Annotated in this window: 98 protein-coding genes, 8 pseudogenes and 2 other annotated features (1 of these 108 running past the window's edge); of the genes and pseudogenes, 86 read left to right on the forward strand and 20 right to left on the reverse strand. The window is 36.5% G+C overall.

What is annotated here, in order from left to right; genetic code table 11:
- Positions 1 to 49: 49 nt before the first annotated feature.
- The 17 genes from rpsU (at position 50) to V192_RS0102570 (ending at position 15432) form a co-directional block, all read left to right on the forward strand.
- Positions 50 to 226: a 30S ribosomal protein S21 gene (gene rpsU / locus V192_RS0102495; RefSeq protein ID WP_002356740.1), complete on the forward strand. Its 177-nt coding sequence runs from the start codon at positions 50 to 52 to the stop codon at positions 224 to 226.
- Between the two features lie 25 nt (positions 227 to 251).
- A complete protein-coding gene (locus V192_RS0102500) occupies positions 252 to 701 on the forward strand; it encodes a GatB/YqeY domain-containing protein (protein ID WP_025868801.1) in 450 nt (149 codons plus the stop codon).
- Positions 702 to 883: 182 nt separating this feature from the next.
- Entirely contained in the window at positions 884 to 1852 is a 969-nt protein-coding gene (locus tag V192_RS0102505; RefSeq protein ID WP_025868802.1) for a PhoH family protein, read from the forward strand.
- Between the two features lie 32 nt (positions 1853 to 1884).
- Positions 1885 to 4083: an HD family phosphohydrolase gene (locus tag V192_RS0102510; protein WP_025868803.1), complete on the forward strand. Its 2199-nt coding sequence runs from the start codon at positions 1885 to 1887 to the stop codon at positions 4081 to 4083.
- A complete protein-coding gene (gene ybeY / locus V192_RS0102515) occupies positions 4083 to 4559 on the forward strand; it encodes an rRNA maturation RNase YbeY (protein ID WP_025868804.1) in 477 nt (158 codons plus the stop codon). Before V192_RS0102510 ends, ybeY begins: the two co-directional genes overlap by 1 nt.
- Positions 4543 to 4944 (forward strand): diacylglycerol kinase family protein, encoded by a 402-nt coding sequence (locus tag V192_RS0102520; protein WP_025868805.1) that lies wholly within the window; start codon positions 4543 to 4545, stop codon positions 4942 to 4944. The genes ybeY and V192_RS0102520 overlap by 17 nt, the downstream gene beginning before the upstream one ends.
- Positions 4945 to 4956: 12 nt before the next feature.
- A complete protein-coding gene (gene era, locus V192_RS0102525) occupies positions 4957 to 5859 on the forward strand; it encodes a GTPase Era (RefSeq protein WP_025868806.1) in 903 nt (300 codons plus the stop codon).
- A gap of 91 nt (positions 5860 to 5950) precedes the next feature.
- Positions 5951 to 6760 carry a DNA repair protein RecO gene (recO, locus tag V192_RS0102530; protein ID WP_025868807.1) on the forward strand — a complete coding sequence of 270 codons (810 nt, stop codon included), beginning with the start codon at positions 5951 to 5953 and terminating at the stop codon, positions 6758 to 6760.
- Positions 6744 to 7460, forward strand: coding sequence for an AAA family ATPase (locus V192_RS0102535; RefSeq protein WP_025868808.1), 717 nt, complete (start codon positions 6744 to 6746; stop codon positions 7458 to 7460). Before recO ends, V192_RS0102535 begins: the two co-directional genes overlap by 17 nt.
- Positions 7461 to 7511: 51 nt before the next feature.
- Positions 7512 to 7679, forward strand: a binding site (T-box leader).
- A 67-nt stretch (positions 7680 to 7746) separates the two neighbouring features.
- On the forward strand, positions 7747 to 8655 hold the full coding sequence (gene glyQ, locus V192_RS0102540; protein WP_025868809.1) for a glycine--tRNA ligase subunit alpha: 909 nt from the start codon (positions 7747 to 7749) through the stop codon (positions 8653 to 8655).
- Position 8656: 1 nt separating this feature from the next.
- Positions 8657 to 10738, forward strand: a complete 2082-nt coding sequence (gene glyS / locus V192_RS0102545; RefSeq protein WP_025868810.1) for a glycine--tRNA ligase subunit beta — start codon at positions 8657 to 8659, stop codon at positions 10736 to 10738.
- Positions 10739 to 10985: 247 nt separating this feature from the next.
- A complete protein-coding gene (locus tag V192_RS0102550; RefSeq protein WP_025868811.1) occupies positions 10986 to 11390 on the forward strand; it encodes a DUF2177 family protein in 405 nt (134 codons plus the stop codon).
- 7 nt (positions 11391 to 11397) lie between these two features.
- Positions 11398 to 12360, forward strand: coding sequence for a DAK2 domain-containing protein (locus tag V192_RS22540; RefSeq protein WP_275574520.1), 963 nt, complete (start codon positions 11398 to 11400; stop codon positions 12358 to 12360).
- Positions 12357 to 13205 (forward strand): DegV family protein, encoded by an 849-nt coding sequence (locus V192_RS22545; RefSeq protein WP_275574521.1) that lies wholly within the window; start codon positions 12357 to 12359, stop codon positions 13203 to 13205. Before V192_RS22540 ends, V192_RS22545 begins: the two co-directional genes overlap by 4 nt.
- Position 13206: 1 nt before the next feature.
- Positions 13207 to 13980, forward strand: coding sequence for a DUF1295 domain-containing protein (locus tag V192_RS0102560; RefSeq protein ID WP_025868812.1), 774 nt, complete (start codon positions 13207 to 13209; stop codon positions 13978 to 13980).
- Between the two features lie 13 nt (positions 13981 to 13993).
- Positions 13994 to 14800: a hypothetical protein gene (locus V192_RS0102565; RefSeq protein WP_025868813.1), complete on the forward strand. Its 807-nt coding sequence runs from the start codon at positions 13994 to 13996 to the stop codon at positions 14798 to 14800.
- A gap of 62 nt (positions 14801 to 14862) precedes the next feature.
- Complete coding sequence (locus V192_RS0102570; protein WP_025868814.1) at positions 14863 to 15432, forward strand: TetR/AcrR family transcriptional regulator; 570 nt, start codon at positions 14863 to 14865, stop codon at positions 15430 to 15432.
- 46 nt (positions 15433 to 15478) lie between these two features.
- Here V192_RS0102570 and yidC read toward each other — a convergent pair whose 3' ends face one another.
- Positions 15479 to 16408, reverse strand: a complete 930-nt coding sequence (yidC, locus tag V192_RS0102575; protein ID WP_025868815.1) for a membrane protein insertase YidC — start codon at positions 16406 to 16408, stop codon at positions 15479 to 15481.
- 119 nt (positions 16409 to 16527) lie between these two features.
- Positions 16528 to 16803 (reverse strand): acylphosphatase, encoded by a 276-nt coding sequence (locus V192_RS0102580; RefSeq protein WP_025868816.1) that lies wholly within the window; start codon positions 16801 to 16803, stop codon positions 16528 to 16530.
- Positions 16804 to 16922: 119 nt separating this feature from the next.
- Between V192_RS0102580 and V192_RS0102585 the strand changes: the two genes are divergently transcribed.
- The 24 genes and pseudogenes from V192_RS0102585 to V192_RS0102700 all read left to right on the forward strand — a co-directional run bounded on the left by V192_RS0102585 (position 16923) and on the right by V192_RS0102700 (position 47538).
- Positions 16923 to 17696 (forward strand): TrmH family RNA methyltransferase, encoded by a 774-nt coding sequence (locus V192_RS0102585; protein WP_025868817.1) that lies wholly within the window; start codon positions 16923 to 16925, stop codon positions 17694 to 17696.
- Between the two features lie 282 nt (positions 17697 to 17978).
- Positions 17979 to 18767, forward strand: coding sequence for a 30S ribosomal protein S2 (gene rpsB, locus V192_RS0102590; RefSeq protein ID WP_025868818.1), 789 nt, complete (start codon positions 17979 to 17981; stop codon positions 18765 to 18767).
- A 347-nt stretch (positions 18768 to 19114) separates the two neighbouring features.
- Positions 19115 to 19996, forward strand: coding sequence for a translation elongation factor Ts (tsf, locus tag V192_RS0102595; RefSeq protein WP_025868819.1), 882 nt, complete (start codon positions 19115 to 19117; stop codon positions 19994 to 19996).
- A gap of 134 nt (positions 19997 to 20130) precedes the next feature.
- Positions 20131 to 20853 carry a UMP kinase gene (gene pyrH, locus V192_RS0102600; protein WP_010761216.1) on the forward strand — a complete coding sequence of 241 codons (723 nt, stop codon included), beginning with the start codon at positions 20131 to 20133 and terminating at the stop codon, positions 20851 to 20853.
- Positions 20854 to 20857: 4 nt separating this feature from the next.
- On the forward strand, positions 20858 to 21415 hold the full coding sequence (gene frr, locus V192_RS0102605) for a ribosome recycling factor (RefSeq protein ID WP_025868820.1): 558 nt from the start codon (positions 20858 to 20860) through the stop codon (positions 21413 to 21415).
- A gap of 229 nt (positions 21416 to 21644) precedes the next feature.
- A pseudogene (locus tag V192_RS19080) lies at positions 21645 to 23113 on the forward strand (ABC transporter permease).
- Positions 23114 to 23125: 12 nt separating this feature from the next.
- On the forward strand, positions 23126 to 23800 hold the full coding sequence (locus V192_RS0102615) for an ABC transporter ATP-binding protein (RefSeq protein WP_025868821.1): 675 nt from the start codon (positions 23126 to 23128) through the stop codon (positions 23798 to 23800).
- Positions 23793 to 25376, forward strand: coding sequence for a PASTA domain-containing protein (locus V192_RS0102620; protein WP_025868822.1), 1584 nt, complete (start codon positions 23793 to 23795; stop codon positions 25374 to 25376). The genes V192_RS0102615 and V192_RS0102620 overlap by 8 nt, the downstream gene beginning before the upstream one ends.
- Before the next feature lie 262 nt (positions 25377 to 25638).
- A complete protein-coding gene (locus V192_RS0102625) occupies positions 25639 to 26442 on the forward strand; it encodes an isoprenyl transferase (protein WP_025868823.1) in 804 nt (267 codons plus the stop codon).
- Positions 26439 to 27239 (forward strand): phosphatidate cytidylyltransferase, encoded by an 801-nt coding sequence (locus tag V192_RS0102630; RefSeq protein WP_025868824.1) that lies wholly within the window; start codon positions 26439 to 26441, stop codon positions 27237 to 27239. The genes V192_RS0102625 and V192_RS0102630 overlap by 4 nt, the downstream gene beginning before the upstream one ends.
- Before the next feature lie 58 nt (positions 27240 to 27297).
- Positions 27298 to 28458: a 1-deoxy-D-xylulose-5-phosphate reductoisomerase gene (locus V192_RS0102635; RefSeq protein ID WP_025868825.1), complete on the forward strand. Its 1161-nt coding sequence runs from the start codon at positions 27298 to 27300 to the stop codon at positions 28456 to 28458.
- Complete coding sequence (rseP, locus tag V192_RS0102640) at positions 28455 to 29723, forward strand: RIP metalloprotease RseP (RefSeq protein WP_025868826.1); 1269 nt, start codon at positions 28455 to 28457, stop codon at positions 29721 to 29723. Before V192_RS0102635 ends, rseP begins: the two co-directional genes overlap by 4 nt.
- 72 nt (positions 29724 to 29795) lie before the next feature.
- On the forward strand, positions 29796 to 31508 hold the full coding sequence (locus V192_RS0102645; protein ID WP_025868827.1) for a proline--tRNA ligase: 1713 nt from the start codon (positions 29796 to 29798) through the stop codon (positions 31506 to 31508).
- Positions 31509 to 32089: 581 nt separating this feature from the next.
- Positions 32090 to 36441, forward strand: a pseudogene (locus V192_RS19085) (PolC-type DNA polymerase III).
- 241 nt (positions 36442 to 36682) lie between these two features.
- On the forward strand, positions 36683 to 37510 hold the full coding sequence (locus V192_RS0102655) for a PrsW family glutamic-type intramembrane protease (RefSeq protein ID WP_051581917.1): 828 nt from the start codon (positions 36683 to 36685) through the stop codon (positions 37508 to 37510).
- A 468-nt stretch (positions 37511 to 37978) separates the two neighbouring features.
- Positions 37979 to 38422 (forward strand): cell division protein ZapA, encoded by a 444-nt coding sequence (gene zapA / locus V192_RS0102660; protein ID WP_025868829.1) that lies wholly within the window; start codon positions 37979 to 37981, stop codon positions 38420 to 38422.
- 17 nt (positions 38423 to 38439) lie between these two features.
- Complete coding sequence (locus V192_RS0102665; RefSeq protein ID WP_025868830.1) at positions 38440 to 38988, forward strand: CvpA family protein; 549 nt, start codon at positions 38440 to 38442, stop codon at positions 38986 to 38988.
- A gap of 106 nt (positions 38989 to 39094) precedes the next feature.
- Positions 39095 to 41461, forward strand: coding sequence for an endonuclease MutS2 (locus V192_RS0102670; RefSeq protein WP_025868831.1), 2367 nt, complete (start codon positions 39095 to 39097; stop codon positions 41459 to 41461).
- A gap of 208 nt (positions 41462 to 41669) precedes the next feature.
- A complete protein-coding gene (gene trxA, locus V192_RS0102675; RefSeq protein WP_025868832.1) occupies positions 41670 to 41984 on the forward strand; it encodes a thioredoxin in 315 nt (104 codons plus the stop codon).
- A gap of 160 nt (positions 41985 to 42144) precedes the next feature.
- On the forward strand, positions 42145 to 43947 hold the full coding sequence (uvrC, locus tag V192_RS0102680; RefSeq protein WP_025868833.1) for an excinuclease ABC subunit UvrC: 1803 nt from the start codon (positions 42145 to 42147) through the stop codon (positions 43945 to 43947).
- A gap of 322 nt (positions 43948 to 44269) precedes the next feature.
- On the forward strand, positions 44270 to 44584 hold the full coding sequence (locus V192_RS0102685; RefSeq protein ID WP_025868834.1) for a PadR family transcriptional regulator: 315 nt from the start codon (positions 44270 to 44272) through the stop codon (positions 44582 to 44584).
- On the forward strand, positions 44581 to 45270 hold the full coding sequence (locus V192_RS0102690) for a DUF2812 domain-containing protein (protein WP_051581918.1): 690 nt from the start codon (positions 44581 to 44583) through the stop codon (positions 45268 to 45270). Before V192_RS0102685 ends, V192_RS0102690 begins: the two co-directional genes overlap by 4 nt.
- A 116-nt stretch (positions 45271 to 45386) precedes the next feature.
- A complete protein-coding gene (locus V192_RS0102695; protein WP_025868836.1) occupies positions 45387 to 46286 on the forward strand; it encodes an ABC transporter ATP-binding protein in 900 nt (299 codons plus the stop codon).
- Positions 46279 to 47538 (forward strand): ABC transporter permease, encoded by a 1260-nt coding sequence (locus V192_RS0102700; protein WP_025868837.1) that lies wholly within the window; start codon positions 46279 to 46281, stop codon positions 47536 to 47538. Before V192_RS0102695 ends, V192_RS0102700 begins: the two co-directional genes overlap by 8 nt.
- A gap of 112 nt (positions 47539 to 47650) precedes the next feature.
- Here V192_RS0102700 and V192_RS0102705 read toward each other — a convergent pair whose 3' ends face one another.
- Positions 47651 to 48640 (reverse strand): LacI family DNA-binding transcriptional regulator, encoded by a 990-nt coding sequence (locus tag V192_RS0102705; RefSeq protein WP_025868838.1) that lies wholly within the window; start codon positions 48638 to 48640, stop codon positions 47651 to 47653.
- 163 nt (positions 48641 to 48803) lie between these two features.
- Here V192_RS0102705 and V192_RS0102710 point away from each other — a divergent pair, with 163 nt between their 5' ends.
- Positions 48804 to 50198, forward strand: a complete 1395-nt coding sequence (locus V192_RS0102710; RefSeq protein WP_025868839.1) for a 6-phospho-beta-glucosidase — start codon at positions 48804 to 48806, stop codon at positions 50196 to 50198.
- A 242-nt stretch (positions 50199 to 50440) separates the two neighbouring features.
- Here V192_RS0102710 and V192_RS21870 read toward each other — a convergent pair whose 3' ends face one another.
- Together V192_RS21870 and V192_RS21875 are read right to left on the reverse strand one after the other, a co-directional pair.
- On the reverse strand, positions 50441 to 51289 hold the full coding sequence (locus tag V192_RS21870) for a hypothetical protein (RefSeq protein WP_239644551.1): 849 nt from the start codon (positions 51287 to 51289) through the stop codon (positions 50441 to 50443).
- A gap of 202 nt (positions 51290 to 51491) precedes the next feature.
- Positions 51492 to 51923 carry a helix-turn-helix domain-containing protein gene (locus V192_RS21875; RefSeq protein ID WP_239644552.1) on the reverse strand — a complete coding sequence of 144 codons (432 nt, stop codon included), beginning with the start codon at positions 51921 to 51923 and terminating at the stop codon, positions 51492 to 51494.
- Positions 51924 to 52265: 342 nt separating this feature from the next.
- Here V192_RS21875 and V192_RS0102720 point away from each other — a divergent pair, with 342 nt between their 5' ends.
- From V192_RS0102720 to V192_RS0102745, 6 genes are all read left to right on the forward strand, one after another.
- Complete coding sequence (locus V192_RS0102720) at positions 52266 to 52616, forward strand: LPXTG cell wall anchor domain-containing protein (RefSeq protein ID WP_025868840.1); 351 nt, start codon at positions 52266 to 52268, stop codon at positions 52614 to 52616.
- A 24-nt stretch (positions 52617 to 52640) separates the two neighbouring features.
- A complete protein-coding gene (locus tag V192_RS0102725) occupies positions 52641 to 53372 on the forward strand; it encodes a WxL domain-containing protein (RefSeq protein ID WP_025868841.1) in 732 nt (243 codons plus the stop codon).
- Positions 53373 to 53391: 19 nt separating this feature from the next.
- Positions 53392 to 54207: a WxL domain-containing protein gene (locus V192_RS0102730; protein ID WP_025868842.1), complete on the forward strand. Its 816-nt coding sequence runs from the start codon at positions 53392 to 53394 to the stop codon at positions 54205 to 54207.
- A 49-nt stretch (positions 54208 to 54256) separates the two neighbouring features.
- Positions 54257 to 55060: a WxL domain-containing protein gene (locus V192_RS0102735; RefSeq protein WP_025868843.1), complete on the forward strand. Its 804-nt coding sequence runs from the start codon at positions 54257 to 54259 to the stop codon at positions 55058 to 55060.
- A 110-nt stretch (positions 55061 to 55170) separates the two neighbouring features.
- Positions 55171 to 56286 carry a WxLIP family cell surface protein gene (locus tag V192_RS0102740; RefSeq protein WP_025868844.1) on the forward strand — a complete coding sequence of 372 codons (1116 nt, stop codon included), beginning with the start codon at positions 55171 to 55173 and terminating at the stop codon, positions 56284 to 56286.
- A gap of 47 nt (positions 56287 to 56333) precedes the next feature.
- Positions 56334 to 57029, forward strand: a complete 696-nt coding sequence (locus V192_RS0102745) for a winged helix-turn-helix domain-containing protein (RefSeq protein ID WP_025868845.1) — start codon at positions 56334 to 56336, stop codon at positions 57027 to 57029.
- Between the two features lie 227 nt (positions 57030 to 57256).
- Here the strand turns inward: V192_RS0102745 and V192_RS0102750 are convergent, their stop codons facing one another.
- Positions 57257 to 57712 carry a hypothetical protein gene (locus V192_RS0102750; RefSeq protein ID WP_025868846.1) on the reverse strand — a complete coding sequence of 152 codons (456 nt, stop codon included), beginning with the start codon at positions 57710 to 57712 and terminating at the stop codon, positions 57257 to 57259.
- 172 nt (positions 57713 to 57884) lie between these two features.
- Positions 57885 to 59168, reverse strand: coding sequence for a BaiN/RdsA family NAD(P)/FAD-dependent oxidoreductase (locus V192_RS0102755; protein WP_025868847.1), 1284 nt, complete (start codon positions 59166 to 59168; stop codon positions 57885 to 57887).
- A gap of 138 nt (positions 59169 to 59306) precedes the next feature.
- Between V192_RS0102755 and gdhA the strand changes: the two are divergent.
- From gdhA to V192_RS0102770, 3 genes and pseudogenes are all read left to right on the forward strand, one after another.
- Positions 59307 to 60652, forward strand: a pseudogene (gene gdhA / locus V192_RS19095) (NADP-specific glutamate dehydrogenase).
- A 224-nt stretch (positions 60653 to 60876) separates the two neighbouring features.
- Entirely contained in the window at positions 60877 to 63147 is a 2271-nt protein-coding gene (locus V192_RS0102765; RefSeq protein WP_025868848.1) for an Ig-like domain-containing protein, read from the forward strand.
- A gap of 230 nt (positions 63148 to 63377) precedes the next feature.
- A complete protein-coding gene (locus tag V192_RS0102770) occupies positions 63378 to 64727 on the forward strand; it encodes a glucose-6-phosphate isomerase (protein WP_025868849.1) in 1350 nt (449 codons plus the stop codon).
- 157 nt (positions 64728 to 64884) lie between these two features.
- Here V192_RS0102770 and V192_RS0102775 read toward each other — a convergent pair whose 3' ends face one another.
- On the reverse strand, positions 64885 to 65226 hold the full coding sequence (locus V192_RS0102775; protein ID WP_025868850.1) for a hypothetical protein: 342 nt from the start codon (positions 65224 to 65226) through the stop codon (positions 64885 to 64887).
- 145 nt (positions 65227 to 65371) lie between these two features.
- Between V192_RS0102775 and V192_RS0102780 the strand changes: the two genes are divergently transcribed.
- The 10 genes and pseudogenes from V192_RS0102780 to pheT all read left to right on the forward strand — a co-directional run bounded on the left by V192_RS0102780 (position 65372) and on the right by pheT (position 81765).
- Positions 65372 to 66109 carry a cyclase family protein gene (locus tag V192_RS0102780; RefSeq protein WP_025868851.1) on the forward strand — a complete coding sequence of 246 codons (738 nt, stop codon included), beginning with the start codon at positions 65372 to 65374 and terminating at the stop codon, positions 66107 to 66109.
- 234 nt (positions 66110 to 66343) lie between these two features.
- Positions 66344 to 67105, forward strand: a complete 762-nt coding sequence (locus tag V192_RS0102785) for a (Fe-S)-binding protein (RefSeq protein WP_025868852.1) — start codon at positions 66344 to 66346, stop codon at positions 67103 to 67105.
- Positions 67106 to 67116: 11 nt separating this feature from the next.
- Positions 67117 to 68589 (forward strand): LutB/LldF family L-lactate oxidation iron-sulfur protein, encoded by a 1473-nt coding sequence (locus V192_RS0102790; protein WP_025868853.1) that lies wholly within the window; start codon positions 67117 to 67119, stop codon positions 68587 to 68589.
- On the forward strand, positions 68582 to 69313 hold the full coding sequence (locus tag V192_RS0102795) for a LutC/YkgG family protein (RefSeq protein ID WP_035010713.1): 732 nt from the start codon (positions 68582 to 68584) through the stop codon (positions 69311 to 69313). The genes V192_RS0102790 and V192_RS0102795 overlap by 8 nt, the downstream gene beginning before the upstream one ends.
- 186 nt (positions 69314 to 69499) lie before the next feature.
- On the forward strand, positions 69500 to 70039 hold the full coding sequence (gene lepB / locus V192_RS0102800; protein ID WP_025868855.1) for a signal peptidase I: 540 nt from the start codon (positions 69500 to 69502) through the stop codon (positions 70037 to 70039).
- A gap of 137 nt (positions 70040 to 70176) precedes the next feature.
- Positions 70177 to 73754 (forward strand): annotated as a pseudogene (locus tag V192_RS19100) (PD-(D/E)XK nuclease family protein).
- Positions 73747 to 77547 (forward strand): helicase-exonuclease AddAB subunit AddA, encoded by a 3801-nt coding sequence (addA, locus tag V192_RS0102810; RefSeq protein WP_025868856.1) that lies wholly within the window; start codon positions 73747 to 73749, stop codon positions 77545 to 77547. Before V192_RS19100 ends, addA begins: the two are co-directional and overlap by 8 nt.
- Before the next feature lie 60 nt (positions 77548 to 77607).
- Positions 77608 to 77952 (forward strand): winged helix-turn-helix transcriptional regulator, encoded by a 345-nt coding sequence (locus tag V192_RS0102815; protein WP_025868857.1) that lies wholly within the window; start codon positions 77608 to 77610, stop codon positions 77950 to 77952.
- 41 nt (positions 77953 to 77993) lie between these two features.
- Positions 77994 to 78203 (forward strand) — a binding site (T-box leader).
- Between the two features lie 85 nt (positions 78204 to 78288).
- Positions 78289 to 79335, forward strand: a complete 1047-nt coding sequence (gene pheS, locus V192_RS0102820) for a phenylalanine--tRNA ligase subunit alpha (protein ID WP_025868858.1) — start codon at positions 78289 to 78291, stop codon at positions 79333 to 79335.
- 6 nt (positions 79336 to 79341) lie between these two features.
- Positions 79342 to 81765 carry a phenylalanine--tRNA ligase subunit beta gene (gene pheT, locus V192_RS0102825; protein WP_025868859.1) on the forward strand — a complete coding sequence of 808 codons (2424 nt, stop codon included), beginning with the start codon at positions 79342 to 79344 and terminating at the stop codon, positions 81763 to 81765.
- A gap of 54 nt (positions 81766 to 81819) precedes the next feature.
- Here pheT and V192_RS0102830 read toward each other — a convergent pair whose 3' ends face one another.
- From V192_RS0102830 to V192_RS0102845, 4 genes are read right to left on the reverse strand one after another with little or no spacing between them, the layout of a single operon-like run.
- Positions 81820 to 82458, reverse strand: a complete 639-nt coding sequence (locus V192_RS0102830; protein ID WP_025868860.1) for an amino acid ABC transporter permease — start codon at positions 82456 to 82458, stop codon at positions 81820 to 81822.
- 30 nt (positions 82459 to 82488) lie between these two features.
- Positions 82489 to 83187: an amino acid ABC transporter permease gene (locus V192_RS0102835; protein WP_025868861.1), complete on the reverse strand. Its 699-nt coding sequence runs from the start codon at positions 83185 to 83187 to the stop codon at positions 82489 to 82491.
- Between the two features lie 46 nt (positions 83188 to 83233).
- On the reverse strand, positions 83234 to 84055 hold the full coding sequence (locus V192_RS0102840; RefSeq protein WP_025868862.1) for a transporter substrate-binding domain-containing protein: 822 nt from the start codon (positions 84053 to 84055) through the stop codon (positions 83234 to 83236).
- A gap of 44 nt (positions 84056 to 84099) precedes the next feature.
- Positions 84100 to 84828: an amino acid ABC transporter ATP-binding protein gene (locus V192_RS0102845; protein WP_025868863.1), complete on the reverse strand. Its 729-nt coding sequence runs from the start codon at positions 84826 to 84828 to the stop codon at positions 84100 to 84102.
- 452 nt (positions 84829 to 85280) lie between these two features.
- On the opposite strand from V192_RS0102845, the gene racE reads away from it, so the two are divergent.
- The 8 genes and pseudogenes from racE to V192_RS0102885 all read left to right on the forward strand — a co-directional run bounded on the left by racE (position 85281) and on the right by V192_RS0102885 (position 92776).
- Positions 85281 to 86099 carry a glutamate racemase gene (gene racE / locus V192_RS0102850; RefSeq protein ID WP_035010801.1) on the forward strand — a complete coding sequence of 273 codons (819 nt, stop codon included), beginning with the start codon at positions 85281 to 85283 and terminating at the stop codon, positions 86097 to 86099.
- A 44-nt stretch (positions 86100 to 86143) separates the two neighbouring features.
- A pseudogene (rph, locus tag V192_RS22550) lies at positions 86144 to 87487 on the forward strand (ribonuclease PH).
- A 10-nt stretch (positions 87488 to 87497) separates the two neighbouring features.
- Positions 87498 to 88010 carry a metallophosphoesterase gene (locus V192_RS0102860; RefSeq protein WP_025868865.1) on the forward strand — a complete coding sequence of 171 codons (513 nt, stop codon included), beginning with the start codon at positions 87498 to 87500 and terminating at the stop codon, positions 88008 to 88010.
- A gap of 244 nt (positions 88011 to 88254) precedes the next feature.
- On the forward strand, positions 88255 to 88752 hold the full coding sequence (gene cbpB / locus V192_RS0102865) for a cyclic-di-AMP-binding protein CbpB (RefSeq protein WP_025868866.1): 498 nt from the start codon (positions 88255 to 88257) through the stop codon (positions 88750 to 88752).
- Positions 88753 to 88847: 95 nt separating this feature from the next.
- Positions 88848 to 89548: pseudogene (gene dapD, locus V192_RS19110) on the forward strand (2,3,4,5-tetrahydropyridine-2,6-dicarboxylate N-acetyltransferase).
- Positions 89549 to 89749: 201 nt separating this feature from the next.
- Complete coding sequence (locus V192_RS0102875; RefSeq protein ID WP_025868867.1) at positions 89750 to 90901, forward strand: efflux RND transporter periplasmic adaptor subunit; 1152 nt, start codon at positions 89750 to 89752, stop codon at positions 90899 to 90901.
- Complete coding sequence (locus tag V192_RS0102880) at positions 90894 to 91574, forward strand: ABC transporter ATP-binding protein (protein WP_025868868.1); 681 nt, start codon at positions 90894 to 90896, stop codon at positions 91572 to 91574. Before V192_RS0102875 ends, V192_RS0102880 begins: the two co-directional genes overlap by 8 nt.
- Positions 91571 to 92776 carry an ABC transporter permease gene (locus V192_RS0102885; protein ID WP_025868869.1) on the forward strand — a complete coding sequence of 402 codons (1206 nt, stop codon included), beginning with the start codon at positions 91571 to 91573 and terminating at the stop codon, positions 92774 to 92776. Before V192_RS0102880 ends, V192_RS0102885 begins: the two co-directional genes overlap by 4 nt.
- A gap of 119 nt (positions 92777 to 92895) precedes the next feature.
- Here V192_RS0102885 and V192_RS0102890 read toward each other — a convergent pair whose 3' ends face one another.
- Positions 92896 to 93360: a MarR family winged helix-turn-helix transcriptional regulator gene (locus V192_RS0102890; RefSeq protein WP_025868870.1), complete on the reverse strand. Its 465-nt coding sequence runs from the start codon at positions 93358 to 93360 to the stop codon at positions 92896 to 92898.
- Positions 93361 to 93494: 134 nt separating this feature from the next.
- On the opposite strand from V192_RS0102890, the gene V192_RS0102895 reads away from it, so the two are divergent.
- On the forward strand, positions 93495 to 93923 hold the full coding sequence (locus V192_RS0102895) for a flavodoxin domain-containing protein (protein ID WP_029948094.1): 429 nt from the start codon (positions 93495 to 93497) through the stop codon (positions 93921 to 93923).
- Positions 93924 to 94052: 129 nt separating this feature from the next.
- The gene (locus tag V192_RS0102900) at positions 94053 to 95180 is read left to right on the forward strand and encodes an N-acetyldiaminopimelate deacetylase (RefSeq protein ID WP_025868871.1); all 1128 of its coding nucleotides are present in this window, start codon (positions 94053 to 94055) and stop codon (positions 95178 to 95180) included.
- Between the two features lie 178 nt (positions 95181 to 95358).
- Here V192_RS0102900 and V192_RS0102905 read toward each other — a convergent pair whose 3' ends face one another.
- Positions 95359 to 96243, reverse strand: a complete 885-nt coding sequence (locus tag V192_RS0102905) for a mechanosensitive ion channel family protein (RefSeq protein ID WP_051581920.1) — start codon at positions 96241 to 96243, stop codon at positions 95359 to 95361.
- Between the two features lie 185 nt (positions 96244 to 96428).
- Here V192_RS0102905 and V192_RS0102910 point away from each other — a divergent pair, with 185 nt between their 5' ends.
- From V192_RS0102910 to V192_RS0102925, 4 genes are all read left to right on the forward strand, one after another.
- On the forward strand, positions 96429 to 97442 hold the full coding sequence (locus V192_RS0102910; protein WP_025868873.1) for a branched-chain amino acid aminotransferase: 1014 nt from the start codon (positions 96429 to 96431) through the stop codon (positions 97440 to 97442).
- A gap of 152 nt (positions 97443 to 97594) precedes the next feature.
- Positions 97595 to 98287, forward strand: a complete 693-nt coding sequence (locus V192_RS0102915) for a DUF6612 family protein (RefSeq protein ID WP_025868874.1) — start codon at positions 97595 to 97597, stop codon at positions 98285 to 98287.
- Positions 98288 to 98446: 159 nt separating this feature from the next.
- Entirely contained in the window at positions 98447 to 99391 is a 945-nt protein-coding gene (locus V192_RS20805) for a glucosaminidase domain-containing protein (RefSeq protein WP_025868875.1), read from the forward strand.
- Between the two features lie 121 nt (positions 99392 to 99512).
- Entirely contained in the window at positions 99513 to 100337 is an 825-nt protein-coding gene (locus tag V192_RS0102925) for an aldo/keto reductase (RefSeq protein ID WP_025868876.1), read from the forward strand.
- Positions 100338 to 100413: 76 nt separating this feature from the next.
- On the opposite strand, the gene V192_RS0102930 is transcribed toward V192_RS0102925, so the two are convergent.
- Both V192_RS0102930 and gloA read right to left on the reverse strand, forming a co-directional pair.
- Positions 100414 to 101133 carry a gamma-glutamyl-gamma-aminobutyrate hydrolase family protein gene (locus V192_RS0102930; protein ID WP_025868877.1) on the reverse strand — a complete coding sequence of 240 codons (720 nt, stop codon included), beginning with the start codon at positions 101131 to 101133 and terminating at the stop codon, positions 100414 to 100416.
- 164 nt (positions 101134 to 101297) lie between these two features.
- Positions 101298 to 101672 carry a lactoylglutathione lyase gene (gene gloA, locus V192_RS0102935; RefSeq protein WP_025868878.1) on the reverse strand — a complete coding sequence of 125 codons (375 nt, stop codon included), beginning with the start codon at positions 101670 to 101672 and terminating at the stop codon, positions 101298 to 101300.
- A 173-nt stretch (positions 101673 to 101845) separates the two neighbouring features.
- On the opposite strand from gloA, the gene V192_RS0102940 reads away from it, so the two are divergent.
- From V192_RS0102940 to V192_RS0102975, 8 genes and pseudogenes are all read left to right on the forward strand, one after another.
- Positions 101846 to 102292 carry an NUDIX hydrolase gene (locus tag V192_RS0102940; RefSeq protein WP_025868879.1) on the forward strand — a complete coding sequence of 149 codons (447 nt, stop codon included), beginning with the start codon at positions 101846 to 101848 and terminating at the stop codon, positions 102290 to 102292.
- Positions 102293 to 102724: 432 nt separating this feature from the next.
- The gene (locus tag V192_RS0102945; protein WP_025868880.1) at positions 102725 to 103171 is read left to right on the forward strand and encodes a PTS sugar transporter subunit IIA; all 447 of its coding nucleotides are present in this window, start codon (positions 102725 to 102727) and stop codon (positions 103169 to 103171) included.
- A 12-nt stretch (positions 103172 to 103183) separates the two neighbouring features.
- Positions 103184 to 103462: a PTS sugar transporter subunit IIB gene (locus V192_RS0102950; protein ID WP_025868881.1), complete on the forward strand. Its 279-nt coding sequence runs from the start codon at positions 103184 to 103186 to the stop codon at positions 103460 to 103462.
- Between the two features lie 36 nt (positions 103463 to 103498).
- Positions 103499 to 104757: pseudogene (locus tag V192_RS19115) on the forward strand (PTS ascorbate transporter subunit IIC).
- Positions 104758 to 104828: 71 nt separating this feature from the next.
- Positions 104829 to 105439 (forward strand): annotated as a pseudogene (locus V192_RS19120) (SIS domain-containing protein).
- Positions 105440 to 105455: 16 nt separating this feature from the next.
- Entirely contained in the window at positions 105456 to 106349 is an 894-nt protein-coding gene (gene dapA / locus V192_RS0102965; RefSeq protein ID WP_025868882.1) for a 4-hydroxy-tetrahydrodipicolinate synthase, read from the forward strand.
- A gap of 13 nt (positions 106350 to 106362) precedes the next feature.
- Positions 106363 to 106998 (forward strand): beta/alpha barrel domain-containing protein, encoded by a 636-nt coding sequence (locus V192_RS0102970; protein ID WP_025868883.1) that lies wholly within the window; start codon positions 106363 to 106365, stop codon positions 106996 to 106998.
- Between the two features lie 57 nt (positions 106999 to 107055).
- Entirely contained in the window at positions 107056 to 109134 is a 2079-nt protein-coding gene (locus tag V192_RS0102975) for a BglG family transcription antiterminator (protein WP_025868884.1), read from the forward strand.
- 353 nt (positions 109135 to 109487) lie between these two features.
- Here V192_RS0102975 and yidA read toward each other — a convergent pair whose 3' ends face one another.
- The 4 genes from yidA to V192_RS0102995 form a co-directional block, all read right to left on the reverse strand.
- Complete coding sequence (yidA, locus tag V192_RS0102980; protein ID WP_025868885.1) at positions 109488 to 110294, reverse strand: sugar-phosphatase; 807 nt, start codon at positions 110292 to 110294, stop codon at positions 109488 to 109490.
- Between the two features lie 25 nt (positions 110295 to 110319).
- The gene (locus V192_RS0102985; protein ID WP_025868886.1) at positions 110320 to 111690 is read right to left on the reverse strand and encodes an HD domain-containing protein; all 1371 of its coding nucleotides are present in this window, start codon (positions 111688 to 111690) and stop codon (positions 110320 to 110322) included.
- 116 nt (positions 111691 to 111806) lie between these two features.
- Complete coding sequence (locus tag V192_RS0102990; protein ID WP_025868887.1) at positions 111807 to 112655, reverse strand: lipoate--protein ligase family protein; 849 nt, start codon at positions 112653 to 112655, stop codon at positions 111807 to 111809.
- Positions 112648 to 113007, reverse strand: a complete 360-nt coding sequence (locus V192_RS0102995) for a hypothetical protein (protein ID WP_025868888.1) — start codon at positions 113005 to 113007, stop codon at positions 112648 to 112650. Before V192_RS0102995 ends, V192_RS0102990 begins: the two co-directional genes overlap by 8 nt.
- 193 nt (positions 113008 to 113200) lie before the next feature.
- On the opposite strand from V192_RS0102995, the gene V192_RS0103000 reads away from it, so the two are divergent.
- The 3 genes in view from V192_RS0103000 to V192_RS0103010 are tightly spaced (each overlapping or abutting the next) and all read left to right on the forward strand, a layout consistent with a single transcriptional unit that may run on beyond the window.
- Positions 113201 to 114199 carry a thiamine pyrophosphate-dependent dehydrogenase E1 component subunit alpha gene (locus V192_RS0103000; protein ID WP_025868889.1) on the forward strand — a complete coding sequence of 333 codons (999 nt, stop codon included), beginning with the start codon at positions 113201 to 113203 and terminating at the stop codon, positions 114197 to 114199.
- The gene (locus V192_RS0103005; RefSeq protein WP_025868890.1) at positions 114196 to 115200 is read left to right on the forward strand and encodes an alpha-ketoacid dehydrogenase subunit beta; all 1005 of its coding nucleotides are present in this window, start codon (positions 114196 to 114198) and stop codon (positions 115198 to 115200) included. Before V192_RS0103000 ends, V192_RS0103005 begins: the two co-directional genes overlap by 4 nt.
- Positions 115187 to 115343, forward strand: the start of a protein-coding gene (locus V192_RS0103010; protein ID WP_025868891.1) for a sugar-binding transcriptional regulator. It continues 785 nt past the right edge of the window; the window shows 157 of its 942 coding nt (coding positions 1-157); its start codon is at positions 115187 to 115189; the stop codon falls past the right edge of the window. Before V192_RS0103005 ends, V192_RS0103010 begins: the two co-directional genes overlap by 14 nt.

Raw genomic sequence — 115343 nt, forward strand, 5'->3', positions numbered from 1 at the left:
ATAAATATAAAAAACGGTTACTTTTTAAGCTCGGAGGGAGGGAATTAACATGTCAAAAACTGTCGTTCGTAAAAACGAATCTCTTGACGATGCTCTTCGTCGCTTCAAACGTTCCGTTTCAAAAGCGGGTACTTTACAAGAATCTCGTAAACGTGAATTCTACGAAAAACCAAGTGTAAAGCGTAAGAAAAAATCTGAAGCAGCTAGAAAACGTAAAAAATTCTAGTTTTCGATGAATTGGAGTTGGTTGTATGTCATTACTAACAACATTGAATGACGACATCAAAACAGCAATGAAGTCAAAAGATAAAGATACTTTGTCTGTACTTCGCATGCTTAAAGCAGCCATTCAAAATGAGCAGATTAAAGCTAGCCGTGATTTGGACGGAGAAGAAGAGTTAACAGTTTTATCTCGTGAGATGAAACAACGCAGAGACTCTTTATCAGAGTTTGAAAAAGCGGGACGTGACGATCTTGCTGACAAAGTAAAAATCGAAATCGCAATTGTTGAAAAATATATGCCAAAACAACTTTCAGAAGAAGAGATTCATCAGATCGTTCAGACGGCAATTGATCAGACCGGAGCGTCTTCACCAAAGGAATTTGGTAAAGTCATGGGTGCTGTGATGCCTAAAGTAAAAGGCAAAGCAGACGGCAATCAGGTCAATGCAATTGTAAAAGAATTACTACAAGAGAATTAGTCAAAAAAACCAGCGGATTTCCGTTGGTTTTTTGTTCGAATAATTGATAAAGAAACTAGAAGAGGGACCGTCTTTTGATTAATAGCTTAAACGAATCGATAGATTTAATCCGCTCTCTTTTTAATAAATAAATAATATGGTATGATTGTAGAGAATGAAAAAATAAAGGAGATGGGCGTTTTTTGACAGAAAATCAGTCAATTTCATTGGAATTGAAATTAAATGATTCTGATGACGTGAGTATGCTTTTAGGAACCCATGATAAACATATAAAATATTTAGAAGAAAATGCCGCAGTAACAATCAATACCCGCGGTGAAACAATTCAATTACTTGGAGAAGAGGCAGAGGTACAGTTGATTGCTGCTGTCCTTAAAACTTTGCAAGTACTGATCCAACGCGGTATCAAGATAAGTACACCAGATGTGGTTTCAGCTTTAAAAATGGCAAGAAGTGGTGATCTGGATGCCTTTGTTGTCATGTATGAACAAGAAATTTTAAAAGATCATCACGGCAGAGCAATCCGTATCAAAAATGTCGGTCAAAAAAAATATATTGATGCAGTCCGAAATCGTGATATTATTTTTGGAATCGGTCCAGCAGGAACAGGTAAAACCTTCTTAGCTGTGGTAATGGCTGTTTCTGCATTAAAAAAAGGAGAAGTCCAAAAGATCATTTTAACTCGTCCAGCTGTTGAAGCAGGTGAAAGTCTAGGCTTTTTACCTGGCGACTTGAAAGAAAAAGTTGATCCTTATCTGCGACCAGTGTATGATGCATTGTACCAAGTCTTTGGTATGGATCATACGAATCGCTTAATGGAACGCGGTGTGATTGAAATCGCACCCCTAGCATACATGAGGGGACGGACATTGGACGATGCGTTTGTTATTTTAGATGAAGCGCAAAATACAACTGTCGCTCAAATGAAGATGTTTTTGACCAGATTGGGATTTAATTCGAGAATGATCGTAAATGGTGATACAAGTCAGGTAGATTTGCCTAAAGGTGTTGCCAGCGGTTTGATTCATGCAGAAAAAACCTTGCAGTCGATCGATAAAATTGCGTTTGTTCATTTTGATGCAGGAGACGTTGTGCGGCATCCAGTTGTCGCGCAAATCATTCGAGCTTATGAAAAAGAAAATCAGAAATAGGTTTAAATTTGCGGAAAGGAGTGAGAATTCCGTTGAAATACTCGTTACTAAAATTACGTGATAAATTGGGAAAAGCCTATATTCCCTTATTGTTAATTGTTTTTTCATGTTTTCTATTTATCATTATGTTTGGAAGTGTCCATCAAAATAAAGTAGAAATAAAAGAAGGACAGTTGGCTGAAAATACGATTCGAGCAAATAAAAATGTTGAAAATACGTATGAAACTGCTCAGAAGAAAAACTTAGCTGCTGAAGCAGTCACACCTGAATATATTTATCAGGAAGAAACAGCAGATGTTCAACATAAACGAATCGAAAAATTATTTAAACTGATTGTGACAGCCAATGAAAAAACGGATAAAGAATATGAAGAGAAAAAGGCAAAGGCTAAGAAAGATGAAACAATTCCTAAACCAACAGTAGAAGAGAGAGTTGCTAATTTAAAAGCTCAATTTGAATCGCTGGATCAAGATGAAGTTTCTTTTTATCAAAAGTTCCCCAACGTCTTTTATCAAAATATCTTTTCACTAGACGCCAATCAGATTCAGCAAGTTAAGACTGAAAGCTTAAAAATTGTCGATGAAAAGATGAAAGATCACGTTCGTGAAGCTGATTTGGATAATATTCGTCAAAGTGCAATCGAAAAAATTCAATTTCTTGATGTCACAGGTGCCATGCAGCAAGAAATTCGTTATGTTGTCAATGAAGGGATCGTAGCCAACGATTTTGCCAATGATAAAAAGACGAAAGAATTGCGCCAAAATGCAATGGATGCAGTTCCGCCATCTATGATCTATCAAGGGGAAATTATTGTTCGGGAAGGAACTCAAATAGACAGTAAAGCAATGGAAAAACTTGAATTACTTGGTTTGACAAATCAAAGCACTTCATTATTTCCAATGGTTGCATTGGCATTGGCGATCGTTTTACAAGTGTTCGTTTTGTTGTTTTTCACAAAACAAGTAACAGAAGATGGCAAGCGCAGACACTTCGTTTTGTTTTATGTAGGTGCAATGTCGTTAAGCGTATTGTTAATGAAGTTTTTCCAAATTTTCCAAACTGAGCAAATGATGTATATATCATTATTCTTTCCAGCGGCATTTACGCCTCTTGTCCTTAATTATTTTGTAAGCAGAAGAGCTGGGGTTTTGGCCGCTGTTTTCCAAGTGATTTTTTCGCTGTTTGTTTTTTATAATTCGATAGGAACGAACTCGTTGACAATTATTTTAGTCAGTTACATGTTTTCTGGTCTGTTGGCAACAGTTGTCAAACGTACGCGAATAAGTGAACAAGGATTAGTCGCTGTTTTCTGGGTAATTATCTTTCCGGTTTGCTTAGATTTTGTTTTAATGATTTATCAGGGAATGAATTTTTGGGACGGTAAATCATGGACGATGATGATTTGTGCTTTAGCTGGGACTGTGTTATCTTTCCTTGCTACCATGGGACTACATCCGTATATTGAATTATTGGTAACCGATGACAGTGTGATTATTTTAAATGAATTAAGTAATCCCAATCATCCGTTATTGAAACAATTACTTGAAGAAGCTCCTGGTACCTATCACCATAGTATGATGGTTGCGAGTTTAAGTGCGAATGCGGTAGCTGAAATTGGTGGACGTTCATTATTGACGCGTGTTGCTTGTTATTACCATGATATCGGTAAGATCAAACATGCTAATTTCTTTGTAGAAAACTTACCGGCTGGTGCTGAAAATCCGCACAATTTCTTGTTGCCGGAAGATAGTAAACAGATTATTTTTGGACATGTGATTGATGGGGCTAAAATATTGGAAGAGTATCATATGCCTGAGATGGTGATCGATATTTGCCGCCAACATCACGGTACAACGTTAATGAAGTTTTTCTACGTGAAAGCCAAAGAACGAAATGCTGATATTTCTGAAGCTGATTTTCGTTATCCCGGTCCTAAACCGCAAACGAGAGAAGCTGGGATCGTTAGTATTGCCGACACATGCGAAGCTGCTGTTCGTGCGATGGATCATCCAACCAATGAAAAAATTCAAGCCTTTGTTCACAATATCATTCAAGATCGGATTTCTGATGGACAATTAGACGATTGCGGTTTAACAATGAAAGAAATAAGAATTGTTGAAAAATCTTTAATCAGTGGTTTGTGTAGTACTTTCCATTCAAGAATCAAGTATCCAAAAATGAAATCTGAAGCTGAACGAATGAAAGATGAACAAGAAAAGAGAGATGACTAATGGATATTTCATTTATTGATGAAACGAATAACTTATCAAAAACAAACTTGGAAGAAATAGAAAATCTGCTACAATTTGCGGCAGATTTTCTGAAAATTTCTAAAGATGCGGAAATGTCCGTTACATTTATGGACAACGCTGGGATTCAAGTGATTAATCGAGACTATCGTGGCAAAGATGTGCCAACAGATGTGATTAGTTTTGCATTAGAGGAAGAAGGCGAAGACGAACTGCCGATCATTTTTGAAGATGAAGCAGCAGCGTTTCCAAGAAACCTTGGTGACATTATGATATCGACTGAACGAGCTGTAGAACAAGCAGCAGAATATGGTCATTCTGTGGAACGTGAATTAGGATTTTTAGCTGTCCATGGTTTTTTACATTTAAATGGTTATGACCATATGGAACCTGATGATGAGAAAGAAATGTTTGGTTTACAGAAAGAGATCTTAGATGCCTATGGACTCAAAAGATAAGCAAACAACGAAAAATAAGCATTTTGTCGCATCCTTAGAGTTTGCTCTTCAAGGGATAAAAACAGTTTTCAAAGAAGAACGCAATATGCGGACGCATGTTTTTATGGGGATAGTAGCTATTGTTGCAGGTTTTATTTTCCAGTTGGTCATATCAGAATGGTTATGGTTGCTTTTAGCAATTTTTTTGGTGTTAGCAATGGAAATAATTAATACAGTATTCGAAAATGTGGTCGATATGGTCACTGATTTTCATTTTCATCCAATTGGCAAAAAAATCAAGGATATGGCTGCAGGAGCAGTTCTTCTAACAACTGGCTTTGCAGTAGTTGTTGGAGCACTGTTGTTTGTTCCGAAAATTTGGCAAATAATGCAAGATTTATTATAGAGGAGAGAAACAATGACAGAAACACATAAATCCGGATTTGTAGCAATTGTAGGCCGACCTAATGTTGGGAAATCTACTTTACTGAATCGAATCGTCGGACAAAAAATCGCGATTATGAGTGATAAAGCTCAAACGACTAGAAATAAGATTCAAGGAATTTATACAGTTCCAAAAGCGCAAATCGTTTTCATTGATACTCCTGGTATTCATAAACCAAAGCATCGCTTAGGTGATTTTATGGTTGAAACAGCTTATAGTGCTCTGCGTGAAGTAGATGCAACGTTGTTTATGATCAGCGCTGACCAAAAAAGAGGACGTGGAGATGACTTTATCATCGAGCGCCTTAAAACAATGAGTAGTCCTGTTTATCTTGTGATCAATAAAATCGATACGGTTCATCCCGATCAATTGTTAGGGATTATTGAGGATTACTCAAATCAGATGGAATTTGCAGAAGTTGTACCGATTTCAGCAACTGAAGGAAATAATGTAGATCGTTTGATGGATGTTTTAGTTGACCAGATGCCAGAAGGACCGCAGTATTTTCCAGATGATCAAGTAACAGATCACCCTGAATATTTTATTGTTTCAGAGTTAGTTCGTGAAAAAGTATTATTGCTTACAAGAGATGAAATTCCTCATTCTGTAGCAGTTGTAGTTGATTCGATGAAACGTGATGAGAATGACAAAATACGTATTCAAGCAACGATCATCGTCGAACGTGATAGTCAAAAAGGAATCATAATTGGTAAAGGTGGCAAGATGCTGAAGCAAATCGGAACAAAGGCTAGACAAGATATCGAGCATTTGTTAGACGATAAAGTTTACTTGGAGCTTTGGGTAAAAGTGCAAAAAGACTGGCGTGATAAAAAAGTCCACTTACAAGATTTTGGTTACCGCAAAGACGATTATTAATGATGGATGGAACAATTCTGTAACTCATACAGGATTGTTCTTTTGTTTCTATCTCTGCTAAAATAGACTTGAACATATGGGAGGCGAAAAGATGACTTTAGGAGAAACAAAAGGAATTATTTTATTTACTAAAGATTACAAAGAAAAAGACAAGCTAGTCAAAATTTTTACGGAATCTTTTGGTAAACTGATGTTTTTTGTTAAGGGAGCTCATCGTAAAAATAATCCAATCGGTTCTGCTATTTTGCCTTTTACTGAAGCGGTATATATTGGTGATTTTAGAGAAGAAGGCTTATCATTCCTGAATGGAAGCAAGGAAGTCTATCCGCTTCGAGTGATACAAGAGGATATCTTTGTCAATGCGTATGCAACTTATATTTTGAATTTGGTTGACGCAGCGATTGAAGATCGGACTTATGATCCAAACTTATTTTATTTTGTTCAGCAGGCATTGCGTTTGCTCAATGAAAATAAAGATGCCGAAATCATTACGAATATTTTTGAAATTCAATTGTTAAGTCGTTTTGGGATTACGCCTGAGTGGCGACATTGTAGTGTTTGCCAAGAGACTCAAGGGAAATTTGATTACTCTTCAAAGTATAGCGGCGTTCTATGTGAACGACATTGGCATTTGGATAATCATCGATATCATGCTGATCCTCGAGCGGTCCATTTTATTCGCCTTTTTTCGACAATTTCTTATGACAAGGTACAAGATATAAATGTTAAGTCAGAGACGAAAGCAGCAATCAGACAAACGATCGACGAATTGTATGATGAGTATGTCGGGATTCATCTAAAAAGCAAAAAATTTATTGATCAAATGAAGAGTTGGGAAGACACATTGAAAATACCTAAGCGAGAAAAAAAAGGTGAGCACAACGATGAAACTATATCTTAAGGGAATAAAATATGATAAATTGATGACCTCAGAGGAATTTCCTTTCAATTTGCCTATTTTAAATGATTTGGATCAACTTCTATTTGATGCACCTGTTACTTTTTTGATTGGTGAGAATGGCTCAGGAAAATCAACGATCATAGAAACTATTGCAGGTTTAATGGCTTTGAATCTTGAAGGTGGTTCAAAAAATAATCTTTTTGTTTCTTATGAAGAAGAACACTCCTTGATTGAAGCAAGCCGGCCAGTAAAATATCCCAATTTTCCCAAAGACAGCTACTTTTATCGAGCAGAATCTTATTATAATTTGATGACAGATATTGAACAAATTGGAATTGGACAAGAGGGTCTTTTTGATAGAGAACTACATACTTATTCAAGAGGAGAATCATTTTATGAGTTAGTAGCAGCTCGCTTTTTTGGTCAAGGTTTTTATTTATTGGATGAACCGGAGACGGGTTTGTCACTTAGTACACAACTCAACTTGATGGTATTGATGCAAGAGTTAGTTCAGGATGATTCACAATTTGTGATTGCGACACACTCGCCTGTATTACTGTTTTTTCCGAATGCTAGAATTTATGAGTTTCGTGATGGAAAAATCATCAAGTGTAAGCTGGAAGAAACTAAGATTTATCAAGAATGGGCTATGATTTTTGAAAGAAAAGAACATTTTTTTCAAAAGCTCTTTGAATCATGAAAATATAATTTGACATCTCTGCAATCAACGATTATCATAAAGAGTAATTAAATAAATACGTTGAAAAAGAAGAGTAAAAAGAACGACTGTTATAGCGAATTTGGGGTAGTGTGAGCCAGATACAGGCAACTTTTGAAGGGCGCTTTTGAGTATGATCAAATGAAGCTGCCGATAGTTATTATCGGAAGTAGGGTGGAACCGCGATTATTCGTCCCTATGTCTCTTAGAGGCATAGGGACTTTTTGTTTGCCGATTTTTCTAGTTTTTAAATTTAAGGAGGAACATAATGGAAAAGAAACTTACTGTACAAGAAATGATTTTAACATTGCAAAAATTCTGGTCTTCAAACGGTTGTATGCTGATGCAGGCTTATGACACTGAAAAAGGGGCCGGAACGATGAGCCCGTACACTTTTTTAAGAGCAATTGGACCTGAACCTTGGAATGCGGCCTACGTAGAACCATCAAGAAGACCTGCAGATGGTCGTTATGGAGAAAATCCGAATCGCTTGTACCAACATCACCAATTCCAAGTTGTCATGAAACCTTCTCCTGAAAATATTCAGGAATTATACTTAGAAAGTTTAGAGTTATTAGGCATCGATCCTTTAGCACACGATATCCGTTTTGTTGAAGATAACTGGGAAAATCCTTCTATGGGCTGTGCTGGTCTTGGTTGGGAAGTTTGGCTTGATGGAATGGAAATTACTCAATTTACGTATTTTCAACAAGTTGGCGGACTAGCTTGTCATCCGGTTACCTCTGAAATCACGTATGGTATCGAGCGACTTGCTTCATACATTCAAGAAGTAGAAAGTGTTTACGATCTAGAATGGACACAAGGCGTTAAATATGGAGAAATCTTCAATCAGCCTGAATATGAACATTCAAAGTATTCATTTGAGGTTAGTGACCAAGACATGTTATTAGAAAACTTTGATAAATTTGAAAAAGAAGCAAAACGCTGTATTGATGAAAGTTTAGTTCATCCGGCTTATGATTATATCTTAAAATGTAGTCATACATTCAATTTATTGGATGCTCGTGGTGCAGTGTCAGTAACAGAACGTGCTGGATATTTAGCTCGTATTCGGAATATGGCGAAAGCTGTAGCTAAAATTTTTGTTGCAGAACGTGAAAAATTAGGTTTTCCACTTTTAAATAAATCAAATCAAACTACTGAGGAGGCGAAATAACATGGCAAAAGACCTATTACTTGAAATCGGCTTGGAAGAAATGCCCGCTCATATCGTTAGCCCAAGTCGTTTACAGTTAGAAAATAAAATAGTAAAATTCCTAGATGAAAACAGCTTAACGTACGAAACCGTTCAAAGTTTTTCGACACCTCGACGTTTAGCCGTACGTGTGACGCAATTGCCAGAGCAACAAGAAGATACACAAGAAGAAGTAAAAGGACCTGCTAAAAAAATTGCGCAAGATGCTGAGGGAAATTGGAGTAAGGCAGCCGAGGGCTTCGTTAGAGGCCAAGGTTTAACTACAGAGGCGATCACTTTTAAAGAATTAAATGGTGTAGAATATGTCTATGTGACAAAACATAATCATGGTAAAAAAACAATCGATGTTTTAGCTGGCTTGAAAAATGTGATTACAAGTTTGACATTTCCAGTAACAATGCACTGGGCAGACTATGATTTTGAGTATATTCGTCCGATTCATTGGATCGTGGCACTGTTGGATGACGAAGTGATTCCCTTTTCTGTACTAGATGTAACTACGGGTAAAAGTTCTCGTGGGCATCGTTTCTTAGGGGATGACGTAACAGTTAGTCATTCAAATGAGTATGAAGAAAAAATGAAAGAACAATTTGTAATCGTTGATTCCAACGAAAGAAAGGCAATGATTGTTGATCAAGCAAACCAATTAGCTGATAAACACAATTGGAAGTTGAATTTGGACGAAAAATTATTAGAAGAAGTCAATAATTTAGTTGAATACCCAACTGCGTTCGTTGGTGCTTTTGATGAAAAATATCTTTCTGTTCCAGACGAAGTATTAGTCACTTCTATGAAAGAACATCAGCGTTATTTTGATGTACGCAATGACCAAGGATTGTTACTTCCGCATTTTATTTCAGTTAGAAACGGTGACAGTGTCCACATTGAAAATGTGATCAAAGGGAATGAAAAAGTTTTGATTGCTCGTTTAGAAGATGCTGAATTTTTCTACAATGAAGATAAAAAACTATCGATTGAAGATTGTGTTAATAAATTAAAAAATGTAACTTTCCATGAAAAAATTGGTACAATCTATGAAAAGATGCAACGCGTAGGTATCATTGGACAAATCATCGGCAAAGAAGTAGGGTTATCAAACGAAGAATTGACAGATTTAAAACGTGCTTCTGAAATCTATAAATTTGATTTGGTCACGAATATGGTTGGTGAATTTCCTGAGTTACAAGGAATCATGGGAGAAAAATATGCGTTGCTTCAAGGCGAAAATCCTGCAGTAGCTCAAGCAATTCGTGAACATTATTTGCCAACATCAAGTGATGGTGAATTACCTGTTTCTTCGATTGGCGCTGTGTTGGCAATTGCTGATAAGCTAGATAGTTTATTTTCATTCTTTACTGTAGGAATGATTCCTAGTGGTTCCAACGATCCATATGCATTGCGTCGTCAAACATATGGTGTAATCAGAATTGTTGAAAATAAAAACTGGCAGTTCCCATTAGTTCAATTGCAAATGGATATTGATGCTGCGGTGAATTCAGATAAACAAAAATACGGTATTCAGTTAACTAACGGACAAGAGGAAGTAATTAATTTTGTAAAAGCTCGTCTACGTCAGTTGTTAGCAACAAAAAATGTGCGTCACGATGTGATTGATGCAGTCATTTCTTCTGAACAAAAAGACTTGGCGAAACTATTTTCATCAGCGAACATCCTCAAAAAACATTTGCTGGATAAAGATTTTAAACCGTCAATGGAAGCTTTGACACGAGTAATCAACTTGGCTAAAAAAGGGCATGAGTTATTAAATCAAGAAAGTGAAATTGATGTAGCGCTATTTGAAAATGATGCTGAGAAAGCCTTACACCAAGCTGTAAATAAAATTGAAGAGAACTTCAATGAAAATACGATGTCGGAGAACTATCAAGCATTGGTAGAGCTACGTCCATTGATTGAACAGTATTTTGAAGAAACGATGGTCATGGTGGAAGATGAGCAAGTGAAGATAAATCGCTTGAAGGAACTTAATCGAATCGCAACGATGTCATTATCATTGGCTAGTCTTGATTTATTGATCGTAAAATAAAATGAATTAAAAGGGACTTGTTTCTGTTCCCTTCGTTTATCCCGATTCCGTGTGACTAGGATGTGACTCATAGAGTTATGTCCTAGTCACATTTCTTTTTATTAAACTAAATCCATTTAGATTAAAGCAAAGACAAATGATGAATCATTTTTGTAAGCAAAATTTTTTCATAAAATATTTCAACGTGGTACGATAAACTTATCAATCGATAAGGTGGTCGTATCATTTTTTATTAGGAGGAAAGAAGATGAATCATTTTTTGAAATTATTTAGTATTGCAGCAGTACTATTTTTAGTGTTTGACTTTGTCTGGTTGCTTTTTATTGCTCGAAAGATATATCAAGAACAATTAGGTAGCTTGTTAGGTCCAACCAAAATCATGCCAGCAGCTATATTTTATGTATTATATCTAGTCGGTATGCTCTTCTTTGTTGTTTATCCAGCGCTTGAAAAAGACAGCCTGATGTACGCTCTTATAGCAGGTGCTTTTCTGGGACTGCTATGTTATGCAACCTATGATTTGACAAACCTTGCTACAATAAAGGGCTGGCCTAGTTTAGTGACAATCATAGATCTAATATGGGGAACAGTCGTTACTGCAGCTACTAGTGGGATTACTGTTTTTGTAGCCCAACATTTTAATTGGAGGTAAGTGGTGTATGAGCAGTCAGTCTATCGACTATCAAAAATTGTTATTTGCTTTCCAACAAGGAGCAGTTCAATTAATAAATGAGAAACAAGAATTGAATCAAATCAATGTTTTTCCAGTATCAGATGGGGATACTGGCAGCAATTTAGCTTCATTGATGCAAACGATTCTTGAAAAAACAAAAGATGAGTCAAGTTCTGTCGTTGAGGTTCTTGAAAAAGTTGCTGATGCATCATTAATCGGGGCTAGGGGGAATTCAGGCATTATTTTTGCTCAATATTTTAACGGTATTTATAACAATCTATTGATTCAAGAAGAAAAAGATTCTGTTACAAGCTTTGTTAAAAGTCTGAAATTGGCAACTAGAGAAGCCTATCAGGCTATTAGTAATCCAGTTGAAGGAACGATCATCACTGTTATTCGAACGTGGGCAGAGGCACTTAATGAAGGAAAGCAAGTGCATGGTTTAGAACGACTATTACCAAAAGCACTAACTGAAGCAGAGCAAGCGCTAAAACAGACAACAAAGCAATTGAAGATTTTACAAAGACATCAAGTAGTCGATGCAGGGGCAAAAGGGTTTTATATCTTCATAAAAGGATTTACACAAGCATTTGTCAATAAACAAACAGCTGCTAAAACAATGATCGACTATGATGACTCAATCAAAATAGACGTTTCTAAATCCTTGCACTCGAATACTTTAGAACCTAAATACAGGTATTGTACCGAAGTTTTATTAGAAGAAGTGACACAGACCAAAGAAGAAATTCAAGAAAAATTAAGCCCATATGGCGATTCATTGATCGTTGCTATGAATCGTAAGAAAGCTAGAATTCATATCCATTCCAATCAGCCAGAACAAGTGTTGCGTTACTTAAGTCAGATCGGCCAACCTATTCAGCAAAAAGCAGATGATATGTTATTACAATATCGAGTGAATACAGATAAAAAAACACCGATTGCTTGGTGACAGATTCAATCGCTGATTTACCAGCTGAATATGTGTTGAATAACCAAATCCATGTATTGCCAATGAACATCTTGATTGGCAATACTAGCTATATCGATAAAATAACCATTCAGAGTCAACAGTTTTTCGAACTGAATAAAAACCAAAATGAAAGAGCAACTAGCGCTCAACCAACATTAAAAACCATAGAGAATCTTTTTTCATTTTTAGAAACAAAGTATGAAGCAATACTAGTTATCACAGTTGCTGGAAAATTGAGCGGAACATTTCATACAGTTAGGGAAGTAGCCAAACGAATGGCATCATCCAGCACAAAAATCAAAGTGATTGACTCCAAACAAAATTCTGCTGCTCAAGGTTTGCTCGTAATGAGAGCGAATGAATGGATTCAATCTGGTTTACCATTTGATCAATTAGTGCAACGAGTGGAAAAAGAACGGACTCAGTTTAAAATCCTCGTTAGCGTAGATTGCTTAGATCCAATGATCGATTCTGGTAGAATACCTCAATCTTTAGGCAAAATAGCTAAAATGGTTCATTTGAAACCGATTGTTAGCTTAAATGAAGAAGGAGAAGGAAAGCTAAGTGATTTTGCATTTAGTTTGGAAAAAAATGAAAGAAAGGTATTTCGGCAATTGAAAAAACTAAAAGAAAAAAATAAAATAAAACGCTATGCAATCATTCATGCGAATGCTGAAGAAAGAGCATGGCACTGGCAAAGTAAGTTGATAGAACAGTTTGGCTTTCAGCCAAGCTATCTGATGGATATTTCGACAGTAATCGCGATGAGCGCTGGGCAAGGCAGCGTGGCTGTAGCAGTTGAAATAGAAGAAAGTGGGGATTAGTATGAGCATTTGGATCATTAGTGGGGTCATTTTTGTTTATTTTACGTTGTTATTCTTCCTAGCTCAATATCTGCATAACAATTCTATTGTGGATTTAGCTTGGGGAATCGGCTTTGTTCTTGTAGCCGTTACTGGTTATTTGATCATGCCGGAGAAGACGACAGTCAGCACAATTATTCTTGTGCTAGTGACCATATGGGGAGTGCGCCTATTTCTCCATTTGGCTAAACGAAATATCGGAAAGCCGGAAGATTATCGGTATGTGAACATGAGAAAACGTTGGGGGAATCACTTGGCAAGGCTAAAGGCATATCTAAATGTATTTGTTTTACAAGGTGTCCTTTTATTAATTGTATCAATGCCGATTCTGCTGGTTATGACACGTCCAGTAAATGACTTTTATTGGTGGAATGGATTAGGCGTTGTGGTTTGGATTGTAGGATTTGGTTATGAAACAGTTGGTGATTACGAGTTAACGAAATTTAAACAAATAAGTAGCAATCAAGGAAAACTTTTGACAACCGGTTTGTGGTCTACGACAAGACACCCGAATTATTTTGGCGAAGCACTCAGTTGGTGGGGGATTTTTCTCATAAGTTTGAATGACACACGAAATATTTGGGGAATTATCGGGCCAGTAGTAATTACCTTATTACTGTTATTTGTATCAGGTGTCCCTCTATTAGAAAAGAAATACAAGGACCGCCCAGATTTTGTTGCTTATGCAAATAAAACGCCAAAATTTGTTCCATTTATTGGAAAAAAAGGACTGTAAAGGAGGAATTATAATGAATAAAAAAGAATTTCTAGCCTCAAAATGGCTCGTGACCATCACTTATTTTATAATGATTGCTACGAATGCAGCAGCAATTTTATTGCCTTTAAACGGGATGACAACACAAGAAGTCTCTGATACGTATCCCAATTTATTCGCTCCAGCAGGATTGACCTTTGCGATTTGGTCAGTAATTTATTTGTTATTGGCTGGATTTGTGGTGTATCAATGGTTTCGACCAACGATTCAATCTATTTTAGCAAAGCCTAAAGTTAGTGTTAAATTGAGGAACATGTTTATTCTTTCCTCTATATTAAATAGTGTCTGGCTCTTAGCATGGCAATATCTTCAAATTGATCTGTCTGTAGTAATCATGTTGGCGTTGCTGCTTGTGTTGATCTATGTAAATCGTATTTTGGCAAATGCAGTACTGACTAAAAAAGACTACCTTTTTGTGAGATTACCTTTTAGTATTTACTTTGGTTGGATCACAATTGCTACGATTGCCAACATCACTGCCTTTTTTGTTGATAAGAATCTAGCTTTTCTTCAAAATAATCAAGTCGTTTGGACAGTGATTATTTTGATTATTGGAGTAATAATCATTAGTGCAACGATCCTTCGTAATCGAGATATCGCTTATGGTCTAGCAACATTGTGGGCTTATTATGGGATTTTGAATAAGCATCAAGCAACGGATGGCTGGGATAAAGCCTATCCAATCATCATCACTACGGTCATGATTAGCTTAACTATTTTAGGGGTTGTCTGCATTTATGAACTCGTTTTATTATTTAAAAAGAAAAAGAGTGTTATCTAGTATATGTTTCTTTGCCGGCTTCTGTTAAAATGGGAATGAAATCAACTATAGGTGGCTAAGGTATGGATAAAGAAACGAACAATACAAGAGCGAAAATCATTCAAGTTGCAACACGATTATTTATGGATAATGGTTATCAAAGCACGTCCACTAGGCAAATCGCTCAGTTAGCAGAAGTGACTCAACCTAATCTGTATCACCATTTTAGAAATAAAGAGGAAGTTTATGTTGGTGTTATTGAAAATCTACTCGGAGATGTAAATGAAGAGTTAGTGGAAATTGTCGAAAATCAAACGCTTGATACGATCAATAAATTACAGAAATTTGCTGAATGTCTAAAAACAAAACATCCGTTTGATTTTGATTTAATGATGCATGATTTTAGAACTAAGTTGACAAAAGAGACGCAGCTTAAACTATTTTCATTATGGAATCAATCCTATAAAAAACCTTTATTAGATCTTTTTGAAAACAGTGACTTTGCTATTCGTACAGGTTTGTCAGCAGAAATTGCAACAACGCATTTTCTAAATACGTTATCTCCTTATATCAAAACTGCGCAAAGCAGCTCAGCGCTAAGCATTGCTCAAGTTGTGGATCTCTTTGTTTTTGGGGTTTCAGAAAATAAATAAAACCAGAACCAATGCAGTTAATCCTTTGCACTGGTTCTGGTTTTATTTATTTTCTGTTTTGTTTTCCAGCATTTCTACCTGTTTTAGAAATATTTTGTTGAGATGCTGTCTTTTGAACTGTTTTTTCTTGTGTTGGTGTTACATCTTTACGAGGTGTAACCACTTGTTTTGGTGGATTTTGTTTTAATTCTTCTGCTACTTGAGCTTTGATTCTTGGTTTTAAGAATTGATTTGTGATCAATGTTTGGATACTACTAAAGATTCCGCCGACTACCCAGTATAACGTGACACCAGCTGGAGAGCTGATTGACATGAATACGATCATTAATGGTGACACGATCAACATTGATTTCATTGTTTTCTTTTGTTCTTCTGGAATACCGATAGTTGAAAGGTATCCTTGAAGTAAGTAGGCAACACCTGCTAAGACAACGAATACGATACTTGGTTGACCTAGATTAACACCAAAGAATGATGCATCGCCGATTCCTTTTGTATAACGAGCGGCAAAGAATAAGGCAGAGAAGATTGGCATTTGGATTAATAAAGGTAAACAACCGATACCGCCCATCATGCTCATGTTGTTTTCTTTGTAAACTTGCTGCATTTCTGCTTGGGCTTGCATTTGTTCTTCACGAGTCGTTGCTTCTTTAACTTTCGCTTGAGCAGCATCGATTTGCGGTTTGATTGCTTGCATTTTTTCTGTTTGGATCATGCTTTTTTTCGATTGATTTAAGCCTAATGGCATGATGATCAGTCGAACGATGATTGTGATAAAAATGATTGCCCAGCCATAGTTCCAATCAAAATTATCAACAAGGTATGTAATGGCACTACTCATTGGTTTTACTAAAAAATTATAGATGATTCCTTCACCAGTTGGTTGACCATCAGATCCTGTTTTCACACATCCAGATAAAAATAGGACTAGAGCGAATAGACCGGAACTCAGTAGCCACTTATTTAATTTTCTCATTTTATTCTTTCCTTTTCTAAAAAATTTGCACAAGACTAACTATACTTGAAAACGCGTTTTTTTTCAATAAAAATAAGAAGAATCCGCCTCAAGACGGAGGGAGATTCTTCTTATTTGAATTAATTTGTAACTTTGAAGCTAGTATATTCTTCCATAAGTGGATCTTCTTGTATATCAACATATGTGACGCGACCTGCTGGACTGGGAGAATCTTTGATTTTTTGAATAAATTGCTTCATTGCCTCATCATCGCCTAAAGACTCGATTGAGACTGATCCATCATCTTCATTTCGCACAGTACCGTAAATGTTCAATTCATCAGCTACCATTTTAGTCATGTAGCGGAAGCCAACGCCTTGAACTCTTCCTTGTACATTCATCCGTACTTTTCTCATAGCTGTACACCTCGCTCTTTGTTAAATCAATGATAGCGATTTTTTAAGCGTATGGCAAGTGAAATAGTGACTGTTTGATTGAAAAAAATCATGGTATAATAGTCAAGTGAGGTGTAATAATGAAAGAAATTTTATCGACAAAGAATGCAACAATCAAAGAATTTAAAAAATTACATAAAAAAAAATATCGAGAAGAAAAGCAACAATATATAATCGAAGGGTTTCATTTGATTGAAGAAGCTGCTAAAGCGGGCACCGATATTGATTGGATTCTTTTTAATCAGCGTGGGAAGGCAGAGTGGTCTGATTGGTTAGGACAACAGCCTGGTGAGTGTTTGATTTATGTTTCTGATGAAGTGCTTGTGTCCTTATCAGAGCTACCAACACCGCAAGGGATGCTAGCGATTGTAAAGATGCCTGATGATGAGAAAAAAATCAGTTTTTCAGGCGGCTGGCTACTTTTAGATAATGTACAAGACCCTGGAAATGTCGGAACGATGATTCGAACGGCAGATGCTGCTGGACTTTCTGGTGTGATACTTGGTGAAGGCAGTTCAGATATTTATAGTACTAAAGTCTTGCGAGCGATGCAAGGAAGTAATTATCATCTACCAGTCGTACGAAAACCATTAGAAGAAGTTATTGACGGATTCAAGGAAGCCAAGGTTCCCGTTTATGGCACAGAATTAAATCCAGATGCTATTTCTTATCGAGAAATAACCAATAGTCAAAATTATGCTTTGATAATGGGAAATGAAGGCCAAGGTGTTGCGCCTGAATTTTTAGAAAAAACGGATAAAAACCTATATATTCCAATTAAAGGTGCGGCTGAATCTTTAAATGTCGCAATTGCGGCGGGCATTTTAATGTACCATTTAGAAAATAATAATTAATTAAAAAAATTTCAAGAGATTCATGACCAAAACAATAGAAATGCTCAATCACTAAATTATCAAGTTATTTCGGAACACGATGAATAAGCAAACAAAAGATAACAAAAAAAGTAGTTAATTGTGTTGAAATCTTTTAAATAATATTGTATACTAGACAACGGTGTGAAAACACTAAATCCACATCCGGCTTCGATTTGTAAGGCGGTGCTACTTTTAGTAGTTCCTTACAAAAATGAGAACTGGAGAGGGAACAAATAAAAACCAAATTGGAGGAAACAACCCATGGCAGTAATTTCTATGAAACAATTACTAGAAGCCGGCGTACACTTTGGACACCAAACTCGTCGCTGGAACCCAAAAATGAAGAAATACATCTTCACAGAAAGAAACGGAATCTACATCATTGACTTACAAAAAACAGTTAAATTAGTAGATGCTGCTTACGATTACATGAAAAATGTTGCTGAAGATGGCGGCGTTGCATTATTCGTAGGAACTAAAAAACAAGCACAAGAAGCGATTAAAGACGAAGCGATTCGTTCAGGTCAATACTTTGTTAATCACCGTTGGTTAGGTGGAACTTTAACTAACTGGGATACTATCCAAAAACGTATCAAACGTTTGAAAGATATCAATAAAATGGAAGAAGACGGAACATTCGAAGTTCTTCCTAAAAAAGAAGTTGTTGGTTTAAACAAACAACGTGAACGTCTTGAAAAATTCTTAGGTGGTATCCAAGATATGCCTAGAATTCCAGATGTAATGTACATCGTTGATCCTCGTAAAGAACGTATCGCTGTTCAAGAAGCTCAAAAATTGAACATCCCAATCGTTGCGATGGTTGATACTAACTGTGATCCAGATGAAATCGATGTAGTAATCCCATCAAATGATGATGCGATTCGTGCGGTTAAATTGATCACTGCTAAAATGGCTGACGCTTTCATCGAAGGAAACCAAGGTGAAGATCAAGCTGTAGAAGAAATCTTTGTTGAAGAAGCACCAGAAGCTGCAACTTCAATCGAAGAAATCGTTGATGTTGTTGAAGGCACAAACGATTCAGCAGAATAATTTAAAATAACGGAGCTGTCTCGAAGGCTAGGCGAAAAAAGCCTGATTCTCCTTTGAGATAGCTTTTTTAAAACGAATTTTAAAATTATCTAGCTTCGTGGGCTAGCTTCTCGGAAAAAAGATAAAATATACCTGTGACAAAAAGCGTCACAAATATATTTTCCTGTTTTTCAGTCGAAGCTGGACGAGCCCATTACGCTTTTAAAATTATCTAGCTTCGTAGGCTAGCCTTTCGGAAAAAAGATAAAACGTGATTGTGGCAAAAAAGCACCACACTCAAGTTTTCCTATTTTTCAATCAAGGCAGAATGAGCCTACTACGCTTTTAAAACTTAGGAGGAACAAAAAATGGCAGATATTTCAGCAAAATTAGTTAAAGAACTACGCGACATGACTGGTGTCGGTATGATGGACGCAAAAAGAGCGTTAGTAGAAGTAGAAGGTAATATGGATGCAGCTGTTGATTACCTACGTGAAAAAGGAATGGCTAAAGCCGCTAAGAAAAATGACCGTGTTGCAGCTGAAGGTTTAGCGAACGTTGCTTCAAATGGTAACTTTGCAGCAATCGTTGAAGTAAACTCAGAAACTGACTTCGTTTCTAAAAACGAAATGTTCCAAGATTTAGTTAAAAAAATCGCAACTGAAATTGCTACTAATAAACCAGCAAACATGGAAGAAGCTTTAGCTCTTAAAACAGATAAAGGTACTTTAGAAACTGAACTGATTGAAGCGACAACTGTTATCGGTGAAAAAATCAGCTTCCGTCGTTTTGAATTAGTAGAAAAAGATGACAATGCTGCATTTGGTGCTTATTTACACATGGGCGGACGCATTGCAGTATTAACTGTATTAGAAGGAACAACTGACGAAGAAGTTGCCAAAGACGTAGCAATGCACGTTGCTGCTATCAACCCTCGTTATGTGAACGAATCACAAATTCCTCAAGAAGAATTAGAGCACGAAAAAGCAATTCTTTCTGAACAAGCATTAAACGAAGGAAAACCAGCAAATATCGTTGATAAAATGGTTGTTGGTCGTCTAAACAAATTTAAAGCTGAAATTTCATTAGTAGATCAACCATTCGTTAAAGATCCTGATATGACAGTTGAAAAATATGTTGCATCTAAAGGCGCAACAGTTAAATCATTCATCCGCTTTGAAGTTGGCGAAGGAATCGAAAAACGTGAAGATAACTTTGCAGACGAAGTAATGAGCCAAATCAAAAAATAAATCTGTTACGTTTGTAGCAGTTGGGAACGCATTGAGATGCGCTCCCTTTTTTAGGCAAATCAAAAGAAATAGACTGGCAGAATGCCTAGAGTATGTTAAAATGTTCTTAGACAAATGGTGGAGGGAAAACAAAAATGGTAAAACCTAAATATCAACGTGTTGTATTAAAGTTAAGTGGCGAAGCTTTGGCCGGAGAAGAAGGGTTTGGAATTAAACCTCCAACAATCAAAGAGATCGTAGAAGAGATCAAAGAGGTTCATGAATTAGGAATCGAAATGGCAATTGTTGTTGGCGGCGGAAATATCTGGCGTGGACAAATCGGTGCTCAAATGGGTATGGAACGCGCGCAAGCAGACTACATGGGAATGTTAGCCACTGTAATGAACGCTTTAGCCTTACAAGATACATTGGAAAATCTAGGGGTTCCAACACGTGTTCAAACATCTATCGAAATGCGTCAAATCGCAGAACCATATATTCGTCGTCGTGCAGAACGTCATTTAGAAAAAGGACGTATCGTTATCTTTGCTGGTGGTACAGGAAATCCATATTTCTCAACAGATACAACTGCTGCTTTACGTGCGGCAGAAATCGATGCAGATGTGATTTTAATGGCTAAGAACAATGTTGATGGCGTCTACTCTGCAGATCCTAAATTGGATGCAAATGCAGTTAAATTTGAAGAATTAACACATTTAGATGTCATTTCAAAAGGATTACAAGTAATGGATTCAACAGCAAGCTCACTAAGTATGGATAATGATATTCCATTAGTGGTTTTCAATTTAAACGAAACAGGTAATATCCGCCGTGCATGTCTAGGTGAAAATATTGGAACAACCGTAAGGGGGAAATAAAAAAATGAGTGGAACTGTATTAGCAACCGCAAAAGAAAAAATGAGCAAAGCAGAACAAAGTTTACAACGTGAGCTTGGTCAAATTCGTGCAGGACGCGCTAACGCAAGTCTTTTAGACCGAATCCAAGTAGATTATTACGGTGCAATGACACCTGTGAACCAACTTGCTGGAATCAACATTCCAGAAGCACGCGTATTAATGATTACGCCATTTGACAAAAATTCACTTGAAGATATCGAAAAAGCAATTCAAGCGAGCGATATTGGAATCAGCCCAACAAATGATGGAACTGTGATTCGCTTAGTGATTCCACAATTAACGGAAGAACGTCGTAAAGAATTAGCAAAAGATGTAAAAAAAGCAGCTGAAAATGCAAAAATCGCTGTTCGTAACATTCGTCGTGATGCAATCGATGAATTGAAAAAACAACAAAAAAGCAATGACATCACTGAAGATGAGTTACGTAGCTTGGAAAAAGAAGCTCAAAAGTTAACAGATGATAGTGTGAAAAATATCGATACTATTACTTCAGAAAAAGAAAAAGAATTGTTAGAAGTTTAATTCATTCAATTAAAAAGACAAGAAATCTCACTGGATGTTGGTGTGATTTCCTGTCTTTTTTGTTTTTTTAAAGATAATTGTTATTTTAATGGTATATAAAAAGTGATTATAAAATTATAATCTATAGAAATTGTAAGTTTAAACGAGAGTACTAAAAAACAACTTGTTAAACTGCAATTGTTATGGAATAATGGAATCAGCTATATTTTTTTTAAAGGGAGATGAGAAAATGAATTTTATGAAGCGTGCGTTGTGCAGTGTGACTAGAAAAAAAGGGAAATCACTCATTTTATTTGCAGTGATATTTGTATTGGGAAATGTTATTGCTGGGTCAATTGCAATCCAACAGTCTACCCAAAATGTTGAAAAAAGTGTCAAAAAACAACTGGGTGGTTTGGCTACGATTCAATTGGATTATGAAAATAACCAAGAAGAATTTGCTAAAGAAGATTTAAAAATCGAACCACTTAAGGTTGATTTGATGAAAAAATAGGGCAGTCTTCCTATGTAAAATATTATGATTATAATGCTGGAACGATGGTGCAAACAAAAGATCTAAAAAGCGCTACATTAGATTCAGATCAATCTGGTGCAATGATGGAAGGACTTAGCTTGAAAGGGTCAAACTATCATAAAATTTTAGATGTTGAAGAAAACAGAATAAAAATTGTTGAAGGAAAAGTTTTCACTCAAGAAGACATCGATAATGGAAAAAATGTTGGGCTGATTTCTTCAAAAGTTGCAGAAGAAAATGGATTATCTGTTGGCGACCAAATGGTTATGGATAGTCGTGGCTATGACTACAGTGATGAAGGTGGTCAAAAAGAAATATTTAAAATAGATATACCAATCCAAATCATCGGGATTTTTGAACCAACGACTGTCGAGATGAAAGATAAAGAAGAGAAAAAAGAGAAAAAAGAGCAAGATATGAATCAGCAATACATGTCATTGCAGCAGATTAATACAGTTTATGTACCGAACAAAACAGTCTTGGAGATCAATAAAGACTATTTAGAGAAATTAAAAAAGGTTGACCCAGAAAGTCCGTTTATATCAGATGATGATGAGGGAGAATATTACACACCTGTTTACGTACTAAATAATCCAGATGATGTAGAGGCCTTTAAGCAAGAGACACAACCACTTTTACCAAAATTATATACAGTAAATGCCTCAACGGATCAATACGAGCAAATTGGCGGCAGTATGAAAAAAATGTCTCAAATTTCAGGCTATGTTGTTTTGATTGCAGTCATTGCAACGTTGCTGATTATTTCATTAGTCGTATTATTATTTATGCGTGATCGTAAACACGAGCTAGGCATCTATCTATCTTTAGGTGATAAGCGTAGCCACGTTATGGGACAAATTATTATAGAAATGCTGATCATCAGTGGAATTGCTTTGATTCTTTCATTGATCACAGGGAATTTCTTAGGGAAAATGGTCTCAGAATCTTTATTGAATAGTGATATTTTAAGTAGTACGAATGATCAAATGAATATGTTTATAGGCCTTGATGGGTTAGGTTCGACTGAACTTACAACTGACGATATTATGAATGCTTACGAAGTGAAATTTTCATTAGGATATATCATCACGTATTTAGTTGTTGGATTAGGTACGGTATTATTGGCAGCAATTTTACCATTGTTGTATATTGTTCGCTTAAATCCAAAGAAAATCATGATGTAGGGGGGATGGAAAATGGCGATTCTAGAAACAAAAAATCTTAGTTATTTTTATCAAGATGGCGATCAGCGTCGGTTCATTTTAAAAGATACCAATGTTTCATTTGAGCAAGGGAAATTTTATAGTATTTTAGGACAATCAGGTTCTGGAAAAACAACATTTCTTTCATTGATCAGTGCATTAGACACGCCTAAGGAAGGGCAAGTGTTATTAAATGGAAAAGATATTAAATCAATCGGCTATGAAAAATATCGTCGTGATGCTATTAGTATTATTTTTCAGAGTTATAATTTAGTCCCTTACCTAACAGCTGTGGAAAATGTCTTGGTGGCCATGTCGATTACGGACAATGAATTGCCGCCGAATCAGAAAGAAGTCGCGTATAATCTTTTGGATTATATTGGTATCACAAGTGAAAAAGCAGATCGATTAGTGAATCAGCTTTCTGGTGGTGAGCAGCAGCGTGTTGCGATTGCTAGAGCCTTAGCTACGAATGTAGATATCATTTTAGCAGATGAACCAACGGGGAATTTAGATGAAGGAATGGAACAGGAGATTGTAGATATTTTTCAAAATCTTGCTAAAGTTCATAATAAGTGTGTGATTGTCGTGACGCACTCGAATGACATTGCAGATCAATCTGACGAGACCTATTACCTGAAAAAAGGTGTGTTAAACAAATATGAGTGATTTTTTATCAAATTTCAGCGGAGAAAATTATAATAAAACCCGCCAGAAAAAAAACGAATTAAAAGATAAAGCGATAGAGCAGGAACAAAAAAAGAAAACAAGGTCAGAAAAAGCACCAATAGATAAGAATGAAGTGATTGAAGAACCAAAGGAAATCAGTTCAGAGGTTTTAGTTGGACCGCAAAATAATCCAGAAAATGCCCAAAAAAACACGACTCAAAATGAAGCGAATCTTGAGACTGCTGTTAAAGCAGAGCATCCCGAAGAAATGATCTATACGAAAAAACGAACAAAAAAGAAAAAGTACGAACCTAAAAAAGAATCAGCCAAACCTTCGGCGCCAGTAGCAGTAGAGCGATCCAGAAATCCAGAAGAAGTGATTGAAACTGATCCAACATATAGAAATAAGAAAATCAGAAAATATATCTATATCGGCTTAGGCAGTTTGATAGTTGTGTCCTTGTTGTATTTTGGGTATTATCAAATGACTCATGTACAAGTACCCGATTTTGAAGGAAAGGAATTATCTGAAGTTCGTGAGTGGACTGCTGAAAATGGGGTGAAACTTCAAGTAGAGCAAAAATATGATTTTGATAAAGAAGCCAACTTGATCATTCATCAGACGGTTAAAAACAAAAAGATCCAGAAAGGTAAGGAGTTAACGGTAGATGCTAGTTTAGGAGCAGATCCGGAAGAAGCGGTGGCTCTACCTGACTTTAAACCGATGAAACTCAAAGATGCCAAAAGCTGGATCAGTGAACACAAGGCAGACAATCTAGCAATCATCGAAGAATATAGTGATAAGGTACCAGCAGGAGACTATCTGAAATTTGAAATAACGAATAAAGACGTCAAACTTGAAGCGTATAAACGCAAAGACAAGGCTAAACTGTATTTTTCTAAAGGAAAAGAAGTTTTTGAAAAGGACATTTCAATGCCTGATTTTGATGGTAAAACCAAAGAAGAAGCAACAGAATGGGCTAAGAAAAATGATATTACATTAAAGGTTGATGAAGCAGATTCGGATACTGTCGAAAATGGCAAAGTAATTTCCCAAAGCATTGGAAAAGACACGAAAGTTGCTAAAAAAGATACCATGTCAATTACTGTTTCGACAGGCAAAGCATTAGTAGTGCCAGATTTTTCACAATTTACTGCAGAAGAAGCTGAATCAAAAGCAAATGGTTTACAAGTCCAAGTGAAACAACTATTTAACGATGAAGTCCCATACGGTAGATTTATCAGTCAATCTGTGGAAATCGGTAAAAAGTTTACTGAAAAAGATGTGAAACCAGTGATCCAAGTGGTTTATTCATTCGGAAAGCCGTATATGAAAGATTTACGTGATAATACGTTAGAAGGTGATCTTCAAAAGATTTTTTATGAAGAATATCAATCAAAAGGTGCTAATATCACCTATCAAGTTTATTATGTGGATTCTACTGTGACAAAAGGAACAGTCGTTAAGATGAGTAACTATAATGAATTTATCCCGATCAATTCGGTTATCCAAATTGGCGTAAGTAAGGGGAATTTGAAGCCCGAAGAAAATAAGCCTGCTGATAAAGTAGAATAATCAAATGACTAAGATGATTCAGAGTGGCACTTAAGTTTAGAAAGTGAGGCAAAACGCTGTTTACGTTTTGCTTCACTCTTTTTTTGATTGTTATGGTTGAAAAATTGTTGAAGTGAGCGTTGGATTGACAAAAAAAGCTGAAAATTAAAGTAATTCCGCCATAAAATTATTAAATAATGTCGAAAGTTTTTCATTTGCATAGGCTTTTCTGAAAGATATTGCTATAATAGTCTAGATAGATTTTTTGAATGGAGGGGAAAATATGTTACGTTTTTTTCCACAAAAGAATAAATACATACAAAAAGAGAGTTCATTTACCTTTGATAGCGAAGGCGCAATTCCTAAACATGTTGCGGTAATTATGGATGGTAACGGACGATGGGCGCAAAATCGTCGGCTGCCAAGAATTGCTGGACATAAAGAGGGAATGAATACAGTAAAGAAAATCACGAAACACGCTAGTAAATTAGGCATCAAAGTCCTAACCTTATATGCATTTTCTACTGAAAACTGGAAACGTCCAACCGATGAGGTCAGCTTTTTGATGCAACTGCCAGTTGATTTTTTTGATACATTTGTACCAGAGTTGATCAAAGAAAATGTAAAGGTGCATGTGATGGGCTACAAGGAATATTTACCAGCTCACACCCAAGATGCAGTGGAAAGAGCCATTGAACAAACCAGAAATAATACTGGCATGGTGTTAAATTTTGCATTGAATTATGGGTCAAGAGCAGAGATTATCACAGCTGTCAAAGAAATTGCTGAAAAAGCGGCTAACAGTGAGCTTTCACCAGCAGATATTACGGATGAAACGATTGCAGATCATTTGATGACAGGTTTTTTGGCTGAGGAGTTAAGAGACCCAGAATTATTGATTCGTACCAGTGGTGAAGAACGCATCAGCAACTTTTTGTTATGGCAGATTGCGTATAGTGAATTGTTTTTTACGGATGCCTTATGGCCTGATTTTAATGATGAATTATTAGAACATGCTTTAGCGTCCTTTCAAAATAGGAATCGTCGTTTTGGCGGTTTAAAAGAAACTAAGGAGGAAGATAAATGAGACAGCGTGTTATTACAGCAGCCGTAGCCTTGGTTGTTTTTATACCGATTATTTGGTATGGCGGTTTTGTGATCGAGTTAGCAGCAGCGGTGCTAGCTGTAGTCGGGGTTTACGAACTATTTAGAATGAAGGGGCTAGAAATTGCCAGTTTTGAAGGTGTCCTTTCAGCATTAGGAGCAGTTTTTCTTGTTTTACCAAAAGATCGTTGGTTTTTCTTTTTACCAGAAAAAGCTGATAATTTTATTTTATTTTATTTAACCGTGATGGTATTACTAGGTGGATTAGTTGCTTCTAAAAATATGTATACTATCTCTCAAGCAGGGTTCCCTGTTATTACAAGTTTATATGTCGGTGTCGGTTTTCAAAACTTTGTAAGTGCTAGAGATGCTGGTTTTGTTGTACTGCTTTATGCATTATTTGTTGTTTGGGCAACCGATATTGGTGCATATTTTGTTGGGAAACGATTTGGTAAAAGAAAATTATGGCCAGAAGTATCACCTAACAAAACAATCGAAGGTTCATTAGGCGGTATTCTTTGTGCAGTTGTTGTGGCACTCTTATTTTTATTATTGACGCCAAATAAAGAGTTATTCATATATAATTTACCGATCATGTTAGTGATCACTGTAATTTTTTCAATCGTAGGACAATTTGGTGATTTAGTGGAATCATCGATCAAACGACATTATGATGTAAAAGATTCCGGAACTATTTTGCCAGGACACGGCGGCATATTAGATCGTTTTGACAGCTTACTTTTTGTTTTTCCAATCATGCATTTATTCGGACTATTTTAATTTCTAAACAAGAAGGGAAGGTGAAAAACTCTGAATGTTCAGGGTTTTTCTTTTTAATATGAAAAAAATCGCATTATTAGGAGCTACAGGCTCGATTGGAACAAATACAGTGGATGTAGTCATGGCTTATCCTGAACTCTTTCAAATTGTTTCACTAACATTTCATTCAAACCTTGAAAAAGGAGTAGAACTGATTGAACAATTGAAACCACAGTTCGTTGGTGTTGGTTCTCAGGAAATGAAAAGCGATTTGAGCAGTCGTTTTCCAGAAGTTGAGTTTGGTGTAGGTGAAAGAGGACTTGTAAAAGCCGCTACACTTGAAGCGGTTGATGTTGTATTGACGGCCGTTACAGGAAGTGTGGGGCTAAACCCGACGATGGCAGCGATTGAGGCGGGAAAAGATATTGCTTTAGCAAATAAGGAAACGTTGGTCATGGCAGGTCAATGGATCATGGCAGCCGCTTTAAAGAATGGCGTAACTATATTGCCAGTCGACAGTGAACACTCAGCAATTTTTCAATGTTTACAAGGACAAAAAGCGGGCAATTTAAAAAATTTAGTGATTACAGCATCTGGTGGTAGTTTTAGAGATTGGACCCGTGAAGAGCTGGAATCTGTTACTTTAGAGCAAGCACTGAAACATCCAAATTGGTCAATGGGAAAAAAAATCACGATAGATTCTTCAACAATGATGAATAAAGGGTTAGAAGTTATTGAAGCCCATTGGTTATTTGGGACAGACTATGATAAAATAAAAGTTGTTTTACATAAAGAAAGCATTGTTCATTCAATGATCGTTTTAAAAGACGGTGCGTATTTAGCACAATTAGGTCCAAGCGACATGCGAGAGCCAATTCAATATGCATTGACGTATCCCACTCGTTTACCAATCAAAAATGAAAAAAAATTTGATTTGACGCAAATCGGCCAATTAAATTTCGAACCGATGGATTTTGACCGTTTTCCAATGTTAGCCTTGGCTTTTAATGTCGGGAAAAAAGGCGGCGCCTATCCGACCGTGTATAATGCGGCAAATGAAATTGCGGCGAACTCATTTATTGAAGGGGAAATTTCGTATTTACAAATTGAACAGCTTGTTCAAAGAGCAGTGGATAACTACAATGAAACGACAGAAGTCACATTATCAGATGTGATTGAAATCGATAAGCAAACAAGAACTATCGTAGAAAGATGGATAAAGGAAGAAGGTCAGTTATGAAAACAATCATTACATTTATTATCGTCTTTGGGATTCTTGTCTTAGTACATGAATTTGGCCATTTTTTCTTCGCAAAGCGTTCAGGCATCTTAGTGCGTGAATTTGCGATTGGAATGGGACCAAAGATTTTTGCTCATCAAGGAAAAGACGGGACGGCTTATACAATTCGGATTCTACCTATCGGTGGCTATGTACGTATGGCAGGACAAGGGGAAGAAGACACTGAGTTGCCACCTGGCATGACGTTGTCTATTGAGCTAAATGAACAAGAAGAAGTCATAAAAATCAATACCAGTAAAAAAGTCCAGCTCACTAACAGTATTCCAATGGAAATGTTGGAAGCGGATCTTGAAAAAGAGTTATTTATAAAAGGCTATGTCAATGGTGATGAATCAGAAGAAATCATGTACAAAGTAAATCATGATGCAACGATCATTGAACAAGACGGAACAGAAGTTAGAATTGCACCAATTGATGTCCAATTCCAATCCGCTAAGTTGTGGCAGCGGATGTTGACGAATTTTGCTGGTCCGATGAATAACTTTATTCTGGCTTTTATACTGTTTACAGTATATGTCTTCATGCAAGGTGGAGTGACGTATACGAATACCAATTTGATTGGCGAAGTCCAAGCGAATAGCCCAGCAGCCAAAGCTAACTTAAAAGCAGAGGATAAAATTTTGTCAATTGATGGAGAATCTGTTTCTGATTGGAACGATGTTACAACGATCATTCAAGCTAGTCCAGGGAAAGAATTAAATTTACTGGTCGAATCAAATGGCAAAACGCGAGAGGTCGATATAACACCTAAAAGAGAGAAATCTGGGAAACAGGAAATCGGTTTGATTGGAATCGGTCCTCCTATGAAAACTGGATTATCAGACAAACTGCTGGGTGGCTTTCAAGCAACTATAGACAATTCTATGCAGATTTTTAAAGCTCTTAAATCATTATTTACTGGATTTAGTTTAGACAAATTGGGTGGTCCGGTAATGATGTTCCAAATGTCTTCTGAGGCTTCAAAAGCAGGATTGAATACAGTGATTTGGTTGATGGCTATGTTGTCGGTCAATCTTGGTATTATCAACTTATTACCGATTCCAGCTTTAGATGGTGGTAAAATCGTGTTGAATATTTTTGAAGGACTTAGAGGAAAACCTTTAAGTCAAGAAAAAGAAGGCATACTAACACTTATTGGTTTTGGGTTTATCATGTTATTGATGGTGTTAGTGACATGGAATGATATTCAACGTTTTTTCTTTTAAATAACTAATTGGATTTTATGACGAATCACTTGAGGAGTTTCAACACATTCGTTTAAACAAAGGAGAGTTCTAATGAAACAGTCAAAAATGCTAATCCCAACTTTACGTGAGGTGCCTAATGACGCTGAAGTCTTGAGCCATCAAATGTTACTTAGAGCAGGGTATATCCGTCAAGTATCAGCGGGAATTTACTCGTATTTACCACTAGCAAATCGAGTACTTGAGAAACTTAAAAAAATCATGCGAGAAGAATTCGATAAGATCGATGCTATTGAGATGTTGATGCCAGCACTACTGCCAGCAGAATTATGGAAGGAATCTGGACGTTATGAAACATATGGTCCAAACCTTTATCGGTTAAAAGATCGTAATGAGCGTGATTATATCCTTGGGCCAACGCATGAAGAAACATTTACAGAATTGATTCGTGATGAGATAAACTCATATAAACGTTTACCTTTGAATCTTTATCAAATCCAAACAAAATACCGTGATGAAAAACGACCACGTTTTGGTTTATTAAGAGGCCGGGAGTTCATCATGAAAGATGGCTATTCTTTCCATGCAGATGAAGAAAGTCTGGATCAATCATACCGTGATTATGAAAAAGCTTATTCAGCTATTTTTGAACGTTGCGGATTGGATTTTCGTGCGATTATTGGTGACGGTGGCGCTATGGGCGGTAAAGATTCTAAAGAGTTTATGGCGATTTCAGATATCGGTGAAGATACGATTTGTTTCTCTACAGATGGAGATTATGCTGCAAACTTAGAAATGGCTACTAGCTTATATACACCGAAAAAATCACATGAAACACAATTGGAAATTGAAAAAGTAGCAACACCAGATGTTAGCTCAATCGAGCAAGTTGCGGCATTTTTCAATGTTGAACCACAACGCATTATCAAATCAGTTTTATTTATGGCAGATGAGGAGCCTGTGTTAGTTTTAGTTCGTGGTGATCACGAAGTGAATGATGTCAAGCTGAAAAACTTCTTAGGTGTTGATTTCTTAGAAGAAGCAACAGATGAAGATGCGCGTAAGTATTTAGGAGCTGATTTTGGTTCAGTTGGTCCAGTTGAACTATCAGAAGACGTGAAATTATTCGCAGATCTTCATGTCCAAGACTTAGCAAATGCAATTACTGGAGCGAATGAAACAGGCTACCATTTAAGCAATGTTAATCCAGGTCGTGATTTCACGCCAATTAGCTATGAAGATTTACGTTTTGTCCAAGAAGGTGACCCTTCTCCTGACGGAAATGGTGTTTTAGAGTTTACTAAAGGGATCGAAATCGGGCATATCTTTAAACTTGGAACGCGTTATAGTGAAGCAATGGGCGCAACGGTTTTAGATGAAAACGGCAGAGAAAAACATGTGATCATGGGTTGTTACGGAATCGGTGTCAGTCGTTTGCTTTCAGCGATCGTTGAACAAAATATCGATGAAAATGGGATTAATTGGCCAGCTGGTATTTCACCATTTGATTTACATGTCGTTCAAATGAACATAAAAGATGAATATCAAACAAACTTAGCACAAGAAGTGGAAGCAATGATGTCTACAGCAGGTTATGAAGTCTTAGTTGATGATCGTAATGAACGAGCGGGCGTGAAATTTGCGGATGCTGACTTGATTGGTTGTCCAATCCGTATCACAGTTGGGAAAAAGGCAGTTGATGGTGTCGTTGAAGTAAAAATCAAACGAACTGGCGAAATGGTTGAGGTTCGTAAAGAAGAACTTGAAAGTACATTATCTATCTTATTGAACGCAGATAAAGAATAAATCTAAAATGTTTACGGAATCGATCCTTAATTTGATTCCGTAAATATTTTTTTAAGTTATCTAGCTGGAAAATACATTTGAATCAGAGTGCGGAAGTTTGGTTTACATTGTATTTCAGTAGGAAAAATAGTATACTTAACTGTGGCGAGGCACTTGGCAGAAATGTCTAAGGGCCTCTTTCTCATCAAGTTATCCAGCTAAGAGCTGGTGGGTTTAAATAGAGTAAGTTTTTAGGCAAATATTTTGAAAAAGAGTAAAAATAGGGGAGAACATCGTTATCCTATTTTTACAGTCAAGGCAGAACGAGCCTGTTCCGCTTTTATCTATCTAGCTGCATGAGCTAGTTCTTCGGAAAAAAGATAAAAATTAAAAATGGCAAGAAACGCCACAGTTAATTTTTCCTATTTTTCAATCAGAACTAAACAAGCTCATTCCGCTTTTATCTATCTAGCTATACAGGCTAGCCTTTTGGAAAAAAGATAAAATATAAATGAGACAAAAAGCGTCTCAGTGATATTTTCCTATTTTTCAGTCAAGGCAGAACGAGCCTGTTCCGCTTTTAAAATAAGGAGGTTCATTTAGTGGCAGACAAGGCACAAGAGTTATTTGCAAAGTTGGTTGATCAAATTCAATTAAATGAACAAGAGCGGCAGCATCCGCTCATTCAACAAGGAAGAATTGACAAAGTTGTCGTTCATCAACAAAGCCGCTTATGGGAATTCCATTTAGGATTCACTGAAATATTACCGGTAATGCTGTATCAATCGTTTATGCAGCAACTGGAACTTGCTTTTCAGCAAATTGCAGGAGTATCTGTGAAAATTTCAGCTGATAAAAATGATTTTACAGAGGAACAATTGACGGATTATTGGCAACTAGCATTATTGAACAGTCAATGTGATACGCCTTTAGTTCAGCGTGTAATCAAAACACAAACCCCGGTCATCGAAGATAAAAAAATTATTTTACCCGTTGATAATGACGCTGTTATTCCTTATTTAAAACAACAATATTTACCGATCATTGAAGAGCTTTATAGCAACTATGGGTTTCAAAAATTTCATATCGAACCTAAAATGGATGAGCAGCAAGCAAAACGCGTGTTAGCATTATTTGAAGAACGCAAGCAAGAACAAGATGCTGCATTCCAACAACAAGCAGCTGAATCGCTTATTAAGCATGAACAAAAGAAGAAACAACAACAGCAGCAAGGTCCAGCACTTGAAGGACCGATTCGTCTTGGTCGAAATATACCAAACGATGAACCGATCATCCGATGGGCAATATCTTAGAAGAAGAGCGTCGGGTAACGATCGAAGGTTTTGTTTTTGATGTAGAAGTGCGGGAATTACGTTCTAAACGGAAAATCTTGATCTTAAAAATTACCGACTATACATCATCATTCATCGTTAAGAAATTCTCGAATGGTGAAAAAGATGAACAAATTTTTGATGCGATTCAAAAACATAGCTGGGTTCGGGTTCGCGGAAGTATTCAAGAAGATACTTTTATGCGAGATCTAGTGATGAACTGTCAAGATTTGATGGAAGTCAAACATGCGCCGCGTAAAGACTATGCACCAGAAGGCGATAAACGTGTGGAACTTCATTTACACAGCAATATGAGTACAATGGATGCAACAAACAATGTTGCTGATTACGTCGCTCAAGCAGGTAAATGGGGACACAAAGCCATTGCAATCACCGATCATGGTGGAGCACAAGGCTTTCCAGATGCTCACAGTGCAGGGAAAAAAGCTGGCGTTAAAATTTTGTATGGTGTTGAAGCTAATGTTGTAGATGATGGTGTGCCAATCGCTTATAATGAAGCGCACATTGAATTAAGTGATGCAACCTATGTCGTGTTTGACGTGGAAACAACTGGGTTATCTGCTGTCTATGATACGATTATTGAGCTTGCAGCAGTTAAAATGCATAAAGGAAATATCATCGATACATTTGAACAATTTATCGATCCAGGACACCCATTATCTCAAACCACAATCAATTTAACTGGGATCACAGATGAAATGGTACGTGGTTCAAAATCAGAAGAAGAAGTTCTGCGTTTGTTTAGAGAATTTTCAAAAGATACGATTCTAGTGGCTCACAATGCCTCATTTGATATGGGTTTCTTAAACACCAGTTATGGCAAATATGATATCCCAGAAGCTGAAAATCCAGTTATCGATACCTTGGAATTATCTCGTTATTTAAATCCGACATTTAAAAGTCATCGCTTGAATACATTATCTAAAAAATTCGGTGTCAATCTAGAACAACATCACCGGGCGATTTACGATTCCGAATCAACTGGTCATTTATGTTGGATCTTTTTGAAAGATGCTAAAGAAAACCATAATATGAATTATCATGACGAATTGAATATGCACATTGGAGAAGGGGATTCTTATAAACGGGCCAGACCATTTCATGCAACGATTTTGGCAACAACTCAAGCTGGCTTGAAAAATCTCTTTAAATTGATTTCGATGTCCAATATCAATTATTTTTTCAGAATTCCACGAATTCCTCGCTCTCAGCTGAGTAAATTACGGGAAGGCTTGATCATCGGTTCAGCATGTTCCAATGGTGAAATCTTTGAAGCAATGATGCAAAAAGGGGTAGAAGAAGCCAAAAACCGAGCTAAATTCTATGATTATATCGAAGTCATGCCAAAAGCTGTCTATGCGCCATTGTTAGAACAAGAATTAGTGAAAAGTGAAGCTGATTTAGAAGAAATCATTACAAACTTGGTGAAAATTGGAGATGAATTAGAGAAGCCAGTTGTTGCAACTGGAAATGTTCATTATTTAAATGAAGAAGATAGTATTTATCGAAAAATTTTAGTAGGTTCAATGGGAGGGGCTAATCCATTGAATCGTCATAGCTTACCTGCTGTTCATTTTAGAACAACAGATGAAATGCTGACAGCATTCCAATTTTTAGGCGAAGAGACTGCCCATCGAATCGTTGTAGAAAATCCTAATGCAATTGCGGATATGTGTGATGAGATCACCCCGGTTAAAGATGATTTATATACACCAAAAATTCCAGGTTCAGAAGATGAGATCAGAAACTTAAGTTATACTCGTGCAAAAGAGCTTTATGGCGATCCATTACCTGATATTGTTGAAAAACGATTAAAAAAAGAATTAGATAGTATTATTGGAAATGGGTTTTCGGTTATCTATTTGATTTCACAAAAATTAGTGCATAAAAGTATGGAAGATGGCTATCTAGTTGGTTCCCGTGGATCTGTGGGTTCTAGTTTTGTAGCAACGATGACAGGGATTACAGAGGTCAATCCTTTGGCACCTCATTATCATTGTACCAACTGTAAGCATTCTGAATTTTTTGAAGACGGATCATATGGTTCTGGTTTTGATATGCCGGAGAAAAATTGTCCAAATTGCGGGCAACGATTGTTTAAAGATGGTCATGATATTCCGTTTGAAACCTTTTTAGGGTTCCATGGGGATAAAGTACCCGATATCGATTTGAACTTCTCAGGAGATTATCAAGCTGAAGCGCACAACTATACAAAGGTATTGTTTGGTGAGGAATATGTGTATCGTGCTGGAACGATCGGTACAGTTGCAGACAAGACCGCTTACGGATTTGTGAAAGGCTATGAGCGAGACCATAATCTTCATTTTAGAGGAGCTGAAGTGGATCGTTTGGCCAAAGGATCCACCGGTGTGAAACGAACGACTGGACAGCATCCAGGGGGGATCATCGTTATCCCTGATTATATGGATGTTTATGATTTTACACCAATTCAATATCCTGCCGACGATCAAAATTCTGAATGGAAAACGACTCACTTTGATTTCCATTCAATTCATGATAATATTTTGAAACTCGATATTCTAGGACATGATGATCCGACTGTTATTCGAATGTTGCAAGACTTATCAGGAATCGATCCTAAAACAATTCCGACAGATGATCCGGAAATGATGCGGATTTTTGCTGGACCAGAAGTCCTTGGCGTGACACCTGAGCAAATTTATTCTAAAACAGGTACTCTGGGAATCCCAGAGTTTGGTACTCGTTTTGTACGGGGCATGTTGGAAGAGACACATCCGTCAACTTTTGCTGAGTTACTACAGATATCTGGATTATCTCATGGTACCGATGTTTGGTTAGGAAATGCGGAAGAATTGATTCGACGTGGTGAAGCAACGCTAGCGGAAGTTATTGGTTGTCGGGATGATATCATGGTTTATTTGATTCATGCAGGATTAGATAGTGGTATGGCCTTTAAAATCATGGAGACCGTACGTAAAGGGCTCTGGAATAAAATTCCTGATGAATTAAGAGAAGAATACTTGACTGCGATGAAAGAAAATAATGTCCCAGATTGGTATATTGATTCTTGTTCGAAAATCAAGTATATGTTCCCGAAAGCCCATGCGGCAGCCTACGTGTTGATGGCATTGCGTGTTGCGTACTTCAAAGTATACTTTCCAATTTTATACTATTGTGCCTATTTCTCTGTTCGGGCAGACGATTTTGATTTAGTCGCGATGTCACAAGGGAAAGAAGCGGTGAAGGCCCGAATGAAAGAGATTCAAGATAAAGGGCTGGAAGCCTCTACAAAAGAAAAAAATCTATTGACCGTTTTAGAACTTGCTAACGAGATGATTGAGCGTGGCTTTAAATTCGGTATGATCGATTTGTATAAATCTGATGCTGAAAATTTTGTGATCGATGGTGATACACTGATTGCACCGTTTAGAGCCGTTCCAAGTTTGGGACTAAACGTAGCGAAATCGATTGTAGAAGCAAGAGAGGAACCATTCTTATCAAAAGAAGATCTTGCGAGTCGAGGGAAAGTATCAAAAACGTTGATCGAGTATATGACTGAAAATGGTGTATTGAAAGATTTGCCGGATGAAAATCAATTATCATTATTTGATATGTTATAAAAATAGACGCTTTTGCTTCCACCGTTTATTCGGATTTTTTGAGGAGGGAATGTGACTCGTAGAGTTATGTCCATCCTCTTGAACTAGGTAAAAAGAGAAACAGTGAGTATGCTAAGGTTTAGCAGAATGTTAGCCTAGACGATACTAATTAAGATAGAATGGATTCAAGGATATGTTTTTGAATCCATTCTTTTTTAATGGAATTTGGGTAACCAATGATTTTTAACTGAGGAGGAATAAGATGGTAAAGAAAATCAGTTTGTTCGTATTTATTTTGCTTGCTTCTATTGGAATTAGTTATGAATTAGACAGTATTGGTTTATCAAATTTGAATAATGCTGCCTATCTAGTATTATTTTTAACGCTATTGCTATTATGTCTGTATATTGTACCAGGAACCCTGTTATTAAAGAAATTTGCTAGTTACTTTAATATTTCGATCAATATAATCGTACTGGCTGTTTTTGGTGGAGCTTTTATTCCTGGGTGGTTGTCTGCTTTTGGTAATGAGATTGGGGCCAGTATGATCAGTAATCTATTCGGAAATTCTTCATCTTTCGCAAGCTGGATGGATTCTTTGACTGCTCCGATTGTTGAGGAAACAACTAAATTTTTATGCGTGTTATTGATTATCTATTTATTAAAAATAAAGAAATTACCCGAAGTTTTCGGAGTAGGTATAAGCGTGGGCCTAGGTTTTCAGATCATGGAAGATATTTCTTATGTAGTAAATGCAGCAAGTGAATCGATCCAAGATGTTGTTCCGCAAGTGATTATTAGAATATCGGGTTCAATCAGCTCTCATTGGTCCTATACTGGAATCCTTTCATTAGGTATTATCTGTCTAGTGACAAAAAATAAAAGTATAAGCAAACGAGATGGATTTCTTTGGTTTTTTTCACCAATCGTATTGCATTTTTTATGGAATTCTCCAATAAACGAGGTTGAATTTCATGGGATTTACATTGTCTCAGCAATTTTGACCACAATAACGATTGTTATTGTAATCCAAATAATCAATCAATTAAAATTATTGAATAATAATATCTTAAGTAAGGATTTATGCTAAATTTTACTTGGATAAAAATTTTTTTCAATTAAATAGAAAAGCCTAGAGTAAACTTCCTCTAGGCGCACAATGATAAGTCCAAATTTACACAATAAACCACAAGTAAACTACAACGTTGTTTTTGCTACAATAGATTTAAAGCAATTGACAGTAGGAGCAATCGCTCGTGCTTATTTTTTTACTTAAATTACAACAGCTTGTAATGGAATGTCTAAAGTAAAATTCATGTATTATATTTGTTTATACTCTAACATCATGTTTTGGTTTGAACATTTTTTCAAAATTTTATGATTTGAGTTCAGAAAAGTATTTCAGGTAAAAATCTAATAAAAGTTGTAATAATAACACTAGACCTTTAATTTTTCTGTTTAGTAGCATATAATAAGAAAGGGTTTATTTGAGAACACACAATGATAACTTTCATGGTACAATAGCATGTAATGGATCACTACAGGAGGGAACACCATCATGGTTAAAGAAAAGACAAGATATAAAGCTGTGATTGCCGATCATACGTATACGATTATCGGACAAGAAAGCAAACAACATATGGATTTAGTGACAAAATTAGTCAATGAACAACTCGCTGAATTAAAACATATTTCACCACAAACAAATGATGAACAAGCATCAGTATTATTAGCAATCAACGCTATTTCTGATCAGCTGAAAAAACAAGAAAAAGTGCTTAATTTAGAACAAGAAGTGGCTGATTTGAAAAAACGGACAATTAGATTAGCAGAACTGGAAAACCGTATCAAGCGCATTGAAGCAATCGAAGAGGAAGCAAGAGATGTGTTGAAAAAGAACGGCCAGGAAGACGTGGAAATTCATAACCACATGGAAGCTCAGCAAATCTTAAATGAAAACCGTAAACAACAGATTCAGAGTAAAAGTACTCAAGACCAATAATCTGAGAGGATGACAGGATGTTAACATTACTCATTTTACTACTATTAGCCATTGGCTTTTATACCGGCGCTAGACGCGGACTAATTTTACAAGTTTTATATACATTTGGTTATTTTTGCACCTATTTTATAGCTAGAACGTATTATAAGAGTTTGGCTTCTCATTTGGAGATGTACATTCCGTATCCTTCACCGACAGCTGATACTAAATTGGTCTTTTTCAATCAAGAGCTTACACTTGATTTAGATCAAGCTTTTTATGGTGCTGCAGCATTTTTACTTATTTTAGTAGTTGGATGGTTAGCGGTCCGGTTTTTGGCGATTTTTGCTCATGGCTTAGTATTTGTACCTGTCTTAAAACAGGCAAATTGGTTAGTTGGCGGATTGATCAGCTTGATAGTGATGTATATAGGAATCTTTCTAGTATTAAGCACACTATCCATGTTGCCAGTTGATGCCGTTCAAAATCAATTTAAAAATAGTGGCTTAGCGACTTATATTATTAAAGATACACCTATTTTTTCAAAACAAATCTATCATTTGTGGATTGAACAGATGATTAAATAAAACGAGAGGAATCAACGATGGAATCAGATGCAACTTCTTCGGAAATAAACTTCTATTCCAGCCTCTTATATTTCTATCAAGTATTACAAGAACAGAAGGTGAAAAAATGAATACACGAATTTTAACAACGCTAGGCTTTGACAAAGTCAAACAGTTGATTTCTCAATATGTGGTTACAGCACAAGGTTTGGAAGAAATCGAACACTTAGTCCCAGTAAATGATGCAACAAGTATCCAAGCATGGCTGGAAGAGACAGAGGACGGTTTGAAGATTCAACGTTTACGTGGTGGAATCCCTATTCCAAAATTAGAGAATATTCGTCCACACATGAAAAGAATTGAAATCGGTGCCGACTTAAATGGTGTTGAATTAGCGCACGTAGGACGTGTACTGTCGACAACATCTGAAATCATTCGCTTTTTTAATGATCTACAAGATAGCGAAATCGAGCTATTAAGATTGTATTCTTGGATCGATCAATTAATTGTGTTACCAGAATTGAGTCGTCGGCTGAAAGAATCGATTGATGAAGATGGACGGGTGACAGACGAAGCCTCACCGGAGTTGAAGATCATCCGCAATAATATTCGTAGAAGTGAACAAACGATTCGTGAACAATTAGATGGCATCGTCAGAGGAAAAAACGCTAAATATTTAAGCGATGCAATCGTGACGATGAGAAACGAACGATATGTTATCCCCGTTAAACAAGAATACAAGAGTGTCTTTGGCGGAGTAGTACATGATCAAAGTTCTTCAGGTCAAACATTATTTGTTGAACCAAAACAAATCGTTGAGTTAAACAATCGGTTACGTCAGCATCAAATTGCTGAGCGCAATGAAATTGAGCGGATCTTGTCTGAACTATCAGCTGAATTGGTTCCTCACCGAAACGATATCATGCATAATGCCTATGTCATAGGTAAATTAGATTTCATCAATGCTAAAGCGCGTTTTGGTAAAGAATTGAAAGCTGTAGTTCCGCAAATCAGTGAAGAGAATCATATTTACTTCAAACAAGCGAGACATCCGTTACTGGATCAAGATAAGGCAGTTCCAAATGACATCACGATCGGAAAAGATTATCAGGCCCTTGTGATCACAGGGCCAAATACTGGTGGTAAGACGATTACACTGAAAACATTAGGCTTACTTCAATTGATGGGGCAATCGGGTTTACCAATTCCAGCTGGCGAAGAAAGCCAAATGGGCATTTTTGACGAAGTTTTTGCTGATATTGGTGATGAACAGTCTATCGAGCAAAGTTTAAGTACCTTCTCTTCTCATATGACGAATATCGTTGATGTGTTGAAAAAAGTGGACAGTCATAGTCTAGTATTATTTGATGAGTTAGGCGCAGGAACTGATCCTCAAGAAGGAGCTGCCCTAGCAATTTCGATCTTAGATGCATTAGGTAGTAAAAGTGCTTATGTAATGGCTACGACCCACTATCCTGAGTTGAAAGTCTACGGGTATAATCGTGCCGGTACTATTAATGCAAGTATGGAATTTGACGTAGACACCTTGAGTCCAACCTATCGCTTATTGATTGGTGTTCCAGGACGCAGTAATGCTTTTGAAATCTCCAAACGTTTAGGATTAGATTCAACAATTATTGATGAAGCCAAACACATCATGGACGGTGAAAGTCAAGACTTGAATGAAATGATTGCTGATTTGGAAAATCGACGTAAAATGGCTGAAACAGAATATTTAGAAGTTCGTCATTATGTAGAGGAAGCAGAACGACTTCATAAAGAATTGAAAGACGCTTATGGATACTTTTTTGATGAACGAGAAAAAGAAATGGCAAAAGCAAGACAAAAAGCAAATGAACTTGTTTCCCAAGCGGAAGAACAAGCTAGTGGCATTATCTCTGACATTCGTAAAATGCAACTGACAGGTGGAAATCAAGGTGGTATAAAAGAGCATCAGTTGATCGATGCTAAGACAAAACTTTCCAACCTTCATCAAGAAGAAGCACATTTGGAAAAAAATAAAGTCTTGAAAAAAGCCAAAGAACAAAAGCAACTAAAATCAGGTGATGAAGTCATCGTCAATACCTTTGGGCAACGCGGAACCTTGATTCGTAAATCCAGTGATCATGAATGGCAAGTTCAGTTGGGGATTTTAAAAATGTCAGTTGATGAAAGTGATATGACACCCGTTGCGCCAGAAAAAGAACCGACACAAAGAGTAACAGCTGTTCGGTCAAGTGAAAGTAGCCATGTTGCCAATCAATTAGATTTACGTGGAAAACGTTACGAAGAGGCTTTGGCAGAAGTTGATCAATATTTAGATGCTGCAATCTTAGCTGGTTATCCTCAGGTGACGATCGTCCATGGTAAGGGGACTGGGGCTTTACGCACAGGTATTACCGATTATTTAAAGAATCATCGTAGTGTGAGCAGTTATGAATTTGCTCCAGGAAATCAGGGTGGTAACGGAGCAACGATCGTAAAATTCAAATAGGATGCTTACCTTTAGTAAGCAGAAAACTAGTCGAATGAACAACTGAGTGCTATAATCAGTTTATGAATCATTATCCAGCTTTACAGGCTAACCTTTTTAGGCAAAAGATGAACATGGAGTGAGACAAAAGATGCCTCAATCAATTACCATTATTTTTCTGTCAAGGCTAGTGGGCCTGTTTAGCTTTAATAAGTAGGAGGGCTATAAAATGACACAAGTAATTACTGATAAAGATTTTTCAACTGAAACAGATAACGGTCTTGTATTGATCGATTTTTGGGCAACATGGTGTGGTCCTTGTCGTATGCAATCACCAATTTTAGAACAATTAAGTGAAGAATATGATGAAAGTGAAGTAAAAATTGCGAAGATGGATGTAGATGAAAATCCAGAAACGCCAGCTTCATTTGGAATCATGAGTATTCCAACATTACTATTGAAAAAAGACGGAGAAGTCGTAGAAAAAGCAGTAGGTGTTCATTCAAAAGAACAATTACGTGCAATGATCGATAAATATCTGTAGTATTAAACGCAAAAGGGTGCTTTTGCTCCCGTCGTTTATTTGAATGTCAAGTGACTGGGTTGTAACTCGTAGAGTTATGTCCCAGTCACTTGCTTTTTTATGTCTATACCCAAAGAAAATGGTATAATATAGTTTATCAATGGAGTAGAAAGGAAGTATTATGAACGAAAGAATCAAAAATAAATTAGCATTGCTTCCTGATCAACCAGGTTGTTACCTGATGAAGGATAAAAACGGTACAATCATTTACGTTGGGAAAGCAAAAGTGTTAAAAAACCGTGTACGCTCTTATTTTACCGGCAGCCATGATACCAAAACAGAACGGCTAGTCAGCGAGATAGAAGATTTTGAATATATAGTAACAGAATCCAACATTGAAGCACTACTTTTGGAAATCAATTTGATACATAAAAATGATCCCAAGTATAATATCATGTTGAAAGACGATAAAAGTTATCCGTTTATCAAAATCACAAATGAAGAGTATCCACGATTATTGATCACAAGAAAAGTTTCAAAAGACAAAGCGCTCTATTTTGGACCGTATCCAGATGTTGGAGCAGCCAATGAAACAAAACGATTGCTAGATCGCCTGTTTCCTTTAAGAAAATGTCGAGTGCTACCTAAAGAAGTTTGCCTATATTATCATATGGGGCAATGTTTAGCGCCTTGCGTTTTTGATATTCCCAAAATAACCTATACAAAAATGGTTGCAGAAATTAAAAGCTTTTTAAATGGCGGACATCCGGTAATTCAAGAAGAAATACAAAGAAAAATGAACGAAGCCGCAGAAAATATGGAATTTGAAAAAGCGGCAGAATATCGTGACCAAATCAAGGCAATCGAAACAGTGATGACAAGACAAAAAATGACAAATGCAGACTTAGTTGATCGGGACGTTTTTGGTTATGCAGTTGATAAAGGGTGGATGTGTGTCCAAGTATTTTTTATAAGACAAGGCAAATTGATCGAACGAGATGTTTCGATTTTTCCCTTTTATAATGAAGAAGAAGAAGATTTTCTAACGTTTATCGGACAGTTTTATCAAGAAAATGAACATTTTATTCCTAAAGAAGTCTTGGTTCCAGATAATATCGATGTTGCTAGTGTCGAAGCAATGCTTTCAACTAAAGTATTACAACCACAGCGCGGAGAAAAGAAGAAACTAGTCAAATTAGCAGGGAAAAATGCAACTGTGGCACTACAAGAAAAATTTGATCTGATCGTACGCAAACAAGAGCGAACCATTGGAGCGGTAGAGAAGTTGGGCAATGCGATGAACATCCCAACACCCATAAGAATCGAAGCCTTTGATAACTCTAATATTATGGGAACGGATCCCGTTTCTGCGATGGTTGTTTTTATCGATGGGCGCCCAGATAAGAAGGAATACCGTAAGTACAAAATCAAGACAGTTAAAGGCCCAGATGATTACGCCTCAATGCGTGAAGTGATCTATCGCCGCTATTCCCGAGTATTGAAGGAGAATCTGCCATTTCCTGATTTGATTGTGATCGATGGTGGTAAAGGGCAAATAGATGCAGCTAAAGAAGTTTTGGACAATCAATTAGGCTTAGATATCCCAATAGCAGGACTTGCTAAAAATGATAAGCATAAAACGAGCGAACTTCTTTTTGGTCCTGATTTGGCTGTTGTTCCTTTAGAAAGAAACTCGCAAGAATTCTTTTTGTTACAGCGGATTCAAGATGAGGTCCATCGCTTTGCAATTACTTTCCATCGACAATTACGAAGCAAAAATAGTTTTGCCTCACGTTTAGATGACATAGAAGGATTAGGCCCTAAACGAAAAAAAGAATTACTAAAGAAATTCAAATCTTTAAAAAACATTACGGCTGCTTCGGTGGACGAATTGAATGCTTCAGGTTTACCGAAAAATGTCGCTAAAAATGTGTATGATCATTTACACCAAGAAGAATCTGACTCAGGAGAAAGTTCTTTATAATTAAATAAATCTAAAAAAAAGGTTAGGTCAGAAGTATTTAACCCCGAGAAGTAAGAAGAGATTCACGAAAATTGCCCTTCAAATTTTTGTGAATCTCAGCTTATTTCCGAAAGGGTTGCTTCTGATCTTACCGTTTATCCGGATATAGAGCCCGAAACAAAGCTGATTTTGTCCCGGGCTTTTTTTATTATGTATTGTCTGTTCTACTTATTTTGTCAAGAAAAAAGGCTTGAATTAGAAAAAAAGTTTGACACGGCTATTAACTCACGATACTATATCATTAGATGATATATCACCAACTGATATAAAGGGGCAAGATATCTTGGAAGATACACTGACGGATTCCACTTATTTGATTTTACTAGCCTTACTAAAACCGCAACATGGCTACGCTATCATGAAAGAAGTGAATAGTTTAACAAACGGGCAGGTAGATATCGGTCCTGCAAGTATGTATACGATCTTAAAAAAGCTACAGAAAAATGAATTGATTACATTAGAGGAAAGCAATGAACGAAAGAAGACCTATTTAATTACAGAGAAGGGTCTTGAAAACTTAAAACAAGATATCAAGCGCCGTAAACTTCTTTATCAAGCTGGAAATCGTCTGTTAGCTGAAAAAGGGAGAAATGAATGAAGATGTTTAAGGGGAAAAAATATATTTATTCTAGAGGGATCGCATTTTATCCGGAGAAAGAAATGCAACTTTTAAAAAAACAAGCAGAAAAAGGTTGGCACTTTAAAAAAATGAATCAAGCAGGTTTTCTTGTCTTTGAAAAAGGCAGATCGGAAGAAAAAGAGTTCTCGGTAGATTTTTTTGATGGTTCATCGGAAGAATTATCTGAATATTTAGTAATTTATGAGCAGGCTGGTTGGGAGTATATAACGAATTATAAAGACAAATATTTTTATTTTAAAGCTGATTGTGACACACCAACGATTTATTCCGATTCTGAAAGCTACTGGATTCGTATGAAGAAGGAATGGCTATGGCTATTGGTTCGAACACTGATCTACTTACCCGTTGGAATTGGCTTACTTGTCTTGCTTTGGTTAACCAAAGCAAGTGAAAATAGTTTAATGTCGAACATAGCTGTTCGTGGAGGGTTGTTTTTTTCAGGAACCCTATTTACAGTGTTACCAATCGGCGTGGTAATTAGTATTATTTTTTCATTAGTTATCTATAGTGATCGTACAAAATACTATAATCAGCCGGAGCGCTTTGCAAAAAGACAAAAAATTTTTAGAGATGCTATAGTTTTAGCGATGATCGGTTTTGTCGTAGGTGCATTACTCAGTATGTTCTTAAAGAATTCTATATAAAAACTATTGAGGTTGGATAAAATTTATGTAGGGTCAAAGACATCTTTGACCAATAAAATGGATAATTTACTTTTTTTATTAAGAGTTGATTTAAATTGAATACAGGAGGATGAAAAATGTTAGAAGTAAAGAATTTGGTAAAAACATTTGGTGACTATACGGCAGTAAATAATATGTCTTTTGAAATACCAGATGGAAAAATCCTGGGACTGATTGGGCAAAATGGTGCGGGTAAGACGACGACTTTTCGTTTGATCTTGGATTTTTTAACTCAAGATAGTGGTGTCGTACTTTGGAATGGGCACCAATTAAGCGGGAAGGATTACAATGATATTGGTTATTTACCTGAAGAACGTGGTTTATATCCAAAAGTCTCGATCCAAGAGCAATTGATCTACTTTGCTGAATTAAGAGGGAAAACTAAAAAGGAAATCGAACCTAAAATCGATGAATGGATGGAAAAGTTCAAAGTTAAAGGCAAAAAAACAGATAAAGTAAAATCATTGTCTAAAGGAAATCAGCAAAAGGTTCAACTTATTGCTACACTGATTCATGAACCAAAACTGGTCATTTTAGATGAACCGTTTAGTGGATTGGATCCAGTTAATGCAGAGCTTTTAAAAGATGGTATTATCGCATTGAAAGAAAAAGGTTCATGCGTTATTTTCTCTAGTCATAATATGGATAATGTAGAAAAAATCTGTGACCATCTGGTAATGTTAAGAAGTGGTGAAATGGTGCTCAATGGGAAAGTTCATGAAATTCGTGAAAGTTTTGGACGCACAAAAGTATTCTTGGAATCTCCTTTGACCCCAGAAGATGTTCTAGCAATTGACGGCGTAAAAACAGCAATAAAACGCGCTGATGGTGTCGTTGAAGTAACATTGAATGATCCAAAAGCAGGTCAAGAAATTTTTGCCCGTGCAACTCAATTTGGGTACATTCCAATGTTTAACCAACAACCACCGACCTTAGAAGAAATATTCAAAATGAAAGCAGGTGAACCAAATGAGTAAATTTTGGATCATAGCAAGTGATGTTTATAAAAAAAATGTTAAAACGATTTCCTTTGCTATTATGATACTGGTACCTTTTGTTGTTATGGGAATTATTTATGTTGCAGGTTCACTGGCAGATGGATTTTCTGAGGATACAAAAGTTGGGCTTGTTTCAGACAATCAAGAGTTAGCGCAACAGTTAGCTAAGTCAAAAACAGATGAGTATACATTTAAAGTTGTTCCCTCGCAAAAAGATGCTGAAAAACAGTTAAAGGATAAAGATATCGAAGCATTTCTAGTATTGGATACTGCAAAGCAACAAATTCAAGGGAAATTATATACAGAATCTTCTTTAGGTACAACGACGGAATTGATGATGAGCCAAATGCTCAATGGACTTCAGTCAACATTGAATGCAAGTAAATTGAATTTAACACCGGAGCAATTGGAGAGCTTGAGTCAATCGGCAAACTTTGAAAAGACTAAAGTTAGTTTCGATGATAAAGGGAAAATGACGACTGGCCAAGATAACACGGCCATTCAATCAGCTTTATCATTTATCATTACGATTATTCTATGGATAATCATCATGACCTATGCTTCGATTATCGCACAAGAAATCGCCTCTGAAAAAGGCACTCGAATCATGGAGGTCATTTTATCAAGTACTAAAGCTCAAACGCATTTTTATGGAAAATTGACAGGTGTTATCCTAGTCGCGCTTACGCAGATCGTGATTTATGCTGGAGCATTCGGGATCGGCTACACGCAACTAAAAGATTTGGATATGGTGAAAGGTTTACTAGAAGGACTTTCTTCAACGAATCTGCTCGGCAGTTTTGTAATATACACGTTGATATTCTTTGGATTAGGTGTCTTTGTCTATTCTGTATTAGCTGCATTATGCGGTTCTTTGGTGTCAAAACCAGAAGATACAGCGAAGGCAGTTCAGCCCATCATATACATTGCAATGATTGGTTATTTCATCGGGATTTCATTAGGAATGGGCGATCCACAAAATATTGTAATCAAAGTTACTTCCTATATCCCATTGATCTCATCTTTTATTATGCCAATTCGTTTAGCAAATGAAACGGTAACAAATACCGGAGCGATGATTTCTGTCTTGATTCTTTTCGTTTTCGGCGTACTATTGACTCTATTTTCAGCGAAACTCTATAAATCAAATGTGTTGGTCTACAGTGAAGGCGGCGTATTGAAATCTCTAAAACAGTCCATTTCGATTTTAAGAAATGAACGTAAAAAATAAGTAGAAAACAAAAAAGCAGGAAGCAAAACGAATCATTCGTTTTGCTTCCTGCTTTGAATTTGAGTTAATGGTTAGGGAAAAGGGATTTATATTTCAAGACTAACGTCTTTGTCTATGTTTCTTGTTTTTTTAATGGTACAGTTTTCCTTTCAATCAGTTGAACACGCATTTCTTGTTCTGGGATCGTTGCTTTGTTCAGCTGATTGTGAATATAAATGAATGAATTTTCAGCTTGGCGTTTAATTGAATAGTCAACTGTTGTAATATGCATCAAGCGACTAATTTCACTATTATCAAAGCCAATAACAGCAACATCTTCAGGTGGCGAGTAACCTAATGTTTGTAACTCAGAAATAAATCCTGCTGCAACTGAATCTGTATAAAAAGCCATAGCATCTGTTTTATTAGTCATCTCATGCCATATTTGAGCGATATTTTGTCCGTTATCGATTCTAGATTTATCGTGAAAAATCCATTCATCTTTGATAGGAATATTGTTTTTCTTGTGGAAATCCTCAATCGCTTTTAGCCGTGCTTTGGTATTCAGATTTTCAAAATTTCCTAGAACATGACCAATTGACCGATAGCCGCGCTGATACAGATAATCCAGTGATCTTAAGTAACCAGAATAATGATCGACATATGAAGAATAAATCCGTTCAGAATCAATTCGATGCCAAGTGGCAATGGGGCCATAAATACTGTATGGCTCGATAACTTCCCACTTATTTGCTCGAGTTAAAATAAATACACCGTCAAGCTGTTTGTACTTCATTTGATTTAATGCTTCAATTTCTTTTTTCTTATCCCCATCAGTAAAATATAATGTTACATAGTAATTATATTTCTTGGCAATTGAGATGAAACTTTGCAGGAAAATACCTAGAGGATCCATATAACCCTGAGCTAGAAATCCGATTGTTTTGGTTTCTCCGCTTTGCAGATTTCGTGCAATTAAGTTAGGAGAGTAGGATAACGCTTCCATAGCTTCTAACACTTTTTCACGGCTCTCTTGACTAACGTAGCCATTTCCTGAAATCACTCTGGAAACAGTAGACTTCGATACTTGTGCTTTTTTTGCGACATCGATAATTGTGGTCATCATCACACCTCGTTCATTGAATAATTACAGATAGATCTTACTTTTTAAGTATAACATAAATTAATTTAAAAAAGGCCTTGACATGGGAACATTCCCACACATTATGATGTAAATGTAAACGATGTCAGAACGTATTCTGAACAAAAAATCAGGAGGGAAACACATGACAAGAGATGCCTTAAAAATCGCAACAATCGGTGGAGGTTCAAGTTATACACCGGAATTAATCGAAGGATATATTAAAAGAAAAGATGAATTACCAATCAAAGAAATTTGGTTAGTCGATATTGAAGCAGGAAAAGAAAAATTAGAAACCGTTGGTGCTATGGCGAAACGCATGGTCAAAGCAGCAGGCTTAGATTGGGAAGTTCATTTAACCTTAGATCGTCGTGCAGCCTTAAAAGACGCTGACTTTGTTTCAACACAATTTCGTGTAGGGTTACTAGATGCACGTATCAAAGATGAGCGTATTCCATTATCACATGGCGTTTTAGGACAAGAAACAAATGGAGCAGGTGGTATGTTTAAAGCGTTCCGTACGATACCTGTTATTCTCGGCATTATTGAAGATATGAAAGAACTATGTCCAGATGCATGGCTAGTTAACTTCACTAATCCAGCCGGTATGGTTACGGAAGCAGCAATTAAACATGGCGGTTGGAAAAAGACTGCTGGATTGTGTAATGTACCGATTGGTCATAGAAAACAAGCCGCGGAAAAATTAGGTATTCCTGAAGAAGATTTGTTCTTTAAATTTGCTGGTATCAATCACTTCCACTGGCACCGCGTCTGGGACAAACAAGGAAATGAGCGGACACAAGAATTGATCGACTTGATTTATGGACCGCAAGAAGATTCTGAAAGTCACTTGAAAAACATCCATAACGCACCATTCCACTATGAACAAATCAAAGACTTAGGGATGTTGCCTTGTGGTTATCACCGTTATTATTATATTGAAGACGAAATGTTGAAACATTCAATTGAAGAATTTGAAAAAGGTGAAACAAGAGCACAAGTCGTAAAAGAAACAGAAGCTCGTTTGTTTGAACTTTACAAAGATCCAAACTTAGATTACAAACCAAAAGAATTAGAACAACGTGGTGGAACACACTATAGTGATGCGGCATGTGAATTGATTGCATCGATCCACAACGATAAACGCACAGATATGGTTGTTTCAACTGAAAATAACGGGACAATCACTGATTTACCATATGATTGTGTTGTAGAAGTTTCAGGTCCTGTAACTGCTCATGGGCACGAACCTTATAACTGGGGAGCGTTCCCACCAGCAGCACGTGGAATTATCCAAGTGATGAAAGGGATGGAAGAAACGGTGATTCGTGCTGCGATTGATGGAGATTATGGTGCAGCATTGCATGCATTTACAATCAACCCATTAGTTCCAGGTGGAGCAATGGCGAAAACGTTATTAGATGAGCTATTGATTGCTCATAAAGATCATTTACCAAACTTCTCTGAAGCAATCACTAAAATTGAAAAAGAACAACCAGATACAGTTGCTTATGTAACTGAATTAATGAAAAGCAATTAAAATGTAAAAACAACTATAAATGAAAGTAGTTGTTACTTAAAGAGCAAGACTTTTTCGGAGTAGAGAAATCTACTCCGTTTTTGTCGTTTCCAAACGAAAAATTAAGCGGATTTCTATCTTGATTTTTGGTTTGAGTTTAAACCTATCTTTTGCTACGAAAATACCGACTTGTAAGAGTTAGAAGGAAAAATCTTTCTCTTGCAAGTCGGTCTATTCGTTTTTCTAGAATATGTACATAGTGATTAATTTAGTTTTTTCTTATTAGCTAAAATAATTTTTTGAATAAATATAATCAATTCCAACCACATTTTTTCATCAAGAAAGTCGTTGACAAAGAAAAATTCCTGCCTTTTTGTTTCACTATGCATCTCAACGTTATCAATGATAGCAATATCCGCTTCTTCAATATGGGTAGTAAAAGTGATTGTGTCTGGATTAAAAAGGGTTAGAAGTCTATTTTTTATAAAGACTGATCCAAAATTATTACTACTATATTGAATATAAATACTTACAGTCGGAAGTGAAAACATGTCTGTCAAGAATGTTAAAAGCATACAGATTGTATAATTAAAAGAAGAATCAAGAATCATTTCAGGATGTCTTTTTCTGAATTTTTTGTAAAAATTATAATTCTTTGGATGTCTTTTTACATATTTTTTTAAATAATCATTCTGATCTTGCATAGTGCTCATTATTTGCTTGAAAAAATAGAGTGGATTGACTTCAAAGTAAATAGAATGAATCACACCAAGAAGGGTATAGTAGAAAATATTTGCCTTTATTCTTGGGGTCATAGGAATTGATAAATAGAAATCCTTTTCATATTCGTCAATCAATAACTCACTAGAATAAACTAAACGCGAGGAGCGCGATAATGAGTTGAAGAGAAGCGTTTTTTCTTCAGGAGAATCAATGTCTGAGATGAATGTTCGAATCATCAAGTTAAAAAATAGAAACTCATCTTCTGTTATAAAGTATTTTTCTATAACAGAAGAAATTTCTTTTGAGAGTTCGAATGATCTCATAACATTCCTTATTTCTTCTGGTAAATGAATTTGCGATTTATGTTGTCGTAATGTTGAGATACGCAAAATTAATTCTATCCGTTTAATGACAGATTCGGAATAACGTTTTTGGAGACAGTGTACGGCATCGGGATAACTTAAATCACAACCCAATCCTGTTTTGAATGGGACCGTAATTCCTCTATAAGTATTCCAATAAAAGTAAAAAACAAACATTCTTAAATGCTTTTCCTCACCAAATAAATTTCATCTGAATTAAAAACTAATTTCAGATGAAATTTTTAAGCTGTTCATTTAGAGCATTGATCTGTTTGTATAAATACGGAATGCTGACAAAGAGTTCATCTGCTAATTCATCAGCTGTCGAATAATTTTTAGCAAAAATGTTTGAAATTATCTTGAATTTTAAAGACTCATTTAAGTAATAGAATCTTAAGTGAACAACAAAATAGTCAATCTGAAAATCTGAGTCATTGTTTAGTTGAAAGCTACCAGTATTTCTTTCAAATATTAACATGTTCAGATTTTCGTTATGTTGAATATCTGCTTCCAACTCATTAAAATATCTCTTTAATGTACTTAAAGAAATATCTAAGTAATGTTGAAGGTAAGCAAAGGATACTTTATTACCTTCTCTAAAGATTAGTTCTTTAAAAAGTTCTAATTTTTTATTATTTTTATCATTTAAAAAAAATTCCATTTATATACGTCCTTTATTAGTTAACTAAGGTGGAATTATAGAGTAGGCAGAAAAGAAAGTCAATATAGCGAGTGGACAATCAGACAAATATTTCTTATATATTTGTTATTTTTATGTAATTATAATCATTGTTTTTGCTAATCTTAATTATAAAAACTGTTATTTTATCTAAAGGAGAGTCAAAATGTGTTCAGTTTTGGATTTTAAAAAGAAAAAAATATGTTTTATGATGATAACGTAACAAGCGGATGAAAAAATAATTGAATTTAATTTAAATTAATCTGAAATATAACGATTAAATATTTGATTATTTTTTATTGAACAAGGTAAAAAGGAGGTATTATGAAACCTAAAGTTTTTTTGCTTAGTTTAGTCCTGATCACTATGTCTTTGTTTGTTTTTTCAAAAGAAACGGTAGCTGTAAGCTATGATACTGAAATTGGATTGACGTTTACTAATGATGTAGCTGGCAGTGATCAAAGTACGGTGACAGAAAGCAGTGGCAGTTTATCAACAGGACAAGAGCAAAAGTCAGAAAAAGCAAACGACAAAACAAGCAAAGCAAGTATTAAAAGTTTGCTACCAAGGACTGGTTCTAAAGACACTGAGTTGTTTAGATGGATCGGGGCACTACTTCTATTCATGGGTTTCATCTGGTTACTTTTTAAAGACAAGTATCGCTTAAAACAATAATCAGAAAATGAAAGGAGAAGAGCAATGAAGAAAATTAGGAGAAAATTTATTGTTTTTCTTACTCTGTTACTAGGTGGAACTAGTACAGATACAACACTTGTTTTTGCAGAAGATTTGATAGGAAATAAATCTGAAGCTGAAATTTCTTATAGTGAGAATACCGATGTAACGCCACCGATTGATCCATCTAAACCTGGACAGACGATAACAGTCGTTTCCACGATACCAATAAAGCCTGGGACAACAGGTCCACTAAGTGTTGATTTTGCCCCGCATGTTATTTTTGGACCTCAAGATGCATCGCAAAAGAATACGATTTACTATGCTAAACTGACCAAAATATTACGGTCAGGGAATTTGCAAGAAGAGGTGGGGAATTTTCTCCAATTAACAGACAATCGAGGGAAAAATTCCGGTTGGCGTTTGACTGTTAAACAAAATGGACAGCTTAGAAATGGCACACACACTTTAAAAGGAGCACAACTATCGTTAAATAATCTGACGTTGTTTTCGCCCAATAATGGTGATAAACCGATCGCAAGTAAGAGTGTTCGCTTGGATCCTGAAAGTGGTGAACCAACAGAAGTGTCTCATTCTACAGAAAAATCCGGTAAAGGAACCTGGTTAATTATGTTTGGAAAAGACAAAGAGGAGAGTAAAACAAGCATACAAGTCAGTGTTCCAGGAACATCGGAAAAAAAACAAGGTAACTATACAACTTCCCTAACTTGGGAGTTGAGTGATACACCAATTTAAAATCAAGGGAGAAAAAAACATGAAACTGAAAAAACAAGTAACAGCAACAACTGCAGGAATGGTAACGTTTGCTAGTCTATTCTTAGGGGCACCAGCTATCTTTGCTGAAGAAGCAGGCGATGGCGGAGTAGCTAAACCGGCAATGACTATTAACGATCCTGTTAAATCAGAAGCTGAAATTTCATTTTCTCAAAATGAAACAGAACCAACAAAACCAACTGGACCTGGTGGAGAAGAAATTGAATCACCAAGTGAAGGTGAAACGGGTATGGTTGGACCGTTAACAATTGATTATATTACAAAAATCAACTTTGGAAACCAAAAAGTTTCTGGTAACGATGCTACTTATTTTGCTGAGTTAGCAAAAGTGAAATTAGTTGGTCTAGATGAACCAAAGGAAACACCTAACTATGTTCAAATTACAGATAGCCGCGGTTCAAATGCTGGCTGGCAGTTACAAGTAAAACAAGATGCTCAATTTCAAGCGGAAGATGCTGAAGGAAAAATTTCTGAACTTAAAGGAGCTCAATTGAAATTTGCCAATCCTTCTTTAAAATCGAGTCAAAAGGGTTCAGAGTTTGCACCACTTGGGTTTGGTCACTCATTTGCACCAGGAGCAGATGCTGTCACTGTGGTTAATGCAACTGCAGGTAAAGGGATGGGGACTTGGCACTACACTTTAGGTGATACAGATGAACAAGGGAAAAATAGTGTATCGTTATCGATTCCTGGTGATACAGCCAAAGTACCAAATGCAGCTTATAAAACTGTTTTAACTTGGACGTTGATCGACAGTCCTGACAGTTCAGAAATCACTCCGGAACAGGCACCATAAAAATACAATAATCAATATATATTAGGATCAAGGGAAGAGGAAATCAATCATGAAAAAATCAACAATCGTTTCTGCATTGCTAGTAAGCACATTTATGTTAGGGGCTACACCAACAACTGTGTTGGCTGATCAAGTAGCAGCATCTAAAACAGATGCCACTGTAAAATTTCAATCAGAATCAACAGAAGCGGATGGCGGTGGAACAACATTAGATCCAACAAATCCAGAAGGAGAGGGGATTAAGCCTGATCCAGGTGAAGGCTCAGAAAGTACAAAAGGTCCTCTACGAATTGATTTTGCTCCAAACTTTAAGTTCGGCACAGTCACAATGTCAGGGAACGCAGCCGATTACAATCCATTATATCCAAAAGTTAGTCTATTAGATAAAAATGGTGAATTAACCGATCCGCTTCAAGAAAAATATGTGCCTCATTATGTACAAGTAACAGATAATAGAGGAACAAATGAGGGATGGGAACTTGCGGTTTCAGCTACACCATTTAATGGAACAATCAATCCAGACGCTGACTTAAAAGCTACTTTAACTGTTTCAAATGCTCAATTGACAACTTCAGTGAAACCAGTTGATGGTAAAGATTTTAAACCTGCTACACTTAATAGAAATATAACGTTGTCTTCAGAACCAGAAGTGCTTATCAAAGCGGATGCAGATCAAGGGATGGGTTCTTGGGTAGCGATGTTTACTGAGAACCCAAATGAAGAGTTAACTGTTACAGATAGAAATCCTAATATTACTCTTCATGTACCGGCAGATTCTAAAAAAGATGCAGCAGAAGAATACAAGTCTACAATTACTTGGACGCTTTCTTCTACACCGACATCAACAAACTAAAAACGTAGTATTACCTATCATTGCAGTATCAGGAAACGTGCTGATACTGCAATGATTCGTACATAAACAGTATTAAAAACAACCATATGCAAGTTGGGAGACATAGTGAAATGAAGAGACGAATAATTGTACTATTATTTTTGATAATGATGATTGGAGGAATGCCTTTACCTGCTTTGGCTCAAGACGGGACTATGAACTTTTCTGTTACGGCAGTTATTCCCGAAAATCAAATAGATAAAACAAAGACCTATTTTGATTTAAAGATGAATCCTGGACAAGTTCAGGTGTTAGAAGTTCTCATGAATAATCCTTTAGACAAAGAAGTCATTGTTGAAAATCATGCGAACACAGCGGTGACCAATGATAATGGGATTGTTGATTACAGTAATTCAGCGCCGAAGCTAGATAAGACGCTAAAAGCTCCTTTTTCGACTATTACAGAAGTGGAAAAAGAAACGAAGATTCCGCCTAAAAGTTCAAAAACACTAAAGGTTAAAGTAACAATGCCAGAACAAGCGCTAGATGGTGTAATCCTGGGTGGCTTGCATTTTACTGAAAAAGAAGATCTAGCAAAAGAATCGCAAGACAAATCAGGGGTCCAGATCAAAAATCGTTTTGCTTTTGCGATCGGTGTCTTAATCAGAGAGAATGATAAGGTCGTTAAACCAGAATTAAAGCTAGGGGAAATACAACCTTCACAAGTCAACTATCGAAATGTGTTGAAAGCTAATCTTCAAAATACTCAGCCTGTGATCATCCAAGATTTGGAAGTTGACGCGCGTATAACTAAAAAATCTAGCAAAACCCCATTGTTTGAGCAAAAAAGAACTGGCCTTAGGATGGCGCCTAACTCGAATTTTAATTTTGGGATTAGTTGGGAAAACCAAGAGTTTAAAGCAGGGCAATATACCTTGCATATGAATGTTTCTAGCGGAGAAGAGAAGTGGAAATGGTCGAAAGATTTTGAAATCAGCACTAAAAAAGCTCGTGAGTTAAATGAAAAAGCAGTTGAATTAAAAGTTGATAACACCAAGTGGTATATTGTTGGAGGAGTAGCGTTGGTGATCGTACTAATGATCCTAACTTTCTTATTTAGTCAATACATTAGTAAAAAGAAACGACTCAAAAAGAAAAGGTTGAAAGCTCAAGCAGCAAAAAGAAGAAAGCAAAAAATAAATGGCAAAAATAAGAATAGTGCCAATGGTGGCAAAGTAAATAAATAATGAGTTTATTGAGTGATGATAAACTTAAAATATGGGAGAGTTGTACTATGTATAATATAGGGTATTTCTCACGGAGAACTCCTCAAAATAACTATTATCAAACCTTGAAATCAAACCCACAATACTCAATTGAATTAATAAATGATTTTTCTGTAGAGCAAATAACAATGCTAGATGTGTTTGTTCTAGAAGAAAGCAAGGAACTCAATTTTACGAGTATCTGTGAGTGCTTGATAGAGATAAGAAAAAAATCTGATATTCATATTTTGATTCTTGTTGATCGAGAGCAAATAGTACTCACTTCACGCATGGTGTATTTAACGTTGGGGGCAGATGGTATCTATTCAGAAGAAGCTGATGAGTTCGATCTAATCATCAAAAATATTTTGAAAAGAATAAAGAAAGAAACGATCACAGGTACGTTAAAAAAAGCCTCTTTCAAAATGATTCCTGAAAAATCATGTATACGAGTGAACGGCAACCAAGAAATTGGGATGACAAGACAAGAATATTTGATTATGAAAATTTTGTATGATAATCAAGGTGAAACGGTCACTTATGAAGATATTTACAAAAATATTTGGTCCGAAAAAAAGGGGAGTGTTCAAAAGAATCGAGTATGTAACATAGTCTCCCATTTAAGGAAGAAACTTGCTGCGGTAAAAGATTCGCCAATGCAGCTTAAAACGATTCGCTCAATTGGGTATATTTTAGAATCATCTTTACCAGAAACAGAACTATAATTCGAAGCTGATTTCTATACAATAGTCTGTGTCCTATTATTTAGCTTGTTTCGTACGTAGAAGTTAATGAAATCGTAAGGTCGTGTCGTGTAGTAGTTACTTATGCGTCCACCATTTATTCAGACTTAGAGCCCACAACAAAACTAGTCTTTTAGTTTTGTTGTGGGCTCTTTCAATCAATTGACATGAAACACTAATAACCTAAAAAGTAAATGTAGTGTGCTCCACTACTTGATTGTTAGAATATTTTCTTGTTTGTAATTTTCAATTCCACAATGGTCTGTTACTGACTTTTGTTCAGGTTCAATATGGAAGGTATAGGAATGATATCGAAAGATTAGATTTAGGCTTAGTAAAGCGGATAACTCAGTTGCTAAAAAGATTTTTAAAGAATCAATAAAAAGGCTAAATAACGAAATTGTTAAAAATAGAAGAATAAATAAATAGAATAAATTCTGAATTCGATTAGTATTTGTTATGGTAATTTCTTTTGTTTCAGATGTTATATTGATTTTTTGTGACATGTAAAAAAGTCCTTCTCTAAACTCTAAAATATCTCCGGGTTCTACTTCTAAGTTAATAGGGATATTATTAAATAATTTTCCCTTGGCAACTCCATTTTTATAGATTCTAAAATGGCGAACACAGCCCCAGCTTGTTTGTCGTTTTAAAAGAATATTCATACTAATACTCACCTCCGTATAATCCTATTTTCACACAAATTAGATGAAAACAAATCAAACAAAAGACTGATTTGTTTTTAGAAAATTGTCCATCTAAAGTCGTAGTTACAGCAATAAGAGGGAGTTCATCAAATTTTTAAATATATTTGTTTTATCTAATTCTTGATAGTAATTAATCTAGTTCAGGTAAATAAGTATATTCCGCAATAGCAGCAGCATGTGTTCCAGCGACATAGCCTGTAACAAAAGCCGCAGTCACATTATAACCGCCAGTATAACCATTGATGTCCAATAGTTCACCAGCGAAAAATAAGCCATTAACTAGTTTACTCTCCATCGTTTTTGGTTGGATTTCTTTTAACGAGATGCCGCCGCCTGTAACAAAAGATTTTTCGATGGGAAGCGTTTTTTCAGCATGTATCTCAAAAAACTTAAAGGAGTGAGCCAGTTTTTCAATTTGTGATTCTGAGCATAACTTTGCTTGAACCTCAGATAATCCTGTTTGATCCAATATAAAATGAAGAAGTCGCTCAGGTACAAGATTTTTCAATGCATTTTTTAATGATTTGTCAGGTTGTTCTGTCAGCATTTTGTTTATTTTTTGCATCAATTCTGTAGTGGTTAATTCTGGAAAAATGTCTAATTGCAATAAAACTGGCTTGTCTTCGTCTTTAGCTAATTCTTGATTGACAAAGCTAGAGCATCTTAAGGCAGCTGGACCAGAAAGACCGAAATGGGTAAATAAGAGATCCATTTGGTGTGCTACAATGACTTTCCCTTTACTGTTTAAAACAGACAAAGAAACATCCTGCAAAGAAAGTCCTTGTAAAGTTTTTTCTTTAATAAAAAAGTCCTCTGAAATAATGGGTGATTCAGTTGCATATAAAGGACTAATTGAATGCCCTAATCTTTTTGCTATTTTATAGCCATCTCCAGTAGAGCCCGTAGAAGGATAGGTTCGACCTCCTGTGGTCAAGATAACGCAAGGGGCATAGACTTTTTCATGTTCCAAAGCAACGCCAATCACCTGTCCGTCTTTTCGTAACACTTTTTCAACTTTTGCCTCTGTGTAAATTGTCACACCTAGCAATTCTAGCTGGTTAAAGAGGGTTTCTACAATTGTTTTTGAGCGATCTGTAACGGGAAACATCCGCCCATGATCTTCTTCTTTCAAGGCTGTCCCATTTTCTTCAAAAAAGCTCATAATATCGTAATTATTAAACTGCGAAAAGGCACTATATAAAAATTTCCCGTTTCCAGGAATATGAGCAATAATTTCATCCGCTGGCCGGTTATTAGTCACATTACAGCGACCGCCACCAGTTAATAAGAGTTTTTTTCCCACACGTTTGTTTTTTTCTATTAGTAAAGTGTTGCTGCCGGCTTTGGCTGCTGCGATCGCGGCCATCATACCACTAGTACCAGCTCCGACGACAATAACGTCAAATGATTTCATAAATTCTCCTCCAGTTCAATGGTAGTTTAACACAATTTTCAAGTTTTTTTCTAAATTTTTTTCAATTTACAATAAAAAGTTGTGGAAATTTTCTGAATTTAGGTTAAAATAGGATTATAACGATGAGAGGGTGATTAGATGGAAGCAAAACAGTACGTGGAAGAGATTCAAAAGAAGATTCATGAGAATGATCGAGGGCAAGTAGAATACTTGCAAGCTGTCGACGAATTTTTACCAACGGTTGAAGTATTTTTGAAAGAAAATCCAGCATTCATTGAAGCCAATATTTTAGGGGTCTTGATTGAACCGGAAAGAATTTTGCAGTTTAGAGTTCCATGGCAAGATGATAAAGGTAACTGGCAAGTTAATCGTGGGTATCGCGTGCAATATAACTCTGCTATTGGTCCTTACAAAGGCGGCTTACGCTTTCATCCAAGTGTAAATTTAAGTGTGATGAAGTTTTTAGCATTTGAACAAATCTTTAAAAACAGCTTGACTGGGTTACCGATCGGCGGCGGTAAAGGCGGTAGTGATTTTGATCCAAAAGGAAAATCAGATGCGGAAGTCATGCGTTTTTGTCAAAGCTTTATGACAGAGTTACAAAAACATATTGGGCCAAGTACGGATGTACCAGCAGGAGATATTGGGGTTGGCGCTAGAGAGATCGGTTACTTATTTGGGATGTATAAACGCTTGAGAAATTATGATGCAGGTGTTTTAACAGGTAAACCATTAGGTTATTGGGGGAGTCAAGCACGGACAGAAGCAACAGGTTATGGCTGTGTTTATTTCGTTAAACACTTACTGAAAGACTCAAATGATTCGTTTCAAGGAAAAAAAGTGGTTGTTTCCGGTAGTGGAAATGTGTCGATTTATGCAATGGAAAAAGCAAAAGAATTGGGTGCAACTGTCCTTACATGCTCAGATTCAAATGGCTTTATCTATGATCCAAATGGAATCGATGTGGAATTAGTCAAAGAACTGAAAGAAAAAAATCGTGAGCGGATTTCTAAATATGTTGAAACCCACAAAGATGCAGTTTATTATGATGGTCAATCTGTTTGGAATTTTGATGTGGCTTATGATATTGCTTTACCATGTGCCACACAAAATGAAATTAATGTAGAACAAGCAAAACGCTTGGTTAAAAACGGCGGTAAAGTCGTAGCAGAAGGCGCAAATATGCCATGTACACTAGAAGCTGTAGATGTTTTAGCTGAAGCTGGCGTCTTATACTGTCCAGGTAAAGCTGCAAATGCTGGCGGCGTAGCTGTTTCTGCACTTGAAATGAGTCAAAATTCTGAACGTCTATCTTGGTCATTTGACAAAGTAGATGGGATGTTGGATGATATCATGAAAAATATCTATGAAACATGTCGTGATACGCTAATAAATATAAAGCGCCAAATAATTATGTCTTAGGGGCTAATATTGCTGGTTTTGAAAAAGTAGCGCAAGCAATGTTGAGTCAAGGGCTCGTTTAATTTTTAGGTTTTTGATTAAAAATACTACTAAGTTGTCGTAAGACAGTGCTTAGTAGTATTTTTTATTCTTTTTAGGTATTAAAACTGTTCAGTATTGGAGAAGCACTTCCTTTTTTACATTAGTATAATAGTTATTATAAATAAAGTATAAAGAGGTGTGAAAAATAAAAAAGAAAAAAAGAAACGTTGTTATTTTTTCGGGTCTTGTTTTAGTTATAGTTTTATTGGGTGCTTTCCTTCAAACGAAAAACAGTTCTCAGTTAAAAGCGGCAGAGCCAGAAGAAGCTGTACAAGAGAATATATTAAAGCCGGATCAATGGGGAGCCTATTATCATACAGGTGGAAGTGTAAACTATGCTGGGTTCAATTTCGATGAGGTATTGAGATCTATTAGATATTCTGGCTATGGACGTGCAACGAAGGATTTGGTGTATATCCAAAGAAGCGGCTCGTCAGATACTATTCTTGCAAACGAGCCGATGTATGCGACACAAAGTTTTACTCTAGATCCCAAAAGATATTATGAATTTCGAGCAGGACTTGGTTCCTCTTGGTCATCGTCTTCAGCAGGTGGTGGTATCACTAGCTATATATTCTTTAGAAAAAAAGATGGAACTCTTGCTAAAAGTACTGAATTCAGAATGAATAATCAAGGAGCAAATCCTAAAAACATTAGAGTCAATTTTTTAGCTAGCACGATCAATGAAATTAGTTTGCGAGTGGATCAGTATGCCAATGTTTCATCTCGGTTTTGGGGCGGGATTCAATTAAATAATCCAATGCTTGTAGATATCACAGATCAAGTCCTTAACATTAGTCCTGAAATTGATGCGTTATTTACAAATGAAACTCGAACACAGCTTAAATTAAGTGTTACTCAAAAAGAAATCGATCAACTAAAAGAAAGACTTACTAGCTATAAAGGGTTATTGGAAGCTACTCTCATGACAACCTTAGAGGGGAATCTAAAAAAAGCTCAAGATCTAATGAATGCTGTAGTACTTGATTTAGTAGTAGAAGATTTAGTGAATGACCCAGATGATGAGCATAACCGCTCGATTATCGGTGTTACTCATCCCAATGCGTTTTTACAGTTTTCAGGACATTCGGCAATTCCAGACGGTGAATTAAGCTCAGGTGTTGCATCAGATACACGTAACTATCAAATTCGCGCCGCAGCCGATGGTACGTTTACTTACACCTTGCCGGAAAATAAGACGTTCGCATTTGGTGAAGAAATCAAAATCATTAGTTCGTTACATGGCAAAGAAGATATAAAAATCAAAACAGTCTTAGATACCATTGCGCCAGAGCAGCCAACTTTAAATCGGTTGAAGGATATAGCAGATTCAATGAGTGGTACTGCGGAGGCTAAAACAAGTGTTCACATTTATGATGCTGCCAATGATCAATTGTTTTTAGAAGGGAAGTCAGATGATGACGGTAAGTTTACGTTCTTGCTTCCAACTGAAAAACGACCGCTGCGACCGTATAAAAAATACTATGCTACAGCGACTGATGTTTCTGGAAATGTCAGTCAAAAATCAGACCTACAAGAGGTAAGTGATACACAAGCACCAAAAGCGGAACCAGTTACTCAATACTTAACTTTAGGTGAGCGACTACCTGATCTTGCTACATTGTATAAGAATTTATCCGACAATGCTGGAGCTGCTGGGATCAACATTTCATTAACAAAGGAACCTTATCTTTCAAAAGTAGGCTTTACCACAGTAGAGATCACTTTTGCAGATAAAGCAGAAAACCAGACGGTCATTACCGTTCCTATTTTTATTAAAGATGAGACGATCATTGAAGATGGAAAACATATGCTATTTGCTAAGGACTTTTCTGCTTTAACGATTGATTTACCTACAGATCCTGAAAAACGTAAAGACTTCTTATTAAAAAATAGTCAAGCTGGTGTGTGGGATCTAGTAACAGGGGAAAGTAAAGAAACAGAGCTGATTTTTGATGACAGTAATCTAAAACGACAGCCTGGAACCTATGAAGTGGGCGTTCGTTTTGGAAATCTATACAAACCATTTAAGATCACACTGCTTCCTGGTAGCTTGTCTTTTGAAAAAGTAGCGGAAGAAATTTCTTATGGGACACCAATGATTCGTTCTAAAGAGCAAACGATAGCGCCAGAAACAAAGATTGAGTTTCTAATCAATGATTCTCGATTTATCACGCAGCAATGGCGCTTGATGGCGCAATTGAAAAAGCCTTTACAGCTTAAAAATGGCGAGAAAACTGCCAGCAATCTATTCTTCTCTAAACAGAATGAGCTGGGCGAGTGGATCAAAGAACCGTTAACTGATCAAATGACAACAGAATTATATAGTCATAAAGATGCCAAAAACGGGACATTTTCTGTCAACTTTGATAATGCGGACGATCAAGCTATCCTTTTAGATGTATTACCAGGAAGTATACGATCGGATGAAAACTATGAAACAGAAATTGTTTTAACACTGGAAGATGGCCCTTAATAAACTAAATGGACATAGACATGACCCTTACAAAAAGAGGGTCATGTCTTATTTTTCTTAAAAGAAGTCTACTATATAATGATTTGGTATAGCTCACATGTAAAGATCTTTTTATTCTTCTAAGGAAATAACTAGATAATTGGTACAGACAGCCATAATTTACTTGAAAAATACTTGAAAAAAACGTAAAGTAGATACTGTAGTAAGTTTTATTTCAAGGAGGAGAAGGAATGTCACATATTAAATTTGATTATTCTAATTTAACACCGTTTATTGCTGATCATGAATTGGACTACATGCAAGCACAAGTAACAGCAGTAGACAAAGCACTAAGAGAAGGAACTGGAGCTGGAAGTGATTTTACTGGTTGGATCGATCTACCAGAAAATTATGATAAAGATGAATTCGCCCGCATCAAAAAATCGGCTGAAAAAATTCAATCTGATTCTGAAGTTTTAGTTGTTATTGGTATTGGTGGTTCTTATTTAGGTGCAAGAGCAGCGATTGAATTTTTACATCATTCATTTAATAATTTATTACCAACAGATGAAAGAAAAGCACCACAGGTTTTCTTTGCTGGAAACAGTATCAGTTCAACTTATTTAGCTGATTTGATCAATGTTATTGGTGATCGTGACTTCTCAGTAAATGTGATTTCTAAATCTGGTACAACAACAGAGCCTGCAATCGCATTTAGAGTATTTAAAGAATTATTGATCAAAAAATATGGTAAAGAAGAAGCAAACAAACGTATTTATGCAACAACTGACCGCGCAAAAGGTGCTGTTAAGGTTGAGGCTGATGCTGAGGGTTGGGAAACGTTTGTAATTCCTGATGATGTTGGTGGACGTTTCACTGTGTTGACTCCAGTTGGTTTATTACCGATCGCAGTTAGCGGTGGCGACATCGATGCCATGATGACAGGTGCTAATGATGCTCGTAAGGAGTATGCAGCAACGACTGATTTAAGTAAAAATGAAGCATATCAATATGCAGCATTAAGAAATATTTTATACCGTAAAGGTAAAACAACAGAAATGTTGATCAACTATGAGCCAGGAATGCATTACTTCTCTGAATGGTGGAAACAATTATTCGGTGAGTCAGAAGGAAAAGATCAAAAAGGTATTTTCCCAGCAGCGGCTGATTTTTCTACGGACTTACATTCAATGGGGCAATATGTTCAAGACGGTATGCGTAACTTATTTGAAACAGTTGTTAAAGTGGATACGCCTCGTCATGTTGTGTCTATCCCTGAATTAGAAGAAGATTTAGACGGTTTAGGCTATTTACAAGGAAAAGAAATTGACTTTGTTAATACAAAAGCGTTTGAAGGTACGTTATTAGCCCATACAGATGGCGGCGTACCAAATATGATCGTTAAAATTCCTGCAATGGATGCTTATTCATTAGGTTATGTGATGTACTTCTTTGAAATAGCTGTTGGAATTTCCGGTTACTTGAATGGCGTAAATCCATTTGACCAAGAAGGTGTTGAAGCGTATAAGAAAAATATGTTCGCTCTACTTGGCAAACCAGGTTTTGAAGACTTAGCAAAAGAATTGAATGCACGTCTATAATATCCTTTTATTTCACAGCTTTGACGGTTGGACAGAAGCACTGAACTAGGTAATGTGCAGCCTGATTGCTTGAGGAATAAATGATATTAAAGGTGAAATTGGGTACTCTATACTATAAAAATGGTGCAAACTCACTAGTGAGTTTGCACCATTTTGCTTATTTGAAGTCATCATCTTTTGGATAAGGAAGAACATGCAATGAGTAATCGTCCTCAACAGATTCCTCGGAATTTGCGTTTTGGTAATAATGCCCTTCCGTGTCAAATTCCTGTCTAAAATCGTTATGATAATTCGGGTCATTCTGATTTAAGTCATTCGATTGGTTTGTCATCATATCATTGTTCTGAGCTAACCGTTCTTTAGCAGCTTTTTCCCCTTGAAGAATATTTTTATGGCGTGACTTTTTATTTCCTCCTGTAAAGGTCAAATAAATAATCAACGCAATCATAATAATTGTTACTATAATCAAACCAATAAACATGCCAAATGAGATAAACATGATGGTGTTCCTCCTTTTTAATCCTATTCTTCTTCAGTTTATCAAATGTTGCGTATACAGTCATCTATTTTTCTTGTATATTAGTAATTAAGTTTGAAATTAATCAAAATCAAACGGTTTTTTAGGGAAAAATGGAGGGAAATGTATGAATACATTGGACGCAATGAACTATTTGAAAGAAAAACAGTGGATTGACTTAAGTCATGCGATTCATGAGCAGATTCCACGCTTTAGTGCATTTAATGGATCACAGGAAAAAACATTATTTAACATCAAAGAAGACGGCTTTTTTGCAAAAGAGTACACATTTCCAACGCAATATAGTACGCACATCGATGCGCCAATTCATTTTGCGCAAGGAAAACGTTATCTACATGATTTAGCATTAAAAGAGCTGGTTTTACCACTATATGTTATCCATAAGGAAAAAGAAGTTAAAGAAAATCATGACTATTGCGTGTCACTCCAAGATATTTTAGATTTTGAGGCAACGTTTGGCATACTTCCTGAAGATGCCTTTGTGGCTTTTGCAAGCGGTTGGTCGAATCGCTGGGAGTCTACGAAAGAATATTATAATGTTGATTCAGAGGGGAATGCTCATACACCAGGGTGGAGCTTGGAAGCTTTGAAGTATCTTAGTGAAGTACGCAATGTTACAGCAATTGGTCACGAGACGCTAGACACGGACTGTGCGGTGGATTTTAGAAAAAATAATGGCTTACTGGCTGAATATTATTGGTTAAAGCAAAATAAATATCAAGTTGAAGTGATGTGTAATTTAGAACAGGTTCCATCGATTGGTAGTGTTATTCTAACCAGTTTTCCAAATGTCATGAATGCACCAGGATTTCCTGTTCGTTCATTTGCAATATTACCGGATTAAATAAGAGTATGCGAAAAAGCATATAGAAATTGATTGCTAATCAGTCTTATCATTGCTAAAATTATTGTTGTGTAATAATTATTACAAAATGATTTTGATTCTAAGTTGTATGATAACGGGACTAGTGATCGTTTTTTACTCTGGTAAAAGCGAATGTATATGCCAATGTTATTTTTGACTATATAGATAACTGATTTGTCCTTTTCGTACAACTTTACGAGGAGGGCATTTTTTTTGAAAGTCAGTATTTTTTCTACATGTGTTGTTGATTTATTATTTCCAAATGTGGGACAGGCGATGGTTGAAGTTTTGGAGCGTCTAGGCTGTGAAACGTCGTTACCGGATAAGCAAACCTGTTGTGGTCAACCGACTTATAATAGCGGTTATGTTGAAGAAAGTTATGCTACATTAAAAAATCAAATCGATTGCTTTGAGGATGCAGAATACGTTGTTGGACCAGCGGGTTCTTGTGTCGGGATGTTAAGAGAGTATCGGCATTTCTTAAAAGATGATCCTATCTATGGACCGAAGGCCGAAGCGTTAGCGGCAAAATCGTTTGAATTTAGTCAGTTTCTGTATCGTGTGCTAGGGGTAACAGATGTTGGTGCTACGTTAAGTGCTAAAGCAACCTATCATCGTTCATGTCACATGACGAGGATTTTGAAAGAACGAGAAGCGCCGTTTATTCTATTAGATCATGTTGAAGGACTAGAGATGGTGCCATTAAATCATATCGAAAACTGTTGCGGATTTGGCGGAACATTTTCAGTAAAAATGCCGGAAATATCTGAACAAATGGTTACAGAAAAAATGAATGATGTGATTGATACTGGGGCAGAGATTTTGATCAGCGCAGATATGGGCTGTTTGATGAATATTGGCGGTAAATTCAATCGAGATGGTAAACCAATCAAAATTATGCACATTGCAGAAGTGCTAAATCAACAAGTGAATAATGAACGCATCGACCAACCAAAATGGATGACAGTTATTTAGGGGGAAAAATTGTGGGATTAACAACTAGCTCAAAAACATTCAAGGAACGATTAGAAGATAGTAAGAAAGATGTTTTCATGCAAAAAGCTGTGGCTAAAGCGCAAGATGATCAATGGGTAAAACGTGAAGGTGCTAGAGAAGAGCTTGGTCATTGGGAACAGTGGCGTGAATTAGGTGAACAAATTAGACAGCATACTATCTCTTACTTACCAGACTATCTAGAACAGTTTAGTGATAAGGTTGCTGAACAAGGAGGAAAAGTCTTTTTTGCTCAAACCGCAGAAGAAGCAACTGAATATGTAAAACAAGTCGTTTTAGCAAAAAATGCCAAGAAAGTCGTTAAATCAAAATCAATGGTGACCACAGAAGTCGATATTGACCCAATGTTATTGGCATTAAACGGCGTGAGTGTTATGGAAACAGATTTAGCTGAATTTATTTTACAGATGGATGATTGGGATGAGCCTTCTCATATCGTTTTCCCTAGTATTCATAAAAATCGAGAACAAATTCGTCAAGTATTTGAGGAAAAACTTGGTTATAAGGGAGATAACGATCCTGTTAATTTAGCAAGATGTGCCAGAGAGGTTATGCGAAAATTTTTCTTAGAAGCAGAAGTTGGCATTACAGGTTGTAACTTTGCGATTGCTGACAGTGGTATGATCAATTTAAATACGAACGAAGGCAACGCAGATTTAACAATCAGTATTCCAAAAACACAAATTGTTTTAATGGGAATGGAGCGCATTGTCCCCAGCATGAAGGAAGCAGAAGTATTAGACAATCTATTGGCACGAAGCGCAGTAGGGCAGAGTCTAACGACTTATGTGACGTTTGCTGGAATCAAACATGAAGACGAGTCTGACGGACCAGAAGAGTTTCATGTTGTAATCTTAGATAATGGACGTTCTAATGCATTAGGAACGGCTTTTGAACCTGTATTGCAGTGTATTCGTTGTGGTTCTTGCCTAAATGTATGTCCAGTTTATCGTCATATCGGTGGTCACGGTTATGGTTCTATATATCCTGGACCAATTGGTGCTGTTTTATCTCCTGTTTTAGGTGGATATAAACAATTTGGAGAGCTACCATATGCTTCTAGTCTTTGCGGAGCGTGCACGGATACTTGTCCAGTGAAAATACCGTTACATGAGCTGTTGATCGAACATCGAAGAGTGATGACAGACGAATTGAAGATGCAGCATGGGTTTGATGATTTCCAAATGAGAGTTGTAGGCAAAGCAACTGCTACTCCTAGTTTATTTAAAATGGCTATGAAAGTTGATCATGCAGGCTTAGCACCGTTAAGTAAGAAAAAAGAGATTACAGTAGATAATATGTTTCAATATGGTGGCTATGTAGCAAAAGGGCCTGGTCTTGTTAAAGGTTGGACTGATGTGAGAGATCTGCCGCGTCCGCCAAAAAATTCTGAGAATTTTAGAAGTTGGTATAAAAAGCATAAAGCGGGTGAAGAAAATGACTGATGGCAATATTCAAAATAGAGCGGCTTTTTTAAATAATTTAACAACAAAATTAGGTACAGAACGACAAAGTGTCACAGATTATCCCTTTCATCCAATCAATGATTTGCCTGAAACAACACTCGCAGATAAATCATCGGAAGAATTGTTAGAAATCGCTAAAAAGCGCGTAGAAAAAATCAATACTAAACTGATAGAGACAACTAAAGCTCAACTAGAAGATACAATCAATCAGCTAATCATAGATTTTGGTCAAGGGGAAATTTTGTTGCCTATCGATGAGCGCTTTTCAACATACGGATTAGAAAAATTTACTCAAAAACAAGGTAGAGAAGAGAATGATAAACAATTAATGTTTTGGCAAGAAGGCTCAGAACACAGAGAAGTGAATATAGCAAATGCACAACGGGCTAATATTGCCATAGCATTCGCTGAATTTTTATTGGCAGAATCGGGATCAGTGGTGGTTGAAACAAACGCTGGTCAAGGCCGCTCGTTACATTTCTTGCCACAACACTATATTTCCATTATCCCAATGAGCAAAATCGTCCCACGCTCTACACAAGCAGCAGCCTATTACGCAGAGAAACAAGCGAATGGTGAAAAAGTTGGCTCAGCGATCCATTTCATTTCTGGACCGTCTAATTCAGGAGACATTGAAATGCAATTGGTAGTGGGACTCCATGGGCCGTTAGCTGTATATTATGTTGTCGTAAAAGATATGTAGGTTAGTTTGAAACTGAGAGCAGCTTTTTAGCTATTCCTCTCAGTTTCAATTTTTAGTTATATGTAACAAAAAATTGAATTAATTATTAAGAGAAGATTTAAAAGTTTCCTCAAAAAGAAAAGAATCCTGTAGGAATTTGTTTGTTTGTGGTAAACTAGAGAAAGCAAGTTTTTGGAGGAATGAAATTTGAAATCTAAAGAGTTAGTACATACAATCTTATTTTTTGTTGGTTTAGCGGCGCTATTGTTTTTATTAAGACAATTCGTGTTTACGCCAGTCGTAGTTAAAGGTCATTCTATGGACCCTACACTAGCGGATGGTGAACGAGTGATTGCATTAAAAAATACGGAAATCAAACGTTTTGATATCGTCACATTTCCAGCACCAGATGAACCGAAAAAAAATTATATTAAACGTGTGATTGGTTTACCAGGCGATACGATTGAGTACAAAGACGATATTTTATATATCAATGATAAAGAAGTAAAAGAGCCTTACCTTGATGAATTTAAAGCGGAAGTCACTGACGGGCTGCCGTTGACCATTGATTTTACCTTAAGCGAAGTCACTGGTGAAAAGAAAGTTCCAGAAGGCGAATATTTTGTGATGGGCGATAACCGTCGAAATTCAAAAGACGGCCGAATGATTGGATTTATCAGCAAAGACAAAATAATGGGTGATGTGAAATTTGTTTTATGGCCATTGGATCGTTTTGGTACGATTTAAAAAGCGTTAAAGTACCCGAATAAACAGAAAAGTTCTCTTTTAACTAAGAGGCTTTTTTTGTTAGGAACTAAAAGCCGTTTTTAAGACCGATTTATGATAAACTAAAGTCAGGAAACATTTATAAAGGATGTGACAGAATGAGTCTACAATTTATCCGCGGAACCGCTGAAATGGATCTGGAAGAAGCGCTTTTACAGGCATCTGTTAAGTGGCTATCTGAAGATGAGACACATGAAGTTTTTTATATAGTACCCAATCATATGAAATTTGAGCAAGAAATCAATGCACTCAAGCGAATCAAAACGATTCAAGCAAATCAGAGTGACTCGATTGCCACAATGCGTTTTCAAGTGTTTAGCTTCTATCGCTTGGCCTGGTATTATTTACAACATACACAGTACTATAGTTCTGAAGTTCTTTCTGAAGCTGGAGCTGCGATGGTTTTTAGAAAAATATTATCTGAAAATGAAGAGACACTGAATGTCTTTCGAGGAGAAGTCAATAAATCAGGATTTATCCAACAATTATTTGATTTATATCAGGAAATAAAAGAAGGTAATATTGATTTAGACGATTTATTTGGTCACTTAACCGGAGCTGATTCAGATAGTAAAGAACAGGACTTACAACGAAAAGTTCAAGATATTAAATTAGTTTTTTCAAAATTTGAAGAAACAATGAGTCAATATGGCGTCAAATCAGCTGAGATTATCCAGTATTTAACGGATTATTTAGAAACAAAAGATCTTGGCAACGTGTTATTTGTGATCAACGGCTATCATCAATTTTCCGCTAGGGAACTAAAACTGATCGACACATTGATGCGTCGTGGTGGAGAAGTCAAGATTTCGTTAGTGCTGGACAAGATGTATCCTAATGAATTGCCGTCAATGATGAATCTATTTTATGAGACAGGAACGACTTATCATAAGCTTTATCAGCTGGCTAGACAGTCAAAGGTAGCTATTTTACCTGATCATGTAGAAAAAAATAATGTTTTGGTTTTAGATGACACTCTTCAAAACCTTGAAAAATATTGGGTGCAAGCACAGGAAAATCATCCACAAAAGAAAAAAGCACAAGTTACTGGTAATCACCTACAATTTTGGTGTGCAGAAAATCCTAAAGAAGAGATCAATCAAATTGCAAAAGAAATCCGTAGGCTGGTTGTTGAAGAAAATTATCGCTATAAAGATATTCAACTGCTCACACGAGAATTGGACAGCTATGAAACGATGATCGAGCCGTTATTTTCTATGCATGAGATTCCAGTCTATCTAGATCGTGATATGGCGATGGAGCAACATCCATTAGTGGAATTTATTCAGTCATTGTTTGCAATCAACAGGTATCACTATCGGTATCGGGATGTATTACGTTTTTTACGCACAGAATTATTTTTCCAAATCGAAGATCAGCTTTCAATTGAACAATGGTTGAATGAACGAAATGAATGGCGTCGTAAGGTGGACGTGACTGAAAATGTGGTGCTTGCTTATGGATATGAAGGCTATCATTGGGAAAAGCCCAAAGAGTGGCATTTTATCCGCTACGATTTTGAAGCAGATCAACAAGATGATACTGAGCTGATCGAAAAAGACTCAAATGCGGTTAGAGATCAAATTCAAAAAACAGTGCCAAAATTCTTTAACACACTTCTAAAAGCGAAGTCTGGTATCGAAGCAGCAGATTATTTCTACCGTTTTTTGGTCGATAATGGCGTAGAAAAGCAGTTGATGATGTGGCGTAATCAAGCATCCAAACTGGACAATTAGAAGCTGCTAGAAATCACGAGCAAACCTGGGAAGCTCTAATGACCTTGCTGGATGAGTATGTGACGATTTATGGAAATGATTCGTTTGATTTGACTTTATTTGAAGAAATATTTTCCAGTGGATTGGAAGGACTACGTTATAACAAAGTACCGACCGCAATCGACCAAGTACAAGTTCGAGCAATCGATCTAGCTCGACCAGGACAAGCTAAAATTGTTTTTGCTATTGGTTTGACAGATCAAGTTTTACCACAAAAATTCGAGAATAAGACGTTACTTTCAGATGAAGAGCGCCAATTTGTCAATGATCATTTAGAGGATGGACAATTCTTGTTGAATGACACTAGAAAAAGCATTGCTAAAGAACCATTTAACGCTTATATTATGTTTGCATCTGCAACTGAGCGTTTATATTTCTCTTATCCAAGTGTGAAAGATACAGCAAAAGATGTAAAACCTTCCACATATATAACGAATATCCAAACGGATTTAGGCTTGCCAATACAACAAAGAACTACCCTTACCATCTTAGATGATGAGCAGATCAGTATCCAGCATGTGGGAACTTATCGGACATTGATCAGCGATTTGACCAATCTAAAACGTCAGAAAAAAGAAACCCAAGTCGGGTTATCTGCATTTTGGTTAGAATTGGAACGAGCGTTGATGAAGCACGCTCAAGCACCACTAGCCAAGCATGTTTTTGAAAGTCTAGGTCATCAAAATTTACCGGAAAATTTACAAGAGCACTTAGCAGATGAACTATACAGCAAACAAATTTATACATCTGTTTCAAGGATGGAAAGTTTTTATCGTTGTCAGTATCAATACTTCTCTCGTTTCGGTTTAGGGTTAAAAGAACGCGATGTTTTTGGCTTGTCACCAGCTGCAACAGGTGATTTTTTCCATGAAGCTTTGGATCAGTTCTTTAAACTATTGATCACGCAAAATAAACAATTATCGGAACTAACAGATCGGGATGTTAGTGAATTTACTGAACAAATATTGAATGCTGTTTTCAGTGAAATCAAGTTTTCAATTCTTGATTCATCCAGCCGTATGAATTATATTCGTTATCAGTTGGGACAAACAATCAAAAAAGTGAGCTGGGCATTAAAGCGTCAAAGTGAACGCAGTGGAATGACAACTGTTCAAACGGAAGTTTTATTTGGGCAGATCGCCAGTCAAAAAGGGATCAAAGGGTTGGAATTGCCACTGCAAAATGGTGGAAATATCAGCGTTAGAGGAAAAATCGATCGTTTGGATCAATTAGTAACACCAGATTCCTTATATTTAGGTGTTGTCGATTATAAATCTAGTCATAAAAAATTTAATATCACTGAAGCCTATTATGGATTAGCAATGCAAATGTTGACTTATTTAGATGTTGCACTGATGGATGCTGTAAATCTAGTCGGACGTACAGCAAAACCCGCAGGTTCATTTTATTTACATGTTCATAATCCAATTCTACCTTATGAAACCGAAGATAAAAAAGAGCAGCAGCTTTTGAAGAAATTTCAATTTGATGGATTATTATTGAATGATCCGCTCTTGCTTGAAAACTTAGATAAAAGTTTGCAAGCAAAACAAAGCTCATTGATTTACCCGATCGAAGAGTCGGCTAAAGAAATTATTAAGCCAGGGCGTCGTCAAGAAGATAAATTTGTAACAGAGCCGGAATTAGATGCTTTATTGACCCATAATCGCAGTAAATTTATTGAAGCGGGAAACAAAGTCACAAGTGGTGAAATCGAGTTAAATCCTGCCTATCAAGGAAAAGAACGGATTGCTTGTCGTTTTTGTCCATTTAGAAGCGTCTGCAATTTCGATGTGATGTTAAAAGAAAATAATTACAACCGAATTGAGACACTTTCTAAAAAAGAAGTAATGGATCGATTGATCGAAAACGAGCAAAAAGGAGGAGCTAATGATGAGTAAGACGATTCCTTTACGTCCCGAAAATGAACAATTTACTGATAATCAGTGGCAAGCCGTTTTCGATGGGGATGAAAATATTTTGGTTTCTGCTTCAGCAGGTTCTGGAAAGACTACGGTTCTAGTTCGCCGAGTAATTGAAAAGCTTAAAAGCGGCGTGGAGATCGATCGTTTACTGATTGTGACGTATACAGAAGCTGCTGCTAAAGAGATGAAAGAAAGAATTCAGATCGCTTTACAAAAGGCTATTTCAAATGAAAGTGAACAAGAGCGTAAACAGCATTTTATCAGACAATTATCGCTACTTCCTACAGCAAATATCAGTACTTTGCACGCTTTTTGTTTAACTGTGATTCGCCGTTTTTATTATTTGATCGAAATGGATCCGGTTTTTCGTTTATTAACAGATGAAACTGAAATGCTACTTTTGAAAGAGGATGTTTGGGATGCGCTTAGAGAGCAGTTTTATGCGGAAGATCAAGAATCTTTTTATCAATTGACAGGTAATTTTTCAAATGATCGTAGTGATGATGGACTGACTCGATTGATTTTTTCTCTTTATGAATTTGCTCGAGCTAACCCTGATCCAGATGAATGGCTGTTGCATTTAGCGGACAGCTATCGTGTAACAGGGCAACTGGGTGATTCGAATTTATTTCAAGAATACTTGAAGCCCCAACTAATGGAAAGCTTGTTACGTTGTGTGGAGAGATATGAAGAAATGATCCGACTGACCGAAGGGGAAGAAAAACTAGAAAAAATTACAGTTCTTGCCAGAAATGAAAAAGAATTTGTTGAAACTTTCAGTAGTCAACTGGCAGATAATGATTTGGAATCTGGATTCGAAATATCAAAAACGGCTACATTTGAACGCTATCCCACAGTCCGTGCAGAAGATTTAAAAGAAACAGCTGCCCAAGCGAAATATTTGCGCGAACAAAATAAGAAAGCAATAAATGATATTTTAACAAATCTATTTACTTTATCGCCACAGCAAATGAAAGACATTTTAGCGCAATCCTTACCAGTCGTTGAAGAAATGGCTAGAGTTGGAAAAGCCTTCATCGAACGTTATAGCGAACAAAAGCTTAGAAAAGGCTTAGTTGATTTCAACGATTTAGAACATTTTACGTTAGCCATATTAGCGCATAAAGAAGCAGGAGAATGGGTTGCTACGGAAGCATCAAAATATTATCGAAACAAATTCGATGAAGTATTAGTAGACGAATATCAAGATATCAATCGCTTGCAGGAGACGATCCTGTATTGGCTTAGAAGGCCATCAGCCGAGGAAGGCAATTTATTTATGGTTGGGGATGTCAAACAATCTATTTATTCTTTCCGTTTAGCTGATCCAACGTTATTTATTGAAAAATACAATCAATATGGTCAAAACAAAGAAGGAAAGCGAATCGTTTTAGCTGAGAACTTCCGCTCTAGAAAGAATGTATTAGATTTTACCAATTTGATTTTTGAGCAGTTGATGGATGAACGAGTAGGGCAAATCGATTATGATGACGCTGCTAAGCTGGTTCATGGATTCGATCAGTTTCCAGACGCTGAAAACTATGATACCGAGCTGTTGATCTATGAAAAAAAATCAGAACAACTGGAAGAAAAGCTTCAAGTTGATGAATCTCAATTAATCTTAGAAGATAAAACCGAAGGCGAATTGCATATGACTGCGTTGAAAATCAGAGAATTGATCGACCAACAGTTTTTGATTTACGATAAGACTACGAAAGAAAATCGACCGCTCACCTATAGGGATATCGTTTTATTGACTCCTACTAAAAAAAATAATTTGACGATTTTGGAAATATTCAAATTAGCTGGGATCCCGATTCAAGTCAACGATGCACAAAATTATTTTCAAGCTACAGAGGTTCAGACGATGGTGGCTCTTTTACAAATCATCGATAATCCGTATCAGGATATACCACTCGCAGCTGTATTACGCTCCCCAATCGTGGGACTGAAAGAAAATGAATTAGTGATGATTCGTTTAGCTGACAAAAAAAGTTCTTATTATGAAGCTTTTTTACGGTTCAACCAAAATGATGCTACGACAAAAGAGCAGCAAACAGTGCAAGGAAAAACTGCACAGTTCGCGAATTGGCTGAACCAATGGCGTGAAATTGCTAGACGAAATCAGTTAGCCACATTAATTTGGCAAATTTATCAAGATACTGCGTATTTAGATTATGTAGGGGGAATGCCAGCGGGTAAGCAAAGACAGGCGAACTTATTTGCGCTTGTAGACCGAGCCGCCGCTTACGAACAGACAAGCTTTCGCGGATTATTTCAATTTGTGCGTTTTATTGAAAAAATGCAAGAAAAAGATAAAGATTTAGCAGAACCGGTTATTTTAAGCGAGGAAAATGCGGTTCGAGTAATGACGATCCATGCGAGTAAAGGCCTAGAATTTCCAGTGGTTTTTGTTTTGGATATGACAAAAGAATTCAATCTTGGTGATTTGAATGATCGCTATATTTTTGATGACCGCCTAGGTGTTGGAATTCGTTATCTCGATCAAGTCGATCGAATGCTATATGAGACATTGCCATTTTTAGCGATCAAACAGGCAAAATTAAAGAAATTGCTTTCCGAAGAAATGCGAAAGTTATATGTTGCCTTAACTCGAGCGGAACAAAAACTTTATCTAGTTGGCTCTTATAATAACCAAGAATCAACTTGGAAAGAGTGGTTAAAAGTCAGCGATGTTCAGAGCAAAGTATTGCCTAGTGAGAACCGCCTGCAAGGGAAAAGTAGCTTGATGAACTGGGTAGGAATGAGCTTGATTCGTCATCATAAAATGTCTGAATTTCAAACTGAGCACGTTACCGAGAAAGTTGCAGGAATCACAGAACATCCGGCAGGTTTTTGCGTCAGTTTTACGACTGAAAAAGAGATTCAAGAACAATTTGCTACCCTTCAATTTATTGAGACAAGCTCCGAAAATGAGCCGGATTCTGGACGTAATGACCCAAGAGTAGTCAAGCAAGGACTTGACCGCTTAAACTATGTGTATCCATATCAACTGTCAACAATCACAACAAACTATCAATCAGTTTCTGAAATCAAACGAATTTTTGAAGATCCAGACAATAAAGAGATCGCTAAAATTGAGCTTGATGATAAAAATACAATTCAGCCGACACCGATGATCATTCACCGGATGAGTGAAGGGGAGTTGGGTAAACCAAGATTTATTGAAACAATTCGCAAACCCTCGGCTTTAGAAGTAGGAACGGCAACACATTACTTGTTACAACTTTTGGATCTGACTAAAGAACCGACGAAAAAGGATATTCTTGCATTGATCGATGATCTGATTCAAACAAACATCATCAAGGAAAATGTAGCGAAGCAGATTAATATTGAACAAGTTCTCGCCTTTTACCAAACTAATCTAGGTCAGCAACTCCTGACTAGCCCTGCTCAAGTTGTCCGAGAACAACCATTTTCTATGTTATTAAAGGCAGAAGAGTTGATAAAGGATTATCCGAAAAAGACGGATGATGATCTACTGATTCACGGAATGATCGATGGTTATATCGAACAAGAAGAGACCTGTCTTCTCTATGATTACAAGACAGATTTTGTTCAAGATATTGGAGATGATCAAGAAATCAAAAAAATCATCCAGCGCTACAAAGGGCAACTGAATTTGTATCGAAAAGCATTGGTTCAAGCTACTGGCAAACAAGTAACTCAAGTCCTGTTGGTGTTGTTATCTGCAGGTATCATCATTGATATGGATGACGGGCAAATTATAGAAAAAATGAAAAAATGAAAGCAGATATACTTACAAATTGTAAGTTGTGTGCTATACTCAGTTCACGAGGTGAGGAAAATGGAGCAAGTAAAAACAACCGAATTTTCACTATGTCCTAAATTTGAAAAAGCTTTTGTGATTTTAGGAAAAAAATGGAATGGTTTGATTATTGATGTCTTGTTGGAAAATGGTCCTCAACGATTTGGTGAGTTAAGACAAAAAATCCCTGAACTAAGCGATCGAGTGTTAGTTGAACGTTTGAAAGAACTTGAACTTGAAGGGATTATTTCAAAAGCAGTTCGCTGTGATGAGAGTAGTCGTTTAGAATATTTCCTCACCAATAAAGGGAAGGATCTGCAACAAGCAATGGAACAAATCCAAGAATGGGCAGAAAAATGGGTCACCGTAGAAGAATGCGGTTGACCTAGGACTTAATTTCTTGTAAACTGTAATCAATTGAATAACAAAAAATGTTGATGGAAAAGAGTAATTTGGCTGATACGAAAAGGGAAAACCTGTCTTAGACTGTAAACAGGTTGCGTAATCGAAAAATGAAGTTCACTTCCGGAGTTTGTTTGTTCTAAAAAGAGCAGACCGGTGAAAGCCGTTATAAGAATTGAGTGCATGATTTTTGATCATGAAGTAGGATGGTAACACGATAGCTCGTTCCTTATTAGGAATGGGCTATCGTTTTTTATTTTGACTCGATTTACCAGTTAGTCAAAAGATACAATCAAGCAAAAGAAAGGAATAGAAAAAATGTCATTAAAAGCTCAATTAGAAGCGTTAAGAGATGAAACATTGAATAATATTCAAAAGGTTGCTGATCTTAAAGCGCTAAATCAAATCAGGGTAGAAACATTAGGGAAAAAAGGTCCTATCACAGAAGTGTTGAGAGGCATGAAAGATTTATCTGCAGAAGAGCGTCCAGTAGTTGGCAGTTTTGCAAACGAAATTCGTGACTTATTGACAGAAGCAATTGAAACACGTAAAGAAGTGCTGGAATCTGCGGCTTTAAATACTGCTTTAGAACAAGAAACAATCGATGTGACATTACCAGGTAAACAAATGATTCATGGAACTCGCCATGTATTATCTCAAGTCATGGAAGAAATCGAAGATATTTTTGTTGGGATGGGCTATCAAGTTGTTGAAGGGTATGAAGTTGAATCGGATCAGTATAACTTTGAACGAATGAACTTACCTAAAGATCACCCAGCTCGCGACATGCAGGATACTTTTTATATTTCAGATGAAATTTTGATTCGCACACATACATCACCTGTTCAAGCTAGAACAATGGAAAAACATGATTTTTCAAAAGGGGCATTACGCATGATCTCTCCTGGGAAAGTTTTCCGCAGAGATACCGATGATGCGACACATAGCCATCAGTTCCATCAAATCGAAGGCTTAGTCATTGATAAAAACATTACAATGGGGGATCTTAAAGGAACATTAGAAGTTGTCATGAAAAAAATGTTCGGTGAAGACCGTAAAATTCGTTTGCGTCCAAGTTATTTTCCGTTCACTGAACCTTCAGTTGAAGTTGACGTTAGTTGCTTCAAGTGTGGTGGTGCTGGCTGTAATGTCTGCAAACAAACGGGGTGGATCGAAATTTTAGGCGCAGGTATGGTTCATCCTGATGTTTTATCTATGTCAGGAATCGATCCGAATGAATACACCGGGTTTGCTTTTGGTTTAGGACCAGATCGTGTAGCGATGCTGCGTTACGGTGTTAATGATATTCGTAATTTCTATCAAAATGATTTACGTTTCTTAAATCAGTTCAAGGTAAAGGAGTAGTCGACGATGTTAGTTTCTTATAAATGGTTAAGTGAGTATTTAGATCTTTCGAAAATTTCTGCAAAAGAATTATCTGACCAAATGTCTTTGACTGGGATCGAAGTCGAAGGTGTTGAGGTACCAGAAGAAGGCTTGAAAAAAATAGTGGTTGGCGAGGTCAAGGAATGTATTCCTCATCCGAATTCAGATCATTTATCGATTTGCCAAGTGGATATCGGTGAAGAAGAATTATCACAAATTGTTTGTGGTGCACCGAATGTCAAAGTCGGTATCAAAGTGATCGTAGCTTTACCAGGTTCTCGTATTGCTGGCAATCAAAAAATCAAAAAAGGAAAAATGCGCGGTGAGGTCTCAAATGGTATGATCTGTTCTTTACAAGAATTAGGTTATTCTGATAATGTGATTCCTAAAGCTTATTCTGACGGCATTTATTATATGCCGCAAGAGGCTGTCAATGGCGATGATGTCTTTTCTTATTTAGATATGGATGATCATATTATCGAATTGTCGATTACACCAAATCGTGCAGATGCGTTAAGTATGCGTGGGGTTGCATATGAAGTAGGCGCTATTTACCGTCAAACGCCTAAATTCAATGATGCAGTTTTAGAAGAAGATGCTAGTGAAACGGCTGCTGATTACATTTCTGTTGAAGTGGAAGATAAAAAAGATACACCCGCTTATCAAATCAGAATCATCAAAGATGTAAAAATTGCAGAAAGTCCGTTGTGGTTGCAAACACGTCTAATGAATGAAGGCATTCGTCCGATCAACAACGTGGTTGATGTAACAAACTACATTCTTTTATTATTTGGACAACCCTTACATGCGTTTGATTATGATAAATTAGATAGCCAAACTATTTTAGTGAGACGCGGTAAATCGAACGAAGAAATTGTCACTTTAGATGGCGAAACAAGAAAAGTATCGGATGAAAATATTGTCATTACAAACGGAAAAGCTCCAGTAGCTTTAGCTGGCGTAATGGGTGGTGCCAATTCAGAGATTACTGACGAAACAACTACAGTTGCTTTAGAATCAGCATTATTTGATTCTTTATCTATTCGTAGAACCTCAAAAGAATTCAATTTACGCAGTGAATCTTCTAGCCGCTTTGAAAAAGGTATTAATCATGCAACGATTGGCGAAGCGGGTGATGTAGCTGCAGCAATGATCGCTAAGTTAGCTGGGGGAACAGTTGTTTCAGGAAAAGCAGTTGGCTCCGAATTGACCCTTGAAGATGTGCTTGTCAGTGTAACGATTTCACGGATCAATGAATACTTGGGCACTGAGATGGATCAAGCGACAGTGAGTGAAATTTTCGATACGTTAGGCTTTGCTTACGAACTTGATCAAGAAAAATACACTGTAACGGTGCCTCCTAGACGTTGGGATATTACGATTGAAGCAGACTTGATCGAAGAAGTTGCACGCATCTACGGGTATGATAACTTGCCATCAACCTTACCAAAAGGGGAAACTGTGGCAGGAAGTTTAACGAGTGGACAATTATTAGTTCGTAAAATCAAAGGTTTATTAGAAGGCTGTGGTGCAAGTGAAGCAATCAGCTACGCGTTGACAACAGAAGAGAAATCTCGTCAATTTATGATAAGAGACAGTTTAACAACAAGTCTACAATGGCCGATGAGTGAAGAACGTTCTGTTTTAAGAATGAACTTGATTTCAGGCTTGCTTGATGATGTGGCATATAATGTTGCTCGTAAAAATAATAATGTTGCTCTTTATGAAATCGGTCGAGTGTTTTACCAAGATAACGACCCTAAAAAACAATTGCCATATGAAGAAAATCATTTAGGCATTGTCTTATCAGGAAATAGAGTGGTAAAAGATTGGCAGACAAAAGAAACGCCCGTTGATTTTTATACAATCAAAGGAATGCTTGAGGTTTTATTTGACTCTGTAGGTATTGCAGATAAAATATCGTATGCTGCGACAAAAGATCAGCAACAGTTACACCCAGGAAGAACAGCTTTAGTGAAATTGAATGATACAGTCATCGGTTTTATTGGTCAAGTTCACCCAACAGTAGCAAAAGAATATGAGATTCCAGAAACATATGCTGCTGAATTAAATCTTCAAGCAATCATTGAAGAAGAAAATGACGCCTTAGTTTACCAACCAATTTCAAAATTCCCAGCAGTTTCTAGAGATATTGCGTTGTTAGTTGATGAATCGATAACAAGCCAAGAATTAATTGAAACGATTTCTAAACACGCTGGAAAATTCTTGCAATCCGTCCATTTATTTGATGTTTACCAAGGAGATAATATCACTGAAGGCAAAAAATCAATGGCTTATAGCTTAACTTTTATAAATGCGGAAGCGACATTAGTCGATGATGAAATCAATCGCTCAATGGAAAAAGTGGAAAAAGCTTTAGTAGAGGAATTTAACGTAACGATTCGATAAAAAATAAAAGTGTAGCGAAAACTATATTTTAGTTTTTGCTACACTCTTATTTTTTTATACCCAGTTTCTAGACAGCCATCTCGAAAATTGAGAGATCGAGAAGTTGATCACGAAATACATCAAAGCCACAAGTCCGTATATAGCAAAGACTTGCTCCGTTTGTGCATAGCGACCCATTAAAATATATGATTTACCAAATAGTTCTTGTAGAGCAATCACTGAATATAAGAAACTAGTATCTTTGATCACTGTTACGAACTGTGAAACGATAGCTGGCAAGACATTGCGGATTGCTTGAGGTAAGACGATATATATAAGAATCTGAAAATTACTAAATCCTTGTGAACGAGCCGCTTCTTTTTGACCTTTATCTACACCGTTTAAACCACCACGGATAATTTCAGCTAGAGCCGCAGTTGTGAAAACAGTGAAGCTGACAATACCAGCTGGGGTAGACTTGATCTTAAAGATCAAAAAAATTACATAAATCCATAATAAGTTGGGAATATTCCGAACGATTTCAATATATAAACTAGCTAAAAATTTTAAAGGCCCGCTTTTTTGGTTTCTCAACACAGCTAAAATTGTCCCGAAAATGGTACTTAAAACAATCGATACAAAAGAAATATAAAGTGTAAGCTTCAAACCATCGAATAAAAAGCGCAAATTATTGCCGGTCAGCAGCTGACTCATTTGTTGCGAAAAAGACATGTTTGCATCCTCCTATCTGGTATAAGCTTTCTTATTATTTTCTTCAAGTTTTCTAGCCAAATTAGCTAATGGGAAGCACAAGATAAAGTAAAGCAATCCTGCAACGGTGAAAGCCGGAATATAATTTAAATTGATCGAAGACCAACTATTGGCAGTAAACATTACATCCGCACCTGAAATAATCGCAACAGTTGATGTATTTTTGATTAAATTGACGATTTGATTCGTTAACGGCGGCAACATGATGCGCCAAGCTTGAGGCAAGACAACGTAGAGCATTGTTTTTCCATAAGAAAAGCCTTGGGAATATGCGGCTTCAAATTGCCCTTTTGGCACAGCGCCAATGCCAGAACGAACAACTTCAGAGATATAAGCGCCATGATAAAGACCAACGCAAATAATGGCGATAGTTGTTGTTGAAAAAGTCAACATCGGACTTATCAAAGGGAAGCCATAGTAGACTACAATAAATTGAATCAACAATGGTGTGTTTTGAAAAAACTCAACATAGATTCGACTGATTAACTTCAATAGTTTATTTTTCATCGCTGATAGACTGCCAAAAAAGATACCAAGAATCATTGCAACAATCAGTGAACCAAGAGCCAATAAAATGGTATAAAGGAAAGCATCACCAAAAAGTCTCCAGTCTTTGAATAATGCTTCCCACCGATAGAGTGCAAACGGTCCTGCATTTGCTATAATGAACATCTAAATTCCTCCTAAATCCTGACAAAATCGAATAGAATCAGGCATGTCAATCTAGATTCCATGTTTTGTAGATTTTTTCTAAAGTACCATCTTTTTCCCATTTTTCGATATATCCATTTAATGTATCGTTTAATTCAGTATTGGCTTTTTTCGTTGTTATACCGTATTCTTGCGGTGAGAATCCGTCTTTAAGAATCTCCGTACTGTCATCGACGTAACCTGTTAAAATAGATTTATCAACAGAAAAAGCATCGATTCTTTTAGAAGTCAAGGCTGTTTTTAATTCTGGATACGAACCAAGTTCTTGATATTTAAAAGATACACCTAATTCTTTTGCTTGTTTTTCGATGGCTTCTTTGGTCGTTGAAGATTGAACGACGCCAATTGTTTTTCCGTCAAGACTTGCAGTATCGGTGAATTTATCTGCTTTTCTCACTAAGAAGCCAACCTCATCTTTATAATAAGGCGTTGTGAAATTGTATGTTTCTTTTCTCTCGTCTGTAATCGTAAATGTAGCGATCACCATATCCAATTCACCATTATCCAATAATGGTCCTCGCGTTTTAGCGGTTACTCCGACGAATTCTACATTATCTTCACTACCAGTCAATTCTTTAGCAATCAAACGGGCGATGTCTGGCTCCATTCCTTCGTTTTTATTTGTATCTGGATTCATATATCCAAAATTGGGAACATCTTCTTTAACACCCACTTTGATGACACCAGCATCTTTAATTTTTTGGATATCTGTTGTTCCTTTAGAACCAGAACTTGCAGATTTATCGCCATCTCCGCTGCCGCAACCTACAATTACTCCTAGTAATAAAGCAAGTGATAACGCACCTAGTATTTTTTTTGTCTTTTTCATTAAATATTCCTCCTTGTAAATTTCTTAATAGTATCGTTGTGTTACTAATTATGAATGATTTTACTTAAAAATTCTTTGGCACGTTCGTTTTGCGTGCTCGTAAAGAAATGCTCTGGTGTTCCTGTTTCAATAATTTGCCCATCATCCATAAAAATAACCTTATCAGCGACTTGACGTGCAAAGCCCATTTCGTGCGTAACGCAAATCATTGTGATATTTTGCTTAGATAGATCAACCATAACATCCAAGACTTCTTGGATCATTTCTGGATCTAAAGCTGACGTTGGTTCATCAAATAAAATAATCTCTGGATGCATGTTTAATGCTCTAGCGATAGCCACTCGTTGTTGTTGTCCACCGGAAAGCTGAGCAGGGTAGGCATTGGCTTTATCAGCTAGACCGACTCTTTCCAAGTATTCCATTCCGGTTTTGGTTGCTTCTTCTTTGCTCACACCTTTGACTTTGATCGGTGCCAATGTCAGATTTTGAATGATTGTTTTGTGCGCATATAAGTTAAAGCTTTGAAAGACCATCGCCACTTTTTGCCGCACCTGCTGAACAGGGGCTTTTGGCTCTGTAATATCGATACCGTCTACTAGTATATGCCCGTCACTAACTTTTTCTAAACGGTTGATACAACGAATCAATGTGCTTTTTCCAGAGCCTGAAGGTCCGATGATCACAATTTTTTCTCCCTCAGCAACACTTAAAGACACATCTTTCAACACATGATGATCCCCAAAAAATTTATTTACATGTTCCAATGAAATCATGCTCATTCTCCTTTATGTATAAAATTATCACATCACTTTTAGTGACCATTGATAGACGAGTAAATAGATAGAAATATAAAAAGGACATCTTTTTATAAACTAAGAATATGGAAAGAGGATAAGATATACTTTTTTTATATCTAATATAGCTTTTAAAGCCTGTTCGATGAAAAAGGAACGTCCTCTTCATAAAAATTGTTTTCGTTTTAATTTAATCTTTTCATCATAATTCTATTCGTTTGTTAATGTTAGAAATTATAACATACGAAAAATGAGATTACCAGTTTTTTTTCTATAGTCGATAAAAAAATACACTTAGTAAACATACAGCAAATGAAACCTTGATGAAAAAAGTGATATAATATGAAGCAGACTGACATTAAAACTTGAAAAAAGGAGTCAAAAAGTAGAGAATAAAGATAGTGAAAAAATACTGTAAAGGTTTGATTGACTTGAATAATCATGAAGCAATAGGATTTATAGATTCCGGAGTCGGTGGACTTACGGTAGTGAAAGAAGCAATGAGGCAATTACCAAATGAACGATTGATTTATCTTGGAGATACAGCGAGATGTCCATACGGACCAAGGCCTGCTGAGCAGGTCGTGCAGTTCACTTGGGAAATGACAAATTTTCTTTTAGAAAAGAAGATCAAGATGTTAGTGATTGCCTGTAATACAGCGACAGCTGTTGCATTAGAAGAGATCAAGGCATATTTAGATATACCTGTAGTTGGAGTGATTCTACCGGGAACGAGAGCTGCTTTGAAGGCGACAAAAAATAATCGAATTGGGATTATCGGTACCGCTGGAACAATCAAAAGTAGTGCATATGAGAAGGCATTAAAGAGTAAAGTACCAAATACATTTGTTTCCAGTTTAGCGTGTCCAAAGTTTGTTCCTCTCGTTGAGAGTAATGAGTTTCACTCTTCTGTGGCAAAAAAAGTAGTATCAGAAACATTAAATCCACTACAATTGAAAAAATTGGACACTCTGATTTTGGGCTGTACGCACTATCCTTTGTTACGTCCTTTGATTCAAAATGTAATGGGAAGTCAAGTGAAATTGATTGATTCGGGTGCTGAAACGGTAAGCGAAGTTAGCATGTTGCTAGACTATTTTGATATAGCAAATACTCCACAATACAAAAATGAAGCAAACGAATTTTATACGACTGGATCGGCAAAGATGTTTAAAGCGATTGCTGATGACTGGCTAGATTTAGAAACAATAACGGTTGAGCAAGTTCGGTTATCTAATATAGTTAGATAATTTTTCTATTGAGGCTTAACTATTTTTAGGAGGAATAATACATGATCAGACATGATGGAAGGCAAGCAAAAGAATTAAGAAAAATCACTATTGAGACCAATGTCTATAAGCATCCAGAAGGTTCAGTTGTGATTTCTTTTGGCGATACTAAAGTAATCTGTTCTGCAACGGTGGAAGAAAAGGTACCACCGTTTTTAAAAGGTGAAGGAACAGGTTGGGTGACAGCAGAATATAGTATGCTTCCAAGAGCCACGAATACAAGAAATATTCGTGAAAGCGCCAAAGGAAAGCTGACTGGTCGAACGTTGGAGATTCAACGTTTAATTGGTCGTTCATTACGTGCTGTTATCGATTTAAAGAAATTAGGAGAAAGAAGTATCATTGTTGATTGTGATGTTGTCCAAGCGGATGGTGGAACTAGAACAGCCAGTATTACAGGAGCGTTTGTTGCGATGAAAATCGCAGTCGATAAACTGCTTAAAAAAGGAGAACTTCAAGAAGATCCGATTAAAGAATATTTAGCTGCAGTCAGTGCAGGAATTTTAAATGATGGAAATTGTGTTCTTGATTTAGATTATGTAGAAGATTCTGCTGCAGCAGTTGATATGAATTTGGTAATGACAGAATCTGGTAATTTCGTTGAGCTTCAAGGAACAGGAGAAGAGGCCACTTTTTCAGGAGATGAGCTAAACTCATTATTATTCTATGGTAAGACAGGAATTGAACATTTGATTGCCTATCAAAAAGAAGCCTTAATGAACCAACTAAGTGAAATATCTTTTCCCGCAGAAGCTAAAACAATCGTGATCGCCACAAGAAATCCAGGAAAAGCCAAAGAATTTACGAAAATTTTTGCCGAGAAAGGCTATCATGTCAAAACGTTATTAGACTATCCAGAGTTACCGGATGTTGAGGAAACAGGGAAAACCTTTGAGGAAAATGCTCGTTTAAAAGCAGAAACGATTGCGACGCTCATAAAACAACCTGTTTTAGCAGATGATTCTGGTTTGATTGTTGATGCTTTAGACGGCAGACCAGGAATTTTTTCAGCGCGTTTGCTGGAGAACCAACAAATAATGCTGCCAATAATGCAAAATTACTGCATGAACTAACCGGGATTCCAAAAGAAAAACGAACAGCTACATTTCATTGTACACTTGTATTTGCGGCTCCTGATAAAGAAAGCTTAGTAGTAGAAGGAGATTGGCTGGGAGAAATTGGTACAATCCCACGGGGAGATCACGGTTTTGGATATGATCCACTATTTTTGTACCAGAAGAACAAAAACCGCAGCCGAGCTTTCAGATGAACGTAAAAATGAAATCAGTCATCGAGGAAAAGCTGTTGCAAAACTAAGAGATCAATGGGAAAATTGGTTAAAAAATTAGGAGGCTTTGTATGAAATATCTAGTAGTGAGCGACAATCATGGTGATCGTGATATATTAGTTGATTTAGCCGATACCTATCGGGGAGAAGTAGATAAAATGTTTAATTGTGGTGATTCGGAATTAGAACCTACCGATGTATTATGGAATGACTTTATTGTGGTCAAGGGAAATTGCGATTATGATCCTGAATTTCCTAACACAATTGTTGAAAAAAATGGTACAGATACTATTTTTATGACACATGGACATTTAGCGAACGTCCGTATGGGTCTAACTACTCTAGCTCTACAGGCTGATCAGGCCAATGCAACTATTGTATTGTTTGGCCATACCCACGAGATCGGTTGCGAGGTTCGGGCAAATGTTCTTTACTTAAATCCTGGAAGTATCAGTCAGCCAAGAGGTCCGATTCAACTGAAATCGTATGCGATCATCGAAAGTACAACGAATCAATTTGTTATTCAATATTATGGACGAGATCATCGACCGTTTAAAGAATTGCATTTTATTTTTAACAAATAGTCATTTATGGAGAAGTATACAGTTGCAAGAGATTGTATCTGATTCCATCATTTATTTGTATTTAGGGCGTAGAGTATTTTGTCCAGTTCTACTTAGATTTCCTCCAAGAACAAAACGTGAAGAAAGTAAGATCAAACCTTAATTTTTTTTAAGAGTTATGAAAAAAGTTTGAATTTAAAGACATTTGCAGACGTTTTCTGTACAATGATACTTGTGGCAAAGAAAATGAAATGGAGGCACTCCAATGATTGGAACTGCTGTAAAAGAATTATTATTAGAAAAACAAGAAACCTTTTTGATTCCTGCGGAAAATGTTGCAAATGTAATGTGTTTGAATCCGCTAAGTCATGCTCTACTAGTTTTATCTCAAGTGAAATATTCAAAAATCCCAGTTTTAGATAAAGGGGATCGTTTTGTTGGATTGATCAGTTTATCAGATGTCGTAGATAAAATGTTCGATATCACATCAGTTGATTTTGATAAATTAAAAGATTTTACTGTTGCAGATGTCATGGAAGTAAATGTTCCAGTGATCGGTGAAAAGTGGGAATTAGAAGATGTTCTCCATTTATTAGTTGACGCAGCATTTCTCCCAGTTGTAGATGATAATCAATGCTTTAAAGGGATCATCACAAGAAAAGAATTGCTAAAAGCGATCAATCATATGGCTCATGAGTTGGAAAGAAAAAATATCATCCTTCCAAAATCAGGCGAAGAATCAAGGGAAATGAAGGTTATTTAATACTTAACGATTCAGTAAGTTAGGTGGTAAAAAAAATAGCAGTATTTCTGGGAAATCGGTGAATCTGCTGTTTAATTATGAGGGGAGTTACGTGGATGGACGCATACGAAATTATTAACTATATCGGGAACGCTGAGAAAAAGACACCAGTAAAAGTCACATTAAAAGGTAAGCTTAAGGAAGTAACATTTCCTGATGAGATTCAAGCCTTTACAAACTGTAAAACAGGAACTTTATTTGGTGAATGGAAAGTAGTAAAAGAGTTTTTAGAACAAAATAAAGAGAATATTATAGATTATGTAATAGAAAATGATTCTAGAAATTCTGCCATCCCAATGCTGGATATTAAAGAAGTCAATGCGCGCATCGAACCGGGAGCAACAATCAGAGATCAGGTTGAAATCGGTGATAATGCAGTGATCATGATGGGTGCTGTGATCAATATCGGTGCTGTGATCGGAGCAGGCTCAATGATTGACATGGGTGCAATCTTGGGGGGACGTGCTACAGTTGGTAAAAATTGCCATATTGGTGCAGGAACAGTCTTAGCCGGAGTGATTGAACCACCGAGTGCAGAGCCTGTTGTCATTGAAGACAATGTGCTGATTGGTGCGAATGCTGTTGTTTTAGAAGGAATTCGAGTTGGTGAGGGAGCTGTTGTTGCAGCGGGAGCGATTGTCGTCGATGATGTTGCGCCGTACACCGTTGTTGCTGGAGTACCTGCTAAAAAATAAAAGATATTGATGCAAAAACCAAAAGTAAAACGAATATGATGGAAGAGCTACGTAAGTTATAACTTATAAGAAAAAGTTTTTCTGAATCATCTCGTTATCTAAATTATATGTGAGTAGGACACAACTCTTTGAGTCATGTCCTACTCATTTTTTGTTATATTAAACTTGCAATTATGTAAGTTTAATGTTCGTCTATTCAATTCTCTGTAAGTTTATTTTTAGCTATAATTAGTTATTCAAGTTAAACAGGAGGAACGAACATTATGAAAAATAAAAAAATTAAAATAGTTATTGGTGGTATTCTGATTGGATTGGGTGTGGGAAGTTATTTTCTCTTTTTTTCATCACCTAAAAATACGGAACCTAGCTATAATGTCTTTACGTTAGAACAATTGGACCCACTGATGTTAAAAGGAGAAGTCAATGCTGCTCAAACAGAAAATATTTTTTATGATCAAACCTTAGGAACTGTTGCAGATACTCCAGTAAAACAAGACCAAGAAGTTAAAAATGGAGATGTTTTACTTAATTATTTAAATGGGGAGGCGCAGAGTCGTGCAGACCAACAACAACGATCAGTTAATAAAAGTAGTTTAACAGCTCAGCAAGCTGCTCAAAATCTAGGGCGAGCTCAGACCCGTTATAACCAAGCACAAGCAAGTTTAAACCAAAGCCAAGCTGAATTCGATAGAGAAACAGATCCAGAAAAGAAAGAGGAGCTTAAAGGCAAGGTTGAGCAGCAAAAAACAGAGGTCACAACCACAAATAATGAAACGATTCAAGCCCAGCAAGCATTGGATTTAGCCAATACAGAAGTGAGTGACGAAGCAGCCGCGCTTGAAACTGAACAAGGAAAAGTTACCTCAACTGTTACAGCTACGATCGATGGTATTGTAATGGTCAATGAAGCAGGGAAGAAATCATTGGAGCAGCCATTAGTACAAGTGTTAAGTAAAACGAAACAGACTAAAGGAATCGTCACAGAATATGATTTAAATAAATTGAAAGTAGGACAAGAAGTCAATGTGACGTCAATTGGTTCAAATCAAACAGCACAAGGAAAAATCAATAGTATCAATCAATTGCCTAAAACAAGCAAAGGCAACGATTCAGAAATTCCAACGTATGAGTTTATTGTGGATGGAGATTTTCCGTGGGCTTATGGCTCATCAGTACAAGTTTCGTTACAACAACCGCAATTAGTTTTACCTGAAAAGTCAATCGTGAAAAAAGATGACAAAACGTTCGTTTATGTCTATAAAAATGGCCGAGCTGTAAAAACAGACGTCAAAGTTGTTGAGGTTAATGGCGCTAAAAATGTAGAGTCTGGTGTTTCAAAAGGAGTCAAAATCATTGCAAATCCTGATGAAGCTTTGAAAGATAAAGCAGAAGTGCAGGTGGTCGAAAATGATTAAACTTGAACAAATCAACAAATTTTACTCATTGGAAGAAGAAACACTCCATGTTTTGAAAAATATAAACTTTGAAATCAACGAAAAAGAGTTTGTGGCCGTTATGGGTCCATCTGGTTCAGGTAAATCGACCTTGATAAACCTGATTGGTTTTATTGATAAAAAATTTGAAGGCAAATACTTGTTTGAAAGCAAAGAAATTACGGATTTTTCTGATAAAGAACTTTCAGCTATTCGTAATAAATCAGTTGGTTTTGTTTTTCAAAATTTTAGTTTAATTGAAAATAACACTGTTTTCGAAAATGTTGAGCTACCATTACTATATAACGGCACAGCCTACACCAATACCAAAGCGAGAGTGCAAGAAGTATTAAGCAAAGTCGGTTTAGCTGATAAAGGCAATAAATATCCGAAACAACTTTCCGGCGGTCAACAACAACGAGTGGCCATCGCAAGAGCCATTGTGAATTCACCAAGATTTATTATCGCCGATGAACCAACAGGCGCTCTAGATTCCAAAACCTCGGAAGATATTATGCAATTATTTCAGGATTTAAACAAAAATGAAGGTGTAACTATTATATTAGTCACTCATAATCCTGAAATGGTCTCATATTGTGATCGCTTGATTCGGGTCAAAGATGGAGTTATCGTTGAAGAGGAGCTGATTAAATGAAAAATTTCGTTATTTGGAAGACGGCTTTAAAATCGATTCTGAAAAATAAAAAACGCAGCTTCTTGACGATGTTCGGCATTATTATTGGAATTGCCTCAGTGATTACAATCGTGTCAATCGGAAATGGATTTAAACGAGATATGATCGACAAGATGTCAATGACTAACACAAATGAAAACGTGAGTAATATTACATTCAATTATTATGATGTAGCGAACGCCTTTGCTGAAAATGAAATCTTCAAAAAAAGCGATTTTGATTTGATCAAAAATATAAAGGGCGTTAAAAAAGTTGACCTATTTATACCAAAGACAAAATTGACTCAACGCCAAGTCGAGCTATACATTCGAGGTAAAAAACTAACGAAAAAAGTAGAAAGAGTTGATCATACATCCGAAAATTTATTGAGTGGTCGACAAATCGAGTCAAAAGATAACGAGACATTAAACAAAGTGGTAGTTATTGATGAACTATTAGCCCAAAAATTATATGGGGACCCTGAAAAAGCACTTGGAAAAGGCTTTGAGGTGATGAATGAATTATTTACAGTTGTTGGAATTAAAGCGAGCCAAAATGGAACGTTATCAATGGAAAACGAAATGCCTCTTGCCTATTTTCCGATTAAAAGTTACGATCATTATTTTAACAAACCAGAAAGTCGTTCAATTTTAAATTTAGAAATAGAACCTGGTGAAGATATGGAAAAAGTGACGACAGAAGTACTAAAACAGCTGAATTTTAGCGGCAGTTTGAGAAATACTGGCGAATACGAAAACTACAATCCTAAATCAGGAATTGATGAAATGGGGAGTATTTTAGATAATCTGACGCTATTTATTTCAGCAGTCGCTGGAATCTCATTGTTTATTGCAGGTGTTGGTGTCATGAACATGATGTACATTTCTGTTTCTGAAAGAACGAAAGAAATCGGGATACGTCGTGCTTTGGGCGCTACAGAAAAAGACATTAAAAAGCAATTTCTGGCTGAAGGATTAACATTAACATTATTAGGCGGTTTAACTGGGTATCTATTAGGCATGATTTTAGGAATCGTTGTGTCAATGTTTTTACCTTTTACAGTACGACCAGATTTATTTACAATCAGCTTGGCTGTGGGAATTTCAGTTTTGATCGGTGTTGTCTTTAGTTATATGCCAGCCTCAGCGGCTTCTAAAAAGGACTTGATCGATATCATGAAATAATCCAAAAAATCTGCATGTGATTCCGCTGTTTATTCAAATTTAGAGCCCAGGACAAAACTAAACATCAGTTTTGTCTTGGGCTCAATTGTTTTTTTGAATTTGGCAAGATAGTGTTTTAGTTAGTTATTTTGTAATTGTTCATCTAATACTGAAACAGCTTTTGCTAAAAATTGATTGATAATATGTCGTTCTTCTTCAGAATATTCTCTAGCTAAACTTTGCATTGCGGTGTTTAATGGCTGATAAGCCTTTTGGATTTCTTCCCTATCTTCATAGGTGGGAACAATAATTACTCTCCTACGATCATTTGAGTCTTTTTCCCGACGAGCATACCCAATTTTTTCCAATCGATCGATCAAAGCAGTGATCGTTCCGGTGGATAGTCCCGTTTTCTCAGCTAATTCTCCTGCTGTGAGCGGCCCTAGCTCGTTCAATAAGTCAATTGAGATATAATCATTCGCTGGTATACCTAAAGCTTGAACGATTGCTTGTTGGTGTAAGATTGAACGTGAACCAAATCCTCGCAATAAAGAGGTAAGTTGTTCGATAGAGACGTTAGTATTTAAGTTTTGATTGATTGACAAATGCTCTCCCTCACTTTATGCTTAATATATCTCGTTAAACGAGATTCTTTTTAGTCAAAATAAAACTAGAACAAATCTATCATAACAAGCTTAGTAATATCTGTAAAGTAAAGAAAGAAGTGAGGGTAAAGCATATGAAAACATTGATTATATACGGAACAAAATCTGGTGCATCAAAGGAATGTGCAGAACGTTTAGCGAAAGAGATCACTAATTCTACAATTGCTGATATTGATGTAGACAAACCGAACCTTGAGGAATTTTCCCAAGTTATTGTTGGAGCTGGTGTGCGCAATGATAAAATGTATAAATCGATCAGAGATTTTTTGAAAAAAAAACAAACAGATTTATTATCTAAAAAAATCGCATGTTTTTTATGTAATTCAAAACCAAAGACAACAGAAGATGTAATTACCACAAGTATTCCAAAAGAAATTAGGGATCAAGCAATCGAGATTGTGTCCTTTGGTGGCTACAAACCTTCCTGGGTTCCAGTAAGCGAAAAAAATAAGTTAAAAGGCATCGATTTAGACAAGATCAGTGAATTTGCCAAACATTTTTAAGTCATCATTAACGAGAGTTAAAGACTTTACTGGTAAGAAACTGTAAAATTTCTCTTATTGAAGGATTGACAGAAAAAATTTTTTGTTCAACAATAAGATATAGAGAAATGGAAAAGAGGCCGAAGAGTAGTGATTCAAGAACAATTAACTGAGATTCGAAGACGACTTCATCAAATACCAGAAATTGGTTTAGAAGAAGAAAAAACACAAAAATATTTACTTGAAATTATCACATCGATTAAAACAGATTTTATGGAATATAAAACTTGGCGAACTGGGATCATGGTTTTTGTCCATGGGACTAACGCTAAAAAAACAATCGGTTGGCGTGCCGATATTGATGGGCTGCCAATAACTGAGGAAGTTATGTCCGATTTTCGATCTACTCACTTAGGAAAGATGCATGCTTGCGGGCATGATTTTCATATGACGATTGGGCTAGGCTTATTGGAACAGCTGACAGTTGAGCAACCTGAAAATAATTACTTGTTTCTTTTCCAGCCGGCAGAAGAAAATGAAGCTGGTGGTATGTTGATGTACGAAGCTGGTGCATTTGGTTCTTGGTTACCAGATGAATTTTATGGATTGCATGTGAATCCTGACTTACCTGTGGGAAATATTACTACGAAAGTCGGCACACTTTTCGCTGCTACATGTGAAGTTCAAATTACTTTGAAGGGAAAAGGTGGACACGCCGCATTTCCTCATGCTTCAAATGATATGATCGTGGCTGGAATGAGTCTGGTTCAGCAAGCTCAAACAATCGTTAGCCGCAATGTTAATCCAGTCGAAGGTGCTGTGGTTACGTTTGGTACCTTTAATGCTGGAACTGCGACGAATGTGATTGCAGGCGAAGCAACGATTTCTGGGACGATTAGGACATTAACAGACGAAATGAATCAATTAACGCAAACTAGAATCACAGAAATAGGCGAAGGGATTGCTAAATCGTTCAACTGCGAAGTAGATGTATTTTTAGATCAAAAAGGTTATCTGCCAGTGATCAATAATAAACAGTTAACAGAAAAATTCATGTCATTTATGGAACAAGAGGCAAACGTTATATTTGAAGAAGCAGAAATAGCGATGACTGGGGAAGATTTTGGCTATTTATTATCTAAAGTTCCTGGGACAATGTTTTGGTTAGGTGTAGATAGTCCTTATGGTCTGCATTCTGCTAAGTTTGATCCAAAAGAAGAAGCACTTTCATTTGCTGTAGAACATGTTGGTAATTTTTTAAAATCCTTAGATAAATAGAAAGAGGTTGGGTCAGAAGTGTTTAACCCCGAGAAATAAGAAGAGATTCACGAAAATTGCTCTTCAAATTTTTGTGAATCTCAGCTTATTTCCGAAGGGGTTGCTTCTGATCTCACCGTTTATTCGGATTTAGAGCCCGTAACAAAACTGATTTTTAGTTTTGTCCCGGACTTTTTTTCTATTTTAGTGTAATAGGCGTATTTGGAATCGTAAAGTTTGCTTCAGATAGTTTTTTCACATATTGAGCCAAAAATTCTTCCCTGATAGGTGCTTGTTTTCCGTTTAACACGTACATCGTGGTACGAACCGCAAAATTTCCATTACCAAGATCGACCATACCAAAAATTGTCGGCCCTGTTTGAATACTTTCTGTGTATTTTTCTTTTAATTCTTGATTGACTTGATCGATAATAGCAGTGATCTGATCATAGCCTTCATCAGGCATGATCCGAACATCGATCAAAACTTGCATGTTTGAGCGGGAAAGATTGCTTATCGTGGTAATATTTCGATTAGGAATAAAATGAACAGTCCCGTCTAAAGCTTTCATTTGGGTTGTTCTCAGACCTACTGCGGTGACGGTTCCTTCAATACCAAGTGCAGTCAAACGAACATAGTCACCAACATCCATTTGCTGTTCTAAAATGATGAAGAAGCCTGTGATAATATCATTCATGAATCCTTGGGCACCTAAACCAATTGCCACACCAGCAATACCTGCTCCAGCAAGGAGTGAGCCAACAGGAACACCAATTACTGTCAGTAATGAGTAGATAAAGAAGAAGAAAAGCGTATATTGAAAAGCATTGTTGATCAGCGTGTGTAATGTTTTCAAACGACTTTCACTAAATGACTGTTTTTTACTATAGTTCCCGTATGTTTTATCAATCAGTGTTTTTCCTACACGATTAAGTAATGCGAAAAGGAGAATCAGAAATAATAAATAAATAGCTTTCTCAATCAGTGTCGCAAGAATTTCGTCCCAATTGATTCCATTCCAAAAACGTTGTAGTGCATTGACTTTATTTTCAGTGACAGCTTTTATATCAAGACCAGAGTCCATAGTGCTTTCAATTGTAGCACTGGATCCTGAATGAGCGAGAATAAACAAGGAAATCCCAACTTTCTTTTATCGATGATTATCTATCATTATACTTTAATTTGAAAAAAGATGTCATTATTTCTGTAAAAAGCTTAACAAATTCATGGGAAATGTGTTACAATATTCTGAAAATAAGGAGTGATCGTATGACAATTGATTGGGCTAATTTAGGTTTTGAATATATAAAAACACCTTTTCGCTATATCTCTAAATGGAAAGATGGTCAGTGGGATGAAGGGGAACTAACAGAAGATAACACTTTACATATCCATGAAAGTTCAGCAGCACTACATTACGGACAGCAGTGTTTTGAAGGCTTAAAAGCGTACCGTTGCAAAGATGGATCAGTCAATTTGTTTAGAATAGATGAAAATTCTAAACGGATGAATCGTAGTGCTAAGCGTTTAATGATGGCAGAAGTGCCAGAAGATAAATTTATTCGCGCAGTAGAAGCTGTGGTAAAGGCGAATGAAGCATTTGTTCCTCCTTATGGTAGCGGTGGAACACTCTATATTCGTCCTCTTCTGATCGGCGTTGGCGAAAGCATTGGGGTAAAACCAGCTCCTGAGTATCTTTTTACTGTTTTCTGTATGCCAGTAGGTGCTTATTTCAAAGGAGGTTTAACACCGACGAACTTTATCTTTTCTGATTATGATCGTGCGGCGCCTCAAGGAACTGGCGCAATCAAAGTAGGTGGAAACTATGCGGCTAGCTTTATGCCAGGAGAAGAAGCTAAAGAAAAGCATTTTTCGGATTGTATCTATCTTGATCCAAAAACTCATACAAAAATCGAAGAAGTCGGTTCTGCTAATTTCTTTGGAATCACAAAAGATGATCGCTTTATTACACCATTATCTCCATCGATTTTACCAAGTATCACGAAGTATTCATTGCTTTATTTAGCGGAGCATAATCTAGGGATGGAGGCAGTTGAAGAAGATGTGTCTATTGATTCTTTAGATCAGTTTAAAGAAGCTGGAGCTTGTGGAACAGCTGCTGTCATTTCACCAATTGGCGGTATTCAAACGTATGAAGATTTTCATGTGTTTTATAGTGAGACCGAAGTCGGACCAGTAACCCAAAAACTTTACGATGAGCTGACAGGTATTCAATTTGGAGATATTCCAGCTCCAGAGGGTTGGATTAGGAATATAAAATAATAGAAAAAAAGAAGTCAACGTTATATTTGATTTGGCTTCTTTTTTATTTGATAAAGGTATTCAGAAAAGTGCTCGTATTTTGAATTTAGGTTTAGTATAATAAGTTTTAGGAAACAGTTGTACTAAATAATAGAAGAGTTTGGGGAGTTAAAATGAAAAAATTTGTTTTGGTTTGTGTGTTGCTATTTACATTGTCTGGCTGCAATAAGCCACTCACTAAAGAAGCTGCACTCAAGCGTATGGATGCACAGGAAAGTAAAGTTGACAGTTATTCACTGGATATGGATCTTAGTGTAAAAGTCAGTGCATTAGGTCAAAAAAATAATTCAACAGTCGAAATGAGTTCAGAAGTCGATCGCAAAAATAATGGGTACAGTATTGACTTGACAAAAGCAGATGGCGAAGAACTTGAAGTGATTATAAAAGATGGCAAAGCTTACTTGGAAGATCGACCAGGTGTCTGGAAAAAAACTGCTAAAGTCGATGCAAAAGAGTTCAGCAAGCAAGTTGATTATAGTGTACCCTTAGAATTATTAGGGTTGGTCTCTGAAGATTTGGGTTTCGAGACGAGCGATGATGAATATCACTTCATCTATGACGGGTATGATAAAAAATTATATAAAACACTGAAAAAATATTATGATATTTCTTTTACTGGCTTTGATACAGATGAAGATTTATCGATCCAAATGAACGTGATTGTAGATAAAAAGTCATTTAACGTAAAAGAAATGAAAATTAGAGTTCTAGCTGAAAATAAAAAAGGGAAAGTAGTAGTCAGCGTAGATTCAGAATTTGACAATTTTAATACAATTGAAAAAATAGAGTTGCCTGAAGAGGATTAATTTTACAATAAACAGAAAAGGAAATGGCGAAGACAATTCGTTGTTTTCTTTTTTTTACTTTCATCAAGAAAAGAATGTTAATTTTACTATTTTTGATCAAAAACGAAATGAAATGCGTATTACTATTCTAAGAAGAATGATCAAGAATAGGAGAGTCACGTGAGGAAAAAATTTTTAGGTACAATTGTAATCTTGAATATATCACTACTATCAAGTAAGGCAACTGCCATATCGCTTGACGAAATCAACCAGTTACAACCGATAGAGACAAAAGAATATGCGCAAGACTGCGATTACGAGGATGGGGCTAATGAAACAAGCCATCATCTAGAGCCGATTTATCATCGAGCATGTGAAGAGTCAGTTAATGAAAACTTACCAGCCATAGTCATTGTCAAAAATCAGGCAACGGAGATGTTTATTAAAAGGATCGAAAAATATGCTGTAACGATTGCTTATAAGTATGACTTATACGCTTCCGTGATGCTTGCACAAGCAATTTTGGAGTCGGAATCAGGAAATAGTAGCTTGTCCAAGGAACCTTTTTATAATTTATTTGGAATCAAAGGAAATTATAACAGTACATCAATCGTAATGAAAACGCAAGAGGACGATGGTCAAGGCAATCTGATGACGACAGAAGCCGAATTTCGTCAATATCCGTCATATGAAGAATCTTTGGACGATTACGCTAGGTTGCTAAAAGACGGATTAATTGGTAACCCAGATTTCTACAATGGCACAAAGAAAAGTATGACGAACAACTACCAAGAAGCAACTGCATTTTTGATTGGAAAATACGCAACAGATACTCAATATGCTGAAAAATTAGATCAGTTGATCGAAGTTTATCAACTGACTCGCTATGATGATGCTCACATGAATCAGACGAAGGAAATTAGAAAAGCAGAATGGATAGAAAATGACAAGGAGACTGTGAGAAAGCGAAAGGTTACAGAGATTAATAATATCCGTTTACTAGCCAATATTGAGTTAAATAAAAGACACGTACAAAGAAATCAAGGACAGCTCAAAAACGCTATAATTAGAATAAGCTCTTATTTTATAGAACTATTAAAATTCATGAAAGATCATAGCGACTAAGAGAGGGAATTCTATGCAAGCAGGGAAATTCTCGTTTTATAATCCAGTTATTTTCCATCCTAGCATTAAAAGAGTATACTAAAAATAGAGTCATTTTTTCAAAGAAAGGAATGAAAAAAACATGTCTTTTAAGAAAACAAAAGAGTTAGCGAATGGTTCAATTATCCCACGATTAGGTTTAGGGGTATGGCAAGTGAAAGATGGCGCAGAAGCTGTTGATTCTGTAAAGTGGGCTTTACAAGCCGGCTATCGTTTAATAGATACTGCTGCTGCTTATAAAAATGAAGTCAGTGTCGGTGAAGGGATTCGGGCATCAGGTGTTCCTCGAGAAGAAATTTTTGTTACAACAAAATTATGGAATGCCGATCAGGGATACGATTCAACACTAAAAGCTTTTGATGAAAGTTTGAATAAACTTGAGCTAGACTACATTGATCTGTACTTGATTCATTGGCCAGTCGAAGGGAAATATAAGGATTCTTGGCGTGCTATGGAAGAAATTTATCGAAGTGGGCGCGCAAAAGCAATTGGTGTTTCTAATTTTCATGAGCATCACATTGAGGAGCTGCTCAAGGATGCTAAGATCGTTCCGATGGTCGATCAAATTGAAATTCATCCAACCTTGACTCAAGAGCCGTTACGTAAATTCTTAACAGATAATCAAATTGCGGTCGAAGCATGGTCACCATTAGGCCAAGGCAAAATTCTAGAAAATCCTACTTTAGTTGAGATTGGTAAAAAATATAATAAGACTGCTGCACAAGTGATCATTCGTTGGCATCTGCAAAACGATATCATCGTGATTCCGAAGTCAGTGCATCAAGATCGTATCAAACAAAACTTTGATGTTTTTGATTTTGAGTTAACTGAAGCAGATATCAAGCAAATCAATGAGTTAAACACAAATGAACGTTTAGGCCCAGATCCAGATAATTTCAATTTCTAAAATGAAATAAAGTTGAATAAAGTACGAGGGTGCAGACCAAAAGAGATTTTTACTTTTGATCTGCACCCTCGTATTTTTATAATTGATTTACAAAATAGTCGAATAACTTAAATTCTTTTGCATCTGTCTCAAAACGAAGTTCAGGATGCCATTGTACGCCCAACAATCGATGGTTGTCATCGACTGATTCAATTGCTTCTACAATGCCATCAGAAGATCTTGCAGTAATTTTTAAAGAAGAGGCTAATTTGTTGATTGCTTGATGATGATAAGAATTGACCCGATAGTCCTCTCCAAATACCTGATAAAGAGCACTATCTTTTTCAATGTTAATGCCATGTGTGGCAAATTGTGGTTGGGTCGGTTGTTGTCCATGTTTAACAGTCCAGCCGGAATATAAGGAGAGGTCTTGGTACAACGTTCCTCCTAATGCAACATTAAGTAATTGCATACCGCGACAAACCGCAAAAATAGGTTTGTTTTGTCTAATCGCTTCCTTGATCAACGCTAATTCGAAAAGGTCACGATTGCGATTTGTCTCTTCCAAGTTAGGATGGGGCTCTTCACCGAATAAGTCAGGGGAAATATCTTGTCCTCCAGCCAATAATAATTTATCGATCTTTGAAATATAAGACGCAGCAGCCTCTTCTTTTCCGATTGGTAAAACAATCGGTAACCCACCTGTTTGTTGGACAGCTGTTACAAATCCTTGAGGTGTATAAGTTACATGGTTACCGTTGAATACATCAACGGATTGAATAATTTGATTGCCGGCTATGCCGATAGTTGTTGTCATTTGATCACGTCCTCAATTAATATGTAGAATAACAGTGTAGCACTTTTTTTACGAAATTGGGATATTTAAGTATGCTGAAGTAATAAAGGCTGCAAAAAAACAGCTAACCGCAGATTAGGCAAGGAGTTGAACGAGCCAAATTTGTGATTAACTGTTTGATCGTATTAACGAGTACGGATTACTTCGATTTTATAACCATCTGGGTCAGTAATAAAATAATAAGATGGAGGAGTACCAGGTAAGCCTTTCATGTCTGTAACAGTGAAGCCAGCATTTTTTTGTTCTTCATGTAATTTCTCAATTTCATCTGTGCTGATTGCAATATGACCATAACCGTCTCCTAAATTGTATGCTTCGTGGTCATAATTATACGTTAGCTCTAGTTCATAACCATCACCAGGTAACGTTAGATAAACTAAGGTAAATTTATGTTCTGGAAAATCACGTCTGCGACTTTCTTCGAAATTAAATGCTTTTTGATAAAAATCTAATGATGCTTCTAAATCTTTGACACGAACACAAGTGTGAGCCATTTTCATATAAGTTATCTTCCTTTCGTAAATGGGGATTGTTCAGCTTGAATGAGATAAGAAGCTGATGTTTTTATAGTAGCATAGACTGTATCGAATTTGTGAGTGAAAAGTTAGGTTAATACTTGTTCATGAGAAAATTCTAATGTAAAATTAAATTAAACAAAAAGGGAGTTGTTCTTATGAAAACACCATCGTTTGGTGAAAAATCGGAAACATTGGTATATAAAAAAAGACTAGGTGCATATATTATTGTCTCAAGAAATAGTCAAACTGAAATTGTGTTGATTCAAGCGCCAAATGGAGCTTATTTTTTACCCGGTGGAGAAATTGAGTCTGGTGAAACGAAGGAAACAGCGATTCATCGGGAGATGCTTGAAGAATTAGGAATCCAAGTAACGATTGGTGAGTATCTGGGACAAGCGGATGAATATTTTCATTCGCGACATCGTAGTACAGATTATTATAACCCAGGTTACTTCTTTGTAGCAACAAACTGGCGACAGGTCTGTGATCCATTGGAGAAAACCAACAATATTTGTTGGGTCTCTGTTGAAATAGGCATTGATTTATTAAAACGCGGCAGTCATAAATGGGCCGTAAAAAAATGGCAAAAGAATCAGTTATAAAGAAAATCGCAGTATATGTGGTTTTGGAAATTATGACGAGCTATTATTTGAATTTAGAGCGTAGGATCAAACTTGATTTTTAAGTTTGTCTTACGCTTTTTGTATGAAAAATGAAATGAGAAAATCATGAAATAGTTCATTCGATTTTTTATAATTAGTAGATTGAGTTCAGTTTTTGTTTACGGATTAGGCAGCGATTGGGATCAAAAGCAGTCAAATAACTACCTATGACGGAAATGCATTACATTTTTTGTGTCACTTTCGCTAGAAAGTATTTTTTTTTGCATGGATTCGGTTTTAGGGACCACATTTTGTGGTAGTGACTTACAAAATAAGGCACCAAAAGAGATTGAAACCCTTTCATAAACAGATTATATTGAAAAGGAACCAATAAGTCGTACGCTTGGTGAAATTCAAAAGGGGTGTTGCATATTGTTAAGTGAGATGATCAAAGAAGAATTTATTCAGCTGAATATTGAAGTTGCGGATTGGGAAGAAGCAATTCGTCGATCTGCAGATCCGCTACTCGATGGGGGCAAGATCACAGCAGAATACGTTGAAAAAATTATTGAAACCACCCAGACTCTGGGGCCTTATATTGTGGTCACAAAACATGTTGCATTGCCTCATGCGCCAACACAATATGGTGCATTGGGTTTAGCGATGGGCATCACCACGTTAAAAACGCCGGTAAAATCAGGAAACAAAGCGAATGACCCGGTGAAGTATCTTTTTTGTATGAGCGCTAAAGATAGTGAGACACATTTAGAATCGATGGCTGAGTTAGTCAATTTACTAAGTGATCAATATTTTTATCAAATTTTAGATAGCGCGAAAAATCCAATGGATATTCTAAAATATATTATTGCAAAAGAATAGGAGATGGAACAAATGCATAAAGCCCTTGTTGCTTGTAGAGCAGGAGTTGGTTCAAGTTTAATGCTAAAAATCAAAACAGAACAAGTAATCAAAGAGAATGGTTTTCCAATTCAAGTCGAGCACTCATCATTAGATGCAGTGTCTGGATTTGATGGTGATCTATTGATAACACTTGCTGATGTCGCAAAGGAATTGGAATCGCAAGGATTGAAGCAAACGATTATCGGAATCAATAATATCGTGGATAAAAATGAAATCCAAAGTAAGTTAAGTAGTTTTTTGAATAACTGATTCTGTATTATGGCAAAGATAAGGAGATGAAAAAGAGTGGATTTTATTATTAGCTTTTTAAGCACACCAGCAATTTTACTAGGGATCGTGGCATTTGTAGGATTAGTTGCTCAAAAAAATCAGGTACTGAAGTTTTAACAGGGACGTTTAAAACAATCATCGGCTTCATGGTCTTTAGTGCTGGTGGTGCTTTAATGACAGGCGCCTTGCAGAATTTCAATAAATTATTTCAAACAGGGTTTAATATCGTGGGGGTTGTTGCTTCACCAGAAGCTGCAACTGCGATGGCTCAAGAGCAATATGCGTTAGTGACATCATGCACGTTAATCCTAGGATTTTTAATGAATCTAGTTTTTGCTCGAATCACACCAATGAAAAATATTTTCTTTACAACAGGACATAGTTTATTTTTCGCTTGCGTCCTTTCATTGATTATCAAGTCTCATGGTATTTCAGATGTTGCTGCAATTATTTTAGGTGGCACGATCCTAGGATTTTGTTCAGCTGCATTACCGCAGTTATGCCAACCATTTATGCGAAAAATTACTGGAAGTGACGATGTTGCGATTGGTCATTTTAATATGATTGGTTATTCCTTGTCTGGATATATTGGGAAATTATTTAGTAAACATGAAGAGAAAAGTACAGAGCATATTAATTTTCCAAAATGGCTGTCTTTTTTTAGAGATTTCTTGATGGGTGTGGCAGTAATCATGCTGATACTTTTTTATGTATCCGCTTTAAAAGCGGGTAGAGAAGCTACCCAAGAATTGGCAGGAACAGCTCATTGGTTAGTTTTCCCCATGATTCAAGCATTTACGTTTACAGCAGGCATGTCGATTTTAATGACAGGTGTACGGATGTTTTTAGCAGAAATTACAGCTGCTTTTGTCTCTATTTCAGAAAAATTCATTCCAAACTCTCGTCCAGCATTAGATGTTCCTACAGTCTTTCCTTACGCACCAACAGCTGTAATCGTTGGATTCTTATCTGCGTATGCTGCAGGACTCGTTGGCGTTGCGATCATGGTGATTTTTAAATTCCCGATAGTCATTATTCCAGCAGCTCATATTTGCTTTTTCTCAGGAGGAACAGCAGGTGTGTTCGGTAACTCGACGGGCGGCTGGCGCGGCGCTGTAGCAGGTTCGTTCATCGTTGGCTTATTGCTTGCATTTTTGCCAACTATTCTTTATCCCGTATACGGAAGTATGGGATTAGAAGGATCGACATTCCCAAATATTGATTACAATGTTATCGGCATTTTTGTTGAAAAGATACTAGGTCTTTTCTCTTGATAGAAGTCTTATGTTGGAAATAGTTATACCTAATGTAGAGTTAGAAGTTGATAGGAGGTAGTATGAATCAGATGAAAACAGAACTAGATCGAGTGGTATTAAACTTTTTTGAAAATACATCTGAAGAATTAGAGAAGTTCATACAAGAAATAGCAATAGAACCATTGATCGTGGCAAAAAAGTTGATTTTAACTTCAGAAAAAAAAGGTGGACGTGTTCATGTGACAGGAATCGGGAAACCTGGACATGTGGCAGAATATATTGCATCATTGTTCTCTTCAACGGGAACCCCGGCCTATTTTTTAGACGGAACAGAGGCGATTCACGGATCGTCAGGGCAAGTGAAATCAGGGGATATCGTCTTATCAATCTCGAATAGCGGAGAAACAGAAGAATTAAAAAAACAGTTCAAACGCTTAAACAAAATGGGGCTCGCATTATTTCTATCACCGGAAAAAAGGAGTCATGGTTGGCAAAAAATAGTGATTGTTTCCTTTTTGCTGGTGTGGAAAATGAGGGCGATTCTTTGAACAAACCACCTCGTGCATCAATCTTAGCGGAGATTTTACTACTCCAATCGTTAAGTGTTTTACTACAAGAAGAAAAGAGAATCACAAATAAAGAATATGTGAAATGGCATCCAGGAGGTGCGTTAGGTCAAAGTATATCCGTATACGAGTAAGGAAAGGATGAGCAATATGAAACCCAAAGGACTTATTACAGCAATGGTTACACCTCTAGATAAAGCGAATCAAATCGATTTACATGCCACAAAACGGCTAGTCAATCATTTGATTGAAAAAAAAGTTAATGGCTTGTTTATCCTTGGCACAAATGGTGAATTTCATGTCTTAAGCGACTCCGAGAAACTACGATTTGCCCAAAGTGTTATTACTGAGACGGATGGACGGGTGCCGGTATACGTTGGAACTGGTGGAAACAGTACTGAGCATGTTATTGCTTTATCAAAAGAAATGACTAAACTAGGAGCAGATGCTTTATCTGTGATTACGCCATACTTTGTTCCGCTTACTGAAAATGAATTGATCACTCATTATTTAACTCTTGCTGAAGCAAATACAGCGCCTATTCTGCTCTATAATATGCCTAAAAATACAGGCATAGCGATTAGTTCCAGCATGATTGGAGAAATAGCCGGACATCCTAATATTATTGGTATCAAAGATAGTAGCGGTGATCTAGAGAACATAAAAGCATATCTAGATGCAACAAAGAATGAGGAATTTGCTGTTTTATCAGGATCGGATTCGCTTATTTTAGATGCGTTAAAAGCTGGTGCTACCGGAGCTGTCGCGGCTACCTCAAATGTTTTAACAGAAATTGATGTAGCTATTTATCATTATTGGTTAAATGGAAACTTGGAAAAAGCCCAAGCAATGCAAGACAGTATTGAAGAATTTCGCCGTATCTTAAAGCTTGGAACCATTCCTTCGGTTTTAAAGGCAGCAATCAATTACCAAGGGATTCCGGTTGGAAATCCACGACTACCTGTTCAGCCAGTTAGTAAAGAAGCGTTATTGGAAGTATCACAAACAATGGACGGGTACCTTAAAAAAGGTCAGTCTTTCTAAAGGAGAGAAAAATATGTTTCGAACAACTATCCTAAATAGGATTGAAGAAACAGCAATTATGGCGATCGTTCGGGTAGAAACGATCGAACGAGCAGTTGAAATTGCAGATGGCTGCTTAGCTGGAGGCGTAGATTGTCTAGAAATAAGTTATACATTGCCCAATGCAGGAACAATTATTCAACAACTAAACGAACGATATGGAAGAAACCTGTTGATTGGTGCTGGGACCATTTTGGATAGTGAAACAGCTCGTCTGGCTATCTTGGCTGGAGCAAGCTTTATTATTGCTCCAAATTACGATAAGGCTGTTTGTAGATTGTGTAATCGTTATCAAATCCCGTATATGCCGGGCTGTACTAGTATGACGGAAATGATCACGGCGCTAGAAGCAGGGGCAGCAATGGTCAAAGCATTTCCGATATCAAGCTATTATGGGCCAACGCTGATTAGAACATTGAAAACACCAACACCGTATTTGCCGATCATGTCCTCTGGCGGCGCTAATTTAGAAAATATTGACGAATGGTTGATGAGTGGTGTAGATTGTTTGGGTATCGGGAGTCTCTTGACAAAAGGCTCTATAGAAGAAATAGCAAAAAATGCTAAACAATTGAAGCAAGCGGTCGCTAAGTACAGAAATGAACAATAAAGGATCATCCAGTTTTTTGAAAAGTTGATTTAAGCTGTTTTTGGAGGAGGGGATATAGTGACAGACGAGCGTTCTAGAAAAGTAATGAAACGGCTAATTGAGCGTTCCATACATGACGTAAACGAATTGGCAACTCAAACTGGTTTAACAAAACGTCAATTAGAATATTCAGTAGAGAAAATCAATGAATTTGCAACAATTGAAAATGGACAAAAGTTAGTGATCGAAAACAATCGGATCATTTTGACGAACCAACTCCGAGAACAGTTTATTTCTTTACTTTCAGATAAAACCTATGCCAAAGAATATCTAATGAATGCTTTTGAACGATCAAAGTATCTTTACTTAATTTTATTTTACTATGCGGATGACTATCTTTCGATCAATCATTTTATTGAAGAGCTTGGCGTCGGTAAAACGACCATTATCAATGACTTAAAAAGCTTAACGATTGAATTGAGAAAAGAAAATATTCAGTTGCTCTACACTAGAAAAGATGGGTATCGATTATCCGGAAGTGAGGAGCAGATCCGTTATCATTTAATGAAAATGATTATTTGGGATTCATCAGAACATAATACAACTTTTATTTATGATCAGTTTTTAGAAAAACATCCCATTGAAACGCTTGAATCAACGAAACAGTTGATTGAAACGTATATCATGGAATATGGTATCTCCTTTGTAGAAAACCGTTTGACTGAATTTTTATATACCTTCATTTTTTTGAAAAAACGCTTGCAGATTTTACCAGCAGTCTTCCATGATAAATATCAGTTGCCAGCGGTGATTGCCATGAAGGAATATCAATTTTCCCAAAAAATTCTCAATCACTTTGGTATCGAAGATGAGGCAGCTCATATGTATCTATGTGCATGGATCTTAGGTTTGTCAGTTGGACGGGCAGGGGATACGACAAAAGACTACGAAACAATTATGGAATTAGTCAAACGAATTATTTTACGTTTTGAAGCAATTTCAGGTATTCGTTTTAATAATCAGGAATTGGTTGTGCGTCAGTTATATTCTCATTTTAGACCAGCATATTATCGTTTATATTTCAAATTGCCTATTGTAAATCCGCTTCATAATAAGATCAAAGCTGAATATGGCGAGTTATTCAATATTGTTGAAGAAACATTAAAGCCATTTTCTTCTTTATTCGAACATTCAATACCAGAGGATGAAATTGCATTTTTGACAATGCATTTTGCGTCACTTTGTTCTAATTTTGATGAATATACAACGATACAAAAGGTGGCTTTGATTGTTTGTCCTAATGGAATTGGCAGTTCATCAATTGTATATACCGAGTTGAAAGCCCTTTTTCCGGAGTTAGCTTTTCTAGGACCAGTCGAAACGAACGAAATCGAACGTCTAACTGATTCATATGACTTAATTTTTTCTACAGTACCTAATATTCGTTTATTTTATACAAAAAAACCTGTCTACATTGTTAGTCCAATTATGAATACTAGGGAAAGGTATCGGTTGATCAGCGACGTGTATACTCAAATTGGCAATTTCAATTTCAAATTACCTAGTGTGGGAAAAATCATGGAAATCATCAAACGGCATGCGATAATTTCTGAAGGGTCTAGTTTGGAAAGAGAATTGTATGAATATCTAATCAATCAAGAAGAGCCTAGCAAAGCTGAAAGTGAAGGGCCAAGTTTACAGGAAATTACAGCCCCGGATTTGATTCAGCTAAATATGCGCGCTAAAAATTGGGAAGAAGCGATTCGTTTATCTGCAGCATCCTTATTAAAAGCAGGGAGAATTACGCGGAATTATATCGATACGATTATTGAAACAGCCAAGAGAGAAGGTGCGTATATGGTTATCTCTAAACATGTGGCATTACCTCATGCAAGACCGATTGATGGCGTTTGGCAACTAGGTATGAGTATCAGCGTATTAAAAGAGCCGATTGTCTTTGGAAACAAAGAGAATGATCCAGTGAAATATATATTTTGTTTAGCAGCTACTGAAAACAATCGTCATTTAAACGCGATGGTGGAATTAGTAAAATTACTAGATGATCCACAATTTTATTTTTTACTAGATACAAGTAATGACCCAAACGAGGTGTATCATTATCTGGCGCAAGAAAAAGTCTTGAGCTTGGAAAAATAATCGAGGAAAAACAGATAAGTAGTGAGTGAGAGCAGAAGTATTCCCTTTGGAAATAAGCTGAAATTGTTGTAAAACACAGTGAATGTAATGAACGGATGCTGCACAATACCTACTTGTTCACCAAAAATTGAATAGTACCTATTAGGAATCATTCAACATCTGAATTAAAAATTCTGATGTTGAATGTCATTTTCATGAATTTCCACTTATTGTTTTGAAACACAATGAGGTACGAGTCGATGTTCCAAACTACTTACTCGGTTCTCTAGATTAAATACTTTTGTGCCATTCTCCACTAAAATCTGAATAAATGCTTTTGTTCATCAAGTAAATGAGAAAGTGTCAGACAACTTTTAAATATATTGAAGTAAAATTTCTGCCACACCATCTTCATCGTTACTCGTTGTTTGAACATCCGCTGCTTGTTTTACACTATCAGTGGCGTTGCCCATAGCAACACCGATACCAGCATATTCGATCATGGATAGATCATTTTCATTATCGCCAATCGCCATTGTTTCTGCTTGAGAAATTCCTAAGTGTTCGGCAAGTTTAGCTAAAGCATTTCCTTTGCTAGCTTCTTTATTCAAAATTTCATAATAAAAATCAGTGCTTTTAACAGTTGTATATTTGTTAATAAATTCTTCTGGTAGTTGACTGATGGCCTTATCTAAAATCTCTGGTTCATCGATCATCATCATTTTGATAATCGACAAATCAGGAGTCATTTCATCAACTGCACGATACTTAAGCGGCATGTCCACTAAATAGGCTTCATGAACGGTATATTTTCCAATATCTCGGTTCGCTGTATAAATCGCTGTATCGTCAATTGTGTGCAGATGAGCGCCAACTTTTCGTGCCATTAGTTCGATTTCTAAAAAGTCATCATAACTTAACGTATATTGGGAAATGATTTCATTTGATTTAGTCGCTTGGACTAAAGAGCCATTATAAGTAATTACATAATCATTATCACCATATAAATCTAATTCGGCTAACTGTTCTTTTACCCCTGGTAAAGGTCTTCCTGTACATAAAACGATATACATACCGCTATCATTAGCTTTTTTTAATGTTTCCTTTACCTTCGGGCTGATTTTTCTATTTGAATCAAGTAATGTTCCATCAATATCGATTGCAACTAATTTGACTGTCATAACTTCCTCCTGTATAAATACTTTTTTAATTTTTTCCTTCAATCAATGCTCCATTATGAATATAAGCGGCAAATTCGCGGTAGGTGTCGTCAAATAAATCATAATGCTGCTGTCTTTTTGGGTTCATCATTTCTTTTGGAAAATAGAAACGTTCGTCGATCTGTGTTTGACCAGCAAGGGCCGCAACCAAGTGGCTAATTTTAGAAAGCTCAATCAAAGTGCCGTCTTTTTGCATAATTTCGATCTGAGTGCGATGACTGTTTTTTTCTGGACGATAAAAATCATAAGGCAAGTCATAACTTGAGTTGATGGCGGTATAATATTTTGGATTATAGCCAACTTTTTCAATCAAGGCTTGCAGATGTCGTATTGTTACGGAATCCCGAGCACCAGAAAAAGTAACTGATTTAAGTGGTCGGCGAATCAAAAAGCGATTGGCTAAATCGTTAAGGATCGGATCCGGCAGTGAGGTCCATTGAGTAAAGTAGGTATTTAAAACGCCATCATCAAGTTTCAAATATTCCTGTAATGAAAAAGTTCCTTTGAAAAAAGGGACTAATAACTGAGAATGCAGTTGGTAATCTTCTGGTGTTTGCTCATACAATTCTCTTGCGCGATGGAGTAAGTGATCCAAAATAACTTCCATGCCACGAGAAACTGGATGAAAATAGACTTGGACGTACATCTGGTAGCGACTAACAATATAATCTTCTACTGCATGCATACCGTTCATAGCAAAAGCTAAACCATCTTTATACGGCCGAATTACGCGTAAAATTCTAGTCAGATCAAAGGTACCATATTCTGTCCCGGTAAAATAGGCGTCTCGTAGTAAATAATCCATTCGGTCAGCATCAATTTGACTGGAGATCATTTGAACAACTTGGGGATTAGGGTATTCTTTTGTGATCACGCTGGCAACTTTATCTGGAAAATCAGCTGAAACACGATTCAAGATTTGGAAAACTTCTGTTTCAGGTGACGTGATGATCTCAACAGTGATCGCTTCATGATCTGTTTTGAAAATGTGTTCAAATGTATGAGAATATGGCCCATGACCGACATCATGAAGTAAAGCAGCGCAAAGAGCAACCAGCCGTTCATTGTCATTCCAACCATCATCCCCTAAACGTTCAGCTGAGTAATTACGCTGGAAGATATCGCAAATCCGTCGCGTAATTTCATAAACGCCTAAAGAATGAGCAAATCGGCTGTGCTCAGCACCGTGAAAGGTAAAAGAAGAGGTGCCTAATTGCTTGATTCTACGTAGACGTTGTACTTCTGCTGAATTGATCAAGTCTAATATAACTTGATGTTGCACATGGATGTAGTTGTGAACTGGATCTCTAAATACTTTTTCAATGGGTAAAATTTGCTGCTTATAAGGTGTAGGCATCGTTTCACTCCTTTTTATTAATGATTATTGGTAGAACTGCTCTTTCTTTTGAAAGAAAACAGATTTTTATTGAATAACATGCAAATCAGCTAGTGGTCGATGATTGTAGTATACCATTAGTGCAACAATTGATTTCTTTGCTGCATTTTACTGATTTGTTTATCAGTTTCAGTCTTAAACCAGTCAGTTTGTGATAAGCGTTGCAGTGACTGATCATCAAGTGTAATAGACGTGTTATCTAATAATACGCTAAGTAATCGTTTTTTCACTTCAGCGATCGTTAATTTTTTGTTGAGCAACTCTTCTAGGTTGGCCATTACTGTAGGATCAACAGGAGGGTAGCCATTTTTACCAAAATCTTCCTGTAAACTAGCTTTGTAAAAACGTCGTACACTTTCACCACGTTTTTGTTGATCACCATTGACACTTAAATAGATCATGACAGCAGTCCCATCTTTCACCCGGCGTTGAGCGATGCCTGCAAATTTCTTGCCATTAATACTTAAATCAAATGTACCAGGACAATAAGATTCTGTAATTTCGAAAGCGTCTATTTTATGGTGAGAATCTTCAAAAGCTAATTTAATCCAAGTCCACATATACGTATAAGCATCGTCTATACTAATTTTTTTATTTCCCGGATTAGGTAAAATCAATGAGACGTTTAAAATCCCTGCATCAGCAATTACTCCGAGACCTCCAGCGTTACGAATGACGATTTGATAGCCATCATGTTTTAAAGAAGCTAAACCACTGTGTAAATCTGTCACGCGAGTATCCTTCATACCAAGGATCATAGCCTGATCTAGTTGCCAAAAATGGATGATCGTTTGTTGATTAATGCCAGAAAAAGTCGTAAAAGTGTCGGTTAAAGCAAAAGGAAGAAAATAATCTTTTTTGCTTAAACAGTGTTGATCATATAAAAAAACGTTGTCGTTTGTCAGTAAGTGGGTTAATTTAGTCATCTTGGTCTTCATCCTGTTTTACGCGTGAAACGTAATCCTTCACTTCTTTATTCATTTGATTATATTCAGTTGTAAAACGCATCGGTTTACTAATAATCCTCATTGGCATGGTGGCTAAAAATTTACTGAAATCTTGTCTAGCTTCTTCTGTTAAACGTCCAGGCTTAGAAACTAAACGCTCATAAAGATAATGATAAAATTGGTTCATTGCATCGATATCGATACTCAGTTGATTATGACATTCAGTACATTCAATGCTGGAAATGATTTCGTTCATATATTGAATATCATGGAGTGTCTCTTTTTGGCAATGCATACAAAAGAGCATTGCAGTTTCATCATGAAATAACATTTGTTTCCACCTCCGTATTCCATTATATACGATTTAAACAAAAAAACATGCTTATCTGTACAGAAATAATAGGAAAATGGAGAAATTTTAAAGAAATCAAAAAAATCAAGAGATAATCTTGCTATCGGTCCTATAAAACGATAAGATATTTACATATGATTTATATCGGAACAAATGTAAAAGGAGTGAGAAAATGAATCAAACTGGAACCCAAAGCCAACAAATAAACCCCATTGATGATGTAGCCGCTCTGAAAACGATGTGGGAAATTCGCATTTTTGAAGAAACGATCCAAGAGCTCTTTGATGCTGGAGAATTATACGGCACAATGCATCTTTGCACCGGGCAGGAGGCAACTGCTGTTGGTGGTGCAGGTATTTTAAAGAAAAGTGATTGGATCGTGTCCACTCATAGAAATCATGGGCATTGTATTGCAAAAGGAACTGATATTCGCAGTATGCTTGCTGAAATGCTAGGTAAAAAGACTGGAACAAATGAAGGCAAAGGTGGCAGTATGCACATTGCTGATTTGGACATAGGAAATTTAGGTTCAAATGGCATTGTCGGCGCTGGTTTTCCAATTGCAGCTGGTGCGGCGTTAAGTGCTCAAATGCAAGAGACCGATCAAGTTGTTCTGTGTTATGCAGGAGACGGTGCTACAAATGAAGGAAGTTTTCATGAAGCCTTGAATTTGGCCTCTATTTGGCAATTGCCCGTCATCTATTTCATTGAAAATAATCAATATGGCATGAGTAGCTCTATTGAGCAGATGGTTAATATCGATAAGCTTTCTGAACGAGGTAAAAGTTACGGAATCGAAGGTATCACGATCGATGGAAATGATTTAGCCAGTGTGACTTCAGCGGTTTCACAAGCTGTAGCGAAAGCAAGAAATGGCGGTGGACCAACCTTGATTGAAGCATTGACCTATCGTCACAAAGGTCATTCTAAATCTGATAAGCTCATGTATCGTTCGCAGGAAGAATGTCGACTGTGGCAAGAAACTAACGATCCTATTTTCCGTTTAGAACAAAAACTGATTCAAACTGCTAGGATGAAAGAAGACTCGATCAGACAATTGGAGATGACCATACGGCAGGAAATGGCAGATCTAGTTGCTTCTGTGAAATTGGATAGCGAACCGACAGTTGCTGATTTGTGGACACATGTCTATGCGGAGGATGAAGCATGAGAACAATTACTTATTTACAAGCAATCAACGAAGCGTTAGATGAAGCACTGGCTCAAGATGAACGTGTATTTATTCTAGGTGAGGATATAGGTATTTACGGTGGGGGATTTGGAGCAACCAAAGGACTTCAGGAAAAATACGGTAAGCAGCGGGTTCGCGATACGCCGATTTCAGAAAGTGCAATCGCTGGAGCAGCGGTTGGAGCGGCAATGACGGGTATGCGTCCGATAATCGAGCTACAGTTTTCAGATTTTATTACTGTTGCGATGGATCAGTTGGTCAATCAAGCCGCAAAAATCCATTATATGTATAGTGGAAAGGCAAAAGTCCCTTTAGTGATGCGGACAGCTGCTGGATCAGGAACTGGAGCTGCAGCTCAGCATTCACAAAGTTTGGAAAACTGGATGGCTCATATCCCGGGATTAAAAGTAATTCAACCTTCTAATCCGTATGATGCAAAAGGGTTACTTCATGCTGCCATTCACGATAATAATCCAGTCATGTTTTATGAACATAAGCTTCTATACCAAACAACGGATATGGTGCCGGACACTGCCTATACGATTCCAATCGGTGTTGCAGATATTAAACGTGCCGGAAGTGATGTGACCATTATTGCAACAGGCATCATGGTCAATAAAGCTTTAGAAGTGGCGGAAATTGCAGACAAGCGAGGTGTCTCGATTGAAGTCATCGATCCAAGAACCTTAGTGCCTTTTGATAAAGAAACGATTTTAGCTTCTGTTGCTAAAACAAAACGAGTGATCGTTGCAACCGAAGCTGTAAAAAATAGTGGCTTCAGTGCAGAAATCACGGCAATCATTGCTGAATCAAAAGCAGCTATGAACTTGAAAGCACCTATTGCTCGACTAGGCGGAGAATTTGTACCAATGCCGGCACAAAAGCTATTGGAGGCTAACGCAACACCTCAAGTTGAGTCACTGCTAAAAGCTCTGGAACGAGTCATGTCTGGAATCGAGGCGCCTAATGAAGATCAGTGAAGATCGTCGAAAGATGTTGAAAATTGTTACGATGTATTATGAGCAAGGGTTAACTCAAGCGGTGATTGCAAAAAAAATGGGTATTTCCCGGCCTGTTATTTCAAAGATTTTACAACAGGCGAAAGAGAGGGGGGTCGTTTCAG

The sequence above is a fragment of the Enterococcus crotali genome, from assembly GCF_000633635.1.
Lineage (GTDB): Bacteria > Bacillota > Bacilli > Lactobacillales > Enterococcaceae > Enterococcus_L > Enterococcus_L crotali.

Excerpts from the sequence above, each read along its gene's own strand:
- rpsU (WP_002356740.1), top strand. The coding sequence starts at position 50 with ATGTCAAAAACTGTCGTTCGTAAAAACGAATCTCTTGACGATGCTCTT.
- V192_RS0102500 (WP_025868801.1), top strand. The coding sequence starts at position 252 with ATGTCATTACTAACAACATTGAATGACGACATCAAAACAGCAATGAAG.
- ybeY (WP_025868804.1), top strand. The coding sequence starts at position 4,083 with ATGGATATTTCATTTATTGATGAAACGAATAACTTATCAAAAACAAAC.
- V192_RS0102520 (WP_025868805.1), top strand. The coding sequence starts at position 4,543 with ATGGACTCAAAAGATAAGCAAACAACGAAAAATAAGCATTTTGTCGCA.
- era (WP_025868806.1), top strand. The coding sequence starts at position 4,957 with ATGACAGAAACACATAAATCCGGATTTGTAGCAATTGTAGGCCGACCT.
- recO (WP_025868807.1), top strand. The coding sequence starts at position 5,951 with ATGACTTTAGGAGAAACAAAAGGAATTATTTTATTTACTAAAGATTAC.
- V192_RS0102535 (WP_025868808.1), top strand. The coding sequence starts at position 6,744 with ATGAAACTATATCTTAAGGGAATAAAATATGATAAATTGATGACCTCA.
- glyQ (WP_025868809.1), top strand. The coding sequence starts at position 7,747 with ATGGAAAAGAAACTTACTGTACAAGAAATGATTTTAACATTGCAAAAA.
- glyS (WP_025868810.1), top strand. The coding sequence starts at position 8,657 with ATGGCAAAAGACCTATTACTTGAAATCGGCTTGGAAGAAATGCCCGCT.
- V192_RS0102550 (WP_025868811.1), top strand. The coding sequence starts at position 10,986 with ATGAATCATTTTTTGAAATTATTTAGTATTGCAGCAGTACTATTTTTA.
- V192_RS22540 (WP_275574520.1), top strand. The coding sequence starts at position 11,398 with ATGAGCAGTCAGTCTATCGACTATCAAAAATTGTTATTTGCTTTCCAA.
- V192_RS0102560 (WP_025868812.1), top strand. The coding sequence starts at position 13,207 with ATGAGCATTTGGATCATTAGTGGGGTCATTTTTGTTTATTTTACGTTG.
- V192_RS0102565 (WP_025868813.1), top strand. The coding sequence starts at position 13,994 with ATGAATAAAAAAGAATTTCTAGCCTCAAAATGGCTCGTGACCATCACT.
- V192_RS0102570 (WP_025868814.1), top strand. The coding sequence starts at position 14,863 with ATGGATAAAGAAACGAACAATACAAGAGCGAAAATCATTCAAGTTGCA.
- yidC (WP_025868815.1), bottom strand. The coding sequence starts at position 16,408 with ATGAGAAAATTAAATAAGTGGCTACTGAGTTCCGGTCTATTCGCTCTA.
- V192_RS0102580 (WP_025868816.1), bottom strand. The coding sequence starts at position 16,803 with ATGAGAAAAGTACGGATGAATGTACAAGGAAGAGTTCAAGGCGTTGGC.
- V192_RS0102585 (WP_025868817.1), top strand. The coding sequence starts at position 16,923 with ATGAAAGAAATTTTATCGACAAAGAATGCAACAATCAAAGAATTTAAA.
- rpsB (WP_025868818.1), top strand. The coding sequence starts at position 17,979 with ATGGCAGTAATTTCTATGAAACAATTACTAGAAGCCGGCGTACACTTT.
- tsf (WP_025868819.1), top strand. The coding sequence starts at position 19,115 with ATGGCAGATATTTCAGCAAAATTAGTTAAAGAACTACGCGACATGACT.
- pyrH (WP_010761216.1), top strand. The coding sequence starts at position 20,131 with ATGGTAAAACCTAAATATCAACGTGTTGTATTAAAGTTAAGTGGCGAA.
- frr (WP_025868820.1), top strand. The coding sequence starts at position 20,858 with ATGAGTGGAACTGTATTAGCAACCGCAAAAGAAAAAATGAGCAAAGCA.
- V192_RS0102615 (WP_025868821.1), top strand. The coding sequence starts at position 23,126 with ATGGCGATTCTAGAAACAAAAAATCTTAGTTATTTTTATCAAGATGGC.
- V192_RS0102620 (WP_025868822.1), top strand. The coding sequence starts at position 23,793 with ATGAGTGATTTTTTATCAAATTTCAGCGGAGAAAATTATAATAAAACC.
- V192_RS0102625 (WP_025868823.1), top strand. The coding sequence starts at position 25,639 with ATGTTACGTTTTTTTCCACAAAAGAATAAATACATACAAAAAGAGAGT.
- V192_RS0102630 (WP_025868824.1), top strand. The coding sequence starts at position 26,439 with ATGAGACAGCGTGTTATTACAGCAGCCGTAGCCTTGGTTGTTTTTATA.
- V192_RS0102635 (WP_025868825.1), top strand. The coding sequence starts at position 27,298 with ATGAAAAAAATCGCATTATTAGGAGCTACAGGCTCGATTGGAACAAAT.
- rseP (WP_025868826.1), top strand. The coding sequence starts at position 28,455 with ATGAAAACAATCATTACATTTATTATCGTCTTTGGGATTCTTGTCTTA.
- V192_RS0102645 (WP_025868827.1), top strand. The coding sequence starts at position 29,796 with ATGAAACAGTCAAAAATGCTAATCCCAACTTTACGTGAGGTGCCTAAT.
- V192_RS0102655 (WP_051581917.1), top strand. The coding sequence starts at position 36,683 with ATGGTAAAGAAAATCAGTTTGTTCGTATTTATTTTGCTTGCTTCTATT.
- zapA (WP_025868829.1), top strand. The coding sequence starts at position 37,979 with ATGGTTAAAGAAAAGACAAGATATAAAGCTGTGATTGCCGATCATACG.
- V192_RS0102665 (WP_025868830.1), top strand. The coding sequence starts at position 38,440 with ATGTTAACATTACTCATTTTACTACTATTAGCCATTGGCTTTTATACC.
- V192_RS0102670 (WP_025868831.1), top strand. The coding sequence starts at position 39,095 with ATGAATACACGAATTTTAACAACGCTAGGCTTTGACAAAGTCAAACAG.
- trxA (WP_025868832.1), top strand. The coding sequence starts at position 41,670 with ATGACACAAGTAATTACTGATAAAGATTTTTCAACTGAAACAGATAAC.
- uvrC (WP_025868833.1), top strand. The coding sequence starts at position 42,145 with ATGAACGAAAGAATCAAAAATAAATTAGCATTGCTTCCTGATCAACCA.
- V192_RS0102690 (WP_051581918.1), top strand. The coding sequence starts at position 44,581 with ATGAAGATGTTTAAGGGGAAAAAATATATTTATTCTAGAGGGATCGCA.
- V192_RS0102695 (WP_025868836.1), top strand. The coding sequence starts at position 45,387 with ATGTTAGAAGTAAAGAATTTGGTAAAAACATTTGGTGACTATACGGCA.
- V192_RS0102700 (WP_025868837.1), top strand. The coding sequence starts at position 46,279 with ATGAGTAAATTTTGGATCATAGCAAGTGATGTTTATAAAAAAAATGTT.
- V192_RS0102705 (WP_025868838.1), bottom strand. The coding sequence starts at position 48,640 with ATGACCACAATTATCGATGTCGCAAAAAAAGCACAAGTATCGAAGTCT.
- V192_RS0102710 (WP_025868839.1), top strand. The coding sequence starts at position 48,804 with ATGACAAGAGATGCCTTAAAAATCGCAACAATCGGTGGAGGTTCAAGT.
- V192_RS21875 (WP_239644552.1), bottom strand. The coding sequence starts at position 51,923 with ATGGAATTTTTTTTAAATGATAAAAATAATAAAAAATTAGAACTTTTT.
- V192_RS0102720 (WP_025868840.1), top strand. The coding sequence starts at position 52,266 with ATGAAACCTAAAGTTTTTTTGCTTAGTTTAGTCCTGATCACTATGTCT.
- V192_RS0102725 (WP_025868841.1), top strand. The coding sequence starts at position 52,641 with ATGAAGAAAATTAGGAGAAAATTTATTGTTTTTCTTACTCTGTTACTA.
- V192_RS0102730 (WP_025868842.1), top strand. The coding sequence starts at position 53,392 with ATGAAACTGAAAAAACAAGTAACAGCAACAACTGCAGGAATGGTAACG.
- V192_RS0102735 (WP_025868843.1), top strand. The coding sequence starts at position 54,257 with ATGAAAAAATCAACAATCGTTTCTGCATTGCTAGTAAGCACATTTATG.
- V192_RS0102740 (WP_025868844.1), top strand. The coding sequence starts at position 55,171 with ATGAAGAGACGAATAATTGTACTATTATTTTTGATAATGATGATTGGA.
- V192_RS0102745 (WP_025868845.1), top strand. The coding sequence starts at position 56,334 with ATGTATAATATAGGGTATTTCTCACGGAGAACTCCTCAAAATAACTAT.
- V192_RS0102750 (WP_025868846.1), bottom strand. The coding sequence starts at position 57,712 with ATGAATATTCTTTTAAAACGACAAACAAGCTGGGGCTGTGTTCGCCAT.
- V192_RS0102755 (WP_025868847.1), bottom strand. The coding sequence starts at position 59,168 with ATGAAATCATTTGACGTTATTGTCGTCGGAGCTGGTACTAGTGGTATG.
- V192_RS0102770 (WP_025868849.1), top strand. The coding sequence starts at position 63,378 with ATGTCACATATTAAATTTGATTATTCTAATTTAACACCGTTTATTGCT.
- V192_RS0102775 (WP_025868850.1), bottom strand. The coding sequence starts at position 65,226 with ATGTTTATCTCATTTGGCATGTTTATTGGTTTGATTATAGTAACAATT.
- V192_RS0102780 (WP_025868851.1), top strand. The coding sequence starts at position 65,372 with ATGAATACATTGGACGCAATGAACTATTTGAAAGAAAAACAGTGGATT.
- V192_RS0102795 (WP_035010713.1), top strand. The coding sequence starts at position 68,582 with ATGACTGATGGCAATATTCAAAATAGAGCGGCTTTTTTAAATAATTTA.
- addA (WP_025868856.1), top strand. The coding sequence starts at position 73,747 with ATGAGTAAGACGATTCCTTTACGTCCCGAAAATGAACAATTTACTGAT.
- V192_RS0102815 (WP_025868857.1), top strand. The coding sequence starts at position 77,608 with ATGGAGCAAGTAAAAACAACCGAATTTTCACTATGTCCTAAATTTGAA.
- pheS (WP_025868858.1), top strand. The coding sequence starts at position 78,289 with ATGTCATTAAAAGCTCAATTAGAAGCGTTAAGAGATGAAACATTGAAT.
- pheT (WP_025868859.1), top strand. The coding sequence starts at position 79,342 with ATGTTAGTTTCTTATAAATGGTTAAGTGAGTATTTAGATCTTTCGAAA.
- V192_RS0102830 (WP_025868860.1), bottom strand. The coding sequence starts at position 82,458 with ATGAGTCAGCTGCTGACCGGCAATAATTTGCGCTTTTTATTCGATGGT.
- V192_RS0102835 (WP_025868861.1), bottom strand. The coding sequence starts at position 83,187 with ATGTTCATTATAGCAAATGCAGGACCGTTTGCACTCTATCGGTGGGAA.
- V192_RS0102840 (WP_025868862.1), bottom strand. The coding sequence starts at position 84,055 with ATGAAAAAGACAAAAAAAATACTAGGTGCGTTATCACTTGCTTTATTA.
- V192_RS0102845 (WP_025868863.1), bottom strand. The coding sequence starts at position 84,828 with ATGATTTCATTGGAACATGTAAATAAATTTTTTGGGGATCATCATGTG.
- V192_RS0102860 (WP_025868865.1), top strand. The coding sequence starts at position 87,498 with ATGAAATATCTAGTAGTGAGCGACAATCATGGTGATCGTGATATATTA.
- cbpB (WP_025868866.1), top strand. The coding sequence starts at position 88,255 with ATGATTGGAACTGCTGTAAAAGAATTATTATTAGAAAAACAAGAAACC.
- V192_RS0102875 (WP_025868867.1), top strand. The coding sequence starts at position 89,750 with ATGAAAAATAAAAAAATTAAAATAGTTATTGGTGGTATTCTGATTGGA.
- V192_RS0102880 (WP_025868868.1), top strand. The coding sequence starts at position 90,894 with ATGATTAAACTTGAACAAATCAACAAATTTTACTCATTGGAAGAAGAA.
- V192_RS0102885 (WP_025868869.1), top strand. The coding sequence starts at position 91,571 with ATGAAAAATTTCGTTATTTGGAAGACGGCTTTAAAATCGATTCTGAAA.
- V192_RS0102895 (WP_029948094.1), top strand. The coding sequence starts at position 93,495 with ATGAAAACATTGATTATATACGGAACAAAATCTGGTGCATCAAAGGAA.
- V192_RS0102905 (WP_051581920.1), bottom strand. The coding sequence starts at position 96,243 with ATGGACTCTGGTCTTGATATAAAAGCTGTCACTGAAAATAAAGTCAAT.
- V192_RS0102910 (WP_025868873.1), top strand. The coding sequence starts at position 96,429 with ATGACAATTGATTGGGCTAATTTAGGTTTTGAATATATAAAAACACCT.
- V192_RS0102915 (WP_025868874.1), top strand. The coding sequence starts at position 97,595 with ATGAAAAAATTTGTTTTGGTTTGTGTGTTGCTATTTACATTGTCTGGC.
- V192_RS0102925 (WP_025868876.1), top strand. The coding sequence starts at position 99,513 with ATGTCTTTTAAGAAAACAAAAGAGTTAGCGAATGGTTCAATTATCCCA.
- V192_RS0102930 (WP_025868877.1), bottom strand. The coding sequence starts at position 101,133 with ATGACAACAACTATCGGCATAGCCGGCAATCAAATTATTCAATCCGTT.
- gloA (WP_025868878.1), bottom strand. The coding sequence starts at position 101,672 with ATGAAAATGGCTCACACTTGTGTTCGTGTCAAAGATTTAGAAGCATCA.
- V192_RS0102940 (WP_025868879.1), top strand. The coding sequence starts at position 101,846 with ATGAAAACACCATCGTTTGGTGAAAAATCGGAAACATTGGTATATAAA.
- V192_RS0102950 (WP_025868881.1), top strand. The coding sequence starts at position 103,184 with ATGCATAAAGCCCTTGTTGCTTGTAGAGCAGGAGTTGGTTCAAGTTTA.
- dapA (WP_025868882.1), top strand. The coding sequence starts at position 105,456 with ATGAAACCCAAAGGACTTATTACAGCAATGGTTACACCTCTAGATAAA.
- V192_RS0102970 (WP_025868883.1), top strand. The coding sequence starts at position 106,363 with ATGTTTCGAACAACTATCCTAAATAGGATTGAAGAAACAGCAATTATG.
- yidA (WP_025868885.1), bottom strand. The coding sequence starts at position 110,294 with ATGACAGTCAAATTAGTTGCAATCGATATTGATGGAACATTACTTGAT.
- V192_RS0102985 (WP_025868886.1), bottom strand. The coding sequence starts at position 111,690 with ATGCCTACACCTTATAAGCAGCAAATTTTACCCATTGAAAAAGTATTT.
- V192_RS0102990 (WP_025868887.1), bottom strand. The coding sequence starts at position 112,655 with ATGACTAAATTAACCCACTTACTGACAAACGACAACGTTTTTTTATAT.
- V192_RS0102995 (WP_025868888.1), bottom strand. The coding sequence starts at position 113,007 with ATGTTATTTCATGATGAAACTGCAATGCTCTTTTGTATGCATTGCCAA.
- V192_RS0103000 (WP_025868889.1), top strand. The coding sequence starts at position 113,201 with ATGAATCAAACTGGAACCCAAAGCCAACAAATAAACCCCATTGATGAT.
- V192_RS0103005 (WP_025868890.1), top strand. The coding sequence starts at position 114,196 with ATGAGAACAATTACTTATTTACAAGCAATCAACGAAGCGTTAGATGAA.